The 114,774-nt window shown below is 61.4% G+C and carries 101 protein-coding genes, 8 pseudogenes and 4 riboswitches (2 of these 113 only partly in view); of the genes and pseudogenes, 56 read left to right on the forward strand and 53 right to left on the reverse strand.

Going from position 1 to position 114,774, the window contains the following annotated elements; all coding sequences use genetic code 11:
* The 4 genes in view from cobG to cobJ are tightly spaced (each overlapping or abutting the next) and all read left to right on the forward strand, a layout consistent with a single transcriptional unit that may run on beyond the window.
* On the forward strand, positions 1–1,062 hold the 3' portion of the coding sequence (gene cobG, locus GV035_RS04515) for a precorrin-3B synthase (protein ID WP_159833780.1). 153 nt of this gene lie to the left of the window's left edge; 1,062 of the gene's 1,215 nt are visible here — the last part of the coding sequence; its start codon lies off the left edge, out of view; the stop codon is at positions 1,060–1,062.
* Positions 1,055–1,681, forward strand: a complete 627-nt coding sequence (locus GV035_RS04520; RefSeq protein ID WP_159833782.1) for a precorrin-8X methylmutase — start codon at positions 1,055–1,057, stop codon at positions 1,679–1,681. Before cobG ends, GV035_RS04520 begins: the two co-directional genes overlap by 8 nt.
* Entirely contained in the window at positions 1,678–2,406 is a 729-nt protein-coding gene (locus GV035_RS04525; RefSeq protein WP_159833784.1) for a precorrin-2 C(20)-methyltransferase, read from the forward strand. Before GV035_RS04520 ends, GV035_RS04525 begins: the two co-directional genes overlap by 4 nt.
* Positions 2,403–4,046: a precorrin-3B C(17)-methyltransferase gene (gene cobJ, locus GV035_RS04530; RefSeq protein WP_201303903.1), complete on the forward strand. Its 1,644-nt coding sequence runs from the start codon at positions 2,403–2,405 to the stop codon at positions 4,044–4,046. The genes GV035_RS04525 and cobJ overlap by 4 nt, the downstream gene beginning before the upstream one ends.
* Here the strand turns inward: cobJ and GV035_RS04535 are convergent.
* The 4 genes from GV035_RS04535 to cobW all read right to left on the reverse strand — a co-directional run bounded on the left by GV035_RS04535 (position 4,025) and on the right by cobW (position 10,563).
* A complete protein-coding gene (locus tag GV035_RS04535; RefSeq protein WP_159833786.1) occupies positions 4,025–4,636 on the reverse strand; it encodes a vWA domain-containing protein in 612 nt (203 codons plus the stop codon). The genes cobJ and GV035_RS04535 overlap by 22 nt on opposite strands.
* A gap of 71 nt (positions 4,637–4,707) precedes the next feature.
* The gene (locus GV035_RS04540; RefSeq protein WP_159833788.1) at positions 4,708–5,709 is read right to left on the reverse strand and encodes an ATP-binding protein; all 1,002 of its coding nucleotides are present in this window, start codon (positions 5,707–5,709) and stop codon (positions 4,708–4,710) included.
* Complete coding sequence (gene cobN, locus GV035_RS04545) at positions 5,706–9,479, reverse strand: cobaltochelatase subunit CobN (RefSeq protein ID WP_159833790.1); 3,774 nt, start codon at positions 9,477–9,479, stop codon at positions 5,706–5,708. The genes GV035_RS04540 and cobN overlap by 4 nt, the downstream gene beginning before the upstream one ends.
* A gap of 4 nt (positions 9,480–9,483) precedes the next feature.
* Positions 9,484–10,563 (reverse strand): cobalamin biosynthesis protein CobW, encoded by a 1,080-nt coding sequence (cobW, locus tag GV035_RS04550; protein WP_159833792.1) that lies wholly within the window; start codon positions 10,561–10,563, stop codon positions 9,484–9,486.
* Between the two features lie 125 nt (positions 10,564–10,688).
* A riboswitch (cobalamin riboswitch) is annotated at positions 10,689–10,936 on the reverse strand.
* 53 nt (positions 10,937–10,989) lie between these two features.
* A riboswitch (cobalamin riboswitch) is annotated at positions 10,990–11,236 on the forward strand.
* Between the two features lie 92 nt (positions 11,237–11,328).
* Between cobW and GV035_RS04555 the strand changes: the two genes are divergently transcribed.
* Genes GV035_RS04555 through GV035_RS04570 form a run of 4 tightly spaced genes read left to right on the forward strand, consistent with a single transcriptional unit; the run spans position 11,329 to position 13,826 of the window.
* On the forward strand, positions 11,329–11,685 hold the full coding sequence (locus GV035_RS04555; protein WP_159834953.1) for a cobalamin biosynthesis protein: 357 nt from the start codon (positions 11,329–11,331) through the stop codon (positions 11,683–11,685).
* Positions 11,686–11,693: 8 nt separating this feature from the next.
* Complete coding sequence (gene cobO / locus GV035_RS04560) at positions 11,694–12,296, forward strand: cob(I)yrinic acid a,c-diamide adenosyltransferase (protein ID WP_159833794.1); 603 nt, start codon at positions 11,694–11,696, stop codon at positions 12,294–12,296.
* 4 nt (positions 12,297–12,300) lie between these two features.
* Positions 12,301–13,599, forward strand: coding sequence for a cobyrinate a,c-diamide synthase (locus GV035_RS04565; protein WP_159833796.1), 1,299 nt, complete (start codon positions 12,301–12,303; stop codon positions 13,597–13,599).
* On the forward strand, positions 13,596–13,826 hold the full coding sequence (locus GV035_RS04570) for a DUF1289 domain-containing protein (protein WP_159833798.1): 231 nt from the start codon (positions 13,596–13,598) through the stop codon (positions 13,824–13,826). Before GV035_RS04565 ends, GV035_RS04570 begins: the two co-directional genes overlap by 4 nt.
* Here the strand turns inward: GV035_RS04570 and GV035_RS04575 are convergent.
* Together GV035_RS04575 and GV035_RS04580 are read right to left on the reverse strand one after the other, a co-directional pair.
* Positions 13,823–14,593 carry a CbtA family protein gene (locus GV035_RS04575; protein ID WP_159833800.1) on the reverse strand — a complete coding sequence of 257 codons (771 nt, stop codon included), beginning with the start codon at positions 14,591–14,593 and terminating at the stop codon, positions 13,823–13,825. The two genes, GV035_RS04570 and GV035_RS04575, sit on opposite strands and share 4 nt — an antisense overlap.
* A 9-nt stretch (positions 14,594–14,602) precedes the next feature.
* Positions 14,603–14,839, reverse strand: a complete 237-nt coding sequence (locus GV035_RS04580) for a CbtB domain-containing protein (RefSeq protein ID WP_159833802.1) — start codon at positions 14,837–14,839, stop codon at positions 14,603–14,605.
* 30 nt (positions 14,840–14,869) lie between these two features.
* A riboswitch (cobalamin riboswitch) is annotated at positions 14,870–14,991 on the reverse strand.
* A gap of 85 nt (positions 14,992–15,076) precedes the next feature.
* On the opposite strand from GV035_RS04580, the gene GV035_RS04585 reads away from it, so the two are divergent.
* Genes GV035_RS04585 through GV035_RS04595 form a run of 3 tightly spaced genes read left to right on the forward strand, consistent with a single transcriptional unit; the run spans position 15,077 to position 16,368 of the window.
* A complete protein-coding gene (locus tag GV035_RS04585) occupies positions 15,077–15,586 on the forward strand; it encodes a histidine phosphatase family protein (protein WP_236572427.1) in 510 nt (169 codons plus the stop codon).
* Between the two features lie 56 nt (positions 15,587–15,642).
* Positions 15,643–16,014: a DUF1428 domain-containing protein gene (locus GV035_RS04590; protein ID WP_159833806.1), complete on the forward strand. Its 372-nt coding sequence runs from the start codon at positions 15,643–15,645 to the stop codon at positions 16,012–16,014.
* A 39-nt stretch (positions 16,015–16,053) separates the two neighbouring features.
* Positions 16,054–16,368, forward strand: coding sequence for an antibiotic biosynthesis monooxygenase family protein (locus tag GV035_RS04595; RefSeq protein WP_159833808.1), 315 nt, complete (start codon positions 16,054–16,056; stop codon positions 16,366–16,368).
* A gap of 74 nt (positions 16,369–16,442) precedes the next feature.
* Here the strand turns inward: GV035_RS04595 and GV035_RS29270 are convergent, their stop codons facing one another.
* Together GV035_RS29270 and lhpI are read right to left on the reverse strand one after the other, a co-directional pair.
* Positions 16,443–16,775, reverse strand: coding sequence for a hypothetical protein (locus GV035_RS29270; protein ID WP_236572428.1), 333 nt, complete (start codon positions 16,773–16,775; stop codon positions 16,443–16,445).
* Positions 16,776–16,845: 70 nt separating this feature from the next.
* The gene (gene lhpI, locus GV035_RS04605) at positions 16,846–17,787 is read right to left on the reverse strand and encodes a bifunctional Delta(1)-pyrroline-2-carboxylate/Delta(1)-piperideine-2-carboxylate reductase (protein ID WP_159833810.1); all 942 of its coding nucleotides are present in this window, start codon (positions 17,785–17,787) and stop codon (positions 16,846–16,848) included.
* A gap of 246 nt (positions 17,788–18,033) precedes the next feature.
* Here lhpI and ppk2 point away from each other — a divergent pair, with 246 nt between their 5' ends.
* The gene (gene ppk2, locus GV035_RS04610; protein WP_159833812.1) at positions 18,034–18,930 is read left to right on the forward strand and encodes a polyphosphate kinase 2; all 897 of its coding nucleotides are present in this window, start codon (positions 18,034–18,036) and stop codon (positions 18,928–18,930) included.
* A gap of 6 nt (positions 18,931–18,936) precedes the next feature.
* Here the strand turns inward: ppk2 and GV035_RS04615 are convergent, their stop codons facing one another.
* From GV035_RS04615 to GV035_RS04635, 5 genes are all read right to left on the reverse strand, one after another.
* Entirely contained in the window at positions 18,937–19,173 is a 237-nt protein-coding gene (locus GV035_RS04615) for a hypothetical protein (RefSeq protein WP_159833814.1), read from the reverse strand.
* A 145-nt stretch (positions 19,174–19,318) separates the two neighbouring features.
* A complete protein-coding gene (locus GV035_RS04620) occupies positions 19,319–20,824 on the reverse strand; it encodes an efflux transporter outer membrane subunit (RefSeq protein WP_236572429.1) in 1,506 nt (501 codons plus the stop codon).
* 8 nt (positions 20,825–20,832) lie between these two features.
* Positions 20,833–24,033 carry an efflux RND transporter permease subunit gene (locus GV035_RS04625; protein WP_159833818.1) on the reverse strand — a complete coding sequence of 1,067 codons (3,201 nt, stop codon included), beginning with the start codon at positions 24,031–24,033 and terminating at the stop codon, positions 20,833–20,835.
* A 31-nt stretch (positions 24,034–24,064) separates the two neighbouring features.
* Entirely contained in the window at positions 24,065–25,261 is a 1,197-nt protein-coding gene (locus GV035_RS04630; RefSeq protein WP_159833820.1) for an efflux RND transporter periplasmic adaptor subunit, read from the reverse strand.
* A gap of 56 nt (positions 25,262–25,317) precedes the next feature.
* Positions 25,318–26,136 (reverse strand): alpha/beta hydrolase, encoded by an 819-nt coding sequence (locus GV035_RS04635; RefSeq protein ID WP_159833822.1) that lies wholly within the window; start codon positions 26,134–26,136, stop codon positions 25,318–25,320.
* A gap of 215 nt (positions 26,137–26,351) precedes the next feature.
* Between GV035_RS04635 and GV035_RS04640 the strand changes: the two genes are divergently transcribed.
* The 3 genes from GV035_RS04640 (at position 26,352) to GV035_RS29035 (ending at position 28,165) form a co-directional block, all read left to right on the forward strand.
* Entirely contained in the window at positions 26,352–27,362 is a 1,011-nt protein-coding gene (locus GV035_RS04640; protein ID WP_159833824.1) for a LysR family transcriptional regulator, read from the forward strand.
* Between the two features lie 253 nt (positions 27,363–27,615).
* Positions 27,616–27,978 (forward strand): DUF4148 domain-containing protein, encoded by a 363-nt coding sequence (locus GV035_RS04645; RefSeq protein WP_159833826.1) that lies wholly within the window; start codon positions 27,616–27,618, stop codon positions 27,976–27,978.
* A 40-nt stretch (positions 27,979–28,018) separates the two neighbouring features.
* Positions 28,019–28,165 carry a hypothetical protein gene (locus GV035_RS29035; protein ID WP_201303904.1) on the forward strand — a complete coding sequence of 49 codons (147 nt, stop codon included), beginning with the start codon at positions 28,019–28,021 and terminating at the stop codon, positions 28,163–28,165.
* Here the strand turns inward: GV035_RS29035 and pdxR are convergent.
* Positions 28,162–29,661: a MocR-like pyridoxine biosynthesis transcription factor PdxR gene (gene pdxR / locus GV035_RS04650; RefSeq protein WP_159833828.1), complete on the reverse strand. Its 1,500-nt coding sequence runs from the start codon at positions 29,659–29,661 to the stop codon at positions 28,162–28,164. The two genes, GV035_RS29035 and pdxR, sit on opposite strands and share 4 nt — an antisense overlap.
* 193 nt (positions 29,662–29,854) lie before the next feature.
* Between pdxR and GV035_RS04655 the strand changes: the two genes are divergently transcribed.
* The 4 genes from GV035_RS04655 to GV035_RS04670 all read left to right on the forward strand — a co-directional run bounded on the left by GV035_RS04655 (position 29,855) and on the right by GV035_RS04670 (position 34,265).
* Complete coding sequence (locus tag GV035_RS04655; protein WP_159833830.1) at positions 29,855–30,958, forward strand: ABC transporter ATP-binding protein; 1,104 nt, start codon at positions 29,855–29,857, stop codon at positions 30,956–30,958.
* A 78-nt stretch (positions 30,959–31,036) separates the two neighbouring features.
* On the forward strand, positions 31,037–32,077 hold the full coding sequence (locus GV035_RS04660; RefSeq protein WP_159833832.1) for an ABC transporter substrate-binding protein: 1,041 nt from the start codon (positions 31,037–31,039) through the stop codon (positions 32,075–32,077).
* An 81-nt stretch (positions 32,078–32,158) separates the two neighbouring features.
* Positions 32,159–33,421: an ABC transporter permease gene (locus GV035_RS04665; protein ID WP_159834954.1), complete on the forward strand. Its 1,263-nt coding sequence runs from the start codon at positions 32,159–32,161 to the stop codon at positions 33,419–33,421.
* 4 nt (positions 33,422–33,425) lie between these two features.
* Positions 33,426–34,265 carry an ABC transporter permease gene (locus tag GV035_RS04670; protein WP_159833834.1) on the forward strand — a complete coding sequence of 280 codons (840 nt, stop codon included), beginning with the start codon at positions 33,426–33,428 and terminating at the stop codon, positions 34,263–34,265.
* A 27-nt stretch (positions 34,266–34,292) separates the two neighbouring features.
* Here GV035_RS04670 and GV035_RS04675 read toward each other — a convergent pair.
* The 11 genes and pseudogenes from GV035_RS04675 to GV035_RS04730 form a co-directional block, all read right to left on the reverse strand.
* A pseudogene (locus GV035_RS04675) lies at positions 34,293–34,469 on the reverse strand (IS3 family transposase); the annotation flags it as partial.
* A gap of 194 nt (positions 34,470–34,663) precedes the next feature.
* Entirely contained in the window at positions 34,664–35,512 is an 849-nt protein-coding gene (gene ehuB, locus GV035_RS04680) for an ectoine/hydroxyectoine ABC transporter substrate-binding protein EhuB (RefSeq protein WP_236572430.1), read from the reverse strand.
* Positions 35,513–35,726: 214 nt separating this feature from the next.
* A complete protein-coding gene (locus tag GV035_RS04685) occupies positions 35,727–37,028 on the reverse strand; it encodes an amidohydrolase (protein ID WP_159833838.1) in 1,302 nt (433 codons plus the stop codon).
* Between the two features lie 13 nt (positions 37,029–37,041).
* Positions 37,042–38,469, reverse strand: a complete 1,428-nt coding sequence (locus tag GV035_RS04690) for an aldehyde dehydrogenase family protein (protein WP_159833840.1) — start codon at positions 38,467–38,469, stop codon at positions 37,042–37,044.
* The gene (locus GV035_RS04695; RefSeq protein WP_201303905.1) at positions 38,466–39,521 is read right to left on the reverse strand and encodes a threonine aldolase family protein; all 1,056 of its coding nucleotides are present in this window, start codon (positions 39,519–39,521) and stop codon (positions 38,466–38,468) included. Before GV035_RS04695 ends, GV035_RS04690 begins: the two co-directional genes overlap by 4 nt.
* Positions 39,522–39,530: 9 nt before the next feature.
* Entirely contained in the window at positions 39,531–40,901 is a 1,371-nt protein-coding gene (locus GV035_RS04700) for an L-serine ammonia-lyase (RefSeq protein ID WP_159834956.1), read from the reverse strand.
* 25 nt (positions 40,902–40,926) lie between these two features.
* A complete protein-coding gene (gene glyA / locus GV035_RS04705) occupies positions 40,927–42,207 on the reverse strand; it encodes a serine hydroxymethyltransferase (protein ID WP_159833842.1) in 1,281 nt (426 codons plus the stop codon).
* Positions 42,208–43,220: 1,013 nt separating this feature from the next.
* The gene (locus GV035_RS04715) at positions 43,221–46,220 is read right to left on the reverse strand and encodes a sarcosine oxidase subunit alpha family protein (protein WP_159833846.1); all 3,000 of its coding nucleotides are present in this window, start codon (positions 46,218–46,220) and stop codon (positions 43,221–43,223) included.
* Complete coding sequence (locus GV035_RS04720) at positions 46,217–46,534, reverse strand: sarcosine oxidase subunit delta (RefSeq protein WP_159833848.1); 318 nt, start codon at positions 46,532–46,534, stop codon at positions 46,217–46,219. The genes GV035_RS04715 and GV035_RS04720 overlap by 4 nt, the downstream gene beginning before the upstream one ends.
* Before the next feature lie 10 nt (positions 46,535–46,544).
* Positions 46,545–47,801, reverse strand: a complete 1,257-nt coding sequence (locus tag GV035_RS04725) for a sarcosine oxidase subunit beta family protein (protein WP_159833850.1) — start codon at positions 47,799–47,801, stop codon at positions 46,545–46,547.
* 64 nt (positions 47,802–47,865) lie between these two features.
* On the reverse strand, positions 47,866–49,008 hold the full coding sequence (locus GV035_RS04730; RefSeq protein WP_159833852.1) for a M24 family metallopeptidase: 1,143 nt from the start codon (positions 49,006–49,008) through the stop codon (positions 47,866–47,868).
* Positions 49,009–49,424: 416 nt separating this feature from the next.
* Between GV035_RS04730 and ehuC (GV035_RS04735) the strand changes: the two genes are divergently transcribed.
* The 6 genes and pseudogenes from ehuC (GV035_RS04735) to GV035_RS04760 all read left to right on the forward strand — a co-directional run bounded on the left by ehuC (GV035_RS04735) (position 49,425) and on the right by GV035_RS04760 (position 55,839).
* A complete protein-coding gene (ehuC, locus tag GV035_RS04735; RefSeq protein ID WP_201303951.1) occupies positions 49,425–50,093 on the forward strand; it encodes an ectoine/hydroxyectoine ABC transporter permease subunit EhuC in 669 nt (222 codons plus the stop codon).
* Positions 50,090–50,758: an ectoine/hydroxyectoine ABC transporter permease subunit EhuD gene (gene ehuD, locus GV035_RS04740; RefSeq protein ID WP_159833856.1), complete on the forward strand. Its 669-nt coding sequence runs from the start codon at positions 50,090–50,092 to the stop codon at positions 50,756–50,758. The genes ehuC (GV035_RS04735) and ehuD (GV035_RS04740) overlap by 4 nt, the downstream gene beginning before the upstream one ends.
* A complete protein-coding gene (gene ehuA, locus GV035_RS04745) occupies positions 50,758–51,546 on the forward strand; it encodes an ectoine/hydroxyectoine ABC transporter ATP-binding protein EhuA (protein ID WP_159833858.1) in 789 nt (262 codons plus the stop codon). The genes ehuD (GV035_RS04740) and ehuA (GV035_RS04745) overlap by 1 nt, the downstream gene beginning before the upstream one ends.
* A 67-nt stretch (positions 51,547–51,613) precedes the next feature.
* Positions 51,614–52,363: a GntR family transcriptional regulator gene (locus GV035_RS04750; RefSeq protein ID WP_159833860.1), complete on the forward strand. Its 750-nt coding sequence runs from the start codon at positions 51,614–51,616 to the stop codon at positions 52,361–52,363.
* A 163-nt stretch (positions 52,364–52,526) separates the two neighbouring features.
* A complete protein-coding gene (locus GV035_RS04755) occupies positions 52,527–53,915 on the forward strand; it encodes an MFS transporter (protein ID WP_159833862.1) in 1,389 nt (462 codons plus the stop codon).
* A gap of 448 nt (positions 53,916–54,363) precedes the next feature.
* Positions 54,364–54,453: riboswitch (glycine riboswitch) on the forward strand.
* Positions 54,454–54,598: 145 nt separating this feature from the next.
* Positions 54,599–55,839: pseudogene (locus GV035_RS04760) on the forward strand (D-amino acid dehydrogenase).
* A 396-nt stretch (positions 55,840–56,235) separates the two neighbouring features.
* Here GV035_RS04760 and GV035_RS04765 read toward each other — a convergent pair.
* The 9 genes and pseudogenes from GV035_RS04765 to ehuR all read right to left on the reverse strand — a co-directional run bounded on the left by GV035_RS04765 (position 56,236) and on the right by ehuR (position 67,595).
* Complete coding sequence (locus GV035_RS04765) at positions 56,236–57,612, reverse strand: MFS transporter (RefSeq protein WP_159833864.1); 1,377 nt, start codon at positions 57,610–57,612, stop codon at positions 56,236–56,238.
* A gap of 724 nt (positions 57,613–58,336) precedes the next feature.
* Positions 58,337–59,755 carry an aspartate aminotransferase family protein gene (locus GV035_RS04770; protein WP_159833866.1) on the reverse strand — a complete coding sequence of 473 codons (1,419 nt, stop codon included), beginning with the start codon at positions 59,753–59,755 and terminating at the stop codon, positions 58,337–58,339.
* Positions 59,756–59,799: 44 nt separating this feature from the next.
* Positions 59,800–61,278 (reverse strand): NAD-dependent succinate-semialdehyde dehydrogenase, encoded by a 1,479-nt coding sequence (locus tag GV035_RS04775; protein ID WP_159834957.1) that lies wholly within the window; start codon positions 61,276–61,278, stop codon positions 59,800–59,802.
* A gap of 130 nt (positions 61,279–61,408) precedes the next feature.
* Positions 61,409–61,888 (reverse strand): Lrp/AsnC family transcriptional regulator, encoded by a 480-nt coding sequence (locus tag GV035_RS04780; RefSeq protein ID WP_159833868.1) that lies wholly within the window; start codon positions 61,886–61,888, stop codon positions 61,409–61,411.
* Positions 61,885–62,916, reverse strand: coding sequence for a N(2)-acetyl-L-2,4-diaminobutanoate deacetylase DoeB (doeB, locus tag GV035_RS04785; protein WP_159833870.1), 1,032 nt, complete (start codon positions 62,914–62,916; stop codon positions 61,885–61,887). The genes GV035_RS04780 and doeB overlap by 4 nt, the downstream gene beginning before the upstream one ends.
* A gap of 4 nt (positions 62,917–62,920) precedes the next feature.
* Positions 62,921–64,138 (reverse strand): ectoine hydrolase DoeA, encoded by a 1,218-nt coding sequence (gene doeA, locus GV035_RS04790; protein ID WP_159833872.1) that lies wholly within the window; start codon positions 64,136–64,138, stop codon positions 62,921–62,923.
* Between the two features lie 11 nt (positions 64,139–64,149).
* Positions 64,150–65,154: a cyclodeaminase gene (locus tag GV035_RS04795; RefSeq protein ID WP_159833874.1), complete on the reverse strand. Its 1,005-nt coding sequence runs from the start codon at positions 65,152–65,154 to the stop codon at positions 64,150–64,152.
* Between the two features lie 5 nt (positions 65,155–65,159).
* Positions 65,160–66,122 carry a hydroxyectoine utilization dehydratase EutB gene (gene eutB, locus GV035_RS04800; protein WP_159833876.1) on the reverse strand — a complete coding sequence of 321 codons (963 nt, stop codon included), beginning with the start codon at positions 66,120–66,122 and terminating at the stop codon, positions 65,160–65,162.
* Between the two features lie 76 nt (positions 66,123–66,198).
* Positions 66,199–67,595: pseudogene (gene ehuR, locus GV035_RS04805) on the reverse strand (MocR-like ectoine utilization transcription factor EhuR).
* A gap of 236 nt (positions 67,596–67,831) precedes the next feature.
* Between ehuR and ehuB (GV035_RS04810) the strand changes: the two are divergent.
* The 5 genes from ehuB (GV035_RS04810) (at position 67,832) to GV035_RS04830 (ending at position 72,627) form a co-directional block, all read left to right on the forward strand.
* Positions 67,832–68,686, forward strand: coding sequence for an ectoine/hydroxyectoine ABC transporter substrate-binding protein EhuB (gene ehuB / locus GV035_RS04810; RefSeq protein WP_159833878.1), 855 nt, complete (start codon positions 67,832–67,834; stop codon positions 68,684–68,686).
* 47 nt (positions 68,687–68,733) lie between these two features.
* A complete protein-coding gene (ehuC, locus tag GV035_RS04815) occupies positions 68,734–69,417 on the forward strand; it encodes an ectoine/hydroxyectoine ABC transporter permease subunit EhuC (protein WP_201303906.1) in 684 nt (227 codons plus the stop codon).
* Positions 69,414–70,082: an ectoine/hydroxyectoine ABC transporter permease subunit EhuD gene (ehuD, locus tag GV035_RS04820; RefSeq protein WP_159833880.1), complete on the forward strand. Its 669-nt coding sequence runs from the start codon at positions 69,414–69,416 to the stop codon at positions 70,080–70,082. The genes ehuC (GV035_RS04815) and ehuD (GV035_RS04820) overlap by 4 nt, the downstream gene beginning before the upstream one ends.
* 73 nt (positions 70,083–70,155) lie before the next feature.
* Positions 70,156–70,980, forward strand: coding sequence for an ectoine/hydroxyectoine ABC transporter ATP-binding protein EhuA (gene ehuA, locus GV035_RS04825; protein ID WP_236572431.1), 825 nt, complete (start codon positions 70,156–70,158; stop codon positions 70,978–70,980).
* Positions 70,981–72,222: 1,242 nt separating this feature from the next.
* Positions 72,223–72,627 (forward strand): hypothetical protein, encoded by a 405-nt coding sequence (locus GV035_RS04830; protein ID WP_159833883.1) that lies wholly within the window; start codon positions 72,223–72,225, stop codon positions 72,625–72,627.
* Positions 72,628–73,015: 388 nt separating this feature from the next.
* Here the strand turns inward: GV035_RS04830 and GV035_RS04835 are convergent, their stop codons facing one another.
* Positions 73,016–73,294 carry an HU family DNA-binding protein gene (locus GV035_RS04835; protein ID WP_159833884.1) on the reverse strand — a complete coding sequence of 93 codons (279 nt, stop codon included), beginning with the start codon at positions 73,292–73,294 and terminating at the stop codon, positions 73,016–73,018.
* Positions 73,295–74,000: 706 nt separating this feature from the next.
* Between GV035_RS04835 and GV035_RS04840 the strand changes: the two genes are divergently transcribed.
* Genes GV035_RS04840 through GV035_RS04860 form a run of 5 tightly spaced genes read left to right on the forward strand, consistent with a single transcriptional unit; the run spans position 74,001 to position 79,882 of the window.
* The gene (locus GV035_RS04840; RefSeq protein ID WP_159833885.1) at positions 74,001–75,032 is read left to right on the forward strand and encodes a TRAP transporter substrate-binding protein; all 1,032 of its coding nucleotides are present in this window, start codon (positions 74,001–74,003) and stop codon (positions 75,030–75,032) included.
* Between the two features lie 16 nt (positions 75,033–75,048).
* Positions 75,049–76,944 (forward strand): TRAP transporter large permease, encoded by a 1,896-nt coding sequence (locus GV035_RS04845; RefSeq protein ID WP_159833886.1) that lies wholly within the window; start codon positions 75,049–75,051, stop codon positions 76,942–76,944.
* 18 nt (positions 76,945–76,962) lie between these two features.
* Positions 76,963–78,042 carry a LacI family DNA-binding transcriptional regulator gene (locus tag GV035_RS04850; RefSeq protein ID WP_159833887.1) on the forward strand — a complete coding sequence of 360 codons (1,080 nt, stop codon included), beginning with the start codon at positions 76,963–76,965 and terminating at the stop codon, positions 78,040–78,042.
* The gene (locus GV035_RS04855; protein WP_159833888.1) at positions 78,039–79,061 is read left to right on the forward strand and encodes a hydroxyacid dehydrogenase; all 1,023 of its coding nucleotides are present in this window, start codon (positions 78,039–78,041) and stop codon (positions 79,059–79,061) included. The genes GV035_RS04850 and GV035_RS04855 overlap by 4 nt, the downstream gene beginning before the upstream one ends.
* Positions 79,058–79,882, forward strand: a complete 825-nt coding sequence (locus GV035_RS04860; protein ID WP_159833889.1) for an amidohydrolase family protein — start codon at positions 79,058–79,060, stop codon at positions 79,880–79,882. Before GV035_RS04855 ends, GV035_RS04860 begins: the two co-directional genes overlap by 4 nt.
* Positions 79,883–81,000: 1,118 nt before the next feature.
* Here GV035_RS04860 and GV035_RS04865 read toward each other — a convergent pair.
* The 7 genes and pseudogenes from GV035_RS04865 to GV035_RS04880 all read right to left on the reverse strand — a co-directional run bounded on the left by GV035_RS04865 (position 81,001) and on the right by GV035_RS04880 (position 84,965).
* A complete protein-coding gene (locus GV035_RS04865) occupies positions 81,001–81,777 on the reverse strand; it encodes a nuclear transport factor 2 family protein (protein ID WP_236572432.1) in 777 nt (258 codons plus the stop codon).
* On the reverse strand, positions 81,777–82,004 hold the full coding sequence (locus GV035_RS29275; RefSeq protein WP_236572433.1) for an NAD-binding protein: 228 nt from the start codon (positions 82,002–82,004) through the stop codon (positions 81,777–81,779). Before GV035_RS29275 ends, GV035_RS04865 begins: the two co-directional genes overlap by 1 nt.
* A complete protein-coding gene (locus GV035_RS29280) occupies positions 82,001–82,111 on the reverse strand; it encodes a hypothetical protein (protein WP_442859518.1) in 111 nt (36 codons plus the stop codon). Before GV035_RS29280 ends, GV035_RS29275 begins: the two co-directional genes overlap by 4 nt.
* Positions 82,098–82,373, reverse strand: coding sequence for a hypothetical protein (locus GV035_RS29285; protein WP_236572577.1), 276 nt, complete (start codon positions 82,371–82,373; stop codon positions 82,098–82,100). The genes GV035_RS29280 and GV035_RS29285 overlap by 14 nt, the downstream gene beginning before the upstream one ends.
* Positions 82,374–82,419: 46 nt before the next feature.
* Entirely contained in the window at positions 82,420–82,521 is a 102-nt protein-coding gene (locus GV035_RS29290) for an NAD(P)-binding domain-containing protein (RefSeq protein ID WP_236572542.1), read from the reverse strand.
* 244 nt (positions 82,522–82,765) lie between these two features.
* Positions 82,766–83,305, reverse strand: a pseudogene (locus GV035_RS29820) (alpha/beta hydrolase); the annotation flags it as partial.
* Positions 83,268–84,965 carry a flavin-containing monooxygenase gene (locus GV035_RS04880; protein ID WP_159833890.1) on the reverse strand — a complete coding sequence of 566 codons (1,698 nt, stop codon included), beginning with the start codon at positions 84,963–84,965 and terminating at the stop codon, positions 83,268–83,270. The gene GV035_RS04880 and the pseudogene GV035_RS29820, both read right to left, overlap by 38 nt.
* Before the next feature lie 497 nt (positions 84,966–85,462).
* Between GV035_RS04880 and GV035_RS04885 the strand changes: the two genes are divergently transcribed.
* From GV035_RS04885 to GV035_RS04910, 7 genes and pseudogenes are all read left to right on the forward strand, one after another.
* A complete protein-coding gene (locus GV035_RS04885) occupies positions 85,463–86,314 on the forward strand; it encodes an IclR family transcriptional regulator (RefSeq protein WP_236572435.1) in 852 nt (283 codons plus the stop codon).
* Positions 86,293–87,072 carry an IclR family transcriptional regulator gene (locus GV035_RS04890; RefSeq protein ID WP_159833891.1) on the forward strand — a complete coding sequence of 260 codons (780 nt, stop codon included), beginning with the start codon at positions 86,293–86,295 and terminating at the stop codon, positions 87,070–87,072. Before GV035_RS04885 ends, GV035_RS04890 begins: the two co-directional genes overlap by 22 nt.
* 286 nt (positions 87,073–87,358) lie before the next feature.
* Positions 87,359–87,769: a carboxymuconolactone decarboxylase family protein gene (locus tag GV035_RS29300; protein WP_236572436.1), complete on the forward strand. Its 411-nt coding sequence runs from the start codon at positions 87,359–87,361 to the stop codon at positions 87,767–87,769.
* Positions 87,684–88,100, forward strand: a complete 417-nt coding sequence (locus GV035_RS29305) for a carboxymuconolactone decarboxylase family protein (RefSeq protein WP_236572437.1) — start codon at positions 87,684–87,686, stop codon at positions 88,098–88,100. The genes GV035_RS29300 and GV035_RS29305 overlap by 86 nt, the downstream gene beginning before the upstream one ends.
* Positions 88,101–88,327: 227 nt before the next feature.
* Positions 88,328–88,729 carry an MmgE/PrpD family protein gene (locus GV035_RS29310; RefSeq protein ID WP_236572543.1) on the forward strand — a complete coding sequence of 134 codons (402 nt, stop codon included), beginning with the start codon at positions 88,328–88,330 and terminating at the stop codon, positions 88,727–88,729.
* Between the two features lie 258 nt (positions 88,730–88,987).
* Positions 88,988–89,401 (forward strand): hypothetical protein, encoded by a 414-nt coding sequence (locus tag GV035_RS29315; RefSeq protein WP_328698913.1) that lies wholly within the window; start codon positions 88,988–88,990, stop codon positions 89,399–89,401.
* A gap of 25 nt (positions 89,402–89,426) precedes the next feature.
* A pseudogene (locus tag GV035_RS04910) lies at positions 89,427–90,000 on the forward strand (DUF2889 domain-containing protein).
* A 202-nt stretch (positions 90,001–90,202) separates the two neighbouring features.
* Here GV035_RS04910 and GV035_RS04915 read toward each other — a convergent pair.
* Positions 90,203–90,955 (reverse strand): SDR family NAD(P)-dependent oxidoreductase, encoded by a 753-nt coding sequence (locus GV035_RS04915; protein ID WP_159833892.1) that lies wholly within the window; start codon positions 90,953–90,955, stop codon positions 90,203–90,205.
* Positions 90,956–91,690: 735 nt separating this feature from the next.
* Between GV035_RS04915 and GV035_RS04920 the strand changes: the two are divergent.
* A pseudogene (locus GV035_RS04920) lies at positions 91,691–92,880 on the forward strand (acetyl-CoA hydrolase/transferase family protein).
* 1,075 nt (positions 92,881–93,955) lie between these two features.
* Here the strand turns inward: GV035_RS04920 and GV035_RS29905 are convergent.
* Both GV035_RS29905 and GV035_RS04930 read right to left on the reverse strand, forming a co-directional pair.
* Positions 93,956–94,538 (reverse strand): annotated as a pseudogene (locus GV035_RS29905) (acyl-CoA dehydrogenase family protein); the annotation flags it as partial.
* A 233-nt stretch (positions 94,539–94,771) separates the two neighbouring features.
* Positions 94,772–95,002 (reverse strand): hypothetical protein, encoded by a 231-nt coding sequence (locus GV035_RS04930; RefSeq protein WP_159833893.1) that lies wholly within the window; start codon positions 95,000–95,002, stop codon positions 94,772–94,774.
* Positions 95,003–95,824: 822 nt separating this feature from the next.
* Here GV035_RS04930 and GV035_RS04935 point away from each other — a divergent pair.
* Positions 95,825–96,718: an alpha/beta fold hydrolase gene (locus tag GV035_RS04935; RefSeq protein ID WP_159833894.1), complete on the forward strand. Its 894-nt coding sequence runs from the start codon at positions 95,825–95,827 to the stop codon at positions 96,716–96,718.
* A gap of 37 nt (positions 96,719–96,755) precedes the next feature.
* Here the strand turns inward: GV035_RS04935 and GV035_RS04940 are convergent, their stop codons facing one another.
* Both GV035_RS04940 and GV035_RS04945 read right to left on the reverse strand, forming a co-directional pair.
* The gene (locus tag GV035_RS04940; RefSeq protein ID WP_159833895.1) at positions 96,756–97,169 is read right to left on the reverse strand and encodes a YybH family protein; all 414 of its coding nucleotides are present in this window, start codon (positions 97,167–97,169) and stop codon (positions 96,756–96,758) included.
* A 572-nt stretch (positions 97,170–97,741) separates the two neighbouring features.
* Positions 97,742–99,010: an IS256 family transposase gene (locus GV035_RS04945; protein ID WP_159833896.1), complete on the reverse strand. Its 1,269-nt coding sequence runs from the start codon at positions 99,008–99,010 to the stop codon at positions 97,742–97,744.
* 1,545 nt (positions 99,011–100,555) lie between these two features.
* Between GV035_RS04945 and GV035_RS29330 the strand changes: the two are divergent.
* From GV035_RS29330 to GV035_RS29335, 3 genes and pseudogenes are all read left to right on the forward strand, one after another.
* Positions 100,556–100,876, forward strand: a pseudogene (locus tag GV035_RS29330) (sugar ABC transporter substrate-binding protein); the annotation flags it as partial.
* A 369-nt stretch (positions 100,877–101,245) separates the two neighbouring features.
* On the forward strand, positions 101,246–101,749 hold the full coding sequence (locus GV035_RS04950; RefSeq protein WP_159833897.1) for a CHAP domain-containing protein: 504 nt from the start codon (positions 101,246–101,248) through the stop codon (positions 101,747–101,749).
* A gap of 165 nt (positions 101,750–101,914) precedes the next feature.
* Positions 101,915–102,057, forward strand: a 143-nt coding sequence (locus GV035_RS29335) for a transposase (protein WP_442859545.1), incomplete at its 3' end; no start/stop codon positions are given.
* Between the two features lie 48 nt (positions 102,058–102,105).
* Here the strand turns inward: GV035_RS29335 and GV035_RS29045 are convergent.
* Complete coding sequence (locus tag GV035_RS29045; protein WP_201303961.1) at positions 102,106–102,324, reverse strand: hypothetical protein; 219 nt, start codon at positions 102,322–102,324, stop codon at positions 102,106–102,108.
* A 441-nt stretch (positions 102,325–102,765) separates the two neighbouring features.
* Here GV035_RS29045 and relB point away from each other — a divergent pair, with 441 nt between their 5' ends.
* Together relB and GV035_RS04965 are read left to right on the forward strand one after the other, a co-directional pair.
* Positions 102,766–102,954 carry a type II toxin-antitoxin system RelB family antitoxin gene (gene relB / locus GV035_RS04960; RefSeq protein ID WP_159834961.1) on the forward strand — a complete coding sequence of 63 codons (189 nt, stop codon included), beginning with the start codon at positions 102,766–102,768 and terminating at the stop codon, positions 102,952–102,954.
* Positions 102,951–103,244, forward strand: a complete 294-nt coding sequence (locus tag GV035_RS04965; protein ID WP_236572440.1) for a type II toxin-antitoxin system RelE/ParE family toxin — start codon at positions 102,951–102,953, stop codon at positions 103,242–103,244. The genes relB and GV035_RS04965 overlap by 4 nt, the downstream gene beginning before the upstream one ends.
* A gap of 632 nt (positions 103,245–103,876) precedes the next feature.
* Here the strand turns inward: GV035_RS04965 and GV035_RS29910 are convergent.
* A complete protein-coding gene (locus GV035_RS29910; RefSeq protein ID WP_442859519.1) occupies positions 103,877–104,152 on the reverse strand; it encodes a hypothetical protein in 276 nt (91 codons plus the stop codon).
* 1,239 nt (positions 104,153–105,391) lie between these two features.
* Between GV035_RS29910 and GV035_RS04975 the strand changes: the two genes are divergently transcribed.
* Both GV035_RS04975 and GV035_RS04980 read left to right on the forward strand, forming a co-directional pair.
* Positions 105,392–105,799: a DUF2384 domain-containing protein gene (locus GV035_RS04975; RefSeq protein WP_159833899.1), complete on the forward strand. Its 408-nt coding sequence runs from the start codon at positions 105,392–105,394 to the stop codon at positions 105,797–105,799.
* Positions 105,796–106,317, forward strand: coding sequence for an RES family NAD+ phosphorylase (locus GV035_RS04980; RefSeq protein ID WP_159833900.1), 522 nt, complete (start codon positions 105,796–105,798; stop codon positions 106,315–106,317). Before GV035_RS04975 ends, GV035_RS04980 begins: the two co-directional genes overlap by 4 nt.
* Positions 106,318–106,584: 267 nt before the next feature.
* Here the strand turns inward: GV035_RS04980 and GV035_RS04985 are convergent, their stop codons facing one another.
* From GV035_RS04985 to GV035_RS05000, 4 genes are all read right to left on the reverse strand, one after another.
* Positions 106,585–107,505, reverse strand: coding sequence for an NAD(P)/FAD-dependent oxidoreductase (locus GV035_RS04985; RefSeq protein WP_159833901.1), 921 nt, complete (start codon positions 107,503–107,505; stop codon positions 106,585–106,587).
* A gap of 594 nt (positions 107,506–108,099) precedes the next feature.
* Complete coding sequence (locus GV035_RS04990) at positions 108,100–108,522, reverse strand: PIN domain-containing protein (RefSeq protein ID WP_159833902.1); 423 nt, start codon at positions 108,520–108,522, stop codon at positions 108,100–108,102.
* Complete coding sequence (locus tag GV035_RS04995) at positions 108,519–108,761, reverse strand: AbrB/MazE/SpoVT family DNA-binding domain-containing protein (protein ID WP_159833903.1); 243 nt, start codon at positions 108,759–108,761, stop codon at positions 108,519–108,521. The genes GV035_RS04990 and GV035_RS04995 overlap by 4 nt, the downstream gene beginning before the upstream one ends.
* A gap of 420 nt (positions 108,762–109,181) precedes the next feature.
* The coding region (locus GV035_RS05000) for an integrase core domain-containing protein (protein ID WP_159834963.1) at positions 109,182–109,380 on the reverse strand (199 nt) is incomplete at its 5' end.
* Between the two features lie 502 nt (positions 109,381–109,882).
* Between GV035_RS05000 and GV035_RS05005 the strand changes: the two genes are divergently transcribed.
* From GV035_RS05005 to GV035_RS05025, 5 genes are all read left to right on the forward strand, one after another.
* Positions 109,883–110,584 (forward strand): FadR/GntR family transcriptional regulator, encoded by a 702-nt coding sequence (locus GV035_RS05005; RefSeq protein ID WP_159833904.1) that lies wholly within the window; start codon positions 109,883–109,885, stop codon positions 110,582–110,584.
* Positions 110,585–110,712: 128 nt separating this feature from the next.
* Positions 110,713–111,921 carry a porin gene (locus GV035_RS05010; RefSeq protein WP_268892228.1) on the forward strand — a complete coding sequence of 403 codons (1,209 nt, stop codon included), beginning with the start codon at positions 110,713–110,715 and terminating at the stop codon, positions 111,919–111,921.
* Positions 111,922–111,962: 41 nt separating this feature from the next.
* Positions 111,963–112,688 carry a ribonuclease activity regulator RraA gene (locus tag GV035_RS05015; RefSeq protein ID WP_236572441.1) on the forward strand — a complete coding sequence of 242 codons (726 nt, stop codon included), beginning with the start codon at positions 111,963–111,965 and terminating at the stop codon, positions 112,686–112,688.
* A gap of 84 nt (positions 112,689–112,772) precedes the next feature.
* Positions 112,773–114,107, forward strand: a complete 1,335-nt coding sequence (locus GV035_RS05020) for an MFS transporter (protein ID WP_159833906.1) — start codon at positions 112,773–112,775, stop codon at positions 114,105–114,107.
* Between the two features lie 112 nt (positions 114,108–114,219).
* Positions 114,220–114,774 carry the start of an alpha-hydroxy acid oxidase gene (locus GV035_RS05025; RefSeq protein ID WP_159833907.1) on the forward strand. 666 nt of this gene lie beyond the right edge of the window, so 555 of the gene's 1,221 nt are visible here — the first part of the coding sequence; the start codon lies at positions 114,220–114,222; its stop codon lies beyond the right edge, outside the window.

A 114,774-nucleotide genomic window follows, 5' to 3' on the forward strand; every position in this document is an offset into this window, starting at 1 on the left:
CGCGGCATTCGCGACGATGCCCACGCCGAACTCGTCGATATCGCACTCGATGCGGGCCTCGGTCCGCAAGCCGAAGGCGGCGACGACTTGCGCAACGTGATGCTGAGCCCGCTCGCGAGCGACAGCACGCGCCGCCTCGCCACCGCCATCGTCACCGCGATGCAGGGCGATGCCGCGCTGCACGCGCTGTCGCCGAAGTTCGCGCTGCAACTCGACGGCGGCGAACGGCTCGCGATGCTCGACCATCCGCACGATCTCTGGCTTTCCGCGCTCGACGGCGGCGCGCGTTACGCGTTCGGCCTCGCGGGTTCCATGCCGCATCGCGAAGCCGACGCGCCCGCGCTCGGCAGCATCGCGGGCGAGCATGCCGTGGGCTTCGTCGTTGCCGTGCTGCGCGCGTTTGTCGCGCAGGCTTCGACAGACGAGCATCGCATGCGCGACGTGCTCGCGCGAATCGGCGTCGCGCGCTTCGTGGCTGCGCTTTCCTTCGATCCGATCGACATCACATGGCGCCGCGCTCCGGCCGATGCTTCATTGCGCTTCGGCGCGCATCCGATGCCCGAAGGCGCAGCGTGGTATGTCGGCGCGCAAACGCAATTGGGGCGGCTCGACGCAGCCACGCTCGACGCGCTCGCCGATCTCGCTTCGACGCACGCGCAAGGCCGGCTTCTGATAACGCCGTGGCAAGGCGTGCTCATGCCTGACGTGGCAGCGCAGCATAAGGAGCACGTGCTCGCCCGTATGAACGCGCTCGGCCTCATCACACAGGCGGATCATCCGCTTGCGCGGTTTGTCGCGTGCGCGGGGTCGGCGGGCTGCGCAAAGAGTCGTGCGGATACCAAAGCCGACGCACACCGCCTCGCCGCGCTGCTGACGGTACAGGGCGACGTGCACTTCAGCGGCTGCGAACGCTCGTGCGCCGCCGCGCATCCCGTTGCAACGACGTTGATCGCCGTATCGACTGCACGCTATGACTTGCATGTCGACGCGCGGCTCGTCGAACGAAACCTATCCATCGAAGAGGCGGCCGCATGGCTCGCCCGGAGCCATGCCGATGCTTGACTATATCCGCGACGGCGCCGAGATTTATCGCCAGTCGTTCGCGACGATTCGCGCTGAAGCGAACTTGAGCGCCGTTCCGCGCGACCTGGAAAAGCTCGCCGTGCGGCTGATTCATGCGTGCGGCATGGTCGATATCGTCGATGATCTGCGCTTCTCTCCCGGCGCGGGCGATGCGGGACGCAACGCGCTCGCAGCCGGCGCGCCGATACTTTGCGACGCGCGCATGGTCGCGCACGGCATCACGCAGGCGCGCCTTCCCGCCGATAACCGCATCGTCTGCACGCTCGGCGATCCGTCCGTGCCCGAGCGCGCCCGCGCGATGCGCAACACGCGCTCGGCGGCTGCGCTCGAGCTATGGCGGCCAGATCTCGAGGGCGCCATCGTCGCGATAGGCAACGCGCCGACTGCGCTCTTTCATCTGCTCGACATGCTCGATGCCGGCGCGCCGAAGCCCGCGCTCATTCTCGGCTTTCCGGTCGGTTTCATCGGCGCGGCGGAATCGAAGGCGATGCTCGCAGCCGACAGCCGCGGCGTGCCCTTCGTCGCGCTGCACGGACGACGCGGCGGCAGCGCAATGGCAGCGGCCGCGGTGAACGCGCTTGCTTCGGAGAACGAATGATGAGCGGACGCCTCTATGGTCTCGGCGTTGGCCCGGGCGATCCCGAACTTATCACCGTGAAGGCGCTGCGGCTCTTGAAGTCGGCGCCCGTGGTCGCGTATTTCGTCGCGAAGGGCAAGAAGGGCAACGCGTTCGGCATCATCGAGGCGCATCTCGACGATACGCAGACACGCTTGCCGCTGGTGTATCCGGTCACGACCGAAGTGCTCGAACCGCCGCTCTGCTACGAAACGATCATCAGCGCGTTCTATGACGACGCCGCGCTCGCTATTGCGCATCATCTCGAAGCGGGCCGCGATGTCGCCGTGATCTGCGAAGGCGATCCCTTCTTCTACGGCTCGTACATGTATCTGCATGACCGCCTTGCCGGACGTTTCGATGCGCACGTCGTCCCCGGCGTATGTTCGATGCTCGGCGGCGTATCCGTGTTGGGCGCGCCGCTCGTCTATCGCAATCAGAGCCTTTGCGTGCTGTCCGGCGTGCTGCCCGAGGACGAGTTGAAGTGCAAGCTCGAAGCATCCGACGCGGCCGTCGTCATGAAGCTTGGCCGCAATTTCGACAAAGTACGGCGCGTTCTGGTCGAGCTAGGCTTGGACAAGCGCGCGCTCTATGTCGAGCGGGCGACGATGGCGAATCAGCGCATCGTGCCGCTGGATGAAGTCGATCCGATGGCGTCGCCCTATTTTTCGCTGCTCGTCGTGCCGGGAAAGAAATGGCAGGCATGAGCCCGGTGTCTTCCATCGCGATCGTCGTGCTCGGCGAAAGCGCCATGCCGATCGCGCGCCGCATTCAGGCGCGTTATCCCGGAGCGCGCGTGCATGGGCTCGCTCATCGCACGCATGCCGACATCGCCTACGACGAATTCGGCGCGCACGTGCGCGCGCTTTATCTCGCGGCAACGCCGATCGTCGCGCTGTGTGCGGCGGGCATCGTCATTCGCTCGCTCGCGCCGTGTCTCGCGGACAAGGGCGCCGAGCCGCCTGTGCTGGCCGTCGCGCAGGATGGAAGCGCCGTCGTGCCGCTGCTGGGCGGCATGAGCGGCGTCAATGTGCTGGCGCGCGAGATCGGCGCGGCGCTCGACGTCATGCCCGCGATCACGACGAGCGGAGAGTTGCGCTTCGGCACATGCCTGCTCGCGCCGCCCGACGGTTACGCGCTTGCGGATATCGAGCGCGGCAAGCGTTTCGTGTCCGATCTGCTTGCGGGCGAGACGACGCGCATAGAAGGCCATGCGCCGTGGCTCGATGAAGCAGACTTGCCCCGCGCCGATGACGCGCGTCTTGCCGTGCGCATCACGCCGCACGCGATGCACGACGAGCACAGTCTTGTGATTCATCCGCGTTGCGTGGCCGCGTGGATAGCAGCGCCGGATGATGAAATCGCCGATCGCGTGCGCCTTGCGTTGCACGAACATCGGCTATCGCCGCTAGCACTCGCCGCGCTCGTCGCACCGACCGCAAGCATGACGTCCGATGCGCTCAGCGATGCGGCCAACGCGCTAAACGTGCCGCTTCGCTTCGGCGACGAGCCGCCACCGCATCACGCGCTTCGTGCGCACGGAATCGCTTTGAGCGTGGCACACGCGCCGCTCGACGTGAACTGCATCGGTCGGGCGCGCGGCACATTGACAGTCATTGGCTTGGGCCCCGGCAGTGCAGACTTGTTGACGCCTGCCGCGAAAGCCGCGCTCGTCGCCGCGCAGGACATCCTCGGCTATGAGACGTATGTGCGGATGGCCGGGCCGTTTCGCGCGGACCAGCGCATTCACATGACGGACAACCGCGAAGAGTTGCAACGCGCACGCCATGCGTTCGAACTGGCGAGCGAGGGGCGAAAGGTCGTGGTCGTATCGTCGGGCGATCCCGGTGTCTTCGCGATGGCCGCCGCCGTGCTCGAAGTTCTCGACGAAGGCCGCGCGACACATGCCGAATGGAATGCCGTGAAGCTCGCGATCGTGCCGGGCGTGTCGGCATCGCTGGCAACGGCTGCACGCGCGGGCGCGCCGCTCGGCCATGACTTCTGCGTGCTATCGCTCTCGGACAACCTCAAGCCCTGGGACGTAATCGAGCATCGCATCCGACATGCGAGCGAAGCAGATCTCGTGATGGCGTTCTATAACCCGTTATCGAAGGCGCGGCCCTGGCAGTTCGATCGGGCAATCGATATCGTGCGCGAGTATCGCGATGCAGCGACGCCCGTGGTGCTGGGCCGCGATGTCGGACGTCCAGCAGAAACCATGCGTATCGTGACGCTGGGCGAATTGCGGGGCGGCCTCGTCGATATGCGAACGATGGTCATCATCGGATCGTCGAAGACGCGCGTGATCGGCGACGCCGAATGGGTCTATACGCCGCGCTCGTATTGAAGCGATTCGGCGGGGACGTACTGCGCGCGCCAGTCGAGCGCCAACGCCTTAGCGCCGCCGACACGCACGCGCCCCTCCTCGAAATCAACGACGACGATGCGGTCCGCCAGCACAGGCGCAGCGGGGCGTTCGTTCGTGCGTCCATCGCTCAGCAGCCACAACCAGCGACGCTGTGAGGCCTTGCGGCGCGCAGCCCGCGCAAGCACCGTCGATGCCGTGGCGAGGCCGAGCCTGAGCGGCGTTCCACCCCCGCCGCCGATCGGTGCGATCCAGCGGTCATTGAACCAATGCGCCGTTCCCGGCTGACGACGCACTTCGGCACGCCCGCCACCGAAGCACACGAGCGCGACCTCGGCGCGTTCGCGATACGCGCGGTCGAACAGCGCAATCAGCAAACCCTTCGCGCGCGCAAGACGCTCGCCGCCGAGCATGGAGCCCGAGCAATCGAGCACGAAGCAATGCAGTGCGGGCGCTTCGCCTTGGCCTCGCCGAAAGCGCAAATGACTGACATCCAAGCGTGCGGCCCGTTTGGCGCGCAGCGTCGCAATCCAGTCGACCGACGCTGTAGCGAGCCCTTCACGCGCATGCATGCGTCCACGCGAAGGCGCTTCCTGCCATCGAAGACGATGCGCGTTCGCATCGGCATCAAGCCCTCGATGGCTCAGGCTTTTTTTGCGGCAAGCGGCCTGACGTGCTTCATTTTCGCGGTGCCGACGGTTTCGGGCGGCACGTAGCCCCAGTCGTCGCCCTGCGCAGCATTCGCGTTGGCGGCCTGACGCGGTGCTTCGCGAGAAGGCGCGTCATGTTCGCGTCGTCGATGCCGGAGCACCGCATCGGCCACGCAATCGACGTGCTTCGCTTCGACGGACTCCGCGCCTTCGAGCGCCGCCAGCGCACGCGCCGCGCGCAGCATCACGATGTCGGCGCGCAGGCCATCCACGTTGGCTGCGATGCACAGTTCGCTGACGTGCGCATGCACCACGTCATCGAATTCGAAACCGCCGAGCGCCGCACGCGCCGCCTCGATGCGTTCGGCGAGCGCCGTCTGGTTGTCAACATGTCGCGCACGAAACGTTTCGCGGTCCGAATCGAATGCAAGACGGGCCTTGACGATACGCTGTCGCACGTTGGCGTCGAAGCAATTGACGAGTTCGACAGCGAGCCCGAAGCGATCGAGCAATTGCGGGCGCAACTCGCCCTCTTCCGGATTCATGGTGCCGATCAGCACGAAGCGCGCATCATGACGATGCGAGATGCCGTCTCGCTCGATAATATTCACACCGCTCGCGGCCACGTCGAGCAATTGATCGACGAGGGGATTGGGGAGCAGGTTGACTTCATCGACATACAGAACACCGCGATGCGCCTTCGCGAGCAATCCCGGCGAGAACGTCACGCCGCCATCGCGCAATGCGCTCTGGATATCGAGTGTGCCGATGAGTTGTTCTTCGCTCGCGCCGAGCGGCAAGGTCACGAGTTTCCCTTCGGGCAATAGCTCCGCAAGCGCGCGCGCCGCCGTCGACTTCGCCGTGCCGCGCGGACCGCTCACGAGCACCCCGCCCAATGACGGATCGACAGCCGCGAGCAACAACGCCTGTTGCAACGGCGCTTGTCCGACGAGCGCGGTGAAAGGAAACGCTGGAAATAAAGAGGTTTCGTTCAAATCTGTCGGCCTTCGAGTTGCTGCTCGACATCGAGCAGATGCTGTGTAACGGCCTGCCGATACTCACCCGGTTCCTGCCACAAGCCGCGCTGCATCGCTTCGAGCAGGCGCTCGCAGATAGACTGGAGCGCATGCGGGTTGTGTCGCGCGATGAACTCGCGTGTGCCGGCATCGTTCACGTAAGCATCGGTGACGAGCGCATATTGATGATCGGAAACGACGCGTGCGGTGGCATCGTAACCGAAGAGATAATCGACGGTCGCGGCAAGCTCGGACGCGCCCTTGTAGCCGTGCCGCTTCACGCCGTCGATCCACTTAGGATTGACGACGCGCGAACGCACCACACGCGCGATCTCTTCGTTTAACGTGCGAACGCGCGGCGTGGCGGGATTGCTGTGATCCGCGTTGTAGGCTTGCGGCTGCACGCCCGACAAGTAGCGCACCGCCGCCATCATGCCGCCCTGAAACTGGTGATAGTCGTTCGAATCGAGCAGGTCGTGCTCGCGGTTGTCCTGGTTCTGAAGCACCACGTCGAGCGTCGAGAGGCGCGCGCCGAAGCTCGAACGCGCCTCGATGCCATCGCCGACTTGCGAATACGCATAACCGCCCGTGCTCTGATAAGCGGCTGAAAGATCCGCGTCGGTTTCCCATTGCTTCAGGTCGATGAGTTCCTGCAAGCCCGCGCCGTATGCGCCCGGCTTCGTGCTGAACACGCGCCATCCCGCGCGGCGCCGAGCCTCTTTCGCATCGATACCGCGGCCGATCAACTCGTCGCGTTCGCGCAGAATGCGTGCGCGGATCGGGTTGACGTCTGCCGGCTCGTCGTCCAGGTCCGCGACGGCCTGCACGGCGGCATCGAACAGATGCATGAGATTGGCGAACGCATCGCGAAAGAAGCCCGATACGCGCAGCGTGACATCGATGCGCGGGCGGTTGAAGATGGAGATCGGCAGTATCTCGAAGTCCGTCACGCGATGGCTGCCCGCCGCCCATTTCGGCCTCACGCCGATGAGCGCAAAAGCTTGCGCGATATCGTCGCCCCCCGTTCGCATGGTGGCCGTGCCCCACACCGACAGTCCGATGGCGCGCGGATATTCGCCATGATCCTGCACGTGCCGCTCGACAAGCATGTTCGCCGACTTGAGCCCGAGCGACCATGCCGCCTGCGTCGGCAATGCGCGCGTATCGACCGAATAGAAGTTGCGTCCCGTTGGCAGCACATCGGGCCTGCCGCGAGACGGCGAACCGCTCGGCCCCGGCGGAACGAAGCGGCCTTCGAGACCGCGCTTCAATTGCATCGACTCTTGCGGTCCGCATGCGTCGAGACGTGCGGCCACATCGCGACGCAAGCGTTCGAGCACGCATTCCGTATTCCGTCCGGGCACGGCTGCATTGCCTTCCAGAAGCTGCATGGCGAGACATTCGAGCCGCTCGCGCGTATCGCCATGATGACGCCACGGGGCATCGCTCGTTGCCTGCAATACGTGAGGACGTGGAGCATCCCATGTCACAGACCAGTCGGCGTCGAGCGGATCGAAGTCATCGCCGAGTTGAAGGTCTCGCGCGAGCGCCGTGATAAGGCTTGCATTTGCGCCGTGACCATCACCCACTGGAAAGCGGCCCAGCGCAAGCAGCGTATCGCGGCGCTGCACGCCTTGCGGCGACACGCCGAAGACATGCAGGCCGTCGCGAATCTGCGCTTCTTTCAGCTCGCAGAGATACGCATCGGCGCGCGTGAGCAACGCGTCTTCGCCCGATGTATCGCGCGGAGCATCGAGACCGAGCTCCTCATGCAACCTGTGCTCGACGATGCTCGCGAGTATCGACTTGCGCAGGAGTTTCGCGCGTCGAACATCGACCATCAGTGCTTCGTAGTACTCATCGACCTGTCGTTCGAGATCTTGCAGCGGACCATAGTTCTCGGCGCGTGTAAGCGGCGGCATCAGATGATCGATGATGACCGCCTGCGCGCGCCGCTTGGCCTGACTGCCCTCGCCCGGGTCGTTGACGATGAACGGGTAAAGATGCGGCATCGGCCCGAGAATCAGGTCGGGCCAGCACGATGCGGACAGCGCGACGCTCTTGCCCGGCAGCCATTCGAGATTGCCGTGCTTGCCGACGTGTACGAGGGCGTCCGCGTTGAAGCGCAAGCGCAGCCAGAAATAGAACGCGAGATACGAATGCGGCGGAACCAGCTCGGCATCGTGATAACTCGCATAGTCGTTGCGTTCGCGCGACCGCGACGGCTGAATGCCGACGAACACTTCACCGCAGCGGTAGCCCGCGATCATGAAGCGGCCGCGCCTTAAGGTGGGGTCTTCTTCGGGCGCTCCCCACGTTTTTTCCAACGCGGCGCGTGCATCGGCGGGAAGCGCGCGATAGGCATCGAGATAGTCGTCGAGCGACAGGCTTTGCAGCGCGGGCCGCATATCGCGAACGACCGGATCGTTCGTCACACCTTGCGTCAACAAGGCGATGAGCGCATCGCCATGTGCTGGAACTTCGCCCACGCGATAGCCTTCGCGTGCGAGCATCGACAGAATGCCTACCGCGGACGCCGGCGTATCGAGACCCACGCCATTGCCGATGCGCCCCTCGCTCGCCGGATAGTTCGCGAGCACGAGCGCAATGCGTTTCTTATTGTTAGGTGTATGCCGCAGCTTGCACCAGCGGCGGCTCAACTCCGCGACGAAACGCACGCGCTCGGCATCGGCCTGATAACGGACCACGTCCACTTGCGTATGTGGACAGTGATAAGCGAGTCCCTTGAAGCTGACCGCACGCGTGATGATGCGGCCATCGACTTCGGGCAACGCGACATGCATGGCGACGTCGCGCGAATTGAGGCCGTGATTGTCCTTCTCCCAGTCCTCGCGATTGCCGCCGCTCAAAATGACTTGCAGCACGGGCGCATCGCCCGCGATATCGAAGTCTTCGCTTTCGCCGATCACGCTTGCTGCAAACGCGGTCGTATTCAGCACCAGCGATGCGCCATGCTCCGCGCATAGACGCGCGATCACTTCGCGGCTCACGCTCTCTTTGAGCGATGCAATCGCTATCGGCAGCGGATTCAGGCCTTCCTTTTCGAGGGCTTCGATCAACGCATCGAAAACAGCCGTGTTCCCCGCTTGCAGATGCGCGCGATAAAAAAGAATCGCGACGACGGGCGCACCGTCGGCCCATCGCGCACGCCAGTCGTCGATAGCCGCAATGCCGCGCTCGGGATGATAGATGGCCACGGCGGGCAGCGGACGCGGCGCTTGTGCTTCACGACCGAAGCCGAACGCGCGATGACCGATTGCGCGCAGAAATTCCTCGGCATTACCCGCGCCGCCTTCGCGCAGATAGCGCGACAACTCGCGGCAGAACGCGGCGTCTGCCGTGCTCTTGCCGATGAGGTTCGGGTCTTCTGTGAGATCGCCCGAGAACATGGCCAGCATCTGCTTCTCGCGCCTGGCGAGCGCCACGATGCGCTCGATCCCATAAGGCCAATACGATTCGCCGCCCAGATGATCGACGATGACGACCTTCGCATGACGCAATACATCGTCGACATAGAAGTCCACCGATGCGGGCTGGCGCAGGAACGATTGATTCGCGAGCCGCACTTCAGGAAAGCCCCGTTCGAGGCGCGGAAACACGCTTGCAAGCAGCGCAAGCGTGGTATCGGCTGAACTGAGCACGACGATCGGCGCGCGCGTCTGGTCGATGCGCATGACGCCTGCCGCGTCATCGACGAAGCCTCCCGGCGTCGTGCGTAACAGATGCATTGCGTCAGGCCTGCGCGAGCGCGGTGGCGAGCGCCGCGTTCAACGCTGCTTGCAGCGTATGTCGATCGAGATCTTCGCCGATCAGCACGAAACGGCTCGCCGCTTCGCCGTCATTCCAACGCCGGTCGAAGTAGCTGTCGAAGCGCCGGCCCACGCCTTGCACCACCAGACGCATGGCAGCGCCAGGCAGCGCGGCGAAACCCTTGACGCGATAGATCGTGTGATTTTCGACGAGCGTCTGTAGCGCGGCAATGGCCTGTTCGCGCGACTCGACTTCCGCCTGGACCACAACCGAATTGAATTCGTCATGGTGATGATCGACGTGTCCTTCATCATCCGCCGAACCATGATGATCGTGACGGAGATGGATGCTCTCCTCGGACGCCGATTGCAGACCGAGCAGCGCATGCACATCCAGCTTGCCCATTTGCGCGGGCACGACCTTCACTTGCGGCGGAATCTCGGGACGCACGAGTTCTTCGACGCGGCGCAGTGAAGCGGCGTCCATGAGGTCCGTCTTGTTGACGATCACGAGATCGGCCGAGGACAGCTGATCTTCGAACAGCTCATGCAGCGGCGATTCATGATCCAGATTCGGGTCGGCCTTGCGTTGCGCGTCGACCGCTGCGGGATTCGCGGCGAACTGTCCGCTTGCTGCGGCAGGACCATCGACCACCGTGATGACCGCATCGACCGTGAAGGCATTCTTGATCGACGGCCAGTTGAACGCCTGCACGAGTGGCTTCGGCAATGCGAGCCCGGACGTCTCGATCAACACATGATCGATGCGCTCGCGGCGTTCCAGTAACTGCTCCATCACCGGATAGAACTCTTCCTGCACCGTGCAGCAGAGGCACCCGTTAGCGAGTTCATAGAGATTGCGGTCGGTGGACGCGGCTTCATCGTCGCAACCGATACCACAGCCCTTCAGGATTTCCCCGTCGATGCCGAGCTCGCCGAATTCATTCACGATGACGGCGAGGCGCAAGCCCTGCGCATTCGACATGATATGGCGCATCAAGGTAGTCTTGCCGCTGCCGAGAAAGCCGGTCACGACCGTGACGGGAATCTTGCGGGTTTGCATCGTGGCTCCGTGGCTCGTGTATGCGTGCGTCGTGCGTCGCGCGATGACGGCATCGTCTGGCGAAACATCTGCGGGAAAAAGCGCGCGATTGATGGATCATGGGACATGCCGCATCCCCGCGGCGTGGTCCCTGCGAAATTCTGGCCGGTATCCGGGCTTGCGACCTCGTTGCACCGCCTTCCTGCCGTGAACCGACAGTGGCTTCGTGCGCAACGCGCGGTATCGTCATAGCCGATACCGCCAGTCGCTTACCGTTGCGGGGGCAGCGCAGGTTGGCGTGCGTCCGTTCGTATGGAGCGATGCGCTTCCTGCTTCCCGTTTAACTGCGCGCGAAAGAAGCTCGCACGCGGGCACCAGAACTGCGTGAAGTCTAGGCTGAGCGCGAACGAGCGTCAAGGAAGCCGACACTGAAAGCGGGTGCATGTGGTATCGTTGGCCCGCGACTGGTGCTCGCGCGTTCGCACGAAACGCGCAGTTAAACGGGAAACAGGACGCGGCCTCTTCAAGACATGAATGGACCGCCCGCCTGTGCTGTCCCCGCAACGGTACGCGACCGGCGGCATCAGCATTCACGATGCCGCGCATGGCGCACAAGGCCACTGCCCGTTCACGGTGGGAAGGCTGCGCGATGAAGGCCGCAAGCCCGGATACCGGCCAGCGCAGGAGACGAAGCGCATCGCTATAACGTACCGATGCCTTCGCCGAACGCCGCCATCCGCGAGGGACGCATGCGCGGCGCCAAGCTTTCCGCCCATTCGTTCCATGATGCATTCTTGCGCGAGCCAGCGCCGTCTTGCGATCGGCATAGGCTGCAGACGCGGCGTGAGCGCCGATGCGATCGAAGCCGCCGTACGTGCTGCGCTCGATTCGGCGGCGTTCGCGTTCGCGCACATCGCGGTCATTGCCAGCATCGACATCAAGCAAGATGAAGCCGGCCTGCGTGTCTTTTGCGATCGTCATGACCTGCCATTGCGGTTCTTTCCTGCAGAGGAAATCGCGCGGATGCCCGCTGATGGCGTATGCGAGCCTTGCGCGCTGCTTGCAAGCGATGGCGGAGAGCTTCTCGTGCGCAAGACGATCGAGGGTCGCGTGACCGTCGCCATCGCAATGAAGAAAGCCTGAAAAAGCCCATGAAAACCGATACCGAATCGCATCTGCGCATGACGCAGCGTCGCAAGGAAGGCCACGAAAAGAAGCAGGCCGCCGCCGATCACGAGAAAGGTCTCTTGATCGTCAATACAGGCAATGGCAAGGGCAAGACCACGGCGGCATTCGGCATGGCCGTGCGCGTGCTCGGCCATGGAATGAAGCTCGGCGTCGTTCAGTTCATCAAGGGCGCGCTGCATACGTCAGAGCGCGATTTCCTGAGCGCAGTCGCCAATTGCGATTTCGTGACGATGGGCGACGGCTACACATGGAACACCCAGAACCGCGAGGCGGACATGGCAACCGCGCGCAAAGGCTGGAACGAAGCGCGGCGCATGATAGAAAGCGGCGAGTATCAGATGGTCGTGCTCGATGAGCTCAACACTGTGCTCAAGTACGAATACTTGCCGCTCGACGAAGTCCTGGATGTGTTGAAGGCGCGTCCCGCGATGCTGCACGTAGTCGTCACGGGCCGTCATGCGCCCGATGCGCTCGTCGAAACGGCGGACCTCGTCACGGAGATGCGGCTCGTGAAGCATCCCTATCGCGAGCAAGGCGTCAAGGCGCAACCCGGCGTCGAGTTCTAACGCCATGCCGACGTGTCCCGCACTTTTCATCGGCGCGAGCGCCTCGCATCAGGGCAAGACCACGGTGACGTCCGCGCTGGCGCGTCATCATGCGCGGCGCGGCTTACGCGTGCGCGTGTTCAAGACCGGCCCCGATTTCCTCGATCCGATGATTCTCGAGCGCGCTTGCGGATCGCCCGTTTATTCGCTGCATTTGTCGATGGTCGGCCTCGACGCATGCCGAGCGTTGCTTGCACAGGCCGCGCGTGAAGCCGATCTCATTCTGATCGAAGGCGTCATGGGTCTATTCGACGGAACGCCGAGCAGCGCCGATCTTGCCGCCGCGTTCAATGTTCCGGTGCTTGCGGTGATCGGAGCTCATGGCATGGCGCAGACCTTCGGCGCGGTGGCGTTCGGACTCGCGCGTTATCGTGCGGACGTGCCGTTCCATGGCGTGCTCGCGAACCGCGTTGCTTCCGCGCGGCATGCGCAGATGTTGGCCGAGGCCATTCCAGATGGGCTGCGCTTTTGCGGGCATCTTTCAAATACAGACGACATCGCGTTGCCCGAGCGTCATCTGGGCCTGACGCAAGCGCAAGAAGTCGCGGGACTCGATGCGCGTCTTGACCGCGCGGCGGATGCCATTGCCGCCACGACGCTTGCGGACCTGCCGCCGCCGGTTCACTTTGAGGACGCGACGCTTGCTGCGCCGCCGCGCCTGCTCGAAGGTCTACATATTGCAATCGCGCGCGACGCTGCATTCTCTTTCATCTACCCGGCCAATGTGGACCTGCTGCACGCAATGGGCGCACGCGTCACCACGTTCTCGCCGCTCGCCGATGAACCGGTGCCCGCCAACGCCGATGCACTCTATTTTCCCGGCGGTTATCCGGAGTTGCATGCGGCGACTCTCGCCTGCAACCTGCACACGCGGACATCGATTCAAGCGCATGTCGCGCGGCAAGGCGCCGTCGTCGCTGAATGCGGCGGCATGTTGTATCTGCTGGACTCACTCACCGATGTAGAAGGCGCCAAGCACGCGATGCTCGGTGTACTGCCCGGCAACGCGTTCATGCAGCGCCGTCTCGCCCGTCTTGCGATGCAGCGGCTCGATACGGCACATGGCGCACTCACCGGCCACACGTTCCATTACTCCACGCTCGATACATCCATGCAGCCGCAACTGACCTCGAAGCATGCGACGACGGGCGCCGAAGGCGAAGCGCTATATCGCCACGGCCGCGTCACGGCCACGTATATGCACGCCTATTGGCCATCGAATCCGGCGGCGGCTGCTGCGCTATTCCGGGGCGAATCGCTATGACGATCATCGATCTGGCGTTCACCATCGCGCGTGCAAAGTCGCAAGAGCCGATCGGTTCGCCATGCACCGGCGTATGCAAGCTCGACCCCGCACACGGTCTATGTGCGGGCTGCTTCCGAAGCCGCGAAGAGATCAAATCGTTCCGCTCGATGGACGATGCCGCGAAGCTCGCGCTATTGGACCAATTGCCCGGAAGGCAGGCGGCACTGTCGCAAGAAAACGCTTAAACGTTCGCCATTTTGCGCAATGCAGGCGGTTCCAGTTCACGTGCAGCGAGCGCGCCGAACACAAGCCCGAGCGTCGTCCAGATGATGACCTGAATGCCGATAGCCGCCACGCGAAAATTCCACAGCAGGGACGCGGAGAAGTCCGCTGGCACTTCATCGACGGGTGGCGTCGCATATTGCGCGAGCAGCATCGACGCGACATAGAAAGCGCCCGCGATCATCGTTGCATTCCACTCGCCTCGACGCGCACGCAGCCGCCTTTGCAGCGCGACGGCGATGACCGCTGCCACGATGGAAACGGTTAGCATGCCGAAGAACAACGCGGTACGAGGACCAATGGTCGCCGCGTTGCCGACGGCAGGCGGATTCGGCGGATACTTCAGAAACGGCACGACTACCACGCTTAAAAAACCGAGCATCGCAAGCAACGCTGACGTACCCCGCGCGTGCAATGCGCCGAGCCGACCATAAGCGAAAGCGAATACCAGCGAGAAAATGCCGCCAAGCGCCGTGCCGAATACCGCCACGCCGGTAAAGAGGCCGAGGCCAGCCTGTGTGTCCCGGCTCACGAGTTCTTCATCGCTGTCGTGATCGTGTGAATGGGCCGCGCCTTCGTGATGCTCATGGTCATGGGCGTGCGCATGGGTTTCTTCAAACGCGATTGCACGCGCGACGAACGGCTCAGCCACGAGCTTCGCAAAGCCGAAGCCGAGCAGGCCCGCGACGAATCCCGCGATCATGCCGCGTATCAACAAGCTGCGAATCATGGCGCGCTCTTAGTGGCAGGGAAAGCCGAGCAAGTGCCGGCCGTCATGCACGAATTCGTGAAGGTACATGCCAGAAATGATCGACGTCGCGCCCTGCTCGGCGCCGACGAAATAGATGGCGATCAAGAGAATCAGGCCGATGAACACGGCCCAGGGCAACACTTCACGCACCGGAATAGGCACCGGCGCATCGAAGGCAGGGGAAATTGAAGCGGCGGCATGGACCGGCGCGTGAGCGGCATTCATTGATGTTCTCCAAGGGAAAAGCGCGTCCCGATAGACGAAGAGCTTGCAGCGGGGTCTGACTCGCGGACTGTCTTCACGACAAAACCGCTCACAGTGGCGCGACCGTGCCGGGTTTGCACCGGCTTCCTCGCACTGCAAGCTTGCCATTCTATGACGATTGCGGGCAAAGTAAAGCAACGATTCCGGCCGCCCTATTCATTGAACGCCATCTTTCTGTGCCACGCCGCCACGCAAGCGATGAAAGCCGCCCTTTTTCCGACGGGTGATGAGCCGCCTGCTTGCGACGACCGCGAGACGCTTGCCCGACGCTTCGCGGGCTATGAGGGCCGCGTCATCGCGAGTCCCGCTGCGGCGGCGTGTGCAACGGCCGGATGGATCGCGCAGACCTATCTGATCGACGACGCATTCCGCGATATCGACTATGGTGAATGGCGTGGGCATTCGATCAGTGCTATCGCGGAACAAGACCCCGAAGGCGTGGCCGCATGGTTGGCGAACGTTGATGCGCGGCCACATGGCGGCGAAAGCGTTGCCATGCTTTATGAGCGCGTCGCGAAGGCACTTTCCGGCCTTGCCCGCGACAACGCTATGAATGAGCGATGCCTGATCGTCACGCATGCCATCGTCGTTAAGGCAGTACTCGCGCATGTGCGCCGGGAGCCGCCTGCATCCATCCTTGCGATGAATTTCGCGCCGCTGTCGTCCCTATCGCTTGACCATCGTGTCCTGAACTTCGTCGCGCAGTGAAAACTCCAATGCATCTGACGGCATTGCGCTGTCGATTCGCCTAAAAGGAGGCTCAGATGTCGCACTATGTGGATGGTTTCGTCGTACCCGTACCCATCGGCAAGATCGACGCTTATCGCGTCATGGCGGAAGAGGCCGGCAAGATCTGGCTTGAACACGGCGCACTGCAATTCATCGAGAGCATTGCCGACGACGTGAAGCCGGGGAAAGTGACTTCATTCCCGCAAAGCGTGCAGTTGCAAGAAGGCGAAACGGTCGCGTTCTCGTGGATACTGTATGAATCGCGCGAGCAGCGTGACGCGGTCAACGCCAAAGTCATGGAGGACCCGCGCCTCAAGGCCCTGATGGAGAAAGCCGAGCCGCCGTTCGATGCAAAGCGCATGTTTTTCGGCGGATTTGCGACGATAGTGGAACTGGCGCGCGCCTAAGCACTCGTTCGTTCAGTCACCGTAAAGGAACATATCGACATGTATATCGCCATGAATCGCTTCAAGATCGTGCCGGGGGCCGAAGCGGATTTCGAGCGCCTATGGACGAGCCGCGACACGCATCTCAAGGACGTGCCCGGCTTCGTCGAATTCCATTTGCTCAAAGGCCCGGCGAAAGACGACCATGTGCTCTATTCGAGCCATACGATCTGGGCGAATCGGGCGGCGTTCGAAGACTGGACGCGCTCCGACGCGTTTCGCGCCGCGCATCGCAATGCGGGCGGCGAAACGCGTCAGCTCTATCTGGGGCATCCCGAGTTCGAAGGCTTCGAGGTCATTCAGACCGTCAAATAGCACGCCTCTTTTACACGTTGATGAAAAAACGTGCTTAAAAGAAGTCTGATTCGCGCGCCTTCGTCCTTCGATTCTCAGGCCTTTGCGCCGCGTGCCATGCGCTGCAAAGTTGAAGAGTCGATGGCGGCGGCGCATATGCGCACCGCCTCTTTTAGCGTACGCGGCCTGCCTGCGCCGAATTCCGTCTCCAGCATGGCGACCGCGCGGACGCGCTCCTCCTTGCCGAGTTGCTCGCCGGTTGCCATTTCGAGAACCGAGATGAAATAGGCGGCAGGCGGCGCCGCGCGCCCTTGTGCAGACGGCGCCGGAGCGCGCGCGCCCGCCAGCTCGCTGCTGTGGGCGGTCCTGTGTAAAGCCGGCCATACTGCCCGGTCCGTGTCATTTCGACTATTCATTGATCTGTTCATTCGCTGAAGTGCTTGAGCGCCGACGCGCCATCGTCATTGAGCAAACTTACAGCAAGGGCTGTTCCACCTGTCACGCGGCTTTGCTTTGGCCAGACAAGACGGCCTTTGCAACTCGGCAGGCCGCCAGGTCCCATGCCGCGCAGCCGACCGATTTGAACACCACCGGCGCGTCGCGTTTCTCCTGTGATGCAAGCGCGCTCGCGAGCGGACGCACCGTGCTCCAGTCGATTCCGGCGAGGATGAAATCTCCCCCCTCGTGGCGCGCGCCCGCAAGGTCGTCGACAAACAACGTGCTTGTTCGAATGGTCGAGCCCGCGATTTCGGCGGCATCGGCGGTGAAGGCGCCTACGCCTATCACGAGTCGCTCCGCATCGGCCGGTTGCGTGTACACCGGCGTTTTGCTCGTCGTCGCGGCGATGACCACGTCGACGGAGGCTGGAATCGCGGAGTCTTCGAGCGCGACGAGATTCGATGACAGTGCGCCATGCTCCGCGCAGAACGCGCTCGCACGCCCGGCGCGCGAGCCGAGTACCAATATGCGCGCGTCGGGATAAAGGCTCGCGAGTGCTTCCACATGCGAAGCAGCCTGCTTTCCTGTGCCGATCACGAGCACGTCACGCGGAACGTCGGCGGCGAGCGTCCGGATGGCAAGCATGGAGACCGCGGCCGTCCGGCGCCCCGTCACGGTGGGACCGTCGAGCATGAATTGCGGCACGCCCGTCGTCGCGTCGAAGGCGGTGACCTGACCGTGGATGGTCTGCAAGCCGCGCGCGCCATTGCCGGGGCACACGTTGACGAGCTTGTGCATGGCGATGTCGGCGGCGGTCGCGGGCATCGAGAGCATCACGCCGCCTTCCGCCAACGCGACGACCATGCGCTCGGGGCTGGCAATGCGACCGGCGGCATAGTCGAGCATCGTGGCGGCGAGCGTGTCCGCCAGACGGTCGTAAGGCAGAAGGCGCGCCGTTTGCGTCGCGTCGAAGAAGGGGATTGCGCTAGGTGTGTCGGTCATCGTGCGGTTCGCCTCTGGAATGGATGTGCCATCGTTATGCCCTTGAAACGCCCGACCATTCTAAAGTCCGCGCGGGCAGTGTCATAAAGCGCGCGGCTTTCTACAATGGATGGCGCATGGGCGGTGTCACATGCATGCCATCCGTAAGCGTCACCATCGGGCGTTTAGCGACGCCCGCGCAGCGCGCAGGGCATCGCCAGCAGTTGCGCCCTAAAAGCACGCCACAGAACGCACATGGAGTACTCAATGACCACGACGGACAAACAGCGCCGCTTCCACGCCGACCTGATCGACAGCTACGACGAAGAGTTCGAGATGGAGATCGACGATCGCTTGCTCGACGGCGAAGCGGCGTTTTCCGACGAGGAGCGGCAGCTTCGCAAGACCTATTTTCGCGAGTTGTTCCGGCTGCAAGGCGAATTGGTGAAGCTACAGGACTGGGTGGTCCATACGGGCCACCGGCTCGTCGTGATCTTCGAAGGCCGCGACGCCGCGGGCAAGGGCGGCGCCATCAAACGTATCACGCAGCGGCTCAATCCGCGCGTGTGCCGCGTGGCCGCCCTGCCCGCCCCGAACAATCGCGAGCGCACGCAATGGTACTTTCAGCGGTACGTGTCGCAGTTGCCCGCGGGCGGCGAGATCGTGCTGTTCGATCGAAGCTGGTATAACCGCGCGGGCGTCGAGCGCGTGATGCATTTCTGCACCGACGAAGAGTATGAAGAATTCTTTCGCTCGGTTCCCGAGTTCGAGAAGATGCTCGTGCGCAGCGGCATCCAGATCATCAAATACTGGTTCTCGATTACCGATGACGAACAGGAAGTGCGCTTTCAGGCGCGAATCGAAGATCCGCTGAAGCAGTGGAAACTCAGCCCGATGGATCTTGAGAGCCGCCGTCGCTGGGAAGCGTACACGGCCGCGAAGGAAGTGATGCTGCAACGTTCGCATATTCCCGAAGCGCCGTGGTGGGTCGTGCAGGCCGTCGACAAGAAGCGCGCTCGCCTCAACTGCATTCACCACCTGTTGAGTCAGGTGCCGTATCACGAGATCGAACACCCATCGATCACGCTGCCGGAGCGTGTTTTCAATCCCGACTACTTGCGTCAGCCCGTTCCGGAATCGATGTATGTCCCCGAAGTTTATTAACCACGCCTAGCAGCAGTGACGGCAGGCGATGCGTTCCACCGCCGCGCCGCCACGCTGACGCAGTGCCGCTTGATGTGCAATTTGATGCGCCATGATCTGATAGACCTGCTGCGAGCCTTTGAGCAGCATCACAAGCACGACTTGCGCGAGGTTGAAGTCAAGCGAAACCATCAGCCGCGTCAAAAGAAGCAGTGGCAGCACCACGGATGGTTGATACAGTTGTCTTGCGATCAAAGCTCTCATTGCACGCTCCCGTTCCCATGATTGAGATTCTAGGGATCGCGTCGCATGGGATAAATGGGCGCTAAGTGAAGACATATGTTCCTTGCGGCGAACAATCGCCTGCATGCGAAAAGCCCCGCTCTAAGCGGGGCTTCTCGCATCGCCATTACTTCTGCGCAAGACTCGGTTCAGGCACGGGCGTGGGCATCGCATCGCCCCAGCCGCCGCCTAAAGCGCGAACGAGGTTGACCGTCGATACCGCTTGCGCCCCCGCAAGCTGAACCGCCCCGCGCTGCGATTGCAGGACCGTGCGCTCCGCGTCGATCACGTCGAGATAATTCACCGCGCCTTCCGTGTACTGCGTGCGCGAGAGCTGCGCTGCGCGTACCGACGCATTCACCGCATCCGCTTGCGTCGCCGTTTGCGTTTCGAGAATGCGCAAGTCAGACAGATTGTCTTCGACTTCACGGAATGCCACGAGCACTTGCTGCCGATAATTCGCTACGTCCTCTTCGTAAATGGCGCGTGCATTCGCGAGATTGCCTTTGCGACGCCCGCCATCGAAGATTGGCAGATTCAGCATGGTGCCCGCGAACGGTCCGAGCAAGAACGTGCGGCTCGACCAGTTGAAGAGATCGCCGAGCGTGGCCGACTCGAAGCCGCCCGAGCCTGTCAGGTTGAGCGACGGAAAGAACGCGGCCTTCGCCACGCCGATGCGTGCATTCGCTGCCGCCATCGACCGCTCCGCTGCCGCAATGTCGGGACGGCGTTCGAGCAAGGAAGACGGCAAGCCCGGCGGCACGCGCACGGTGACAGGTCTGAGCGGATTGGCTGCCATCGAGAACTGCGCGGGCGTCTTGCCGAGCAGCACTGCGAGGCTATGCTCGGATGCGGCGCGCAGCCGTTGCACGGTCATCGCATCCGAACGCGCGGTCGCGAGCTCCGACTTCGCGCGGGCCACATCCAGTTCGCTGATGTCGCCTTCGGCGAACCGGCGCTCTGCGAGTTTCAGCGCCTCTTCACGCAGCGTCACGGTACGCGTGTACACATCCAGTTCGGCATCGCGTTCGCGTAGCTCGAAGTAGTTTTGCGCGACGTCCGCCTGCAATGCGAGCTGCACTGAACGGAACAAGGCTTCGCTTTGCTGCGTATCGGCGTTCGCGGCCTGGACCGAGTTGGACACGCGCCCGAACAGATCCACTTCATACGACACGCTGGCCTCTGCACGCCACAACGACTGCGCCGGAACGTTCGCATTCGCCGGCAGCAGTTGCGATGCCGGCGAGAGCTTCTCGCGCGTCGGACCGAAGCCCGCGTCGAGCGTCGGGAAAAGCCCTGCGCGCGCGGTCTGATTGATTCCGCGCGCCTCTTTCACGCGCGCTGCCGCTGCTTTCAGGTTCTGATTTGCATCTTGCGCCTGACGTTCCACATCGTTGAGCGTGGCGTCATCGAATAAGGTCCACCATTCGCCGCGCAACATCTCTTCGGAAGGCTGCGCCGTCTTCCAGGTTCCCGCTTCCGATGGCGACAACGTCGGCGTTTCCTTGTAGACGCTCGGTGCATTCACATCCGGCTTTTCATAGGTGGGCGCGAGCGAACATCCCGCGAGCATCAGCAATGCGCCCATCAGCGCGGGCAATCCCAGCCATTTTTTCATAGGCATCTTGTTCATGATCGACCTCATTGCGCCTCGTATGAAGCGCCGATACCGCGCATCTGCGGATGCGTGCCATGCTTGTCCGTGACATGCTCGGTGCGGCTCAGCTTGCGCAGAATCACGTAGAACACGGGCGTCAGCATCAGGCCGAAGAGCGTCACGCCCAACATGCCGAAGAAGACCGCGACGCCCATCGCGTGACGCATTTCCGAGCCCGCGCCCGACGACAGCACGAGCGGCACCACGCCCATGATGAACGCGATGGACGTCATCAGGATCGGACGCAAACGCAGGCGGCTCGCTTCGATTGCGGCCTGCACGATGGAACGCCCCTGCATTTCCAGCTCTCGTGCAAATTCGACGATGAGAATCGCGTTCTTCGCTGACAAGCCCACGAGCACCATCAAGCCGATCTGCGTGAAGATGTTGTTGTCGCCATCTGTGAGCCATACGCCGATCAGCGCGGACAGAATGCTCATCGGCACGATCAGAATGACCGCGAGCGGCAGCGTCAGGCTTTCATACAACGCGGCGAGCACAAGGAACACGAGCAGCACGCTGATCGGAAACACCCACAGCGCCGCGTTGCCCGCGAGAATCTGCTGATACGTGAGATCGGTCCATTCGAACTTGATCCCGCGCGGCAGCACTTGCGCCGCGATGCGTTCCGCCGCCGCCTGCGCCTGTCCCGACGAATAGCCTGGCGCCGGGCCGCCGTTGATGTCCGCCGCCGTGTAGCCGTTGTAGCGCACCACCATTTCGGGGCCATACGTCGGCGAGACTCTCACGAGCGACGACAAAGGCACCATGTCGCCATTCGCGTTACGCGTCTTGAGCAGGCCGATATCTTCGGGATTAGCGCGGAACGGCGCATCCGCTTGCACGCGCACCTGATACACGCGGCCGAAGCGATTGAAGTCGTTCACATAGAGCGAGCCGAGATAGACCTGCATCGTGTCGAACACATCGGTCACGGAAACGCCCAGTTGCTTCGCCTTCACGCGGTCCAGATCGACGTTCAACTGCGGCACGTTGATTTGATAGCTGGAGAACGTCGGCCCCAGTTCCGGCGTTTGCGATGCGCGCTTGATGAACGCCTGCGTTGCATCGGCGAGTGCGGCATAGCCGAGTGCGCCGCGATCTTCGAGCTGCATCTTGAAGCCGCCGAGTGTCCCCAAGCCGAGCACTGGCGGCGGCGGGAACACGGCGATGAACGATCCCTTGATGCCCGCGTATTTCTGATTCAGCGCGCCTGCGATGGCATTCGCGGAAAGCGCCTTGTCATGCACGCGGTCCTTGAACGGCTTGAGCGTGACGAACACGATGCCCGCGCTCGACGAATTGGTGAAGCCGTTCACCGACAAGCCCGGAAACTCCACCGCGCTCTCCACGCCCGGCTGCTTCAACGCGATGGCGCTCATCTCGCGGATCACGCCTTCGGTGCGGTCGAGCGAAGCGCCGTTCGGCAACTGCGCGAAGCTGATCAGATACTCCTTGTCCTGCGCGGGCACGAAGCCGCCCGGCACGATCTTGCCCATCAACACGGCGCCCGCGAGCAGCACCGCATAGAGGACCATCATGATCGCCTTGCGGTTGATGACGCCCGTCACGCCCTTGCCATATGCATTCGAACCGCGATGAAACACCGCGTTGAAGCGCCGGAAGAAGCCGCCGAACACGCGATCCATGCCACGCGTGAGCCAGTCCTTAGGCTCGTCGTGACCTTTGAGCAGCAGCGCGGCCAGCGCGGGCGACAGCGTCAGCGAATTGAACGCAGAGATCACTGTCGAAATGGCGATGGTCATCGCGAACTGCTTGTAGAACTGGCCCGTCAGACCCGACATGAACGCGAGCGGCACGAACACGGCCACGAGTGTCAACGCAATCGCGATGATCGGCCCGCTCACTTCGCGCATGGCCTGATACGTGGCCTCTCTCGCGGACAACCCGGCTTCGATGTTGCGCTCGACGTTTTCGACCACGACGATCGCATCGTCCACCACGATGCCGATGGCGAGCACCATGCCGAAGAGCGATAGCGCGTTGATCGAGAAACCGAACGCGAGCAACAGCGAGAACGTCCCGACGATCGACACGGGCACGGCAAGAAGCGGAATGATCGACGCACGCCACGTCTGCAAAAACACGATCACCACGAGCACGACGAGCGCAATGGCTTCCGCGAGCGTATGAATGACCGCTTCAATACTGGAACGCACGAATTGCGTCGGGTCATAGACGATCTGATATTCGAGGCCCGCAGGCATGTCCGCCTGCAGTTCCTTCATCGTCTTGCGCACTTCGTCGGAGATTTGCAGCGAGTTCGCGCCCGGCTGCTGATTGATTGCGATAGCCACCGCCGACTTGTTATCCAGCAGCGAGCGCAAGCCATACTCAGATGCCGCCAACTCGACACGCGCGACATCGCCGAGATGCGTGACCGCGCCATCGGGCGACGTCTTCAGCACGATATCGCGGAACTCGGACTCGTTCTGCAAGCGTCCGCGTGCATTCACGTTGAGTTGCAGCGGCACGTTCGGCAGCGTCGGCGAACCGCCGATCACGCCTGCCGCCACCTGCACGTTCTGCTCGCGAATGGCGTTGACGACATCGGTCGCGGTCAGGCCACGCTGCGCGACCTTTTGCGGATCGAGCCACACGCGCATCGAGTAATCGCCCGAACCCCACAACTGCACCTCGCCGACGCCGGCAATCCGTTCGAGCCGGTCCTTCACATTGATCAGCGCGTAATTGCGCAGATACGTCATGTCGTAACGGCCATTCGGCGAGTTCAGGTGGACCACCATCGTGAGCGTCGGCGACGACTTGATCGTCGTGACGCCAAGCCGCTGCACGTCTTGCGGAAGACGCGGCAACGCCTGATTCACGCGGTTCTGCACGAGCTGCGTGTTCTTGTCCGGATCGGTGCCGAGCTTGAAGGTGACCGTGGTCGTCAGGTTGCCGTCGCTGTTGGCCTGCGACTGCATGTAGAGCATGTCTTCCACGCCGTTGATCTGCTCTTCGAGCGGCGAGGCCACGGTCTCCGCGATCACCTTCGGGTTCGCGCCGGGATACTGCGCATGGACGACCACCGAAGGCGGCACGACTTCCGGATACTCGGAGATCGGCAGCCTGAACATCGCGATGATCCCGGCCAGCAGCACGACCACCGATAACACGCCCGCAAAAATCGGGCGGTCGATGAAGAATTTAGATATGTTCATGACGGGTTCTGTTGGTTACGAATGACGCGCATCACTGTGCCGATGCCGTCTTCACCGCAGGCGCGTCGCCGGTGTCGTTCATGGCGACGGCGTTGACCTTCACGACATCGTTCGGACGCACGCGCTGCAAGCCGTTCACGACAATGCGCTCGCCCGGCGCGAGTCCCTTCGCGATGACGCGCAAGCCGTCATGCGTCTGGCCCAGCGTGACTTCGCGGTATTGCGCGCGGCTGTCCTTGTCCACGACCATCACGTACTTCTTGTCCTGATCCGTGCCGATGGCGGCATCGTCGACGAGCACTGCCGGATGCGGCGTGCCGCCGCCCACCTTGATGCGCGCATAGAGGCCCGGCACCAGCGAGCCGTCCGGATTGTTGAAGCGCGCGCGTACGCGGATCGTGCCGGACGTCGTGTCGAGGCGGTTATCGACTGAATCGACGACGCCTTCGCGCGAATAGCCGTCTTCGTTGGCAAGACCGAGCGACACCGGCACGGTGCTGCCCGCATCACGGCCCAGATAGCGCAAGTAGGTCTGCTCGTCCACATCGAACGATGCGTAGATCGGCGAGACGGAGACGAGCGTCGTCAGGAGCGGCGCGTTGGCGCCTGTGGAGACGATGTTCCCGACCGTCAGCTCCGCACGCGACACGCGGCCCGACACGGGCGCGACGATATGCGTGTATGCGAGGTTGATCTTCGCGGCTTCTAGCGCGGCCTGCGCGGCCTTCAGGTTCGCGACGGCCTCGTGCGCAGCGTTCTGCTTCTCGTCGTAATCGCGCTTGGCGATGGCGTTGTCCGAGAGCAGACGTTCGGCGCGCGCTGCGTCCGTCGATGTATAGCCGTTGCGCGCCTGAGCCGCCGCGAGCTGCGCCTGTGCGCGATCGACTTCGGCTTCGTAGGGACGCGGATCGATGGTGAAGAGCGGATCGCCCTTCTTCACGAGCGCGCCGTCCCTGAAGTGCACCGCGACGATCGTGCCGGGCACGAGCGGGCGAATGTCCACGTGGTTCACCGCTTCCAGCCTGCCGGAGTAGCTTTGCCAATCGGTGATGGTCTTCGACACCACGGTCGCCACGTCCACTTCGGTGGCGGCCGGGGCCTGTGCCGCGGCGTGCGCCTGGTTGATGGCCGCGTCGCCCTCGCCGCGCCAGACGGTATAGCCGCCCGCGCCTGCGATGACCAGCGCCGCGCCTAGCGCGGCATAGATGCGTTTGCGAGTGAACATCATGATGGAAAGCTCCGGTTGCGTTGAGTTTGTTTTTTTTGTGGTGCGTGGCTTCGCACTTAGGTGGTGCGCGCGAGCCGTTTCCTGAAGAACGCGACGACATCCTTCAATGCCGACGCATGCGCGGCGAGCGCCTGATGCGATGCCTTGCCATGACGCGTGACTTCCGTCGGCACGCCAGCGGCGATCAATTCGGCTGCGTATTTCTCGGCTTCGATATGCAGAAGGTCATGCTCCGCGCTCGCGATCAATGCAGGAGGCAGGCCAGCGAGACGCCGCGACTCGAGCGGCGCAGCATACGGATGCAAACGTTGCGACGGATTCGGCAAGTACGCGCGATAGCACCGCGCGCACTCGCTCAGTTCGAGATCGGGACACAAGACCTTGCGCTCGTCGGCCACGCGCGTCATGCTCGGATCGAGCAGCGGTGCAAGAAGCGCCTGCGCGGACATGCGGATGTCGCCCCGATCGCGTGCAATGGCGGCCACGCACGTCGCGAGATTGCCGCCCGCATCGTGCCCCGCGACGCCCATGCGCTGCGGGTCCGCGCGCTGACCGCGTGCATGCGCGAAGGCCCATTGCGCCGCGCGATAGCCGTCTTCGGGCGCGGCGGGAAAGGGAAACGCCGGCGCGAGCGAATAGCCGACCGACACGACCCACGCCGGTGTATCGCGTGCGATGGTCGATGCGGCGATGTCGGCGTCATCCAGATCGCCGTGTGTAAAACCACCACCGTGAAAATAGAGCACGATTGGCAAGACGGTGCCATCCGATGCCGGGCGATAGCTGCGCAGCACGATGGGCTGGACGTGCCCCGCGATGCGCACCTCTTCGATGCACAGTCTCGGACGTGACTCCTGATCCAGCAGTGTTGCCATGGTTATTCCGTTGCACGGCCTTGTGAACAAAGCCTTAGCGCATGAGTTGCGATGGTGCGAATTCTGGAGTCCACGCCTTTCTAGATAAATGCCTATAATCCGGCAACACAATTCGGTCGCACCGAACAATCGTGGCAATCGTGGCTAGGCCGCGCAGCGAATTTCTTAGCCACCCGTTTAATTCCTCGCTCACTCAGCATCGAAGGTACGAGAACATGGATCGGCTACAAGCAATGCAGGTCTTTACCCGCGTCGTCGACACGAACAGCTTCTCGCGGGCAGCGGATACGCTGAATTTGCCGCGTGCATCGGTGACGACGATCATTCAAAACCTCGAAGCTTTTCTCAACGTGCGTCTGCTTCAGCGCACGACGCGCAGGCTGAATCTCACACCCGACGGCGCGGCTTATTACGAACGTTGCGTGCGTATTCTCGCGGACATCGAAGAGGCCGAGAGCACGTTCTCGAACAACGGCAAGGGCCCGCACGGCAAGCTGCGCGTGGACATGCCCGGCGCGATCGGGCGCCTGATCGTGATGCCTCAGCTATGCGATTTCCACACGCGCTATCCGGATATCGAACTGATGATGGGCTTCGGCGACAAACCCGTCGATCTCATTCAGGAAGGCGTCGATTGCGTGATTCGCGTGGGCACGCTGCAGGATTCGAGTCTCGTCGCGCGGCGCATCGGCGTGTTCCAGGGCGTGACGGTCGCAAGTCCGCAATATCTGGAACGCCACGGCACGCCCAAGACGCTCGATGATTTGCAGGACCACACGGCGGTCAATTATTTTTCGAGCCGCACGGGCCGCATCATGGACATGGACTTCGTCGTTGACGATGAAACCATCGAAGTGAAGATGCGCGGCATGATCGCGGTGAACGACGCCGAAGCGTATCTGAGTTGCGGGCTCAAGGGCGTCGGCATCGTGCAGGTCGCGCGATTCATGGCGCTGCCTTATCTGCGCTCGGGCGAACTCGTCGAAGTGTTGCCGCAATGGAATCCGCTGCCGATGCCTATTTCTGCGGTGTATCCGCACAATCGGCACCTGTCGCCGAAAGTGCGTGTCTTTGTCGACTGGGTTGCGGAGCTATTCGAGCGTTGCCCGCTGCTGCAAGGCCAGAAGGACGCGGAAGAGCGTTGCCTGCCGACGAGCACCGCATCGCCGATGATCGTGCGTCATGGCACGCCTGAAGTGGCGGGAACCGCGGACGTCGTGGTTTAACGCGGCATCGCTGTTGTTCTCGTTTGTCGAATGCTTTCCATCGCCATGATGGAAAGCATTTTTTCTTTTTCCACCTGCTTACGTGACAGGGCCGCGAGCGATTATTCGCGCATGTCGATAAATCTATTCGCGGATGGGGCATTTATCCGCCGCCACCGCGCGACTACATTTCGTCCTGCCACGACGCATCGCTCATTGATTGCCGATGCGTCGTATCCCGATGCTTAAGGAATGGATCGAAAGGAGTCGCAACATGAAAAGCTATCTCGTCACGAGTTTGTCGCTCGCCGCTATCTCGGCCGTCATGTCGAGTACGGCGTTCGCGGAAGGCGGCCAAGGCATTGGCCGAGCGGGCACGTATTTGACGCAGACGCAGACGCAGACTCAAACGCAAACCACGCCGAGCACGAGCGAAGCGCCCAAGACTCGCGCGCAAGTGCGTGCAGAACTGGCCGCCGCTTACTCGAACGGCTCGCTTCCGGCGTTGAATCGCAATAGCTATCCGTCGCGCAGCATGTGGGGCGATGCAGTCGCCGCGCAAGCCGAAGCGCGCAATCGCGCGATCGTCGAGTATGCGAACGGCTCGCCGGTTCAAAACAACGTGGTCGCACGTTGATTTGATTCGCTTACCTAACTAAATAGAAACGAGGTCGATCATGTTCGAGAACATGTCGCTCGAGCAGTTTTCCATGCTCGATGATTTCGCGCCCACCGCGCCGGTGTGGCGGCCGTTCGTGCAACCGGCGCCGGCCAATGCCCCGCAGGCTGCTCACAACGGCGGCGAACCCGCCGCGCTAGGCTAAGCGACTTCCAGCGCCGTCAAGGCACGCTCGATCACGCCCGCGAGCTTCTCGAACGCGGGCGCAATGTCGGCGTTAGGCACGCACGCATAACCGAGCATCAGCCCTTTGCGCGCATCTTCGCGATTCAGGTAGTACTGCACGAGGGGACGCGTGACGACACCCGCCGCGAAAGCGGCGTCGGTAATCGCGCGATCGTCGGCGGTGTCGGGCAATTCCAGCACGAAATGCAGGCCGGCTTCGTCGCCGCGAACCGCGAGTGAATCGCCGAAACGCGCCCTGATCGCGTTGATGAGCATCTCGCGGCGCTCGCCATATAGCCCGCGCATGCGCCGCACGTGCGACGTGAGATGGCCGTCGAGAATGAATTCGGTCAGCACGGCCTGCTGCATGAGCTGCCCTTCGCGATACAACTCCGCGACGCCAGTGCGGAACGTATCGACCAGATGCTCCGGCACGACCATATAGCCCATGCGCAGACCTGGAAACAGCATCTTGCCGAGGCTGCCGACGTAGATCACCTGTCCCGCATCGTCGAGTCCCTGCAGCGAAGAGAGTGGCCGGCTGCCGTAACGGAACTCGCTGTCGTAGTCGTCCTCGATGATCCACACGCCATGCTGCCGCGCGAATTCGAGCAGCGCGCGCCGCCGCGCGAGACTCATCACCATGCCGAGCGGATACTGATGCGACGGCGTGACGAGTGCAATTCGCGGCGGCGTGGCCATGTCACGCGGCGTGGGGTTAAGACCTTCGTCATCGACGGGCACGGGCACGAGCGTCAAGCCCGACGATTGCAGCACGCTGCGCACGCCCCAATAGCACGGTTCCTCGACCCACGCGCGATCGCCGGTATCGGTCAGAAGACGCACCGCCAGGTCGATCGACTGATGAATCCCCGTCGTGATGATGATCTGGTCGGGATTGCACTTCACCGAACGCGCCACGCGCAAGTAGTCCGACAACGCGCGACGTAGCGGCCGGTACCCGCCGCCCGGCGCGTACGTCAGCAAATCCGGTCCCGCGCGTTTCCAAAGCCGCGCCTGCAGGCGGCTCCACGTGCGCGACGGGAACTCCGCGACATCCGGCACGCCCGGCATGAACGCGCCCCACTGCTTCGGCGCGACGCCCGCCTGCGCGATCAGCCGCTCGCCGCGCTTCGAGAGCACGCACGGCTTGCGCGGCGCTTCGGCGAGCGGCTCCCGTTTCTTGCGCGACGACGCGGCGTCGTCCGGCGCGGTGTCGGCGACATACGTGCCGCTGCCCGTCGTCGACGTCACATAACCTTCCGCCGTCAACTGGTCGTACACATGCAGCACGGTGTTGCGCGCGATGCCTAAGTCGAGCGCGAGCGTGCGCGAACTCGGCAGCTTCGTTCCCGACGCAAGACGGCCGGTCAGAATGGCCTGCTGCATCAACGCGAGCACTTGCCGGTACATGGGTTCGTCGCGCTTGCGGTCGAGTTGCGTGTTCAGCCAGTCCGCGAGAATGATCGTGTCCAAAGCCTTCGTTCCCTGAGGAGCCACCCGAAAAGCGGTTCTAAGTGGCCCCCCGATGAATATTGAAATGGTTCCTCATTGTAGAACCCTCTCGGGCTATAGTTAGCGACAGCAGTGGAAAAAATTTCCGGTCCTTCAAGATTTCCGATAACAGCGGTATCCGCGCCACGCATCACGCTTGACCAAGGAGACAGGGATGAAATCCGATCAGGTGATCGTCAGCTTTCGCGGCGTGCGGAAGACGTATGACGGCGAAACGCTCGTCGTGAAGTCTCTCGACCTCGACATCTATCAGGGCGAATTCCTCACGCTGCTCGGGCCGTCGGGCTCGGGCAAAACCACGTGTCTGATGATGCTCGCGGGCTTCGAGTTTCCGACGGGCGGCGAGATCTGGCTGGACGGCAAGCTGCTTAACAAGGTGCCGCCGCACAAGCGCGACATCGGCATGGTGTTTCAGAACTACGCGCTCTTTCCACACTTGTCGGTGCAGCAGAACGTCGAATATCCGCTGACGGTGCGACGAATGTCCGCCGAGGAACGCGCGCATCGCGTGAACAATGCGCTGCGCATGGTGCGCATGGAGAGCTTCGCGAAGCGTTATCCGGCGCAGCTCTCCGGCGGCCAGCAGCAGCGCATCGCGCTTGCGCGGGCGCTCGTGTTCGAACCCAAGCTCGTGTTGATGGACGAGCCGCTCGGCGCGCTCGACAAGCAATTGCGCGAGCACATGCAGTACGAGCTGAAGTCGCTGCACGAGAAGCTCGGCGTGACGTTCGTCTACGTCACGCACGATCAGGGCGAGGCGCTCACCATGTCGGACCGCGTTGCCGTGTTCGACAAAGGCATCGTGCAGCAGCTCGATACGGTCGATCATCTTTACGAAGCGCCCTGCAACGAGTTCGTCGCGAACTTCATCGGCGACAGCAACCGGCTGCGCGGCACCATCGAACAGACACAGGGCGATTACTGCCAGATCCGACTCGCGGACGGCACGCGGCTCTCGGGCCTGAACGTCGCGAAGGCGAAGGCCGGCGCGCAGGCCATCGCGTGCATTCGTCCCGAGCGGATGAAGCTCTCGGCAAGCGCGGGCCACGCCAACAGCAACGGCCACGCCAACGCGCTCGCGGGCGAAGCCAAAAGCCTCATCTACTTCGGCGACCACGTACGCATGCGTTGCGGCGTGCGCGAACAGGACGAGTGTTTCGTGAAAGTGCCGCTCGGCACGACGGCGCTCGATGGCTTCACGCCCGGCGCGCCCGTCGCGCTGGAATTTGCTCCCGAACATCTGCGCGTATTCGCCTGAACCCGCTTTGCCGCGTGCGCGGCCATGCCGTTCCACTTGCCGTCATCCGATAAAACCAAGCAGACAGAGGAAACCATCATGAAGAAGTTCGCACTGTGTTCCATCGCGGCCGCAGCCGCGCTCGCGTGCGCGTCGGGCGCATCGGTGGCGGCGGAAATCACCGTCGTCAATTTCGGCGGCGCGAACGGCGACGCGCAGAAGGTCGCGTTCAATCAGCCGTTCGAGCAGTCGAGCAAGAACAAGGTGACTGCCGTCGAGTACAACGGCGAGCAGGCCAAGGTCAAGGCGATGGTCGAGGCCAAGCACGTGAACTGGGACGTGGTCGAAGTGGAATCCGGCGATCTCGGCCGCGGCTGCGACGAAGGACTCTATGAAAAGCTCGACTGGTCGAAAATCGCGAAGAAATCGGACCTCGTGCCGGAGTCGCCGCAAACCTGCGGTGTCGGCTTCTTCGTCTGGTCGACGGCGCTCGCGTATAACGCCGACAAGCTGAAAAGCGCGCCGGCCAACTGGGCGGACTTCTGGGACACCAAGAAATTTCCCGGCAAGCGCGGCATGCGCAAGGGTGCGCGCTACAACCTGGAATTCGCGCTGATGGCCGACGGCGTCGCACCGAAGGACGTCTATAAGGTGCTCGGCACGAAAGCCGGCGCGGATCGCGCGTTCAAGAAGCTGGACGAACTGAAGCCGAATATCCAGTGGTGGGAAGCGGGCGCGCAGCCGCCGCAATTCCTCGTCGCGGGCGATGTCGTGATGTCGACCGCCTATAACGGCCGCATCGACGCGGCGCGCAAGGAAGGCAAGAACCTGAAGGTCGTCTGGACCGGCAGCATCTACGACCTCGACTACTGGGCCATTCCGAAGGGCTCGCCGAATAAGGACGCGGCGACGCAGTTCATCGCGTATTCGGTGTCGCAAAAGCCGCAGGAAGTCTATGCGCAGCACATCGCGTATGGCCCGGTGAACAAAAAGGCGATCGCCGCGCTCGATGCCAAGACGCAGGCCGACATGCCGAACTCGCCGGCCAACGCGAAGGACGCGGTGTTGCAGGACATGGCGTTCTGGACCGATCACGGCGACGAACTGGAACAGCGGTTCACGGCGTGGGCGTCGAAGTAAAGAAGGCTGAAAGCGCGGTCGCGTGGCGGTTTGAGCGCGACCGCGCGTAACGACGTTGCCGGAGACATCACCGTGAACACCATGACGATCGCCGCGGACGAGTCACGCGAATCCAGCGCGCGCCTGAAACGCGAGCTGAAGCTCGTCGATGCGAAAAAGCGCGCGATGGCGCTCGCGCTCATCGCGCCGCTCGCCATTTTCCTGTTTCTGATTTTCGTGGTGCCCATCGGCGCGCTGCTCACGCGCGCCGTGCAGAATCCAGAGGTCGCGGGCGCGCTGCCGCATACGGGCGCGGCGCTGTCCGGCTGGGATCGCAAGGCCGCGCCGCCGGACGCCGCGTATGCCGCCCTCGCGCAAGACCTGACGGCGGTCCAGGAAGGCGAGGCGCTCGGTGCGCTCGCCCGCCGTCTGAATACGGAGATTCCCGGCTATCGGTCGCTGGTGGCGAAGACGGCCCGCGCGATGCCGCTCACCGGCGACGACGGCAAGCCGCTCGCGGCGCCGCAGGTGCGCGCGAGAATCGTCGAAATCGACGAACGATGGAACGATCCGGCGTATTGGCAAGCGATTGCGAAAAACGCGGGCCAATACTCGCCGTTCTATGTGCTGGCATCGCTCGATCACAAGCAGGACGGCTTCGGCAGCATCGTCCATGCGGACCCCGACCAGTCCATCTATCTGAACGTTTTTGGGCGCACGTTCGTCATCGGCTTCGCGGTGACGCTCTTTGCGCTATTGCTCGGCTATCCGCTCGCCTACTGGATTTCGACGCTGCCCGCCCGCCGCGCGAACCTTGTCATGGTGCTCGTGCTGATTCCGTTCTGGACCTCGGTGCTGGTGCGCGTCGCCGCGTGGATCGTCCTGCTCCAGAGCGAGGGGCTCGTGAACAAGGCGTTGATCGGCAGCGGGCTGATTGGATCGCCGCTCGCGCTGCTGTTCAATCGCGTGGGCGTTTATATCTCGATGACGCATATTCTGCTGCCGTTCATGATTCTGCCGCTTTATAGCGTGATGAAGTCGGTGCCGCCCACGTATCAGCGCGCGGCCGTGTCGCTCGGCAGCCATCCGTTCGCTGCGTTTTGGCGCGTGTACGTGCCGCAGACGTATCCGGGCATCGGCGCGGGCGTGCTTCTCGTCTTCATTCTTGCGATCGGCTACTACATCACGCCTGCGCTGCTCGGCGGACCGAACGACCAGATGGTCAGCTATTACATCGCGTATTTCACCAACGTGACGATCAACTGGGGCATGGCCTGCGCGCTCGGCGCGTTGCTGCTCGCGGCGACGCTCGTGCTGTACGTGGTGTACGGGCGCTTCACGCGTTCGAACGTGAGCCTGGGGTGAGACCATGAAATTCGCCAAACCGATATTCGCGCCGCATACGTCAGTCGTCGAGCGCATCTGGTATTTCGCCTTGCGCATCTTTTGCGTGCTGACGTTGCTGTATCTGATTCTTCCGGTGCTGGCGATCGTGCCGCTGTCGTTTTCGTCGAGCACATTCCTCGTCTATCCGATTCCCGGCTTCTCGATGCGCTGGTACCAGAACCTCGTCATGTCCGACGAGTGGCGCATGGCCGCGAAGAACAGCTTCATCGTGGCGCCGTCCGCGACGCTCGTCGCGACGATACTGGGCACGCTCGCCGCCGTCGGACTGACGAAGGCGAACTTCGCCGGCAAGGGCCTGCTCATGGCCGTGCTGATTTCGCCGATGATCGTGCCGGTGATCGTCGTCGGCGTCGGCATGTATCTGTTCTTCGCGCCGCTCGGCATCGCGAACACATATTTCGGGCTGATTCTGGCGCATGCCGCGCTCGGCGTGCCGTTCGTCGTGACGACGGTCGGCGCGACGCTGCAAAACTTCAACACGAATCTGGTGCGCGCGAGCCAGTCGCTCGGGGCCAACCCGCTGACCACCTTCTTTCGCGTGACGCTGCCGGTCATCGCGCCGGGTGTGATGTCGGGCGCGCTGTTCGCATTCGCCACTTCGTTCGATGAAGTCGTCGTCACGCTGTTTCTCGCCGGCGCGGACCAGACGACCCTGCCCCGGCAGATGTTTACCGGCATCCGCGAGAACATCAGCCCGACGATTGCCGCGCTCGCGACCATACTGATTGTCTTTTCGACGGGGCTTTTGCTCACGCTCGAATGGCTTCGCGGGCGAGCGGCGGCGCGGGCCGTGGCGGGCTGAGGGGGCGGGGTGGACCGGCTTGCGGGNGGCATCAATCTGACCGCGCTTGACCCAATCGTGCAGCGTCTGCGGCGTGCAGCCGATCATTGGTGCAATCGATTCGATCGCTGCCCACATTGACGGATGTTCGCTACGCTGCTCGCGCACCAGACGTACCGCACGCTCGCGAACTTCTGGGGAAAATTTCGTTACCTTCTTGTTCATGGCTCCATTGTCTCAAGAGTTGGAGCCTCCACAAAATCCGGTGCGGTTCATGACTGAGCTCTGAGCGTGTGCGGACACACACACTCCCGCCGTGCAAATCGCAGCGAACGTCTTTTTCATTTTTTCGCATTACTAAATAGATTGTTGGTTCCTTGGCGGGTGTCCGCCAGGGATGGGCGAAGGCTGCTACAGTGTTATTGGCCGGCGCATATCTCTTCCGTCTTCTTTATCGGCAAAAAGCCCTTACCGAAGCCGAACGGCGTCACCAGCGCGATATGCTCAGGCGAGCCTATGAATGGAACCAAAACCTTGTTAAACGCGTCCCGTAAATCGACGTCCGCCTTTCTAAAGCCAAATGCACCGTGTGACGTTACCGATTTTCCACCAACCGACTGAAATGGACTCGTCGCGTCGACGTCATCGGCTTTCTTCGCCATGTTCTGAATGGACAACGCTGTTAACGCGGCCGCGTCGGCGCGCCCGGTCTGCACTGCGCTTACCAAGCTAGGCTGGTCCGACAACTGTACTAACTGGCCGGACTTGACTCCAGCTTGATCGGCATAACCGACTTCCACCGTACCAGCCATGACCGCAAGCTTTAAACTGGGCTTCGAAGCGAGCGACTGGAAGTCCTTCAAGTGTTCTGGGTTTCCCTTTTTCACTAAGAGCGCTTCGCCCATGCCGTAGCTGGGCTCAGAAAAAAGAACCTGCTGACACCGAGCCGGCGTTACTGCCATTCCGGCTGCAATAACGTCGAAACGGCCGGCCTGCAGTCCCGGGATTAGCGACCCGAAGTCCGTGAGTACACCCACCACGTCCTTGATCCCCATCTTCTTAAGGACGGCTTTCGCCACTTCCGGCGCTTCTCCCGTGATATCACCGTTCATATCCGCATAGCCATACGGAGCCTCGTTCGCGAAGCCGATGCGGATCGTCCCGGTACGCTGTGCCCGCTGAAGGGTGCTCTCTGCATGGGCCGCGACACTTGCCATCGCGATCGCAGTTATCGCGACTGCTCGCCATATTTCTTTCCATTTGGTCACCGCTGATCTCCTAAGTGAGTCGTTCGAGTGAATCCACGATGCCGGCTTATTGCTCACGGCAAAGCCAGCATATGACTTGCCGCTGATGTACACAAGTAAACAAAAACCCTCGCGCTGGGTAGTGTGACGCGCCCCCCTTGTTGCGGCCTTAGCGTGAAAGAACCGATTGAACGGGGAACGGGGCCCTCCTGTTGTGCACATCCTAGCTTCCCAATTACCCTGGCAAACCGGTCAGCTCGGCGCAAAGGTCGACACCCCATCCCAAGAGGTCTTCATCGAAATCAAAACGCTCGTTGTGATGGCCGCCTCGTGTGGGACTGCACAACAAGAGGTACGTCGCGGTGCCGCCGGCCTGCTGAACGACGCGCGTCATGTAAGTCGCGTCTTCGCTGGCCGGAACAAGGTATCTTGAAGCCGATTCTTCTCCGGCCGACAGCATGCGTAGCGATTTTGCGGCTCGCGCGACCTCCAATACGAGCGACTCGCTGTTCTTCCCGGCCACAAACTTCGCGACCGGCCTTACATCAGCGCTTACGTCGTTCATCGCTGCCGCGCCATTGATTGTATTAAGCGCCCGTTCGTACATGAACGAGCACACCTCATCGGTTGCGCCGCGGACCTCAAAGCGAAAGCGCGCCGAGTCGGAAACAACGTTGTTGGCGTTGTCTGAAATAAACTTCCCAACGTTAATGCGCGATGCACCGTCGCTGTGCCGCGGGATGGCATACAGTGCGGCGACGGACTGACACGCGGCGAGCAAAGCGTTCTTTCCTTCGTGCGGCGCGTTCCCCGCATGACTGGAACGGCCTTTGAAATGCGCTTCGCAGATCCGCGCCGCGAGCCATGTCGTGTCGCAAACTATCTTGCGCTCGTTCACAATGCCCACGTGTAATGCCACCAAGGACTCGACTTCGGCAAGCTGCGGTAGTTGCGCGAATGCGGCTCCCCCTCCCGCAACCTCCTCGGCCGGCTGGAAAAACAAGTGTACGCGGCCGCTCAGTTCGGCTCGCTGCGCCGCGAGGCGCCGAGCAAGCCCCAGACCGATCGTCAGATGACCGTCGTGACCGCACGCATGCATGACGCCAGGGTTGTCCGAGCGAAAGCCTGCCTCCGCTGGCGTATGGTCGGTCGCCCCGCTTTCGGTGATGGGCAATGCGTCGATGTCGAAGCGAAATCCCCGAGTAGGCCCCGGGCGACCTCCATGAATTGTCGCAACGACCCCGGTGTAGCCCCCCTCCATTGCGGGAAGGAACCGGTTGCCTTCGCCTAGCGCGGCCTCGGCGCGCGCGAACGCCGACGCGAGGGCACCGGGGGCTGGCAGATTCCGTCGCGTTGCCCCGGCGTACAAGGGTCTGCCCCAGCATATTGAGAATCCGAGTTCCTCAAGCTCTGCGCAAAGTGAGGCCGTCGTATGAAACTCCGCCCACGAGAGCTCGGGATAACGGTGGTAACGGCGACGCGTGTCTATCAGCGGAATCAGTCGTTCCTGGTGCGGATACGGTGGAAGCAGCTTCATGCGGTTCGCTCCATCAACGCAACAGTGTCGGGTCCACGTTCACCGACCTAAGGTTGCTAAAGGCCGGCAGTCCGAGTGGAGACAGTGCTATGGAGCCGTTCCCCGAGTTCTTGTGGCCAATCCAGCCAAGACGCGCATCAACAAAATTGCAACGATTTACATAGACCGTACCGGTTTCCATAGCCTCGATGAAAGCTTCGGCACGCTCACGTGAGCGCGTGAATATCGATGCACTTAAGCCGTATTCGCTCGCGTTGACGAGCTCGATCGCCTGCGCGTCGGACTCCACCTTCATGACGGGCAAGACCGGGCCAAATGTCTCCTGCTCCAGCACCGCCATATCGCTGCTGGTGTGAGCAAGGAGCGTCGGCATCAGAAATAGCGCGTTGCCGATCCGCTCTGTCGTACCTCCAGTCACCGCGGTAGCGCCCTTTCCAATGGCCTCGTCGACCATGTTCTTGAGCCGCTCCACCGCTGGCACGCCCCCGAACAAAGGTCCGAGGGTGGTCGCAGGACTTGTCGGGTCCCCGGAGCGCTGCTCCTGCATGACCTGTGCAGCCGCGCCCAGATAGCGCTCATAAAGCGACTCGTGAACGAACACGCGTTTGACCGCGCAGCAAGACTGACCAGAGTTGTGCAGGCGCCCGATCCTCACAGTCCATTCGACGGCACTCTCCAGGTCCGCGTCTTCGGCCACATACGCGGCGTCATTGCTGCCGAGTTCAAGCGACGCGCCGATAAACGGATTACGGACCGGTGCTGACGCGCGCCGTGCGACGCTCGCCTGAATCGCTCGGCCGCCTGCGACTGAACCCGTGAACACCACATGGTCAACGTCGCCCTCTTCGATAATGCGTGCCGATACGTCGTAGTCGACGACGACATTGCTAAGCAAGGAACTGATGCCGCCAAGGTTTCCGAATGCATGCTGGAAGTGACGCCCGACCGATGGCGTCGTCGTATGCTTGAGCACGACGGCACTACCCGCGAGGAGCGCGCAGACCGTGCCGTTAATCGCGCAAAAAAGTGGATAGTTCCATGGTGTAATGATGTAGACGATACCTTTTGCGACGAACTCAATTCGTCCCTCAAAGTCGCTAGTTGAGTAGCGTGACAAATCGTAGGGGGCAAGTGCACCGTCGCTCGCAAAGCGGCACATCAGCTCGGCGCGCTCGATCATGTAGTCCACTTCGGACGCCGCAGCGCTGGTGGGTTTGCCCATCTCATGCGTAACGTGCCGCGCGATCTCGTCCCGGTGCTCGCGGAAATAACGAAGCGCGTCAAGGACAAGTTCAGCGCGCCGCGCGGGCGCGAGCTTGCGCCATTCCCGGGTAGCGATGCGTGCGAGTGCTATTTTCTTGGCCACTGCTTCAAACGTCTCCGACGGCTGCGAGAAGACCTGTTGCCCGGTAAAAGGATTGTGTAGTTCGATGATGCTCATTGCGGGAGCTCCTGAGTAGCGAGTCGGGCGATCTCGCCCGTGAATTCATCGATGTCCTGCTGTGCCGTATCGAAGGAGGTGACAAACCGCACTTCAGATTCGCTTGCGTCCCAAACATGGAAATAGGCGTGCTGTTGCAGTGGAGCAATCCACGCTGGCGGCAGCGTTGCGAATACCATGTTTGCCTCGACCGCCGACGTCACACGCACCTTCGGGATATCGGACAGCCGTTTAGCCAGGCGGGCGGCCATTCGGTTGGCGTGTCGGGCATTCTCGAACCAAAGGTCATCCTGCAGGTAAGCGAGAAACTGCGCGGCGAGAAACCGTTGCTTTGACGCGAGTTGCATGCCCTGTTTGCGGATTGACGGCAATAGTGCCGCCAGGGCCGGGTCGAACACGACGATCGCCTCGGCCATCATTAATCCGTTCTTGGTACCGCCGAACGATAGGATGTCTACTCCAAGCGAACGGGTCATTTCCTCCAGGCGTGCTCCGAACGCGGCGGCGGCATTCGCTAGCCGAGCGCCGTCCATGTGGACCCGCATGCCGTTGGCGTGCGCGAAATCGGCGATGGCGCGAACTTCGTCCGGCGTGTACACCGAACCGCGTTCGGTCGCCTGCGAAATTGAGACGACGGTCGAACGGTTCCGGTGCACTATGCCGGATTGGAATGCCACTGCGTCAGCCAACGCCTTTAAGTTGATCTTGCCGGCGTCGCTTCGAGCGCCGACGACCTTGCAGCCGATCATGCGTTCCGGTGCGCCGCATTCATCGACCAAAAGATGGGCGCAATCAGTGCAGTGAACTGCATCGACCGAGCTTGTAAGGGCTTGAAGCGCTAGCACGTTTGCGGCGGTCCCGGTGCAGACCATGAATGCCGATGCATCGGCACCGAAGTGGGTTTTGAAGCACTGTTCTGCTTCCTGCGTGTACCGGTCCACCCCATAGCCTGCAACGTGCCCATCATTCACGCCGAGGATGCGCTCGAGCACGGCGGGGTGCACGCCCGAAGCGTTGTCGCTTGCTAGCATAAATTTGCTGTTCGTTGGCACGTCAGTCTCCTAGCACGCGACCACGTTCAGCGCGAGTCCGCCACGTGATGTTTCCTTGTATTTCGTCTTCATATCGGCGCCCGTGTCACGCATCGTGCGGATCACCGAATCAAGCGAGACGTAGTGCTTGCCATCGTTTCTCAAGGCCATGCGCGCCGCGCTGATCGCTTTTACCGCTCCCATTGCATTGCGCTCGATGCACGGCACCTGGACTTGCCCGCCGACGGGGTCGCACGTGAGGCCGAGGTTGTGCTCCATGCCGATTTCTGCGGCGTTTTCCACTTGCTCGGGCGTGCCACCCATCACTTCGGCCAGCGCCCCAGCAGCCATCGAACATGCGACGCCCACCTCGCCCTGGCATCCGACTTCCGCCCCTGATATCGATGCGTTATGCTTGTAAAGCATCGCAATGGCGCCGGCCGTCAACAGGAATCGCACAACCTGCGTCTCGTTTGCGCCGGGCACGAAGCGGGTGTAGTAATGGAGGACGGCAGGGACGATGCCTGCCGCCCCATTGGTCGGTGCGGTGACCACGCGCCCGCCGGCGGCATTCTCCTCGTTCACTGCGAGCGCATATAAGGTCACCCAGTCAAGCACCGTTAAAGCATCGCGCAGACTTTCTTCCGGACGGCTCAGCAACGCGCGATGCAGCGCTGCCGCTCGCCGCGAAACCTTAAGCGGACCTGGCATGATGCCGTCGGTTTTGCACCCGCGGGCAACGCACGCTTGCATCACTTTCCATATTTCGAGCAGTTGCCTGCTAGTTTGCTCGTCGGTCCGCCATGCCCTTTCATGCTCGAGCATCAGGTCGCTCACGTTGCATTCCCGCACGCGACACAGTTCCAACATGGCCGCCCCCGACGTGAACGGTAAGGCAACCGCGGCCGTCTGCCCTGCAGCTAGATCGGGCTGGTCCTCTTTAACGATGAAGCCCCCTCCAATCGAAAAGAAGGTTTCATCACGGACCAAGGTAGCACTACCATCGAACGCCGCAAAGCGAAGGCCGTTTGGATGAAACGGCAGCGCCCGCCGATTGAAGGTCAGATCGCCCTTCACGTCGAACGCGATATCGCGCGTGCCGGCGAGCCGCAGCGAGCCCCCACTGCGGATCTCTCCAATGCGTGTGTCGACTGAATCTACCTCGACGGTCTCGGGCGAAGCGCCTTCCAAGCCGAGCAGTACCGCCTTGTCGGAGCCGTGGCCTTTGCCAGTCGCTCCCAGGGATCCATACAGATCGACCGTTACACGAGACACAGCATCGAGCTGCCCGTTCTGACGGAGTTGCTGTGCGAACTGCGCAGCCGCTCGCATCGGTCCGACGGTATGTGAGCTAGAAGGCCCGATGCCAATCTTGAACAGATCCAGAACGCTGATCGTCACGTTCATCCCCTTTTTGGGCTTGCGATTAAGATGCGTTGGCAGCTGATCGGAAGCCGTGATATACCGGGAAGCGCCGGCAAAGCGCACTGACCTTCGCCCTCACCTGGTCTTTCACCGCATCATTCGCAACGTCATCCAGGACGTCGCACATCCAGCCCGCCAGTTCCGTTGATTCCTCCGAGCCCAGGCCCCGTGTGGTGAGGGCTGCTGTGCCTACGCGGATTCCACTGGTGACGAACGGCGATTCGGGATCGTTCGGAACGGCGTTCTTGTTCACCGTAATGTGGGCCTGGTCCAGCGCTGCATCAGCGGCCTTGCCGGTCAGACCTCGCCCGATGAAGCTCACGAGAAACAGGTGATTATCGGTGCCGCCCGATACGACGCCGTAGCCACGTTCAACGAACTTAGCGGCCATGGCCCTCGCATTCTCGAGAACGCGACGTTGATATTCGACAAAATCGGGCTGCAACGCTTCCAGAAAAGCGACTGCTTTGCCCGCGATGACGTGCATCAACGGGCCGCCTTGGGTGCCGGGGAACACCATTGAGTTCAGTTTCTTGGTGATCTCGTCATTGGCGCGGGCAAGTATCAGCCCGCCGCGTGGCCCGCGCAGCGTCTTGTGTGTGGTCGTCGTAACGATATCGGCGAACGGCACGGGATTCGGATATAAGCCTGCGGCAACGAGACCGGCAACGTGCGCCATGTCGACGAAGAGATAAGCGCTTACGCGGTCGGCAATGGCGCGAAATTTCGCGAAATCCAGAACGCGGGAATAAGCGGAAAATCCTGCAACTATCATTTTCGGCCTGTGCTCATCGGCCAGCCGCTCAATTTCGTCGTAGTCAATAAGCCCGGTTTCCGTGTCAATGCCGTATTGAACTGCGTTGAAGATCTTTCCCGAGAAGGAAACCCTCGCGCCGTGCGTGAGGTGACCGCCGTGCGCGAGGCTCATTCCAAGAATCGTGTCACCCGGCGCTAGCAGCGCCAGATAAACCGCCGCGTTGGCCTGCGAGCCGCTGTGCGGCTGTACGTTGGCGTAGTCCGCCTTAAACAGCTGTTTGGCGCGTGCAATAGCAAGCGACTCGACGACGTCAACATATTCGCATCCGCCGTAATAACGCTTGCCAGGATAACCTTCGGCATATTTGTTAGTCAGCACCGAACCCTGCGCCTCAAGAACACGCGGGCTTGTATAGTTCTCAGACGCGATGAGCTCCAGGTGGTCTTCCTGCCTGCTTAGTTCATTGCGCATCGCGTTCATGAGCTCGGGGTCGAAGCCTTCAATCTTCATTGAATCGTTGTACATGTGGGTTTCCTTGTGGCGCTCTGATCTTTGGCAAACTAGCGGCGTCTCGTAGACCACGCGCGTGCCCGTTGTCCCAGAATTCAACTGACTTGCATATACTTTCACTGCACGGATAGCACGGATTGCAATTAACTTGTTTGCGACTTGGTCGCAAAACGCCGCGACGTCCCCCACAGCTGTGCTTTCGCAATCCCGAACTGCGTTCCACATGACCTCATAATCCACGACTTCGCCCAGTTCATCAGCATGAGGAGTGGACGCGGCATACGGGACGTACAAGTCGATTGACACCGCGAACGCCGTGACGGCGTCGTCACCCACAGCACTGCAGCAAGGCACTAGGCGGTTGCGTAGAAAAAGGCGTCGACAGTCCACCAGTAAGGCTTTTTGAATTTCACGGTGATGGTTCACTCCATGCCTCGCTGCTTGCTTGTACGGCACCTCGGTCAACAATCCATACATGGATGCTCTTAGCGAATGTGCGCGGCACGTATAGGTCGAACCCTACGTTGGCGCGCTCTTCTTCGCCAAAGGCAGCAGCGAGCACTGGCACTTGATGGATATGGCTTTGCACAACGCTGTATCGAGCGCAGGCAGACGCATCGAAGTCAACGGGCAAGAGCGTGCTCATTAAAGCGCGGACACCTTCTCCGGCTACTCTGAACAGCACCCTGCTGTGGCTCAGGTCGGTCACCACGCCGATCTGACTATTGCTATGCCCCCGCAAGGCGGCCATAGGGGCCTGGCCGACGCCCGCCGTGATCCATAGACGACGGGCAGCAACCCTGAGTGCCCGGACACCGGCATGCTGCGTGTATTGGCCGACGTGCGACGGAAGGGGCGCGTTAAGCATGTCCGTCAATAGTGCACATGAATCGGTCCAGTTCGCCTCCCAGCCCCCGAATTGCAGCAGATCGAAGGCATTGATTTCTCGAATGACCGGTCGGACGCCTTGCGACGGGCTCCCAGTGGTCCCAGTGCGCGTAGTCGCAAGCGTCAAGGTCTGATGGCTGTTATGCACGGAGGCGCTCTCCTTCAGGATCTAGGAACACCGGGTCGACTACCCGGACGTTGATCACTTCCCCTCTGAGCGGATAGACCGCACGTAAGCGCTGTCCTTCGCGATTCCGGCCATCACCGACAAGGCCGAGCGCGATATACCGCTTCAGGGTGGGGCTGTAAGTAGTCGATGTGACGTGTCCGATACCATGGCCCTGCAGTGCTGCGTCCTCTGGGAAGAGGATAAAGCCAGGTCGCAGGCGCTCAGCTGGGTTATCCGGCTTTAGCCCCATCAGCACCGGCCGCTCGGGCCGGCGAAGCTCGGGGCGTAAGCGCAGCACGCTACCGACGAACGGCTTGGCTTTAGCCATTCGCCCCAGCCCCAGGTCGTCGAGCGTCGTGCGGCCGTCAAGCTCCGGACCGGCTGCGTGCCCCTTTTCGACTCGCAACGCGCCCATCGCCTCTGTTCCGTATGCAATCACGCCTAGTGGGCGTCCCGCGTCATACAGGCGTTCCCACAGGCGCGCCGCTTCGCCGGCAGGACAATAGACCTCATACGCAAGCTCCCCCGAAAAGCTGATCCGATGCAGCCTGACCGTCACCTCACCAAACTGAGCGAACGCGCAGGCCATGTACGGTAACGCCTCGTTGGACACATCTGCGTCGAGGACTTTGGCAAGCAGCGCTCGACTTTGAGGGCCGGCGACCGCCATCGCACCCCATTGGTCCGTGACCGAAGTGACATGCACGCGCAGGTCGGGCCATGCGGTATCGAGCAGAAACTCGAGCCGACTCATCACGGCGGCCGCATTTCCGGTTGTCGTCGTCATAAAGTAATGGTCGGCCGAGAGACGTGACGTCGTCCCATCATCGAAAACAAAGCCGTCATCGCGCAGCATCACTCCGTAGCGCGCGCGTCCGACGGCCAGCTTCTTCCAGCCGTTTACGTACACCCGATCCAAGAACTCGCCTGCATCCGGGCCTTGCACATCGATCTTTCCAAGCGTCGACACGTCGACCATGCCGACCCCATCGCGCACCTTCGTCATCTCGTGCACGTACGCTGCGTCGACGTCGGCGGCGCTCGACCGATAGAACCACGGCCGCATCCAGAGCCCGACTTCCGTCATCTGAGCGCCATTGGCGATGTGCCAATCATGCATCGGGGTGCGTCGGACTGGACGAAAGTGCTCACCCACCGCGGGGCCCGCTAGCGCACCGATCGCTACTGGCGTGTACGGCGGACGAAATGTCGTCGTTCCAACAGCTGGCGGCGCCTGGCGCAGTTGCCGCGCCATCGCGGCTAGGCCATTCAAGTTGCTGGTCTTTCCTTGGTCGGTTCCCATCCCGAGCGTCGTGTACCGCTTCAAATGCTCGACTGAGACGAAGCCCTCGCGATGTGACAACTCGACGTCCGCCTCGGTTACATCGGTCTGCAAGTCGATAAACGCCTTTCCACGCGAACTCCTTCCGGCAAAGAGTCCGCCTAACGGCATGCTGGGGTGTTCGGGCTCGGCGATGCCTAGCCGTTCGGTCAAGCCTTTGGCCGGCAACGGATCGCGCCCCAACCGGGCCGTGACGTTAGAGGCCGCCTGGATCCCGGCAGCAATAGCGTCAATCGTCGACAATTGACCGCAAACAGCACCCACAGCGAGGCAATCGTCGCCATCTGCAGCGGCGATGAAAGAATCGCTCGCTGCGTCGTAAATGGGCCGAACCCCGCGCTGGCTTTGCAGATGGATCGTCGGCGCCCATCCTCCCGAGACGGCCAGGACGTCACACACTTCGCGCGTTGGAGCGGCTCCGGAGCTGCCCTCCGGTCGAGTCGGGGCTAGCTCGATCGCTTGCAGGTGCCTTCGCCCAATCGCTCTTGTGACCACCATGCCGCGGATGACTTTAATTCCACGACGAAGCACCTGATCAATCAAGGGGCTGCGCGCATCGGCGCGAGCGTCGACTACTGCCGCCACAGTGCCGCCGGCGTCCACAAGGTCCCGAGCGGTACGATAGGCGCTGTCGTTGTTCGTGGCGATTACAATGCGTCGGCCCGGAACAACCCCGTAACTGTTAGCGTACTGGCGCACCGCGCTCGCCAGCATGATCCCCGGAAGGTCATTGTTGGCGAACACGAGCGGTCGCTCGATTGCACCGGTGGCAAGCACGACCTTTTTTGCACGGACCGTCCATAAGCGCTGCCGCGGCTCGTCAGCTAAGGGCGCCAGGCGATGGTCCGCTACTCGCTCGAGCAGTCCGAGAGTATTGCCGTCGAAGTAACCGAACGCGGTAGTGCGCGTGAGCACCGTGACGTTGGGGCGGCCAGCCATCTCCTCGATGACCTGCGTCACCCACTGGCTGGCCGGCTTGCCGGCGATGGTGTCTTGTTCAAAGCGTAAAGCGCCACCAAGCTGGGGCGATTCATCAACAAGCGTCACTCGCAAGCCGTTGCGTGCGGCTGCGTGGGCCGCCGCAAGGCCAGCAGGGCCGCCGCCCACCACAAGGATGTCGCAGAAAGCATTGGTCGCCTCGTAGTGGTCTGGGTCCGCCAGCATGGTGGCGCGGCCCATGCCGGCCGCGCGGCGGATATGCTTCTCGTACTTCTCCCATGCGCCCGCCGGCCACATGAACGTCTTATAGTAGAAGCCGGCCGACAACAGAGGCGAGAGCAGATTGTTCACCGCCATTGCGTCAAAGCGCAGAGAAGGCCATCGGTTTTGACTGCTCGCCACCAGACCGTCGAACAATTCCACTGTGGTCGCCCGTGTATTGGGTTCAGCACGGTCGCCCTCGCGCAGCGTCACAAGTGCGTTCGGCTCCTCCGAGCCAGCGCTAAAAATCCCACGCGGTCGATGGTATTTAAAGCTCCGCCCAACTAGATGCACGCCGTTGGCCAGCAACGCAGATGCGAGCGTATCGCCGGCATATCCGATATATCGGCGACCATCGAACGTGAACGTAAGACGAGAACTGCGGTCGATGTGACCACCGGTCGGGCGCCGGAACAGTTGTTCATTCATTGCGGCATCCCTTCAAGAGGCTGTTCGCTTGCGCCCCGGTGCATGCTGCGAGCGGCGCGGTCCCGTGCATCGACGGTATTGGAAATATCATGCGTTCGTGTGTCGCGCGTGACCACGAGCCATGCCCGGCACCCTGAGGTGTGCTGCCAAAATTCGTCATGACGGCCGCGCACGTTGCGCCGCTCGAAAACATAGGCGCACCAGTGCTCAAGCGCTTCATCGCCGATTTCCGGTCGCTGCACCGAGGCGTCACCGCCATACTGGAATTCGGTATGGTCCCGCTCGCCACAGTACGGACAATTTATTCTGAGCATCGGTGCTTCCTCAGTGCGCGTAAGGGTATGGGCCTGCACCGGACTCGTTGATCGTCGCGCCTGTGGAGAAACGATCAAGGCTGAACTTCCGGTTCAACTCATGCGGCTCGCCCTTCGCGATCATGTGAGCAAAGGTCCAGCCGGCCGCTGGCGTGGCTTTGAATCCCCCGTAGCACCAGCCGCCATTCAGGTAAAGTCCTTCGACGGGCGTCTTCGAGATGATTGGACTGCCGTCCATCGACATGTCCATCACGCCGCCCCAGTGACGAAGCAGGCGCAGGCGGGAGATGCACGGCATCATTGCCTTAGCGATTGACGCCACCTCGCCAACCACGGGCAAGTTGCCGCGCTGGGCGTACGAGTTGTAGCCGTCGAGATCCCCACCGAAGACAAGCCCACCCTTATCGGACTGGCTGACGTAGAAGTGCGCCGCACCGAAAGCGACCACCTGATTGACAAGTGGTTTAATCGGCTCTGTCACAAACGCCTGCAACACATGGCTCTCGATTGGCAGCTGCATGCCGGCCATTTGTGCGACAAGGCTAGTGCTGCCCGCAACGGACATCCCTACCCTGGCGGCACGTATCTCGCCACGAGTGGTTTGGACACCCGCGAGCCGCCCGGCCTCATACATGAACCCGGTCACCTCACAATGCTGGATCAGGTCAACCCCGAGCCGATCCGCCGCTCGCGCATAGCCCCACGCGACCGCGTCGTGGCGGGCGGTGCCAGCCTTGGCCTGGTACATTGCCCCATGAATCGGAAACCGCGCGTCTTCACCGTACTCAAGATAAGGCACGGCCGATTTCACCTGCTCCCGTGACCATAGCTCCCCATCGATACCATTGAGCTTCATCACGTTCAATCGGCGCGCGAAGCTGTCGAGCTGGTCCGGCGAATGGCCAAGCGTTATCTGACCGCGCTGAGAGAACATCACGTTGTAGTTCAGTTCTTGGCTCAGCGTCTCCCAAAGACGCATCGACAGGTCATAGAACTGCGTATTGCCGTCGATCATGTAGTTCGACCGGACAATCGTTGTGTTTCGGCCAATGTTGCCGCTACCGAGATAACCTTTCTCCAACACCGCGACACGCCGGATACCATGCAGCTTGGACAGGTAATACGCCGTAGCCAGACCGTGGCCGCCACCGCCGATGACTATGACGTCGTATTCACGTTGTGGTTCCGGGTCGCGCCAAACGCGCGGCCAGCCTTTGTTTCCCCGCAACGCCTCACGGACGATTCGTATACCTGAATATCTATTCATCGTTATTGCCCGATGCATGTTGGTGCCACTGGAACGATTAGGCGGCCGTGTTGAGGATCTGCGCCTACCTTTCGATTGGATCCATCGTGATCCCGGAGAGTACTTCGGCGCCAGCAGACGAGAGCATGACGGTGTTCGAGATGAAGAAATCTCCGCGCCCCGTTCCCATCAGCCACGAGAGAATGTGAAAGGTCATCCCTTCTTCGATGACAAGGGCACTGTCATGGCGCAGTCCCACAACCCGGTTGCCGCCAGTCCAACTCGGCGCGCATCCGATGCCGACGAGGTAGCCGCAGTGGTGGCGCCGGTAATGCTCCAGCCCCGCGCCGTCCACGACTCCTTGCCACTCGGCATAGACATCGCGAGCCAGCACGCCTGGGCGCAAGGCTTGTACGACCGCGCTAAATGCTTCTTTCGCGACCGCCGCCATGGTTTGGGCCTCCTGAGGCGCACCGCCGACGTGCACTAGGCGGCCCATTGGCGCATGATAACGATGTACGCAGCCAGAAAGCTCAAGGAAAATTGTGTCCTCGTTCTTTATCGTCCCGTTGCCCCACGTCGTGTGCTCTTCGCCCAGCCTGCTGCCAGGGCGAACGAAAGGGCCGAACCCGGGATAAGTCCCGCCGGCCTCGATCATCGCCGAACTGCACTGGGCGGCGACGTGACGTTCACTCACCCCGGCGCCGATAGCATCGATTGCCGCCTGCATCATTGCATCTGAGACGCGGGCTGCACTGCGCATGTAATTCAATTCCGCAGGGCTTTTTACTAGGCGGATGTCGTCGATCACGTAGGAGAAGTCGACCCATTGCGCGGCGCTCGCCGCGCGCAATGCCTGCCCGAGGCCGTCCGGAAATCCTGCCGACCAGCACTCTATTCCGATGCGAGGCGATGCAAACTCGCGCATGCAATCCCAGGCTTTGAGCGCGATGGACTCGCTGTCGCTATGGCCCACGAAACGCGCGTTATGCACCTGATGGCCAATCGTGACCGCCTCCATCGCACGCGTCACCAAGGTCAGTTCGCCTTCGGCCGGGACGATAAGCAGGTGCGGTGTGAAATAACCCCAATGGTCCAGCCCGGTTAGATAGAAAATGTTCTCCGGCGACGATACAAGACACAAGTCGAGACCTCGCTCGGCCATTGCATTTCGGACCTTGGCGAGGCGCCCGGCATATTCACTCGCATCGAATATTGGCTCGTACAAAGCTGTCTCCGCAGTTATGTCGCTGTTTGCTACCGGCTTTACGAGACCGGTGTTGTACACAAGTATCGAGCAACGAGCTACGGTTTGCAATATGGTGAACTACTATTTTCGCGCAGCTTGTGCACAACACGCCCCTCTAAGCATTGCCGACCCATACAGAGCGTAGGGAAAACACCGAGCCGGGGCGTCGCGGTGTTCGGGACTCAATTGCGCCGGAGAAGCCCCGCAGTGATTGCGTCCGCGCAAATTTCCCTGTTGTACACAACGTCGTTGCTGTTCGTTTTTTGCAGTGGCATACTGGGCTCGCGGTCGCAAGACGAATCGTCACTGCGAGCGAGCCGACGAACGGGAGAGCAATGATGAGAATCAACACGGTCGCCGTCAGTTGTGCCGTCGGTTGCGCCGCGCTGGCCGCTATGATCGCGGCGCAACCTTCGTTGGCAGTTTTCCTGCCTGCGTTGCTGAAAGCGGCAGTTATGACGCTGGAGATAACAGCCGGTGCGGCTTGCGTAGCGGTGCCGATGGCCCTGCTTGCCGCGTTGTTGAAAATGTACGCGCCGCTGCCACTGCGGTGGTTTGCGATTGCTTATATCGAGGTCTTTCGTGGGACTTCCGCACTCGTGCAGCTTTTTTGGCTGTTCTTCGTGCTGCCTCACTTCGGAGTGGAGCTCCAGCCCGTGCCAGCAAGCATCATCGCGCTTGGGCTGAACATTGGTGCATACGGTGCAGAGGTTGTGCGCGGCTCCATCCAGTCGGTGGCGCGAGGCCAGTGGGAAGCAACCGTGGCACTTAATATGGCGTTCCCTACTGCCATGCGGCGTGTGATCCTGCCACAAGCGTTCGTCGCGATGATCCCGCCTTGGGGCAATCTGTTCATCGAACTGCTGAAGTCAACGTCACTGGTCTCGCTCATCACAGTCGCCGACCTGACGTTCCGGGCCCAGCAGTTAAACCAGTTGACTTTCAAGACCGTGCCGATCTTCACGGTAGTGTTGTTCCTCTATCTCGTTATGGCCGTATGCATGACGCTGATTTTCCGTTGGATCGAGGCACGCGCCTCCAAAGGGAGACTAGGAAGACCATGACAATTTTCGACTGGAGCTTCGCTTGGCATATTCTCCCGGTGCTTGGCCATGCCTCGTTGATCACGGTAGAGGCAACGCTGATAAGTTTCTGTCTAGCTGCAGTGCTTGGGCTTATTCTGGCAATCCTCCGGATCGCCCCCTCGCCGCTGATCAGCGTGCCGACAGCGGTGGTCGTGGAGATCATCCGCAGCACGCCGCTGCTGATCCAGGTCCTATTCATTTATTTCGGGTTGCCCCGGCTCGGGCTTGTGCTGGATCCACTTCCCGCAGGCATCGTTGCGATCGGTATTCACTACGCGACTTATTGTTCGGAGGTCTACAGAGCCGGGCTGCTTAGCATTCCTCGAGGGCAATGGGAAGCATGTATCGCCCTAAATCTGAGTGGCTACGATACCTTCCGCAAGGTTCTGATCCCACAGGCGATCCCGCCGGTCGTCCCGGCGCTGGGCAATTACTTGATTGCACTGTTTAAGGACACGCCGCTGCTCTCGGCGATAGCCGTTGTCGAGCTGATGCAAACCGCCAAAATCATTGGCTCGCAAGACTTCCGCTACGTCGAACCCATCACGCTGGTTGGTCTATTCTTTTTGATCTTCAGCCTTATCGCAGCTTTCGCTGTACGGCACGTCGAGGCGTGGCTGCGCACACGTCAGGGGAACGCTTGATGTCTAAAGGTAACCAAGATTGCATACTGCGCTTCGACCGTGTTTCCAAACGTTATGGCGCGCACGTGGTGCTAAACGAACTAGACCTGGAGGTCCGCCGCAATGAAAAGGTCTGCATCATCGGTCCGTCGGGGTCAGGCAAGACCACTGTACTGCGGACTTTGATGACGCTTGAGAAAATAAACGAGGGCACGATATGGGTCGACGCCGAGCCGCTTACTCACATGCGTCGCAATGGTTCCCTGATACCAGCCGATGCGCGCCACCTTCGGCGCATGCGTAGTAAGATCGGTATGGTCTTTCAGCACTTCAACCTGTTCCCCAACATGACGGCACTTGGCAACTGCATGCAGGCACCGATCTGCGTGCTCGGGCTTCCGGCTCGTGAGGCGGAGCAACGTGCCACCGAGCTGCTGCAAATGGTCGGACTCGGGAGCAAGCTCTCCCATTATCCGTCGCAACTTTCGGGCGGACAACAACAGCGGGTCGCCATTGCCCGGGCGTTGGCTATGCGCCCGAAGGTCATGCTTTTTGATGAGGTAACGTCTGCGCTCGATCCAGAGCTTGTGGGCGAAGTGCTCGCTGTCATCCGTCAACTCGGGGACGAACACGACCTCACCATGCTGATGGTCACGCATCAGATGGGTTTCGCCCGAGAATTCTCCGACCGGGTCTGTTTCTTCTACGAGGGAAAAATCGCTGAGCAGGGAGCACCTGAGCAGATTTTCTGTGATCCGCAGCATGAAAGAACCAAGCAGTTTTTGAGCGCGGTGCTTGCGGCATCCTAGCGTTGCGTTTGACATTCAAAGCAAGCACTGTTTGCGCGAAGCTTCAGATACAGTCAAGAGGTGACAGTTGGGCAAGAAGAGTCAGGCTTCTGGCAGTACCTCCCGTGAGAGGTTCGACCGGATCTATTATGCGTTGAGGGAACGAATCTGCCTGCTCGAGTATGAGCCGGGCGCCCTGCTATCTGAGGATGACCTCGCCCAGCAGTTTGGTGTGAGCCGCACTCCCTTACGGCGCGTGCTTATCCGGCTTGAATCCGAGGGGCTTGTCGAAAGCCAACACGGCGTGGGCACGTTCGTCACCGATGTTGACACCAAGACGCTAGCAGATGCCTATCAGTTCCGGCTAGAGCTGGCATCGCTGATTGGACGGCTGTCTCCCCTGCCACGCAGCCTAGACGACCTTTCTCGTATGCGGCAGTTGGCGGCCCGCGGCAAGCGGCTGGCGGCCTCCCCAACGATGAGCGAATTCGCGCGCTTGAACATGGACTACTGCCTGGAGCTGACCGCGATGATTGGCAACGCTCCTTTGAAAGAAACCGTGCAACGCCTGTTCTTTCTTGTCATCCGGGTTTGGATCAAGACGCTTGAAGGCGACCGACTCAAACGCGAAGCTGAGGTTTTTAGGCATGAGATCGAGGCCATCCTCTCGGCGCTGGAGATCGGAGACCTGGAGTCAGCCGGCTACCTGCACAGAACTCATCTGTCGATGAGCTTCGCTCGGCTGCGGGACTACGCAGCGTCCAAAGAAATGAACACGGCCGACGATTCGGCCGATGGTGCAGCAGCCGAGCTGCAAGAACCTGCGATTCGGGCCTAAGCGAACCGGCGTATCGGCACGATACGTGGGATCAGACGTTGCGGTCCGTGCCATCGCAGGAAATCAATTTTGAACGATAGGCACGTTCAGATGATTTACGCGTCTGATCGAACCTAAGACCTGCCTGAGTGCAGTGCAGCGAGACCGTTTGCAGAGGACAACTATGCGATCCCCCGAAGCGTGGATACCAGTTCCCGCCGTTGCGATTTTCGACGGCCACGTAAGCTCTGACCGGCGAGGAGGCGAAGTCAGACCATCGAGCGATGTGCGCCGTGCTATCGCCGCCGCGGCCCTAGGCAATGCGACCGAGTGGTTCGATTACGGAATCTACGCGTATGGTCTCATTTATATATCGGCGGCGCTGTTCCCTGGTAGCGCTCCTAGCGCAAAAGTTTTTGCCCTCGGGACCTTCGCGGTCTCCTTTTTGATCCGTCCGATTGGGGGCCTATTTTGGGGGCCCTTGGGCGATCGATTGGGACGCAAGAAGGTCCTCGCTCTTACGGTGCTGCTTATGTCGGCTGCGACGCTTCTGGTCGGTGCCATTCCCACGTACTCCTTGGCTGGATGGATCGCTCCCGCTGCGCTGATCGCGTTGCGGATGATTCAGGGTTTCTCCACTGGTGGCGAGTACGGCGGTGCTGCAACGTTCATGGCGGAGTACGCGCCTGATCATCGGCGCGGATTTTACGGAAGTTTCCTAGAAGTCGCGACGCTGGCCGGCTTCTCGCTCGGCGCACTGCTTATGCTCGGGTGTTCTATCTTGCTCGGCGACCAGACGATGCACGCATGGGGCTGGCGTTTGCCGTTCCTTGTGGCTGCGCCGCTCGGGCTGATCGGCTGCTATCTGCGATCGCGTCTGGAGGAGACTCCCGTCTTCCGGGAATTCGAGCGGCGAGCCCAAACGACGTGCCAGCGAGCGCCGACGTCGCTGAAGCAACTGTTGGTTCGCCACTGGAAGCCGCTGGTCTTGCTAGGAGGTCTCGCGGTCGCCCTCAATGTGATTAACTACGTTTTGCTCGCGTATATGCCTACGTACATGCACGACAGTCTGGGGATGAATGCGAACATGTCGTTATTAACTCCCCTGATCGGGATGCTCACCATGATGGTCTTCCTGCCCCTTGCCGGATGGCTCTCTGATGTATTCGGCCGAAAGGCGATGTGGCGATTTTTGCTCGCCGGCATCTTCATCGCTGCGGTGCCTTTATTCACCCTGATGGCACATGGCGTGGCCGGGGCCATCGCCGGATTCACGCTCCTTGGGCTCTTGTACGTTCCTCAACTCGCGACGATCTCGGCGACGTTTCCGGCTATGTTTCCGACGCAAGTCCGATACGCTGGAATGGCCGTCTCGTACAACTTGGCGGCCACGCTTTTCGGCGGAACCGCGCCGATCATCAGCCAGTGGCTCGTTAACAGGACCGGCAACGCGGTCCTACCAGCGTTCTATATGATGGCCTCGTGCGTGATTGGGGGAATCGCGCTTTACTTCGTCGTCGAGACGCGTGGCTGCTCGCTGCGCGGGAGTGGCGTGCCAGGGGAACGCTCGTGAAGCTTGTGTCCACCGCAGATGGCTTCTCAAACCCTGCTTCCGATAGCTCGCGTTGTCGCCAATAGGGGACAGCCCGGAGGATCGGAGCGGTCGCCGCGTTCCAGCCTGAGAACAAAGGCTTGTGAATTTAGCAGCGCGACGAACTTGCATCAGCGGGCCGATGCCTCGTCGCTACAAATTCCTCACGATGGTCGCCAACGCGCTCATAGCAAGGCTCTGGCGCTCATCCCGTCCCGCGCTTCCGGTCGAAGACAGGGGAAGAGAAGCGATCGCAACGCGGTGAGAGGATGCCCCGCGCTTTGATCGGTTACCGTGGCCACGCGACGCACCAAAGCCGTTGGCTTAGCTCAGGCGTCGTTCTCCAGTTCCTGGAGCGGTCATTCGGTAACGTCGGTCTGCAAAACTACTTGCAGACGCGCCTCCCAGCGGTTAGCCTTGCGCTGTTCTATCGCGCAGCACGGGAGAGATCGTCCATGGCGACGACGCCGACGGAGCAACCGCCCCGGAAACTCTCAGGCAAAAGGACCGTGCAGCAAGAACATCTGGAGAGCGGTGCCGCGAGCGCCCACCGAAGGGGAGCCCGTTGATCTCAATCAGCGGGCGAAACTCTCAGGTACATGGACAGATGGGGCATCGGCGCCGGTATCAAGGCCGGCGATGCTCAACGAACTCTGGACGCTACCATGTCACGAATTGCTGTTGTTGGCGCTGGAATAACCGGCGTCACCACCGCTTACGCCCTCGCCCGCCGCGGTTTCAATGTTACCGTACTAGAACGACATCGCTATGCCGCGATGGAAACGTCGTTTGCCAATGGCGGGCAACTCTCGGCGAGCAATGCTGAGGTGTGGAACAGCCGTGCGACCGTCTTAAAAGGACTACGCTGGATGTTTAGGCGCCAAGCGCCACTTCTCATGAATCCGCGCCCGAGCTGGCACAAGTACAGTTGGATCGGCGAGTTTTGAGCAACATTCCGAAATATCGCAGTAGCACCATCGAGACGGTGCGTCTCGCGATCGTGGCGCGCGAGCATCTTTTCTCCATCGCGGAGCGCGAAAAGATTCAGTTCGACTTGGAGCGGCGCGGGATCCTGCATTTCTACGCAACCAAGAAGGAGTTCGAAACGGCGAAGAAGGTAAATTTGCTGCTGCGCGAAGGCGGCCTGGATCGCCGGGCGGTGACGCCAGAAGAAATGCGCACCATTGAGCCGGCGCTTCATGGATCGTTTCACGGAGGCTTCTTCACAGAATCTGACTCGACAGGCGATATTCATAAGTTCACCCGAGGCCTTGCCGAGGCGTGCTTGCGGATGGGTTGCGAATTTCGGTACGACCGCACGGTTCAATCCATCAACGAGTCTACGGGCGGTAGCCTGCAGATCGCCACTGCTGGCAGTCCCGGCGCAGAGGTAGATACGTTTGATGGCATCGTAATTTGCGCAGGCACAGGCAGCCGTACGCTCGCCCCATATGTCGGCGATCGCGTTAACGTTTATCCCGTGAAGGGGTACTCGATAACCGTATGGCTCGACGACCTCGCGAGCCAGCATGCTGCGCCGCGGGTCAGCTTGTTGGACGACAGTGCGAAGATCCTAACGAGCCGCCTTGGTGGGAACCGCTTCAGGGTCGCGGGCACAGCTGAAATTAACGGTGACAATCGCGACATCCGCGCTGACCGGATTCAGCCCTTGATCGACTGGACTCGCGCCCATTTCCGAGATGTCGCTACGCAGCGCGTTGTCCCTTGGGCCGGCCTGCGCCCGATGCTGCCAGGCATGCTGCCTAAGGTAGGTGCCGGACGAAAGCCTAACGTTTTCTACAATACCGGGCATGGGCATCTGGGATGGACGCTCTCGGCGGCGACCGCTGAAGGGGTCGCAGAATTGGTGGCGCGTGCGTCGCCAAAGAGTCGCCCATTGAGATGACAGCGTTCGTCGAGTGACTCCGGTGATCAGGGCGGTCCTCTGGTGCCGCGCTTAATCGACGCTATCAAGGTTTCCGTTGACGGGAACAGCGACGGTCGGCCCGGTAGCGTGCGAGGAGTGGTCATCAATGGCGGCCCGAAGCGCGCCTGTACCGCGGCATCGAGGCGGCGCTTGAGGCGCCGCATTTAGAGTATGCGCATTGACGCCCCGTACTCAAGCCCTTGACAACCGCTCTTGCAGTTCACTGCCGTGGGCATCGATTGAGCTTTCCGTCGCGTTCCTTTTCTACCGACCAGCCACGTGCCCCCGCTTATGCTCCGTTGAGAATTTTATCGACGCTGTCCACCTCGCCTGTGGCGGCAGTTCGAAACAGGCAGTAGTTCGCACCTGATTTGCCTAGGCCCAGCGAAGCGCGCGTCTTGCACTGAGCGCTAGTAGTACGCAGGACAGCCCGTTGAACAGAAACAACCCACGGGGGCCGATCAACGTCATCAGGCCCGACGCCAACGTTGGTCCAACCATGCCCCCAAGGGAGAAAAGGATAATCAGCATTGCCGACACACCGACGCGTAGATGCGATTCGGTGCGATCCTGCACGTGTGACACGATAAGCCCGTACTGCGTGAACGTTACAGCAACGTAGACTACCGTTGCGCACCACGTGACGATGCGTATGTGTATGCAAAACATTGCAAGGCTTAGCGCGGCCGATGTCCATGCGGTGAAGCAGACGATACGCCGTCTATCGACCCGATCTGAGAGGCGTCCCATTGGGAACTGAGGTAGAAGTGCACCCATGAGCGAGATGCCCATGAACATCGCCAGTTGATCCGTCGAGAAGCCCGACCGATCCAAATAGACCGGCATGAGCGAATAAAAGTCACTGTAAAGGAAGCCCGCAAGAATGCAGCCCGGCACTGCGAGCGGAGCGGCGACCATCATCTCGCGGAGACTTTCCTGCAATGTCCGCGCGGGAATATAGTCGAGATTCGAATCGTTAACTTTGACAGGCCAGCCCTCCATCAGCGTCACCGGCAACACTGCCGAGGCGAACAGGGCTGCTGCGATAGAAAAGCGCGCCGAACCAGTACCGACGTTCAGCAGGAACTGCGCGCTCCCAACGGCGAGATAATTGATGGCCGCATATAAGCCGAAGACTTGGCCGCGGCTTTCGTTGTCGACCGTGCCGTTTAGCCAGCTCTCGACAGACGTGTACAGTCCCATGAACGCGACGCCCGTTAGTAAGCGCACCGCGCCGAAGGTCCATGGTGACTGCGCGGCGCCGAAACCAAGCGCGAGGATTGACGCTGCGGCCGAGAACGCAACAAAGGTCCGGTGTTGCCCGATACGGTCAATCAGCCCTCGATTGATGACGGCACCTAATACGAACCCGGCGTAGTAGCCCGACTGGATGAGAGCGGCAATAAACGTCGAAGAGCCCGACTCAATAACGCGTAGCGGGATGAGCGTCTGGAAGAGACCGTTGCCTGCGATGAGGAGAGCATAGCCGCATAGTAGCCCGGCCAGCGATTGCACCGTGCGGCGCCCGCCCGCAGGCGCTTGATGCCCGGGATGCGCAGCTGCTGAATGTGGCCACGGCGGGGTCTTCCGCCCGAGAAGCGCCGCTTCATTGAGCGGCCCCGTGCGGCCGACCGCCGACGAGTCATGCTCTTCGTCTGTCCGGGTTCCTCCGATATCCTTTTGAACGCCTTCCGCATCTCTGTATCGATGGTCTGCACCTGCATTTGCTTGCTCGTCGTCTAAGTGTCGCATGTCATCTGGAGTTCGGCTACGCGATGTCGTCGTGGCTCCATACTGACGGCAGGACTTCGCCACATCAACCAATATCTGACCGACCCTGATCCGATTTAGGGTGACGCGACGCGCGGCTGAGCACGCTTTTTGGATGCGACGTGGACCACTGCCAGGTGCTCCTTGCAGGCGGGGGTGTGCGTCGCTTTCCGGAGCCCGGCGGACGCAACGGTGACTTCATCTGCGCGGCGCACGGCCCGTCCCGCAGCCTCGGGCCCAACTGCCGCCTACCCCATCGCGACAGGTGTGCGCTGTTTCATCGAAGACAATTGCGTTAGCAGCGTCGGAGGCATGCGGGTGCGCGTGGTCGGTCGGGTGCGGCGACGGCCGGCCTCGACGTTCGCAGCGCTCAAAGCGGCATTGGCAACGGGCGACGCGATCCGGCCATCTGGCCCCGGACCTTTATGGATTGTTCGATTGTCGGCGCCGGTGCCCGAGTTGCGGTTTATCGTGTCGTCCCCGCCGCCATGATTGCCTAGTTCTAGCTTAGCGCAGCGACGACTTGAATAAGACCCATGGCTGGGCGTGCTGCCCCTGTTGCGGACGAAGGTGGCCGCAGGTGGGCGGCGCTTATGCGTGTTGCTCCCTTTGGTGAGGCGGACGGCGCGGGGCAGAAGCGTGACGTTGCTTGCGTGGCAGAGCCAGGGCGGCGGCCGCCCGGACGTGTCAACGCAACGACTGCTTCCTAGAGCGCGGAGGCTGTCAACGCAGAGCCGATCACTTCGTTGGCGACCACATCGACTGCCTGCTTAACGATGCCGACGATCTCATCGACTTCCGCGCGCGTCGTGACGAGCGGCGGCGCAAAACCAAGGATATCGCCGTGTGGCATCGCGCGCGCGATCACACCGCGTTCGAGCGCCGCGGCCGAGACCTTCGGACCGACCTTCAACGCTGCTTCGAACGGCGTGCGACCTTCCTTGTCCGCCATGAATTCGAGTGCCGCCAGCATGCCTGCGCCTCGCACTTCGCCGACGAGCGCATGCGAATCGAACGCCGCATGCAATTGCTGCTGCAGGTAAGCGCCGACATCGGCGGCATTCTGGGTCAGGTTCTCGCGCTCAAGGATATCGAGGTTGGCAAGCGCTGCTGCCGCGCAAATGGGATGACCCGAATACGTCCAGCCGTGACCCATTGGCCCGAACTCTTGCGAGCCCTTCTCGACGACGTCCCACACCTTTTCGCCGACGATCACGCCCGACAGCGGCGCATAGGCGCTCGTCAGGCCCTTCGCAACGGTGATGAGGTCCGGCTTGATGCCGAAGTGCTGCGCACCCATTCTCGAGCCGAGACGGCCGAAGCCGCACACGACTTCATCGGAGATCAACAGAATGTCGTGCTTGCGCAGCACTTGTTGAATCGCCTCCCAATAGCCTTCCGGCGGCGCGATGATGCCGCCCGTGCCCATCACCGGTTCAGCGATGAACGCAGCGATCGTATCGGCCCCTTCCCTTGCGATCAGCTTTTCCAATTCGTCCACGCAATACGCCGCGAATTGCGCCTCGCTCATTCCGGCCGGTGCCTTGCGATACCAATGCGGGCAAACGGTGTGCTTCACGCGATCCACCGGCAGATCGAAGTGCTGGTGAAAGCTCGGCAGGCCCGTGAGACTTCCTGTCACTATGCCTGAGCCATGGTAGCCGCGCTCGCGCGAAATGATCTTCTTCTTGTTGGGACGTCCAAGCACGTTGTTGTAGTACCAGACGATCTTGACCTGCGTTTCATTGGCATCCGATCCCGACATGCCGTAGTACACCTTCTTCATGCCTTCGGGCGACCAGTCGATGATGCGCGACGACAGTTCGATGATCGCCTCCGAGGAGTGGCCCACATAGGTGTGGTAGTACGCCAGCCTCTTCGCCTGCTCATAGATGGCTTCGGCCACCTCGGTACGGCCGTACCCGATATTGACGCAGTACAGGCCGGCAAATGCATCAATGTAGTGCTTACCTTGATGATCTTCAATGCGAATGCCCTTTGCCCCGGTGACGATCTTGCCTTGCAGCGCGCCGCTTGCGTGATCGTGCGCGTGCGTGGACGGGTGCATGAAATGCGCGCGATCGTCCGCGAACAGTTGTTCGAGCGATGGATGTTGTTGGTTCATGTGCTTCTCCTTGAATCTCGATACGTGTCTTTGAGGAAGTCTCTTCAGGCTGCGCTCGTGAGCGGCAGCCCCAGGTTGCCGAGGCAAAAATATTTGGTTTCGATGAAGGGTTCGAAGCCTTCCGCACCGCCCTCACGTCCAAGCCCCGACGCTTTCATGCCACCGAAGGGGATCGGCGCACCCGTGAACTCGACGCCGTTGACGGAAATCATCGCGAAGTCGAGCCGGCGCACCAATTGGAAGATGGTGTCGATGCGCGTCGCGCAGAGGTACGCGGCGAGGCCATATTCGGTGTCGTTCGCACGGGCGACGACTTCATCGAGGGTATCGAACGCGCACACAGCCGAAATCGGCGCGAAATTCTCTTCGTCATAGATCCGCATGCCTGGCTCGGCGTTGGCGACGACGGTCGGTTCATAGAACCATCCGCCGCGCTCATGCGGCTTTCCGCCCACGACGATTCGCGCGCCGCGCGCTTTCGCGTCATCGATACGCGCAACGGTCGCATCGAATGCGGCCTGATGCATGAGCGGCCCTACGTCGACATTGGTTTCGAATGCGCTGCCGACCTTCAACGTCTTCACTGCTTCGCTATAGTGTTCGACGAAGTGCTCGTAGATCGGACGTGCAACGAAAATGCGGTTAGCCGCGCAGCAATCCTGGCCCGACGTTTGAAACTTCGCGCCTACCGCCACGCGCACCGCCTGTTCCACATCGGCGTCTTCTGTCACGATGAACGGCGCGTTGCCGCCCAGTTCAAGTGCAAGCTTCTTGGTGCCTGCCTGCGCTGCCGTTCGTGCAACGAGGCCGCCCACGCGCGTCGAACCGGTGAAGCTGACGGCACGCACGCGCGTATCGCTGACAAGTGTTTCCATCGCCATCTGTGGCTCGCCGATCACGACGTTGAACACGCCCGCCGGGAATCCGGCTTCTTCCGCAAGCTGCGCCAGCGCGATCGCCGAGAACGGTGTCTCGTGCGCGGGCTTGACGACGACGGTGCAGCCGGCCGCAATCGCCGCCGCTGCCTTGCGCGTAATCATCGCGACGGGGAAATTCCAGGGCGTGATGAGCGCGGCCACGCCGACCGGCTCCATGACGGTGCCAAGATGCGCTCCGTCGATATGCGTCGGAATGGTGCGACCCGCCAGGCGCTTGGCTTCGTTGGCGAACCATTCGACGAAGCTCGCCGCGTAGGCTATTTCGCCTTTGGATTCGGCAAGCGGCTTGCCTTGCTCCAATGACAGAATGCCGGCAAGATCCGCCTGATGCCGCAAGATGAGTTCGTGCCAGCGCAAGAGCATGGCGCTGCGCCTTTGTTGCGGCACCCAACGCCATGACCGGAATGCGCGATCGGCTGCATCGACGGCGCTGACGATCTGCGGCTGATCGAGCATCGGCACATGACCAATGACTTTCTGATCCGCCGGATTCGTGACCGCGACGGATCTGGCGCTGTCGCTATGAACCCAGCGGCCGTCGATATAGCAGTGCGATTTGAAGAGTATGGGATGTCCGAGCAACATGTTGAGGTCTCCGGTCGGGAAGATGCGTTTCATGCATCCACTTTAGACTTCAGACGCTTTGGAAATTTTTCGTTTCGCGCCTCTTCCATTGACGCTTTTTCTGTTTCCCGGCCATCCGCCTGCTGTTTTTTCAGAGCCCCTCTTCCGCCCAATCGGGCGGACCCTCGGCCACGTTCTTGACCACCTTCGTCACGATATAGGTGAAGTACCGTTCGATCCCGAGTTCTTCGACCAGCAATGAATCGATGAAACGCTGATAGTGATCGATGTCTCGGGAGACGACATGCAGCACGTAGTCGACGCCGCCGCCCGTGGCATAGCACTGCACGATTTCGGGTGCCGCGTTGACCCGTTCTTCGAAGCGGCGCATGTCCTGCGCGGTATGACGCGACAGCGACACTTCCACGACAATGCGGCTGCCCTTGAACGCAGCCGTCCAGTCGATCTCCGCCCGATAGCCCTTGACGAGACCGCTTTCCTCGAGCTTCTTGACGCGCTCCCACGTAGGCGAGACCGAGAGATTGACCTCCTCGGCAAGACGGGATTTCGTCATGCGGCCATCCCGCGCGAGGCTGCGCAGAATGGCGAGATCGTATCGGTCGAGCTTCATCGCCCCGCGGGGACCGGAATATTGCGCTCGACGATGTCGGCGACGACCGCAACTGTATCGCCAAGTTGCACCAGACCGGGAAAGTGACGCGCGGCGAGCAGGCCGGCGCGCTTCGCCGTGTAATCGACCGGCGCCGCGCCCGAGCGCGTGATGTCGTGGACGCGAGCCAGCACGTCGCCCGCTTGCACCATGTCGCCCAAATCGCGGCACATTTCGAGCAGGCCCGCGTGTTCGCTTGTCGTGTAGCACGTGCCGTCGGGCATATCCAGCAGCGTGCTCGTGCGCGCTTCGCCGCTGCCGGTGGCCTGCCTCTCGACGATGCCCGCGTGAGCCAAGAACCCATAGACGCCGCGTTCTGCGATGGCGACACTTTTTGCCGTCGACGAACCGCCGCCGCCCAGTTCTGTCGACACGAACACCTTGCGCGCTTCTTCCGCGGCGCTGTCGTAAAGACCGGTGCTGTCGAGTTCGAGCATGCGCATCGAATACGGCGCGCCAAACGCGCGCATGGCGGCCTCGCAACGCGCCTGCAATGTCGCGTCGTCCAATACGTGGATGGCCGCGAACGGAAGGAAGTCCAGCGTGCGGCCGCCCGCATGAATGTCGAGCACATAGTCCGCGAGAGGCAACAGATGACGCTGGAAATAATCGGCGATCTTCTCGGTCACCGTGCCGTCGGGTTTGCCGGGGAAGCTGCGGTTAAGATTGCCTGCATCGATTGGCGACGTGCGTGTGCCTGCACGAAACGCGGGATAGTTCATGAACGGCACGATGATGACGCGGCCGTTCACATCCTCTGCCATCAACGTCGATGCGAGCTTCGATAGTGCGATTGGCCCTTCGTACTCGTCGCCGTGATTGCCGCCCGTGAGCAGCGCGGTCGGTCCATGTCCGCGCTTGATGACGGTGACGGGAATCATCACCGCGCCCCATGCCGAATCGTTGCGCGAATACGGCAACTTGAGGAAGCCGTGCTGAACGCCGTCCGCGTCGAAGTCGACAGTCGGGCTGATCGGTGACGCGCGCATCGTGCTACTCCTTCACGAACAGTTTGCGGGGCGTATTGCAAAAGGTCTCCACGCCCGTATCGGTAATCAGGATGCTTTCCGTAATCTCGAGGCCCCAATCGTCGAGCCAAAGGCCCGGCATGAAGTGGAAGGTCATGCCGGGTTCGAGGACAGTCTTGTCGCCCGGACGCAGGCTCATGGTGCGCTCGCCCCAGTCCGGCGGATAACTCGCGCCGATCGGATAGCCGCAGCGGCTGTCTTTCTCGATGCCCGATTTTCGCAGCACCGCAAAGAACGCATTGGCGATATCTTCGGTCCTGTTGCCGGGTTTCGCCGCAGCTAGGCCCGCTTCGATGCCTTCGATCACCGCCTTCTCGGCATCGATGAAATGATGCGGCGGCTTGCCAAGATAAACCGTTCGCGACTGCGGACAGTGATAGCGTTTGAAGCATCCGGCGATCTCGAAGAAGGTGCCCGCGTTCGCACAGAATGGCGAGTCGTCCCAGGTGAGATGCGGGGCCGCCGCATCCGAGCCGGTCGGCAGCAAAGGCACGATCGCCGGATAATCGCCGCCGTGGCCTTCGATGCCGGTGATGCCTGCCTCATAGATGTGCGCCACGAGGTCGCTCTTGCGCATGCCCGGCTCGACTCTCTCGAGAATGCGCCCGTGCATCTTCTCGACAATGCGCGCCGCAATGCGCATATATTCGATTTCCTGCGGCGATTTCACTGCACGCTGCCAGTTGACGAGCGCCGTCGCATCGACGAATCTGGCTGTGGGCAAATGCTGCGTAAGCGACGCATAGGCCTTGGCGCTGAAATAGTAGTTGTCCATCTCGACGCCAATGCGCTTTTTGTCCCAGCCGCGTGCGGCGATCACTTCCGTGGACAAGTAATCCATCGGATGGCGCACTTGCGACTGCACGTAATGATCCGGGTACCCGACGATGTTGTCGTGCTCCATGAACACCGTGCGCTTGGCGCCGTTTCCGTCCTGCCCGCGTCCGTACCAGACGGGTTCGCCATCCATCGCGAGCAGCACACACTGATGCACGTAGAAGGACCAGCCATCGTAGCCCGTCAGCCACGCCATGTTGGTCGGATCGGTCACGATCAGCAGATCGATGCCCGCCTTCTCCATCGCGCCGCGCGTCTTCGCGATGCGCGCATCGTATTCGCTGCGCTCGAACGGCAGGCGCACCAGCGGCGCCTCGCCTTCTCGTTGTTGCTTGCTTTCGGACATCGTCCTGTCTCTCAGAGCGTCACGTCGTTGTGGAAAATGGTTCCTGCCTGCGCGGCGCGCGCACGCTGCAGCGCAAGCGTTGCGATGGCGGTGTCCTGCGCGCCTGTGCCCGTCAGATCACACAGGGTGATTTGTTCGTCGCTGGTGCGGCCCGGCGCTTGTTGCGCAATGACCTGTCCGAGTTCCGAGAACGATGCATCTGCTTGGACCGCGCCTGACGCGATGGCGTGATGCAATTCGCCGAGCAACCGCGTTTGCTGGAGCCGATCGCAAACATAGAGTGCCTCCGCGAATACCTCGGGCGCGATCTCGTTCTTGTGCTCGGCATCCGATCCCATTGCGGTGATGTGCAAGCCGGGATGCAGATCGCGTGCATGGATCAAGGGCTCACGGCTCGGCGTGGTCGTGATGGCGATATCTGCCTGCCTGAGGGCATCGCTCACCGTGTCCGCCACATAACACGGCAGACCCGTGCATTCTCGTGCGTAGCGCAGCGCGCTGTCGCGTTCACGCGCCCAGATCGTCACGTGCTCGATGTCACGCACAAGACGCAGCGCATCTAGTTGCAGGCGCGCCTGTTCTCCCGCGCCGATGATTGCCACGCGCCGCGCTTCGCGACGCGCAAGCCATCCTGCGGCCACCGCGCCCGCCGCTGCGGTGCGTACCGCGGTGAGATAACCGTTGTCGAGCAACACGGCTTCGGTGAGTCCAGTGTGCGCGGACAGCACGAGCATCAGACCGTTGAGACTCGGAAGACCCAGAGAAGGGTTATTGAAGAAACCCGGACTCACTTTTATGGCGAAGCTCGGAAAGCGGGGCAGGTAAGCGGTTTTGATGTCGACTTCGCCGGCGTGCTCGGGAATGTCCAGACGCAAGATTGGCGGCATCGCAACCGCTTCGGTGGCGAGCGACCGGAAGGCGGCCTCGACTTGCGCGATGGCATCGAGGTCGAGCGGCACGAGCTTGCGAAGCTGCGCTTGCGACAGCAGCAGCGTGGATCGATCTGAGGCGGACATTGAATTCACCCTGCTCCAACGAGACGGCGGTGTGTGTCGATATCGATGTTGCAACCGCTGACGACGATCACGATCGGCCCGCGTGAACGCACCGTGCCATCGAGCACGGCGGCCATGCCGACCGCCGCAGCCCCTTCCACGACGAGCCGCTCCTTGCGATACGCGTGCGTGATCCCGAGGGAAATCGAACGCTCGTCGAGCAACACGACGCGGTCGATCAACTCGCGCGTCATGGCAAAGGTGTGCTGGTTATCGAGGCCGATGCCCCCGCCAAGCGAATCGGCGAGCGTTTCGAGTTCATCGACACAGACAGGCTTGCCTGCCTTGAGACTCGCATGCATGGCGGCGCCGCGTTCCATCGACACGCCGATCATTTCGGTCGACCGCTGGATGCTCTTGGCCGCGAATGCGACGCCGCTGAACAATCCGCCGCCCGACAAAGGCACCAAAATGGTCGCGACATCCGGCAAAGCTTCGAATATCTCGATGCCAATGGTCGCCTGGCCTGCGATCACGCGAGGATCGTCGAAAGGCGGTACGAATGCATAACCCTCTTCGCGCACGAGACGTTGGGCCTGGAGTTGCGCATCGTCCTGACTCTTGCCAGCGATGACAACGCGCGCACCCAGCGCGGCCACTGCATCGACCTTGTTTCTGGGCACGAGCGAGGACATGCACACCGCCGCTTCGATACCGAGCGCGCGCGCCGCATGCGCAACGGCGCGCCCATGATTGCCAGTGGATGCCGTCACGACGCGCTTGCATCCCTCATCGGCAATCTGCGCGAGCGCGTTGCTCGCGCCTCGCAGCTTGAAGCTGCCGGTGGGCTGGACCGTTTCGAGCTTGAGGTGGACCGGCACGCCCGCCATTTCGCTGAGCGCCACCGACTGCACGAGCGGCGTCACGAGCGCGCGCCCTGCGATGCGCTGGCGAGCGCGGTAAACATCGGCGAGCGTGAGTGCGGACATGTCAGGCTGGGTTGCTGTTCGTTGATCGATGCAACCGAGTCTAATGTCCTAAAAAATCAATTCTGAATGTCCTAGTTCAATTGAAATCATGCACGTGCGGATATTGTTCGAAGACCTCACGCATCGTCTCGACGGCCACGCGGAAGGTGCGTTCACCGACTTCGGCGCCGACGCACAACCGCACTGCGTTAGGCCGCTCGGCGCCGCGCACGAGGAAGGGATCGGGTGATGTGACCGCGATGTTCCGGTTGCGCAATTCGCGCGTGATGCGCTCCGCTTCCCATTCGCCCGGCACGCGCAGCCATGCAGACAATGCATTTGGATGGCTGCCCAGCACGTATTCCCCGAGCAACTCGCGTACGACGGCCTGACGCAACGCGAGGCGTTCGCGCTGAATCATTACGAGGCGCTGCGCCGTGCCGTCCATGATCCACCGGGAGGCAACTTCCGCTATCGGCGATGTCGCCATCCAGCAGCTCACGCGCAGCACGCTTTCAGCGCGCAAGGCGAGACGGCGCGGCACGGTCATGAAGCCTGTGCGCAGGCCGTCAACACCGACTTGGTCATGCTGGTGCAGTAGAACGCAAGCTCGGGGACGAGGCTAGCAATGGGCGTCTGCGTCTTCGCCGGCAGCGCGCCATATACGTCGTCCTCGATGATATAGACGCCATATCGCTCTGCTATCCGCGCGATCGCACGGCGGCGCGCGTCGGGCATCAGCGCGACGGTAGGATTGTTGAGCGTCGGCGTGCACACGAGCGCGCTGACGCGTTCACTGTCGCAGACTTCCTCGAAATGTTCAGGACGTATGCCGTGCTCGTCGATCTCAAGCCCCTTGAGCGTAAACCCGAGCACGTTGGCCGAGCCGATCACGCCGTGATCGGTGAGGCTTTCGCAAAGCACAGTGTCGCCCGGACCGACAGTCGATGCCAACGCGAGGAAAATGCCATGCGCGGCGCCGTTGGTCACGAGCAACGAGTCGGCGCTCGCCGGCATATTGAGCGTCGAGAGCCAGTCGACGCCTGCCTGCCGATGATTCTCGAAGCCCGCGATGGGCCTGAACGCGCGAATCCAGGGTTGATCTTCGATGGTCGACAAGGTCGCGCAGACGTTGCGCCACATCGCATCATGCTCCGGCGTATGCACGATGCGCGCGATCGAAAAATCGACGACAGAGCGCTCGGCCGTATCGAGCATGTAACTAGACATGGTTTCCGTCACCCGTGCCGTGACGAAGCTGCCGCGTCCGACTTCGCATCGGATCAGGCCTTGCCTTTCCAGTTCCTTATAGGCGTTGGTGACCGTCTGTACGCTAATTTTCAGATCTGCCGCCACGTCGCGCTGCGGCGGCAGGCGCGCGCCTGATGCGAGCTTGCCGCTCTCGATGTCCGCCGCCATGGCTTTGACGAGCCGCTTGTATTTCGACTGGACGCCTTGCACGGTACGCACCGCGTCGCGCCATTGTTCGTTCACGTTCCTGGTCCCCCAATGCTCGTGTTGTTTCCGCACGTGCCCAATAGTGGCGCAAAATCGCCTCAGAAAATAATTGTCCTAGAGCAATCGGAACACATATATGGCTTTGTATTCTGCCTCCGTAGACTGCGTTGCAAGGCCGTCCAACGACCTGAGCGATAAGGGTTTCTCCGGTGTCGCGGCGTCAAGCGGCCCGGTCTCTTCAAGCAAAGACAAACCATACGAACGGGAACGATATGAAGACGAAGCGACTGTCTGGATTTTTGGTAGCGGCTTGCGTTGCAACGGCGAGTTTCACGGGCTATGCGGCGAGCGCAAGCGCCGAAACGACGCTACAGCGCATTGAACGCACCGGCGAAGTGCGCATCGGCTATGCGAACGAAACACCCTTTGCCTATACGACGGCCGACGGCACGGTGACGGGCGAATCGCCTGAGATCGCCAAGAAGGTCTTTGCGAAGCTCGGCGTCAAGAAAGTGGACGCGGTGCTGACCGAATGGGGCGCCTTGATTCCGGGCCTCAAGGCGGGCCGTTTCGATGTAATCGCGGCTGGCATGTACATCACCCCGGAACGCTGCAAACAGGTTGCGTTCGCCGACCCGCAGTACCAGATTCCCGACACGCTGCTGACCATGCAAGGCAATCCGAAGAACTTCCACAGCTATGCCGATGTCGCGAAACAACCCGACACGAAGCTTGCGGTGATGGCCGGAACGGCAGAACTCGGCTATGCCCGCGAAGCAGGCATCAAGGACGATCAAATCTTGCAGGTTCCCGACACGACGGCGCAGCTTCAGGCCGTGCGCGCACGCCGTGCCGATGCCGCTGTCGGCACCGCACTGACCATGAAGGGTCTTGCCTCGAAGGGCGGACCGCAAGTCGAATCCATCAGCCAGTTCACCGACGATCCAAAGCACACGGGTTATGGCGCGCTCGCCTTCCGTCCCGAGGACACCGACTTGCGCGATGCAGTGAACAAGGAACTGCATGGATGGCTCGGCACGGACGATCATCTCAAGACCGTCGCGCCGTTCGGCTTCGACAAGTCCAATCTGACCACCAAGAAGGCGCCCGAACTCTGCGGCGGGTGAGCCCGGCAGACCGCGCGTGCCACATCAATCGTTAGCAAGGAACCGTCATGAGTGACCTCAATGAGCTTCTTCCCTTGATGATGAGGGGCACGCTCGTCACGATCCAGATCGCGACCTTCAGCATTCTGCTGGCGATCATTATGGCGAGCGTCGCCACCGTGGTACGCGCCGCGCCATACCCGCTGCTCAGATGGATGGGAAACGCCTACGTCGAGATCTTTCGCGGCACGTCGCTGCTGGTGCAATTGTTCTGGCTGTTCTTCGTGCTGCCGTTGCCGCCGTTCAACCTGCAGTTGACGCCCTTCACAGTCGCCATCGTCGGTCTCGGCTTACACTACGGCGCGTATGGTTCGGAGATCCTGCGCGGTGCGTTGCGTTCGGTTCCGGGCGGCCAGTATGAAGCGGCGCTTGCGCTGAACATGCCGGCATCGGCAAGGCTGCGCCGGGTCGTACTGCCCCAGGCGATGATCAATGCATTGCCGCCTGCGACAAATCTCATGATCGAGTTGCTCAAAGGCACGTCGCTCGTGTCGCTCATCACACTGTCCGACCTGACTTTCCGCGCCCGTCAACTCGACGAAGCGACCTTCAAGACCGCCGAGATCTTCACGCTCACGTTGCTCATCTACTTTGTGCTTGCGCAGATGATCGCGACCGTGATGCGCTATTTCGAGCGACGCGTCAGCAGCCATGTCGCCGTGCGTCGTCCCGTTCCGAGGGCCGCATCATGACCACACTCAGCCAACTGTTCGATGTGAAGTATGCGCTGCATATTCTCCCCCAACTCGCGCGCGCGGCGACATACACCATCGGCATCACGCTGGTCGGCTTTGCCATCGCGCTGGTCCTGGGCCTTGCGCTCGCCATTCTGCGGCGCAGTGACATCGCGCCTGTTGCAAAGACCACGGCCTTGTTCATCGAGTTCATACGCAGCACACCGTTGCTCATCCAGGTGTATGTGCTGTTCTATGTCGCGCCGCTCTATGGCCTGACGATGTCGGCGCTGACAGCAGGAACCATCGGCATAGCGGTTCACTATGCGTGTTACGTGTCAGAGGTGTACCGTGCGGGGCTCAATGGGGTCGCACGCGGGCAGTGGGAGGCGTCGAGCGCGCTGTCGCTCTCGCCGTGGCGCACGTATAGCGGCGTCATTCTTCCGCAAGCGATACGCCCGGTGATTCCCGCGCTCGGAAACTATCTCGTCGCGATGTTCAAGGACACGCCCGTCCTGTCCGCGATCACAGTCGTCGAGCTGATGCAGCAGGCGAAGAATATTGGTTCGGGAACCTTCCGGTATCTGGAACCGATCACCATGACCGGCATCTTCTTTCTTCTCATCAGCGTGACCTTCGCCTCGGGCGTGCGTCACCTCGAACGACGCGTGCGCCTGCCGTGAAGCAGGAAGTCACGCGTGCTGACCACTCGAACCCGGCGGACGGCGCACGGAAATGGATCTTCAGGAGCAGCAGATGAAACGAGACCTCGACCCCGCACGTGGCGCAGCGGCCGCCGCCAACGCCGAAACGCCGATCGTGCGCTTTCGGAACGTGACCAAACGCTATGGCGCATTGACGGTGCTCGATGGCCTCGACCTCGACATTGCGCGCAATGAAAAGGTGGCGATAATTGGGCCAAGCGGTTCGGGGAAATCTACCCTTTTGCGCGTGCTGATGACGCTCGATCCGCTGACCGATGGCGTCATCGAGGTGGATGGTGAACCCCTAACGCATGAAATGCGAGGTGGAAAGCTGATACCGGCCTCACCGCGGCACGTTCGCAAGGTGCGCAGCAAGATCGGCATGGTGTTTCAAAGCTTCAATCTCTTTCCACATATGACGGCCTTGCAGAACACAATAGAAGCGCCTGTCAGCGTGCTGGGCCTGTCGAAAAAGGAAGCCACCGCACGCGCGCGTGAGCTGTTGTCGATGGTCGGCCTCGACGAGAAGTGCAACCACTATCCGTCGCAGCTATCGGGCGGACAGCAGCAGCGCGTCGCCATTGCTCGCGCGCTCGCCATGCGCCCCAAGGTCATGCTATTCGACGAAGTCACCTCTGCCCTCGATCCCGAACTTTGTGGCGAAGTGCTCAATGTGATTCGCCGTCTCGGCGCGGAACATGATTTAACCATGCTGATGGTCACGCACCAGATGGGGTTCGCCAAGGATTTCGCCGATCGCGTGTGCTTCTTTTCGCAAGGGAAGATCATTGAACAGGCACCGCCGCAACAGTTCTTCTCTGCACCGCAGCACGAGCGCACACAACAGTTTCTACGTGCGGTGACGGAGGCTCTTTAATGGCTTTCTGTGCTAGTCAGCTACGGCCTTCGTCTACAAGCGGTTTTCTTCAGGCTGACGCCGTTGAGCCTCTGGGCGGCGCCAGTTGTATTCCATTTTGATCGCCGCGCTCTGACAGGGCCTTTAGCTTGCGGTCGGTAGTCCATCGAAGCCCTTCTCGATCCCAAAGGGAACCGGCCAAGTCGATTTGTCAAGAGCATCGGAGGTCGACGAAGATTGACTGCCGCCAGCCTGCCGCCTGGCATGACAACGACGGGGCTGAGACTCGCGTGTCGCTGAAGATTCCAGGCTGAGTTGGTCCCACGCGCCACTGCTGCGAATGCTTCTTACCGGTCATGCATCGGTTGTTGCGCGCGGAGTCGACGCCGGGTGTCGTATGACCGCACGACCGAACGACCTTCCTTAACCGAGCACGGCTTCGGGCGGAAGTGGATCCTCGATGTCTTCGGACATTCCACCGTTCAGTTGCAGGATGCCTGGAATGGAAAGCCGCCTTACATGTGAATATGAGATGGGCTGTGCAAACGACATCTCGTCCTACTGGAAGCGCTCGCCTGGGCCATCAGCGCGATCCTGTCGCAATTCGACAGCACCGGCTAATTGGCCGCACCGCGTCTATCTTGTTGGTGATCTCGGATTGCAGTGCCATTCCTCCAAAGCGGCGTGCGCGTCGTCCTGAGCGGCTTCAAACGACGGGAAGGCGCTCCCTGTTCGCCGAACCACGCGGGTCGTCCTGGTCACGACGTCGTGCTGTAGAATGGCCCTAACCCAGCCCCCGGCCTCCTGACTCGCAGACACCACGTCAGAACCGATTTCGTCGGTCGTCATAGTAAATAGGCAGTGCTAAGTGCTAGTTTGGGGCGAGGTGCTCGCCGCCGATGCCGTATTTATGCGCTGCGGCAGTCGTGCGGTGTCGGCCTGATCTCGATAATGATCCACGGTTCGCATGATAGCGGCTTAGTCACGTGTTCCACGGCGGTGCCAGGGCGTCCTCACCGCACCCGGCAACGCGTGCTGCGGATCGGACAAGCAATCATGGCCTTATACAGGGCAGTTACAGGTTCCCTGCGTTAGACTTGCCAGGAGGGCGATGCCGACGCCCGGTGACCGCTCCGTTGTCCACTCTTCATTATTTCTGCCATGCCCCGTAGTGCTACGCGCAAAACTCGCAGCACGGCCCGCTCGCGTCGTCCGCTAACCCGCGCCATGTTGCTTCCGTTGCCAATTGAGACCGCCAGTAAGATGTCCCTGGCCATCCATCTTGCGCTCGCCGCATGCCGGCGCGAAGGAAGCGGAACGGCTTATCAGTTCAACGAGCTGTTGCGCGTGCTTTACATGACGCTTTTCCTCCAGGAGAAAGGCTTCGGCGCGCTTCCGCTGGCGTTGTACGCGCGTGCCGAGAAGAACCTGAATGCATGTCTGTCTCGCGGGAAACCAGGCGATCATTGGTTCGTTGACGCTGAAACTGCGACTGTTCTCGAGCAAGTGCTGCGACTGCATGATGAGCAGTTGCGCGGAATCACCTATCGTGACCTGGCAGCCGCACAAGAACGGCTCGAGGGCTTCATCAGAAGCGCCCGCGTTTCGCCTCTGCCTGACGACGCGCGCCTTGCGGTACAGAAGCTGCCGGCCAATAGCAGCGACTAAGCTAACGACACTACCAGCGCAACGCGCTGACCGCCGACAGTTTTTCAGTCGCCCGTGCTGGCGGACATTGATCCGACCGGCATCGGCAGGCGTTTTAGCGCACGCGTTGGACGTTGTCCCGCAAACCACCGGTGATTGATGAACAGTTTGTCGCCCGCGACGTCGGGCAATCCGCCGAAGGAGACGCCGCCCCGGTTGTTCCGCCTCAGAGGATGGGCGACCGACGAACGGTGAAGCGGCGGCTAACTGGGAAAGGCTCCCGGTAAGCGAGCCATGATCGTGCAATCGACGCCGATGGCCTAGAGCGGCTCACTGCCGCCAAGCTGCCTAACCTCTCATTGCTGGACAGCCAACTGTTTTCGTATAGGCCGTCACCGTCCTCGTAGCGTCACGCGCGGTTAACTGCGTCCTTGAACGCCTTACCTACGGTGAATTTGACCGTTTTTGCAGCCGCAATTTCAATCGCCTCGCCAGTCGACGGATTGCGGCCAGTACGAGCGGCGCGCTCGCCGCTGCCAAAGGTGCCGAATCCGATCAACTGCACCGTGTTTCCGGCGGCCACGTCGCTGGTGATCGTCTCGAGTACCGCGTTGATAGCCTGTTCAACGGCGCTCTTGCTGGCTCCCGCCTGCGACGCTACCGCGTCTATCAATTCCTGCTTCTTCATTACTTTTCCTGTCGTTGAGCTGAACATCATCTTACCGAACCGCCGCAGGTGGCCAATCAGCTCTCGTATCCAATAATACGGCTTTGCGTGCTTTCGACACAAACCCTTTCCACCCGATGGGTTCGGCTTCCGTCGCCGGGCCGGCACGATGTCGGCTCGCGCAGAGCCGCGCGTCGTCGAGCCGCTGCCAGTGAACTCATTCTAGCGTGGCGAGCTTCCGTGGACGCTGTCCTTTTTGTCAATGGTCGCGGCGAAGGCGGCCGTCGCTTTTTGTCATCGTCCCCGATGTCGACGGTAAGCTAGGCAAACCGGTGCAGGTGCCGGCGTTGTAACTATTGACGCATTACATGAGGCTTGGCAACGAAGGTACGGCGAGAGCCGGCTACCCCTTGCCTCTCGAGCGCCCCAGTCCCCAGTTAGGCCACTTCGACGAATCAATTGAGTCGTGCGCCTAAGCGGAAAGCGGACGCTATTGTGCCAGGGCATTGTTCACTGCTCCCGTTGCCGGGCACGCCTTAGATGCTTGGCTCGACCTTCGTTCGTTTAAAGAGCGCGATCGCCGGCCACAGAGCACTGCGGGAAAACGCTCGGTTGACCAGTGCAAACCACTCGCCTACTGTATCGATACACTAAATCGATACAGCCGCGCGGGTGTTCCCCTGCGCGCAAACTCGTCCGCGCTCACGCGGCAATCAGGAGACACACCATGCATTCGATTTCCCGGCGACGGTTCCTTCAGACGGCCTCTGCAGCCTCACTTGCGGCAGCGGGCGCGGGCTTTCCCGCCATCGTGCGCGCAGAGCCGGCCGTCGCGCTGCGGTTGTCGTCTTCCATGCCCGCGAACGAGAACGCCGCGCACTACGTCTGGTATCAGAATCTCGCCGCGAACCTCAAGGCGAGCGTGGGCGACCAGATCCGCATCGACTACTTCCCGAACAACCAGCTCGGCAAGGAAAGCGACGTGGTGCAGCAGGTCAAGGTAGGCGCCGTGGACATGATGGTCACCGGCTCGTCGATCTGGGCGACCGTGCTTCCCGAGCTCGGCATGCTCGACCTGGGCTATGTGTTCGACAGCTTCGACCACGTCGGCCGCGCGATGGACGGCAGCGTCGGGAAGTCGTTCGACAGCATGCTGCAACAGCGCGCGGGCTGCTCCGTCGTCACATGGGGCTATTCCTTCGGCGGCCGGAATGTCTTCACGAAGAAGCCGACGCAATCGCTCGCGGACATCAAGGGCGTGAAGCTGCGTGTCCTGCCCACGCCCGCCTTCATGGAGACCTTCAAGCTGATGGGCGTGGTGCCGACGCCCATTCCCATCGGCGAGCTGTACATGGCCGCGCAGACGGGTGTCGTCGACGGCTTTGAGCACGACTGCGCCACCGTGCTCGCCAGCAAGTACGACGAGGTCGTGAAGTCGTGCTGGCAGACGCAGCATGTCTTCAGCCCGCTCGTCGTCGTGATGCGCCGCCGCTCGCTCGCAAAGATCCCCGAGAACCTGCGCCCCGCGTTTCAGAAGGCCGCGCAGGACGCCACCGCGAAGCAGCGCGTCGCGGCCATTCGCACCGCCGCCAGCGCCGAGCAGGAACTCAAGAAGCGCGGCATGACCTTCTATCCGATGTCGCAAGCCGACCGCGACACCGCGCGCAAGGAAATGCAGACGCAGTTGTACGCGAGCTTCGCGAAGCAATATCCCGCGACCGCACCGCTTTTCACCGCCATCGCCTCGGCCCGGGCCTGAACGGAGGAACGACGCCATGATCACATTCTCCGCGACGCCCGGCCCCGAGGCTACGCTCGCCGCGCCGGACTTCGGTCACGAGACGCCGCTTGCGCGCGGTCTCGTGCGCCTGATGCACGGCATCGAATATCTGTGTGCGGCTGTGCTCGCGGCGGACGTGCTCGTGGTGTTTCTGTCCGTGATCTACCGCTACTTCCTGCACGACCCGTTCGACTGGGCCGAGGAAGTCGCCCGCGCGCTGATGATCGTGCTGGTCTTCTTCGGCGCGGCCACCGTGCTCGGGCGCAGCCAGCACGTCGGCGTCGATCTGTTTCGCGGCATGCTGCCTGAGCGCTGGCAACCGGCGCTCGTGCATGCCGGCCATTGGGTGATCGCGGGCGTCGCCGCGAATCTTTGCGTGTCATCGTGTCTGCTGCTCGTCGATTCATACGGGCAGATGACGCCGAGCGGCCTGCCCGCGTGGATCAACGTATATCCGCTCGTCGCGGGCAGCATGTTCATGACGGTGTTCGCCCTCGCCCATGCGTTGAACGGCACGCGCAGACTCGTGCTCGGCACGCTGGTCGGGTGCGCGGCGATCGCGGCGGCGGTGTACGGGTGGAACGTCCTCGTACCCGGTCACGCGGTGAGGCCGGGCGCGCTGCTTGCCATCGGCTTCATCGGTGGACTCGTGCTCGGCGTGCCGATCGGCTTCGTGCTTGCCTTCTCGGCCCTGCTCTACTTTCTCGCGGAACCGTCCCTGCCGATGCTCGTGTACTCTCAGCAGGTCATGGCCGGCACCGATCATTTCGTACTGCTCGCCATTCCGTTCTTCGTACTCGCCGGCCTGCTGATGGAAACCAACGGCATGTCGTCGCGCCTGATCGAACTGCTGCTGCGCATGTTCGGGCGGGTACGCGGCGGACTCGGCCTCATCACGATCATGGCCACCGCGTTCTTCTCGGGCGTGTCCGGCTCCAAACTGGCGGATATCGCCGCGGTCGGCGGCGTGGTGATGCCCGCGGTGCGCCAGAGCCGCGAAGACCCGAACGAAGCCGCCGCGCTGCTCGCATGCAGCGCCGTGATGGCGGAGACCATCCCGCCGTGCGTCAACATGATCATCATGGGCTTCGTGGCGAACATTTCGATCGCCGGCCTCTTTCTCGCAGGCGTGGTGCCGGCTGCGGTGCTCGCCATGGCGCTCGCGATTGTCGCCGTGATCTGCGGCCGGCGCATCAATCTCGCCGATGCCCTGACGCACCCGCGGGCATGGCTGCCGCTGCTCGGCGGCGCGCTCGTCGCACTGGTCATGATCGCGATGATCGGCAAGGGCGTGACTTCGGGCATCGCGACATCGACGGAAGTATCGGCGTTCGCCGTGGTCTACGCCCTCGTCGTCGGATGGCTCGCATTCCGCGAGCTCACGCCTAAGTCGATCGTGCGCGTGTTCGTGCGCTCGGCATCGATGGCAAGCAGTATTCTCTTCATCGTGGCGGCGGCATCGAGCGTTTCGTTCGCGCTGACCATTGAGCAGATTCCCGCGCTCGTGTCCGATTCGATGATCGCTTTCGCGCATCACTATGGCCCGACGATGTTCCTGCTGCTCTCGGTGCTCATCATGATCGTGTTCGGCGCGGTGCTCGAAGGCGCGCCCGCGCTCATCATCTTCGGGCCGCTGCTCACGCCGATCGCGACGCAACTCGGCATCAACCCTCTGCACTTCGGTACGGTGATCGTCGTTGCGATGGGTTTCGGCCTCTTCGCTCCGCCCGTCGGTCTCGGCCTGTTCGCGACCTGCGCGATCACCGGCACGGACATGAAGGCGGTGGCGCGTCCCATGGTCAAATATCTGCTGGTGCTGTGCATCGCACTGGTGGCGCTGGTTCTGGTGCCGTCTTTCTCACTTTGGTTGCCGACCCGGCTCGGCCTGTAGCCGGTAGAAGTCAACGCTATGAGCACCATTCAGGATGTGGCCCGCGAAGCCGGCGTGTCCGTGAGCACCGTGTCGAACGTGCTCAACGGCCGCATCGATCAGATGCGCCAGGAAACGCTTGCGCGCGTGCAGGCCGCGATGAGCACGCTCCGGTATCGCCCCAGCACGCTGGCGCGTCAGCTGAAGACCGGGCAGACGCCGATCGTCGGATTGCTAGTGCCCTCCATCGCCAATCCGATGTACGGGTGTATCGCGCGCGAGGTCGAAACCTATGCGCAGGAGCGTTACGGCTATCGGGTGATGATCGGCAACACGTATCGCGATCCCGCGAAGGAAGCCTCGTTCTTCGAGGACCTGCTTTCGCAGGGCGTGCGCCGCGTGATCGTGATTTCATCGCTCGCCAATGAGCGCCACCTCGAAACCGCCGCCGGTCGCGGGATGGTCGTCGTGAGTTACGACCGCCGCGCGACCGAAGGCGAGGCCACGCGCGTCGACCATGTGACGCCCGACAACTTCGGTGCCGCGCGCATGGCGACACGTCATCTCATCGGACACGGTCACACGCGGCTTGCGTTCGCGACGCTGACGGGCATGACGATGAGCCGACGCGACAAGATCGACGGCTTTCTCGCCGCTGCCAGCGAAGCGGGCCTGTCCGGGCGCGCGCAGGTGCTCGACAGCGGTCCGGTCAACGAATACGGCGACTCGATGATCGCCGAGAACGGCCGCGCGCTTGCGCGTCGAGTGGCGGCCGACGACGAGCGCCCGACCGGGATCGTCGCGGTCAACGACCTGATGGCGCTGGGTCTGATGGCGGGCTTGCGCGAATCGGGGCTGCGCGTGCCCGAGGACGTGTCGATCGTCGGCATGGACGGGCACTTTCTGGCGGCGATCTCGAACCCCGCGCTCACCACCGTACAGCTTCCGGTGCCCGCCATGGCCGCCGCAATGGTCGAACGGGTGATGCATCCGCACGATGAGCCGATGCCCGCGTCGGAGCAGGGGCTGTTCACGGACATCACGCTCGTCGAACGGGAATCGGTAGCGCCGCCGGGCAGCGCCAGGCCGGTAACGAAGCAATCCAGGACCAGAAAATGAACAAGGTATTCGTGAGTCATCCCCGGCACATGCTGGAGCATTATTTCGGCGCCCGCGCGACGGCGGCGCTGGCGAAGATCGCCGATGTCGCCTACAACCCCGAAGACCGCGAGCTGACCACGGCCGAACTCGCCGACACGGCGCGCGACGCGGATGTCGTCATCGCGTATCGTCAGACGCCTGCGCCGCGCGCGTTGTTCGAGGCGCTGCCGAAGCTGGCTGCGTTCGTGCGCTGCGCAGTGGATATTCGCACCGTCGATGTCGATGCCGCCAGCGAACATGGCGTGCTCGTCACGCAGGCGAGCGCGGGCTTCGTGCCGGCGGTATCCGAATGGGTGATCGGCGCAATGCTCGATCTCGCGCGCGCGACAACCGCATATGCATCGGCATATCACCGTAACGAAGCGCCCGTGCCGCAGATGGGCCGCGAATTGCGCGGCAGCACGCTCGGCGTGATCGGATACGGACAGATATCGCGTTATCTGTGCGAGCTTGCGCTCGCATTCGGGATGCGCGTGATCGTGTCCGATCCATACGCGCGAATCGACGATGCGCGCGTGCGCGCGGTCGATCTGGACGCCTTGCTGGCGCAGGCAGATTTCGTCGTCTGCCTCGCGCCCGCGAACCAGCAGACCGCGAATCTGATGAATGCCCGCGCCTTCGCCGCGATGAAACCCGATGCCTGTTTCATCAACGCGGCGCGCGGTGAACTGGTCGATGACGCCGCGCTCTTCGCCGCGCTGGAGAGCGGACGCATCGCGGGATGCGCGCTCGATGTCGGGCGCGCGCCGGATCAGATGCCATCGCCCCGGCTGGCTACGCATCCGCGTGTGATCGCGGCGCCACATGTCGGTGGCTTGACGCCGGGCGCGATCGAGCATCAGTCGATGGAGACGGTCGCCCAGACGGAGGCGCTGTTCAAAGGCCGCATGCCGGTCGGCGCGGTGAATGCGGCGCACGCGTTCCGGCTGGCGCGCTGGGGTCACGCGGGCATCGACGTTCCGGCGGATGCGCGATGAAGTCGCCGCTTCCTTACGAAGGCGCGTGCGATTGCCACATCCATGTGTACGAGGAAGGCTATCCGCTCGCCCCGAGCGCGACGTTCATCCCGCCACCGGCGCCTGCGTCCGAGTATGCGCGAGTGCAGCGCACGCTCGGCCTGTCCCGCGCGATCGTCGTGCAGCCAACCGGCTATGGCTTCGACAATCGCTGCACGCTTGCCGCGATAGCCGAACTGGGCCACGGGGCGCGCGGCGTCGCGGTCGTGCCGCCGGATGTCGGCGAAGACGAATTGCAGCGTCTGCATGACGCGGGCATTCGTGGCGTGCGCTTCATGATGCTCCCGGGCGGCGTTTTGTCATGGGACGCGCTGGCGGAGATGTCGGCGCGCATTGCGCCACTCGGCTGGCACATCGATCTGCAACTCGACGGGCATACGTTGCCGCACTACGAACCGATGCTGTCGCGTCTCGCGTCCAGACTCGTGATCGACCATCTCGGCAAGTTCCTCACGCCTGTCACGCCGCAGAGCGAAGGCTTCGCGTCGCTGTGCCGTCTGCTGGATGGCGGGCGCTGCTGGATCAAGCTCTCCGCGCCGTACGAGAGTTCGCGCGTCGGCCCGCCCGCATTCGACGACGTGGCGTGGCTCGTGAGCGAGCTGTCGTCGCGGTATCCGGAGCGGGGACTGTGGGCATCGAACTGGCCGCATCCCAATGTGCGGCCAGTGCCTGACGACGCCCACATGCTCGACTGGGCGACGCGTCTTGTCGACGGCGATGAAGCGCGCCGCAAGATCCTCGTCGACAATCCCGCTGACTTATACCACCTGCAGCCGGGCTAGAGTTCATACGCACTTCGATTTTCGAAATGGGATCGCCTCTAGGTGACGTGCCTTGCGAAGACTCGCAAAACATATTGTTTGGGTGCGGCACCCTGCAACCAAGCCAGAACCGTGATGGTATATATGACCGCGCTCGACGCTTGGCGGCCGAGCGTCTATCCACCTTCTTGGAATCAACCAGTCAGTCGCTAGCCGTCACCGCCGACGCATCATCGGTCATAAGCCGTCGCTCGCAGGCGCGCCGACGACCGGCTGCGATACGCGGCATTGCTGTCATTCGCGATAAGATGCAGTCGAACGCCACTGCTGCTTTTTCGCTCACAACGTTGGTAGGGTGCATCGTTACCTCAAAGGCTTACGCGCGCCCGAGCGGAAAATCGTCCGAGGCTCCAATTTGTCCGTCGGGCGCCGACTCCCAAGCGTCCAGTGCCTAGTGGGCCAGCGGTCGAAGTTCAAACATTAGCCGGTTAAGGCGACGACCAGCGCTCAAGCAAAGTCGCTCCTCAATGGAAAGCGGCTGGATGGGTATGCAATCTGCTGCTTGCCGCTCAACGCTCCTAAGGAACGCATATCCCGGGACGCTAAACGGGAGCCTTTTTAAAAAGCTTTGAGCGCGTTACGACACCTATGAGAATCACGAATTGCAACGAAGCACCGTCTATGATCGCGAGATCGTCGAACTGCATGTGAGCAGCGACTCAAGCGCGCCCACCAGGTCCCGGCTATCGAGCGGTCCATAACACGCGAGGCGCATTGTGCAGATGACGATGCGACACGCGTCAGGCCTTCTCGCGTATAAGCGTTGGAGTTCACATTTCGCTGTCGTACGTTGTCTCTGCCCCTCGATGTCGCGGTTCTTTTTACCGCCGGCTGCTTGCCGCGCAATCCAAGCTGCGTTGGCCGATCTAATGTTTGTTTGTAGAATTACAGCATTCGGTTCTCGTGAGCCAGCGAATTCAATGGATAATCAACCGCGGCCACGTGTTGCCATTTCGCCTCGTGAACTCGGGCAACAGGATCTGGCTCTGCTGCGTGCGCGGGCCGAAGCGGAAAAGAACCCGATCCGAGTGAGCTGACCGGACGTTCAGGCCTGCCAGTGCGTAACGCAGATGACGTGACTATTCCAGCCCTGCTTCGGCACGTACGGCGAAGACGGGGTCCTGCCTGTCACGCCTGCCGAGCACCCAAGCAGGATTGAGTCCGCCATCGAGCGATCCGCCGAGTTCCGTGCGGATCGTATCGAACACCGTCCGCCGCCGTACGACACGCCACTCGCCGTCACGCTTTTCGAACCGGTCTACATACCGTCCGACTACTTCGACTCGCATGTTCTCGCGACTGTCGGCATGCTGCGCGTCAAGCATGGCGCGCTGGCTGCCGGCATCCGGTCCCATCTGCAAATTCGCCACGAAGTACGTCTCCACTGCGGCGACGCGATCGGACGCCAACTCGATGAGGCAGTTGCCGAGCAGATGCGTGGATTTGGCAAAGCTGCTCGCATCGTGCTTCTCCCGGACGAACGCGATGAAATTGTCACGCGAGCCGCTGAAATCAGCGTGATCGTCGTAGCCGTCTTCGAAGAACGTCGCGCGGACCAGTTCCCATTCACGTCGATCCACACCGCGCGCGTAACGCAGCAAGACATCGCGGATCTGGTCTTTGTCGATCAGGCGCTGGAGGTCATCGGTCATGTTTGTATTTTCTCCCAAAATCTCTCGGGCACCGGAACGATGCCCGCGTTGCGTCGTTAAGGAACGGTTGTTTCTGACAGCCGTTCCGTTCATTTCCGCGATATACCGCAGGATGGGCGCCAAATCCTCTCTGCCTTGCCCCGCTTCGTAGGCTGCGTGCCAGACGTCCCGCGCTCGTCCGATCGTCGGCATGGCAATGTCCATCAGCCGAGCGTCATGTCCTTCTCGATGATGGAAAGCGCCGCACCGTAGTCATACGTTCCGGCGACGGCGCGCGTCAGCATCTTCGAGCACGCGAAGCTATGGCCCGTGCCCGCATCGAGCAGCCGCAGCATCATGTCGGGATCGAGCCCAGCTTTTGCGCCCATGGCCAGCCCTTCTGAACAGACCACCATGTTGGTTGCCATGATCACATTGTTGACGATCTTCATGACTGCGCCATGCCTGGGCGTTCGCCCATCACGAACACGTGCTTGCCAACGAGCGCGAGCAAAGGCGACACCTGCTCGATGAGCCGTGGCGCGTCAGCCGCCAGCATGGTAAGCGTCCCCGCGCGAGCTGCGGGCGGTCCGCCCGAGACAGGCGCATCCACGATATCGATGCCCTTTCCCCGCGAGTCCGCTGCCGACCTGCTCGATCATGTCCTGACCGATGGTCGACGTTTCCACGTACAGACGGATGGCAGAACCGTGCGAGACGCCATTGGTCCCGAGACCCACTGCGAGAGACACCTCCGTGCTGGGCAGGCACGCGAACACGATGGATGCGGCGTCGGCCACGGCACGCGGCGAATCGTGCACGACCGCGTTGCCGACGACGAACGGCGCGAGCCCGGCCGGCGGCGGGTCACGAACATGCAGCCCGAAAGCCCTGTCCGAGCAAGCGTTCGGCCATCGGCCCTCCCATCTGGCCCAGACCCAGGAAGCCGACGTCTTCTGCGAGTTTCATGCAAACCTCGAGTCATCGTTGGTCGTTCGCTGACGCGTTCATCGTCGAGCGAACCCATTGCGCTGAGCGCAGGAGTCCTTCCTTTGCTTTTGCACACGCCAGGTCCATGCGGAATAATCCATGAATCATCCCTTCGTAGCGCCACAGCGTGACCGGTACGCCGGCGTTGAGCAAGGGATGCGCACACCATGCGCGCCGCATCGATGGGCAGCGCTTTGGCATGTTGCGCGACCCAGCGGAGCGCATCACAGTCGTCGACTGCGGCCGGGAACGAGTGCTCGGGCGCCAGCCGATAATCCAGAGCGATCAGGGCGGCGCCGCTTCCTTCGCAAAGATCGCGACAGACGTGATTGTGCGTGTCGAGATTGCCGATGACGAATCCGCCGCCGTGAAAGAACAGCGTCACGCCGTCGCTCGGCCGCTCCTGAGGACGATAAAGCCGCGCGCCCAGTACCCGCCCTTTCAGCGGCACCTGGAGATCGATGACTTCGCCAACCGCTGTGCGCCGTTCGAGCGGCGGATAAACGAGACTCGCGCGCAACGCCGCGACGGACATGCATTCCATCCGCGGCGCAGATTCGAGCGCGCCGAGAATGAGCGCGACTTCAGGATCGAGTGGCATCGTTCGCTCCTTCAGCATCAGGGTCACGCGTGGCGGCTTCGAGTCTCGACGGCATGGCTGTCTCGTTTTGCCAGCCACATCGAAAAGCGCGCCCGATTTTTGTGCCGGCGCCCGTACGCGCCGCTCATACCGCGCCGCCCAGCAAGCCCGCCTCGGCGACATGGGTGGCCTCCGTGCTGCAGACGCGCGCCTCAGCGCGGGTTTGCGCGCGCGACATCACGAAACCGGGATACCCCGCTGCCGCGATCTCGTCGCACTTGCGCCGATAGGTGCCGTGCCCGCCCAGATAAGGCAGGAACACATGTGGCTTTCCCGGAACGTTCGCGCCGGTATACCACGAGTTCGCCTTGAGATACAGCGTGTTCGCCACGACGTCCTGGACATGCTGCATCCAGTCTTCTTCGGCTTGCGGTATCGCATCCATCCGCTCGATCGCGTTGTTTCGCAGATACGTCATGCACGCGGCAATCCAGTCGATGTGCTGCTCGATGCTCATCGACATGTTCGCGAGCGGTCCGGGGCTGCCCGGGCCGGTTACCGTGAAGAGGTTGGGAAATCCGCTCGTCATCAGGCCGATGTATGTCTTCGCGCCGCTTGCCCATTTATCCGTAAGCTGGCGGCCGTTCACGCCGCGCACGTCGATATGCGTCAGCGCGCCGGTCAGCGCGTCGTAGCCGGTCGCGTAGATCAGCACGTCGAGTTCGTGCACGCCATCGCTGGTCGCGATGCCCTCGGGCACCACGCGCTCGATCGGCGTCTGCTTCAGGTCGACCAGCGTCACGTCGTCGCGGTTGTACACGCTGTAGTACGTATCGCCGAGACAGGGGCGCTTCGTGCCGAATGGAAAGCCGCGCGGCATCAGTTTTTCCGCGACGTCCGGCTTCTTCACCGTCTCGCGGATCTTGCCGCGTATGAATTCGGCGACCGTCTCGTTCGAAGCCTCGTTCGACAGAATGTCGCCGTAGCACATGCGAAAGCCCAACAACTGGCTATTTTCCCAGGCGTTTTCGTACTTCCGGCTGCGCTCGTCCGGCGTTGCGTCGAGTGCCGATTCGACCGGAAACGGCACGGCGATACCGAAGCGCGTGAGGCGGCTGATCGCTCGCCGCTCGGCGTAGGTCGCTCGCACGCGGGCGCGCATCTCCGGCGTCAGCGGATGATTCTTCGCCGGCACGACATAGACGGCCGTGCGCTGAAACACGGTCAGATGTGCGCACTTGCCTGCAAGCGCCTGAATGACCTGAATGCCCGACGAACCCGTGCCGATCACGCCAACGCGCTTGTTGCTGAAATCGACTTCATGGTGAGGCCATCGTCCGGTGTGATAGCTTTCACCCTTGAACGCATCCAGTCCCGCGATCTCGGGCGGCTTGGGCACGGAAAGCACGCCGGTTGCCGGCACGAAGAAGCGCGAGCGCGTGACCTTGCCATCCGAAGTCGTCACGACCCAGAGATTCTCGCGTTCATCGAACACGGCCTTATCGACTCTCGTGCTGAAGCGGATATGCTGGCGCAACTCGAAACGATCGGCCACGTGGTTCAGGTATTTCATCAGCTCCGATGATGCCGGGTATCGCTCCGGCCAGTCCCACTCGTCCTGCAGTTCCGGCGAGAAAGAGTACGAATAGTCCCAGCACTCGAGATCGACGCGCGCACCGGGATAGCGATTCCAGTACCACGTGCCGCCCACGCCATCGCCCGCTTCGAATGCCTGTACGGCGAATCCCGCATCGGTCAGACGCTTGACCGCATACAACCCGCCGAATCCAGCGCCGACCACGACCGCGTCCAGAATCGCCGGGTCGTTATTCTGTTTAGTCATTTCCTTTGTCTCCTGAAAGTGCTGCTGCCCTGTGCTTCTATTTGATGACCGTAGGCGCAGTCGCAGCAATCACGGCGGCAGAGGTCTGCCGTACTTTGGAATCCAGACGCCTCTCTCCGGAAGCGGACCGCGCGCGCTGCGATTCGCTTCCAAAGTACGGAAAACGAGTTATGGGCCAGTTGACGATGGGTGCTTTGCCTCTCCATCTTGGAGCTGGACGTGAAGGCTGCACGGGCGGTCAGCATTTCGCCTGATGGCCGGTATTTCGCATGGAAGCCGCGCGAACGCCGTCAAGGTTTGCGAGCAGTCTCGGTCGCGGAATGGCCGTTTCGCAATGCAGGCTTCGAGGTAGCCGCGGTCATAGTAGGATGGAGAAAAAATAAAGCAGCATCACGGAGACGCGCATGTCAACCGCAAGGTCCCTGCCCCCGCATGCCAGCGCACGCTCGCGCAACGGTCCGCACGGCGTCGACACCGCTTGGCCCCGGCCGTCTAGCGTGAAACGTGAAGAGAGCGATGTCCTCGTGACGCCGCTTGCCCGCGGCCTGTCGATATTGTCGGTTTTCGGTCCCGACAAGGCGTGGCTCGGCAACCGCGAGATTGCGCTCGCGACCGGACTTCCCGCTCCGACTGCATTGCGTCTGCTGCGCTCGCTCGTCGCGCTTGGCTATCTCCATCACGACAAGGACAGCCGGAAGTACGCGCTTGCGCCCGCATCGCTGGCGCTGGGATATGCGGCAATCGTCGATCCCGACATGCTGCGCCTTGCGCGCAAGGAAATGGGCAAATTCGCCGACGCGACCGACACCTATCTCCTGCTCGGCGCCCGCGACCGTCTCGACGTCATCATTCTGGAAACGCAAGTCGGCAAACGCGTGGTGCTCGATCTGCGGCTTTTTCCGGGCATGCGCATGCAAATGGCGTATTCGCTGATGGGCTGGACGTTGCTTGCCATCCTTCCGGAAGAAGAGCGGATTTATTTGCAGAAGGAGATCGAACGCGCGACAGGCATCACCTTGCCTGCTTCGATTCGACGCCGGATGAGTGACAAGATCGCGGAGGTTCGCGCGCTGGGCTTCGGTACGCTGCATGGCGAGTGGGAACCGGAGCTTGCGTGTGTCGCCGCGCCCGTCCTGATGCCCGGCCGGCCACCCTGGGTGCTCGGCTGTGTCGGCCGCACTGCGCGCATGGCCCAAACTCGCATCGAACTCGAACTCGGGCCGCGGCTCGCTGCAACCGCGCAAGTGTTGCAAGCGCACGCGCTGAAACGCGCTGAAACGCACCTGAGCGCCGCGACCGCCGCCACAACCACATCGCCGGAACCGACATGCCCACTGCACCGCCCGTAACGCTGACGCTCAATCGCGGGCTACAACTGCTTCGCGCCTTTCATGCCGATCGCGCCCCGCTGACAAACGGCGAGCTGGCGAAGCGAACGGGCATGTCCCGCTCATCGGTGTCACGACTCATTGCGACGCTCATTCATGTGGGATTCGTTCGTCGCGTTGCGGGCGGTCGCGAGTTCGAACTGGCGACCGGCGCGTTTGGCGTCGGGCACGCCTATCTGTCGACCAATCCCATCACGGGAGCGGCCGAACCACTCATGCAGCACCTCGCCGATCGGCTCGACGTCTCGGCCGCGCTCGCCGTGCCCGATCATCTCGACATGCTGTACATCGCATACCGGTACGCCGCGGGCGTTTCGACGCTGCAACTACGCGTGGGGTCGTTGCTGCCGATGGGCGTGACGGCGATCGGTCGTGCCTGGCTCTGGAGACAGCCTGAAGCTTCGCGGAATCAATATGTCGAGCAACTGCTGGCGGCGGCCGGTCCGAAAGCCGGGCAACTCCGGACGTCGATCGAATCGTCTTTCCGTGATCTCGATGCGAACGGCGTGTGCATGGCGGTCGGGGAATATCAGCGCCACGCATATGGCATCGCCTTGCCGGTCGCGCTCGGTCGCCCGCGGAACGAGATGGCGCTGAGTTGCGGAGCGGTCGATGTCGCCTGCGACATCGCGTCGATCAGAGCACGCGTCGTGCCGGCGCTCAAGGAGACCGCGCGAGAGCTGGAGTCGCTGCTCGGCGATGCCCGAACCCGCCCCTGATGTTCGTACCTGGGTCCGGCCCCGTCCGCGTCAGCGATTCAACGGCGCGCCGATGAAGCTCGGCTCCGCGGCTAGCGATAAAATGCGGTGCCCACGCCTTGCGTCGCGGAATAACCGCTCTCATGTGCTTCAACATCGCGCACGCTTCATACCTCCCGTCGTTCCATAGTACCGAAGGGACGCACGGGCGTGGTTGCCCGCGCCCGAATTCAGGATTCAAATCGGGTACAGCCTGCTGAGCGTCGTCCACGCATTGCTACAAAAGAGGCATTGCACAGGACACGCCATGCCGGACACCGCAGCGCTCAAAAACGGATTCGAACTGTTCCACGGCTTCTGGAGCAACGCGCTCGCACTCGCATTGCATGAGAGTCCGGACTTGTTCAATGACTATCTCGTCACGGCGAAAGTCGCGCTAGAATTCGGCCACCTTGAGCGCAAGCTATGCGACTTCGTGATGCTGGCGGCAAGCGCAAGCGTCACCCATCTGAATCGCGAGGCCATCACGCTGCACATCGAAGGCGCCACGCGGCATGGCGCCACGCGCGAAGAAATACTCGAGGTCCTGCAGATCGCCTCGGTACTGGGCATCCATTGCCTACATGGTCGGTGTGCCAATTTTCTTCGACGAACTCGCCGCTGCCAGAACATCGCTCGACGCGGTGTTCCCGCTCGACCAAGCATTCGAGCGCGTTAAGCCGCGATTCACCGAGCAGCGCGGCTACTGGAGCGATCAGTTGCAATCGATGGTGCGCAGCTCACCCGCGTTGTTCGAGGGCTATACCGCCTTTTCCTCGACGCCGTGGAGAGCCGGCACGCTCGCACCCGTTGGCAAGGAACTGCTGTACGCGGCGATCGACGTTTCGACGACGCACCTCTTCGAACCCGGCGTGCGCATCCATACACGCAACGCGTTGCGCTACGGCGCGACGCCTGCGCAGATTCTGCAGGCGGTGCAGATCATCAGTTGCGTCGGGATGCAAAGCTTCTTGATGGGCGCGCCGCAAGTACGGCCGGCCACGAAGTAGGCGCGGCGGCTCGCGGGAATAATCCGATCCCTGACGCACCGGCCTGCGCTTGTGCTTCGAAGAAATAGACCGGTGTGGAGACTGAACGAATGTCCGAAGGCCCAGCTTCGACTCAGGGTTTGACGTTGAAGATCGCCGAACATGTCACGCGCGTCGCCAATTCGCAGCGCGATCCTAGCGACACCTAGGCGCTGCGTCGACTGTTTCTCGATAACTTCATCGTATCGCTGTGGGGCAGAACGCGGCCCGCGGCCAGTGCGATCGCGGGTTGGTCAAAACGGTTCGCCGGGTCGGGGCCGAGCCCGGTCCCGGGCGGGGACTGGACGACGGACCCGTCGATCGCCGCACTCGTGCACGGCACGGCCGCACACAGCTACGAACTCGACGACACGGCACGACGAAACTGCGAGCCATCCGGGCTGTGTGATTATTTCGGCGGCACTCGCCGTCGGCTGCACCACCGGGCATGTCAAGCCGATCTGTTCCGCGCGGTGACGGCGGGGTACGAAGCGATGGCCCTGATCGGCTGCACCGCAGGCGGAACGGAAACGGTGCATCACGGTTTACATCCGACCTCCGTATACGGCGCGTTCGGTGCCGCGACCGCGTGCATCGCGCTGTTTGCGTAATCGGCACGGCGTACTCGTCGCACAGGAAACGATAGTGGCCGCCTGGGGTCACGCGCTATCGCAGGCGTGCGCGAGATCCATGCAGATTTACAAATCAGCATGAAGCCTTTACTCGTGTTGCCGGCTCTTTCACTCCACCATCGATGCGCTTCCAAGATCACCGACCGCTTCAGCGTGCCGCTGTCCTCGATCGCCGAGACCGTGGTCAGCGGGCCGCGGCTAATCGCGGAACAGCACATGACGCCCGCGAAGTCCACGATGACCGCGCAGTACAGTTGCCCCTACATCGTGGGCGCGCCGCTCGCTTACGGACCCGCCCGATACGATGCCTATGGCGAGGCTTATCTCGACGATCCCGCCGTTCGTTCAGTGGCCGACAAGGTGCGCTTCGAAATTAGCGAGGACATCGAACGGAAGTATTATCAAAGCAGTTCGCGACCGGCGCGAGAATTTGCTTTGCCGACGGCGCCACGCGATCCTGCATCGTGGCGGATAGCGTCGGAACGCCGCGAAAGCGGATGTCGCGGGAGCAAATCATCGCGAAGGCGGACGGACTCGCGTCGCAAGGCCGGTTGCTCTCGGGGACATGCTCGCAGACGTGATATGGGGTGGCAGGGATGCACTCGCGCTTGCGCATGCCCTGACCGCCGGTATCTGAACAAGGGTGAATAGAGCAAGTCAAAACTGGAGCGGAAGTATGGCCCGTAATCACGATTTCGATGCAGAATCGATCACGCGCGAAGAGCTTCATCTACGACAGCTCGAGATGCCAGGCTATCGACGCAGCGATGGTTTGTTCGAGGCAAGCGCAAGCCTCGTGGATCGCAGGACGAGCGACTTCACGCCCCCCGGGCGGCGCGCGTCTGGTAAGCGATCAGGCGCCCATTCACGATCTTGGCGTTACACCGGTGTTCGACGAGGACATGGTCGTTCGCGAGGTCCATACGTTCATCCGGTCTCATCCGTATGCACCGTGTCACGGTGGCGGCGACACCCTCCAGGCTTTGGTCGGCTTGCGCATCGGAGCGGGCTGGAACACCGAGGTGCGCAAGCGTCTGCCATCCGGCGATACGTGCACGCATTTGAAGGAATTGCTCGGGCCACTCGCGAGCGCCGCGTTTCACACCATGGTCACCGAACGCCCGTCCGGATTGACTGAGCGTGACGAAAAGGGCAAGCCTCGCAAGATCGATAGCTGTCACGCGTACGGCGCATCGCGCGAACTGGTCAAGACGCTATGGCCCGAGTACCACACACTGAAGAAGATATAACTGAGCCAAGTGGCGCTCGGCATGCAGGTTGCCGTGACGATCTGCTTCAGCCGGGAGTGACCGCTACGCCGTTCGCTCGGTCCCGGAGGTAGCCGCCCACGTATGGCATCGATACTCGCGGCTTGCCGGGGATGTTCGCGCCGTGGCACCACGACTCCGCAACGCGACGCGACGTTGACGATCGCGCCGCGACTAGTGCCGATCAGTAAATGGTGACGCCGCTGTCCACGGGAATGATCTGTCCCGTCGTGCGACGCGACTCGTCCGAACCGAGATAGACCGCCACGTGGGCCATATCCGCGGGCTCACACGGACCGAGCAGGCACTGGTCCGCCAGCGTGCGCAGTTCCTCGCGTTCGTCGACCAGATGCCGAACGCGCTCAGAAAGCGTCAGCCCTGGCGCGATCGCGTTAACGCGTATCCGCGAAGCGGCATATTCCAGCGCCATCGAACGCGTCAGTGCATGGACGCCGCCCTTCGCCGCCGTGTAGCAATCGCGGTCACTCAGCGCCGTCAGCGCAACCATCGAAGAAAAATTGATGACGGCGCCGCCACCCGCTTGCTGCAGATGAGGAATGCCGTATTTGCAGACGAGAAACGTGCCGAACAGATCGAGTTTGATTGCCCGCCAGAATTCGTCTTCCGGCGCATCGGTAACTCGTGCGTCGTTCGGCGTGGAGCCGCCGGCGGTATTGCACAGGATGTCGATGTTCCCGAATGCTTGCGCCGCCCGCGCAAGACCGTCGCACACGTTCTGTCTATCGGTGACGTCGAGCCTGACCGGAATGATCCTGTCTCCGCCTCCGCTCGCCTTGGCCGCTGCTTCCGCGAGATTCTGGTGAATATCGCCTGCCAGCACCCGTGCGCCTTCGGCGACGAAGCGTTTGCAGACTTCGGTTCCGATGCCGCCCCCGGCGCCAGTCACGAACGCGACCTTGCCATCGAGTCTTCCCATTTCGAGCCTCCTTTATTACACCATGCGTCCATCGTCTCGCCGCACGCGCCGTATCGAGCACTGCGCAGACCTCCTCGGCAGAGCGGATCGGTCTGGGATTGCCGCGACGTTCGTGTGCCGCCACGCGGACCGAGCGACAAAAGACCGATCCGCGCGTGCGATGCTTGGGGTCGCGCAACCGGGATGGCAATCCAAGTCCGTCGCTGACCTGCGCACGACGTGTGACGACGTTCTTGCGTTGAAGCCGGCGCCATGGCCGTGCGCGAGCTCATGGTGCCGATGTTCGAGCGCGCGCATGGCACCGTCAATCGGGCCGGACGCCCTTTACCGTACTTTGAAACGGCGTCTGCCCTACCTTCCCACGGGTGGAGTTTCCGAACGCGCGTTCGTACTCCGTGCAGTGCGGAAAAACGCGGCCAGAAATGTTTCGACGCACGGAACAACGACGAGTCGCGCATTGACGCGTTCATGGCCGGCCCACAGGATCGCAGAACGCCGCCGATCGATCGTTCGGCGGAGCCCATGACTCCCGCGCCTGTCCGATGCGATCGTCAATCACATGTAAGCACGCCGGCTAATACGCAGGCCTTCATGCTCCGGATCGCTCGACATCGCAACTCAGCTCCTCTACGCATGAACGATGCCGAAACCGTGACACCGAATTCCGCGATCCATGGTCGTCGACCGGGCGACTACCGCGAACTTTGCGCGCTCATTCGTCCGGGCGATTCTGTGATGTGGGGTCAATCGCATGCGGAGCCGGTGACCCTCATGCGCGCCCTGGTTGCACAGCGAGAACAGCTGAAGCGAATCCGCCTCTTTCTCGGCATCGGTCTCGCCGACATACTCAGCCCCGAGCATGCCGACGCCTTCGATTTCCTCGCCTACTGCGGCACCGGAACCAACCGCAAGCTCGCGCGAGCGGGCGTGCTCGACATTCTTCCGGTGCATTATTCTCAGCTTCCGGAACTGATTCGCACCGGTCGGCTGCGGATCGACGTCGTCATGTTGCAGGTATCGCCGCCGGATGAACGCGGCCGATACAGCCTCGGGCTCGCCCGCGAGTACCTGGTCGAAGCAGTCAGGCACGCGCGCGCAATCGTCGCGGAAGTGCATCCCGACGTACCGTGGACCTACGGGGGCCCCTATCTCCAGGACAGCGACATCGACCTGCTGGTGGCGTCGGAAGCGTCGTTTCCGGACGCTCAGCCGGCCGAAGTGGGGCCGGTGGAGCAGACGATCGGGCGCCACGTCGCATCGCTGGTGGAAGACGGAGCGACTCTGCAGACGGGGATCGGTTCGATCCCGGACGCGGTGATGGCGCAACTCCACGACAGACGCGATCTCGGCGTGCATACCGGCAGCATCGAGACGGCATCGTGGCATTGTGCGAAGCCGGTGTCGTGACAAATGCGCGAAAGACCATCGATGTCGGAATCACCATCGGCGGAGTCATCATGGGCTCCGATCGCACGCGCCGCTCTGCGCACCGCAATCCTGCCCTTCAACTGCGCGGCACGGAATACACGCATGCCCCATCCGTGCCGCGCCGAATCGAACGCTTCGTCGCGATCAATTCGGCGGTGCAAGTGGACCTCACGGGCCAGGTGAACGCCGAAGCGATCGGCGACACATATGTCGGTGCGGTGGGCGGTGTCGGCGATTTCCTGCGTGCGGCGCAGCCCAGCCGGGGGGGCGTGCCCGTGGTTGCGTTGCCGTCGACCGCTGGCCCGCACAGCCGGATCGCGACGCGCGTCTCAGGGCCCGTAACGGTGCCGCGCAGCGATGCGTGCGTCATCGTCACTGAATACGAGATCGCCGATCTGCGCGGCCTGTCGATCGCCGAGCGCATTCCGAAGCTCATTGCCGTCGCTAATCCAGACCACCGTGAACGGCTGGCCCGCGAATGTGTTGCGGGCACTTGAGGAAGCGCGCTGATTTGCTTACACACGTTCACAGCGCGATCACGTCGAGACGGTCCCGCGAGCCGAGCACCTTGTAGGCTTCGCTCCCCACTTCACTGCATTCTAAGTCGCGCAAGCAGTTGAACGTTGGAATCCCGAGTCGGCGCGTAGTCCAGCGACAGTACCGCCGCAGCAAATCGATATCGACGCTACAACGAATAGCGCAGATACCTGAGCGCGACAAGCGAGCGCGCACTCCGCGAAGTCGTCGGCATCGGGAGTCCCGTTGTGGAGACGAACTCCTAGTTGCCGAGCCAGCCCTCTCGCGGTGCAAACGCGGCCGGTCGCCAGACTTCGCGCCAGCTGCAAGACCATGCCCGGCGATGCGCGCGCCTCTTGTACCTTCACTGTCGCCGATCGACGCATCGTACCGACTCGCGTCTTCATGCACTGTCGAACGTAGCTGCTCTCCGATTGGGCTGCGGCCACATCGATAGCTTCATTGTCTCTATCTTGCTTTCCGAGCGACGCATGTGCGCGGACTGATGAGTCATGGCCAAACGCCACGCATCGACGCGGACGCGCAACAAGCGTTCATCCGCTGCGTTGCATTCGATAGAGGCGCAAACCAGTCAGATCAAAGCCCTTTCATGCTCGGAAGCGAAGGATTACTTTACAGAATTCTCGACGACACCGGCGTAGCGCAGTGCGCCGAAGTACGGCACACAAGGTCGGTCGAAAAGGCGCCGTCGCAGTCGCTGGCCAAGATGCCCGTTATGGCTGAATGTAATCGACGCATCAGCGCGGCGCACTGCACATGCATTGCCGCACATTGCCGACGAGTGAAACTCCCTCAGTCGCGGTGATGAAAGAGCGGCGCGTGGTCCATCCAGTCGTACTGACCCGGGCCGCCCGTCCATGCCCAGTTCACGTTGTCGCGCCGTACGCGGCTCATATCCGCTTTGGCCGGCGATTGTTCGACGTGGATTGCCTTCTCATCCGCGGCGCGCTCTTCGGCAGGCCGCTGCGAGTTACTATGTTTGCTGAAATCTGTCATTGCATTCTCCCTAGGTGGCATTGGGCCCCCGAATCTGGCGCGGGCGATCACCAGTTGCTGGATCTGCGTTGTGCCGTCATACGTGCGGAACCGCCGCACATCGCGGTAAAAGCGATCAATGCGATACTCGGCCATCTAGCCAGTGCTGGCGAAAATCTGCACGGCCCGGTCCGCTACGCCGCCATACATCTTGCAGGCGAACAGCTTGGCGCGAGACGTCTCGGTGCTCACACCAGCTTTCGGCGCCCCGCCGCGCGGCGTACATCACAATTTAGCGGTCTGCATAAAATACGGCCTTGTCTACGGCCACCGTCGCCTGCACGATCCGAAAATCGGCGATCGGTTTGCCGAACTCCTTAGCTACGCTGCGTACGACAGCGCCATCGACAACATGCGTTCGGCCACCGTCAATCATCCCGCCGCGATGTGCATGCGGCCCTCGTCCAGGACCGTCATCGCAGTCTTGAAGCCCTGGTCTTCCTTCCCGCCGATCGGATTGACAGCCGGCATACGCGCGTTTTTGGAAATCACGGCGAAGGTATGTGCGCCCTTCTGAACGGTTTTTGTGTCGCTTACGTAAGCTGCCGGGCGTTTTCGCGTCGACCATGAGAGCCGAAATGCCGCCGAGCCTTCGTCCTCCAGATTGCCTGGCGCGATCATCGCCCGGAGGCGATGGCGGCGATCGTTGCCACATGTGCGGCGAGGTTTTCTACCCGACACGTTTGCGCGTTGGCACGCGGTCGCGGGTGTTCTACTAGTCCATGAAGCGTTCGGCGCATGCGCGGCGATGCCGTCAGCCTGACAGCCATGTTTCATTTGTAACGAGGACACGCGGCCGACCAGGTCTGCCGGCGACTAGGCGATGCGCATCGTCGCGTGACGCGGCAGCGGCGGGAATACATACCACGCGCCGTCCTCGTGCTGAAAGAACCAGATCGCGACGTCTCCCGTGGATGCTCTCGCGTCGATCCTCACACAGCGCCTGCAAGCCGTACGCCGAAGGAAGCGGATGCGCAACGGGATCGCCCGGTTCGGTGTGAGCCAGCTCTCGATCGCATCGCGCAAGGTCTTTCTCGTCACGTTCATTACTATCTCCTGCGTTCAGCCGCTCGCTTCAATGCTTTCTTCATTGCGCTCATCGTGCGGCCCGGCGCTATCGAGTGTCAACCACACCGATCATCAAGTTCCGTACTTCGACACGACAACAAGGCAAACGGCACGTGCTGGTCCAATACATCAATCCAGAGCTCCTTAGTCATTCGCTCGGCCGGGAGAGCAGGTACCGCGGACATTAGGCCCGCCTCGCAATGGAAGCGCCGACGCTGCAAGGCCAAGCACTGCCTGATGCAGGCGGACCTCGTCGATGATAAAGAGTCCGAACTCGCGCACTGCAGCCAGACCGCGATCCGCGCGACTAAAGAATTCGCACACTAACTGGATACGCACGGCATGTGGCATCTCTGACTCGCTTTCGATGCTCTACGCGCCGTGCTCAAACGCCACGTCGACGAGTTCGTTCGACGAAACGTGGTCGTAGAGCTAGCCGCCTCGAAAAGCGAGATCCGCAATCGAGCGCACGTAGTTGCGGTGTCGCGCTGCGTCAGGAAGGAGCGCCCCGCCATCCGCAGCAGCACCTCCCGTATCTGCGCTCGTATTTGCATTTTGCTTTCCGCGTCTCTCTGCTCCCCAACGTTCAGTTGTGCCGCCGTCGGGCGCGTGCCCCCCTATCTAACGCTCGGTTGGTATTTACCTCTTTCCATTCGCGCGAGCTACCGCGTCCATTCTACGGAACGATCAGCGGCCACGCGTTGACAATGCCGCCACCGTTGGACGACGCTTCGGGCTGTGACCTGCGGTTCGCCGCACGGCATCTTCCGCCGCACCTTACCCGCAATCAGAGGAATTCCGATGAAAAGCGTAAGCTCCGAGTCCTGCATACCGAAGCCAATGCATACATGGCGAAGTTCCGGAGGGGTCCGGTTAGCCGGCGACACGTGGGGCCCGCCTGACGGACCGCCCGTCGTTCTCCTGCACGGCGGCGGCCAGACCCGCCACGCTTGGGGCGGCACGGGCGAACGGCTCAGCCGTGCCGGATACTTCGCCATTGCTTACGACGCCCGTGGACACGGCGATTCCGACTGGAGCGCCGACGGCGACTACAGCCTCGACGCGCTTGCCTCGGACCTAATTTGCGTGCTCGCGGCCCTGGGCGTTCACCGCCCCGCGCTCATCGGCGCCTCGCTGGGCGGTGCGACGAGCCTCGTCGCGATCGCCGAGAAGCAGGTAGAGGCAAGCGCACTGATCCTCGTGGATATCGTGCCGTATTGCGAACCTGCGGGCGTTAATCGAATCCGCACATTCATGACACAGCACCCGGACGGATTCGGTTCCCTCGATGAAGTCGCCGATGCAATCGCTGTTTATAGGCCGTCGCAATCGCGCCATCGTAATCTCACCGGCCTGGCAAAAAACGTGCGGCTCGGCAATGATGGCCGTTACCGCTGGCACTGGGACCCGAAGTTCCTCGCAAGACCCATCGATCCTGACGCGCGCCACGTGCGTCTTGCCGACTCGGCAAGACGCCTTGCACTGCCCACCCTGCTCGTGCGTGGCGGCAGCTCCGATATCGTCAGTGAAGCCGGCGTGAAAGAGTTTATCGAACTGTGCCCCCATGCGGCATACGTGAACATCGCACAGGCGGGCCATATGGTCGCCGGGGATCGCAACGATCTGTTCGGCGACGCGGCCATAGCTTTTCTCGCGCAGCGGAACGGCGTCGCAAAGTCGGCCAGATTGGCGTAATCGGGCGGCCGGACGCCGTCGAGGCCGCTTCGCGCCCTCAGATCGGGGGCGACTCCGGAATGTTAGAAAAGTGGTGCTGGCGTATCTTCCACTCACCGTGCTCCCGCGCGATGACGAGCGTCGTTCGCAGCCGGGAACGCGACTGGCGGTCGCCGCCGAGCACGAATAGGAATTCGCCGAAGCCCTGCGCGAGAAAACAGTCATCCGTGATAAGGATGAAGTGCTGCTCCACCAACTCCAGCGTGGCTGATTCGATAACGCCTTCATACGAGGCGAAATATTCGCGGACCGCGCTTGCCCCTACAGCATGCGCGGGCCGTCCGCCGAAGAACAGCGCGTCGTCCGTGTACACCGCCGTCAGCGCGTCCGCGTTCCAGTCGCGCGCGGACATGTTCCACGAAGCCTGGACGGCACGCAGCGCCGAGCGGGCTCCATCAATGCTCCCCTGCATTGCATTGTCTCCTCATCGATTCAGTGATTTTCCGCCATAACGTCCGACAAGCTCGCGAAACCTCGCATCGCAGTTTCCACGCGCCAGCGGACGGTCGAGCCGCTCCCTTAGCATGATGTGCGCGCGCATTGCGGTCAATTCACCCGATCGTTCTGTTCCGTAGCCTGAAACTCGTGGCACTCATTGGCGGTTCGGTGTTTTCGGTGTGTTCGTCACGTTTTCGCGCCTCATCGAAGACAAAAAAGTTCCCAATGCCAAGACGTCGTCAGGTCTCCTCCCCGCAGTCGATACTTTCGAGTACTCAACTTCTGTCGTTCGTCGTTGGCGCGCATTGCCTTGAAATTGGGTATAAGCGGAACCGGCGGAAATTGGCGTCCGTCCTTTACAATAGACGATGCCCCACCCATGCACCGGTTGAGAAGCGCGGACGGGTTTCTCGTGGCTGGCGACTCGTGCGGCTACCCCGGCGGCATCCCGTGATTCTGCTGTGGGCCCGATGCGAAAACGTGCGGCCCTTGCCGGTACGCTTCGAGAGTTAATGTCAATTGTGGTGTTTGCAAGGCGCGGCCTGATCAGGCGGCAAGCGGTTGCTGAGCCGGTGTGCTGTCGGTCACCGGTAGACCGTCTTTGAATGGGACGCCTTCAAGCAGCGAGGCGATTTTTTGTGGCGCACGAATGCGCCGCCATGATTGTTCCGCCGACTCGATTAGCTTGAATGCAAGGCCAAGAAAGGTCGGACGCGATACGCAATTGCGCGTGAGGGTTGTTCGATGCCGAACGGTGGCAAAGGTTGACTCAATCGGATTGGTTGTTCGCAAGTGCTGCCAGTGTTCAGCGGGGAAGTCATAAAAGGCCAGCAGCTCGTCGCGATCCTTGGTGAGCTTTTCGGCCGCCTTCGGATACTTGGCCGAATAGGCGCCAGCGAAGCGGTCGAAAGCGGCGAGCGCTTCTTCGCGTGTGGCGGCTTGCCAAATCTGCTGCAGGCCGGCTTTGGCCCGACCGTGGTGTGATTTGGGCAAGGCGTTAAGAACGTTTCCAGTCTTGTGAAACCAGCAGCGCTGGTGCCGCGTCTTGGGAAACACTTCAGCCAATGCCGCCCACAGACCCATTGCCCCATCGCCGGCCGCGAGCAGCGGACCACTTTGTAGCCCCCGCGCTTTCAGGTCCAGCAAGAGCTCGCACCAGGCGTCCTTCGACTCCCGAAAGCCGTCGCCAATTGCCACACGCTCTTTCGTTCCGTCGGGCTTCACCCCGATGATGACCAACAGGCACTGGCCATCCGAATCGTCACTGCGCAGCCCCGTGTGTATGCCGTCGGCCCACCAGTAGATCCAGCGGGAGTTCGACAGATCGCGCTGATTCCAAAGCGCGTGTTCTTCGGCCCACTGAGCCTTCAGACGGCTGACTACGTTCGGCGAAAGACCCTTGGCTTCTTCACCCAACAGCACGCTCAGCGCCTCGCTCATGTCGCCGGTCGAGACGCCACGTAGGTACAGCCAAGGCAACGCCGCTGACACGCGGGGGGACTTCCGAATATAGGGCGGCACAATGTTCGAATTGAACTTCACGCCCGAGCCTGAGCGATCGCGAACCTTCGGCACCTGTACCGCGACCGGACCGATTGCCGTGACGACCTCGCGCTCCGGCAGGTAGCCATTGCGAATCACGGCGCGCCTCCCGTCGAGAGTCTTCACGTTATCGTAGCGTTCGAGCAATGTCGTCAACTCCGCCTCAATCGCTTGCTGGATGATCTGCCGCGCGCCTCGCTGAATCAAATCGTCAAGGCCGCTGGGAGGTGCTTCCGATTTACCCGAGCTCGTTTCTTCTGTAACCTTCTTCATTGGTGGTGGATTCCGGTTTAGCTGGTTGTTACCCTAGACGAGCAACATCCTCAGCTATACCGCCACCGCCTTCAAACCCCCGCCTCATCCAAACACCAGTTTCGACCATAACTCACGCTTCGACGGATTTCCCCACATTGATGCGGTACTGACGGCAAGGACAAAAACGCGCTTCAGAACACGACTATCAAGATAACTCGGGATTCTCTCAACCGCTCGGTCCACGAGCACAAACTTGCCCTATGGGAACCGCGCGGCACCCTCCTCTCCGAATGCCAATGCAAAGCGCAGTTCGATAGGACGTGCGTCTCGGATTCGGCCTTTGCGGACATTGAGGTCGGTCGCGTTCAGCGTCTGCACCCCGGTGGATTGCTGACCTTGCCGGCGTCGCGCGACGGGACAGCAGCTACCGCCGTCAGCGAACTTACCCTTACGACCCTTTGCGGACGCTCGGAAGGTCGCCGGTTCCAACGGCAGCTTCCACCGGGAACGGACAAATGAGCAATCCATATTGGCTCGTCTTCGGCGTAGCTTGACGTTCATCGTTCGCTGATCAAAAGACGCTCGCAGCGCTCTACCCCTGCGGCGTCAGGTCGTTTTGGTAATAAGAACAATGCGCACGTGCGGTTTCCTTGAATTTCGACCCTGACTAGGCGTGATGGTCTGGCTCTTGCTGCTTCAAGCAGTATCGGTTCCTTTCGATTTCGCCGGCCTCCCGAGTTCCGCTCACGACAATAATATGGGTGCGCTCGCCCATGGCACGGACTCCTTGGTAAAAGAAGTACGCGCTAGTACAACTTACTCGTTGACTTGCGCTGCTGCTTGCCGCCTTCGTTCGCGCGGGTGAGCGTGCAACAACACCCGCGCCTTTCGCGCTTGCTGCAGCAGTCCAGTTGTCAACCTCTAGCGAAAGTTTCCGGCCGGCGATCCGCCGCGCGCCTGATCACCACCTTTTTCGTGCGTGGTGATAAGCAGGGCAGTGGTGGTATCAATGAAGACTTGAGCGAAGTCTGCATCAACCGACAAGGCCGCAAAAGCGTCGGCTATATGCCCTCAGTAACCATCGGGAAAAGCCCATTTACAGGTAAGTCAGTTGTTTCCTCGCACACTCGTTGGCGACCACCATTCGTGTGTGTTACCTTGAAAACTCGGAAACAAACCCAGGTCGTCGATCGGACTATGGGAGACCATGATGGCATCTAGACGGATTTTTCTTAAGGCTGTGGCCACCGCACTTTCCAGTGTGCAAGCTGGAGAAAGCGATGCTGGACAGGAACCGTCTTTCAAACAATATTTGCTCAGCGCCATGTCCGAGCCGGACATACTCTTAGCGACTCGAAATGAACGAGAAGGGTTTGAGCGCGAATTCGAGTTATTCAATGGAAAAGCGCTAAGCGCACGCTACAAACCAGCTTCACGTCACGTGTCCAAAGATGCCAAAGACCTTATTGTGGCATTCGAAGTTAGCGATCAAAGGCTGTATGAAGCAAGATATCAGCAACCCGTTTGGCCCCATGGCAACTCCGGAGTGACTATAGGAGTACCGCGACACCCGGTCAGCTCGCTCTCGCCACTACAATCATGTCACCCGAACTTCAAGAGAAGTTTAGCTTATACCAGAACGCGATACCTGTCCGGCTTGATGTCCGGTTGGATAAGTTTGATGAGTGTGCAAAGGCTTCCTTGAAGGATGAGCGAGTTGCAATAACGGGACGCGCGTACGTTCCATCGCTTACTCACGGTATGGCCCAGAAGGATGATATTGTCGCGGCAATAACGGACGTAGTTACGAGATTTATGAACACTACTCAGGATTCCAAGAGTGCCGTTTCGTCACTTTGGCAGGCCGTCAAAAAGAGTCGCTAACCGATAGTGGGGCCCAGAAGGCACCCGCTTCGCCGCAGGTCAGCGCGGAAAAGATCGAACCGCAAAGTTGGAGAAAAGATGGATCTTCGTTCCCGGAATCGCCGGAGGTTTGTCAGGATTGCTTCAACTCTTCTAGCAACTGGTTCCCTGACACGAACGACTCTCGCCGACAACGCTGAACTGACGAAAGAAGTTCAAAAAGGCGATCTTGATCTTCCAGAGGAATATCTGCTGTAAGATCGCAAGAGTATCGCAGAAGCAAGTGGGACGAAAAAAGGCATCTTCGATCCAGTTCCTCCTCATTTTGGCGACCTTTTAGTTTTTGAAGCGCTGTCATGGGACGGGCGGAATAGAGGAGACAATCCCTACATGATCGCTTCACTGCTCGACCTATTTGAACTACCCGCTTCGATGGATGGAAAGCCGGTCCCATTCTGTGCTGCTGGCGTTTCGTATGTGGCAGCGATGGTCTATGCCAAGGCGTCCGCAGTGCGACAAGGCGTCAACCCGCCAAAGTATTCAGACACGGGCGCATTGGAGGGTTACCTTACCGAACTAGACCACGCGCACTTTTATCCGACACCGTCAGTGTACGACATGTATTTGGTGGCCATGGGCAAACGCCGTTGGGTCCTTGGTTCTGGCCTGAATCGTCCGAAGCCAGGCTGGATAGTCGTTTATTGCTGGACAGGAGGGAAGCCAGATCACGTAGGCATCGTCAAGGCAGCTAGAAACTCGTCAATCTCAACTATTGAATTCAATACTTCGCCGGCTCACGTCACTTCGACAGACCAAAGAAACGGCGGATACGTTGCGTCACGTGAGCGCCAATATCCGAGCAAGTATGTCAAAGGATTTATTCGGACTTGGTAACCGCGGCTGAGGACAATCGCTCGACCAGGTGCTTCCACATCAGCGGCTTTTAGGTGCAATGATGGCACTGCTGATTCGAGAGTATGCGACTCGGCACGACCGTATCTCAGTGCGGAATATTTCGACGCATGATGGGCGCGTTCAGCTTGACGGAGACAGTCAGCCATGTCGAACGCAGCGGGCCGTACCCATCCCCATCGCACGTATGCGCAAGAATTTAAGCAGCTGGTCATCAGGGAGACATTGGAACCCGGCATGTCGGTGTCGATCGTTGCGCGACGGCACGACATCAACGCCAATGTGGTGTTNTGCCATCCGGCCGCATTCAAGCCTGGCCTACCTGACGCCCGACGAGTTCAAGCAGCGGTATTGTTCAACTGAAGCAATCGAGGCCGTTCTCCAAGATTAAAACGGTCCGAAGAACTCAGGCAGGTCACTGATGCGCCCTTTCGCTCGGCTGCAACAACGTTCGTTCCTTCCGACTTCGCTTTTTCTATCGCGAAGTTCACCATCGTTTCCTTGGCTTGAATCAAGGTCTTGCCGATAACGAAAACATTGACTGGCGGCTTCAGCACGACTTCTCTTCTCCGTATGAGATTGCATGGTGGCGGTCAAAGGACTGCCGACACCAACTCTATCGGTGTTTAACGGCACGCAAGTCAGATTCTTTTGTGCTGCGGCGTTCGCCGACGGCCGCTGTTCGAGGATTGCGACGACTTTTGCACGGAAACAAGCAAGATGGTCGGCGAAACGACTTAAGTTTCCGCCCCCAGGCGACCGCAGGGTCGGTAACGATCTTGTTAGGAAACAATGGCATATCGTGCGTTCCCGTGCCGATGCGGGAGTTGATGGCCGGGGTCGCGACCTGCCCACTTTGCCTTCCGACGTAGGCGGCCCGGGCTACATCTGCCTCGCCGCAATTCCCGCATGCAGCGGCGCTCGCCGCGCTGCGGGCCGGGCACGCATTCATCCCTGAGCGGGAGTATTATTAAGAAACGAACCACTGGGTGATTTATATGGAAACTCGACTCGATCCATACGTCCACGAGCACGATACGGCCGAAGAAGCGGAGACCTTCGACCGCGCGCTACGTGAGCGCGTCGAACGTGCCCGCAGCAGCGCCGAGCCTAGAGTGCCGCACGACAAGGTGATGGACGAGGCGCGCGCGATCATTGAAGCGGAGCTGGAGAAGCAGCGCCGTTGACTCCACTACAGATCGTCTGGGCCGACGAAGCACGCGAAATTTTCCTCGGCTACATACGTTACATCGCCGAGCGCAGCCCGGCAGCGGCGCTCAGGCTGTTTGACGCTGTCGAGAATTCCCTCCGTCCCGTTGCCTATTTTCCGTTTTCCGGGACACCCGGGCGCGTTCCCGGCACCTACGAAATCGTCTCCCACCCGAACTACATCGCGATCTATCAGGTCTCCGACGGCTGTATCGAAGTCGTGGACTTTACTCACGCCCGAAAGCTGTACCCTCCGACCGCGGATTGAGTCCGCCGTTTTGGAACTTCCGGGGCGTCCGCCGCATGGCAGGCAGTTCGTCTGCGGGCGGGTCGCCGAATTGCCGATGCGTCCTTTGTGAAATTGCCCGCCCGAACGGCAAATCGGCGCCCTCTCGCCGTGTTCAATGGTGATAATTCGCATTATCACCATTGCGATTAATGGGAAAAGCCGGGGCAGTAGGGCGTTCCCTTTCCGCTCAGAAGGCTTCAAGACAGCAATAGGAAGCCTCGGATATGGCCACGAAGCCTCGCACCGGCGCGAAAAGCCGCCCTTCGACACGTAAGAACCCCTGAAGTCACAGTGAAAGTCACCGCAGGGCTCGCTTAACGGCCGTGACGCTTAGGCTGGTCGAACAAGCTCGCTATTGGCCGACGCCGAGCCACGTCTGCGCACGACGTCGGCATGCGGTTCCCGCGGCTGCTAACAGACGGGAAATGGCGCTTTTCTAGCGTCTCGACTTTGGAGACCGAGGGGGACTTAGCAGGGGGGGGTCGCCGGTGCTACATCCGGGATGGAACGCGCCAAGTAACACAGCCGGGCCGGCAGACGAGCGTTCTTGACGCGCCTGCATCGCGGAGGTAGCGTGACGTTAAGGGATTTATTAGAGGATCATCGAAACGTCATTTCGCACGGAAGACATTGTTCCAATCGGCGAAGCCCGCGCTCGCTTGACCGAACTCGCGGACGACGTCGTGGCCGGCGCTGAGAAAGTGCTGACGAGAAACGGCGCTGCGTTTGTCGCACTCGTTGACGCAAAAAAGCTCGACTAGCATTAGGCGCTTGAGCGGGAGAGAGGCCACTTGCACCTGCTCGCGGACCTGAAACACGGAATGGAGGACGCCCTTGCCGGCCGAATCACCTCGGCTGACGACTTCAAAAGAGAACTCATGGAGCATGTAGAAAGGCGACGCGCTCAAAAAGAGAAATGATAAAAGTCGACGTCTCGGACACGTTCAAAGAAGCACTGTGGGAGGCTGAGGAGTTCCTACCTCGGCAGAACATCTACTCGGGGCCGCGAGGGGCGGAGCAGCTTGCGATGCGATTGCCTCGCTAGTGGACCTGTTGGCGCGGCACCCTAGAATCGGCCATCGCGCGGAATTGGACAAGGTGACGGCTGCGGCGAGCGTTGAGTGGGTTCGTGACGTCGAGCACTTGGCGACTAGACTGGAGATGCAGGAGCTCTTGCAGTTTGGGCTTGCGCCGTGTGTCATTCTTTACGCTGCATCGACTACCCGCGTCATCCTGCTTTCCATTCGGCACGAGAAGGAGTTGGGGTACGGCACTTACGATCGGGGTTAGCCGGTTGACGGTTGCAACAGGGCGAGGCTGTCACTGCCGGAGGACCGGAGCGTCCGATGATCGAAATGGACCAACAGTGGCTTCAGAACGAAGGGGTAGGCGCCGGACGTAAGCCGCACTTGGGAAGGGGGCCCGTTCGGTCATAGCAGCGCTGCATCTTCGCGATGTCGTCGCAATCTACAACTTTCGCGGATTCTCACTGTATGACGCGTTTTTAAGCCCCGGAACTTATCGTTGGGCATTGTGATAGCAGCACTGGACCCGCGCCAATCGGACGGAGAGCGACAGTGGCGCACGCGGCGCGAGGGTTGTCCGTTCGCATCCGGATCGGTATGCCGCGCGGAGCCTACGAAAAAGGTAGACGGGTGTCCGCCGCTGGGAAAGCGGTGGGTTCTCGACACGGGTGGTCCGTCCCTTTTTAGTTCCACGGGAAACAACGCAATATGATCACTGTGCCATAAGTATGCGGCTAACTAAAAGTTGTTAATGTTACTTATGTCAAGTCCACTCGGCCTTGTTCGGTTCTGCAACTTTCATTTGCTGCCTACGGCGTCGTCTTCGAGGGCAAGCGTCGTCTCGTAGTCCTGTCCGCGGTGAAAGACCCAACGATTGACACAATCACCTGCTTTAGCGGATTCGCGACGATGGCTCATTACGAAATGCGTGACTCGCAGTCCGAGCACAGGATCGTCGTGTTGAGTACGGAAACGCTCGGATCCCGCCATCGCGGTTGGACGGCTGCCTAGGGAAGCTCGGCGCCCAGTTCGAAATTCGTACCCAAGCGTAGCCTCATGCCGTGTGCTATTATTGTGCATATTTGGTGCGTGGGGTGACCTATGAACTTGAGCGCGGATGCAAGTGTCCCTAATGCCAGCGTCAGTTTTGATCGATTCATGGCGTCACTGCGGGATCCCGACGATCCGGCACCGATTGTGTCGGCACGTCGATTCGGCGAAGCGTTGCACATCGACCTGCAAACTCTGGCGCAGCAAGCGCACGTTCATCGAAATACGATCAGCAGACAACCCGCGTCCGAAAGCGTACAACGGTTCCTTCGTGATGCGCTAAGGGTAATCCGCGCAGCAAGCGATCTCTCGGGAGACGTCTCGAAGGCTCTTTATTGGTATCGGAACGAACCCCTGCCAGTGTTCGACTACAAAACCGCCGAACAGTTGGTGTCCGACGGTCGGGCAGACGACATTCTTCGTTTCGTTGCATCCCTCGAAGCGGGCGCGGCGGGATGATTTTCGTTGATCTGTCCGGAGCGACCGCATATCGGATGCTCGTTCCGAGGTGGGCGGTCGCGCCGACGAGCGGAGCCGGGGCGGGAACGCATGGCGGTCGCGCGAATCGCGTCGGACTCAACGCGCTGTATCTGGCCTTGGATCACGACACCGCCGTCAGAGAGTATCAGCAGCTTTCATCCTTGATGCCACCGGGAACGCTGGTTAGCTATACACTCACGGCCGCCCCTATCGTTGACTTCACCGGCGGATATGACAGCGGAAAGTGGTCTCCCTTGTGGGAGGACTTTTATTGCGACTGGCGCCACTGCTGGTTCAATGAACGGATCGAGCCGCCCAGCTGGATCATCGGGGATGAAGTTGTCGCGAGCGGGGCCAAGGGTATCCTCTTCAAGTCGCGACAGACACCTACCGGCACGAACGTCGTTCTGTACACAGAGCATTTTGAGTCGACAGACCACCTCGACGTCTACGATCCGCACAACGCGCTGCCGAAGGACCAGTCGTCGTGGGAGTGAGCTTCGGGGAGACTCAGGTCCGCCCATCGAGTGTCTAGTCCTGGAAGGTATCGAGACGCTAATTCGTCTTGGCGTCGAGAACGCAAGAAAGGTCTGCTTCCGCGCACACCGGTGCCGCAATTAGTAAGGAATCCGAACGCCAATACTATTTATGTCAAGCCTGCGACCGCTTCGTTGCTAAACAGCATCGGTGGCATGTTCACGGCTGCCATCTACCGGCGCAGAGTCGGTCGTGTTGGATAGCCACGCCGTTCATAGCAAGCCTCGCTAAAGCGGATTAGCCGGTAGGCTTCGATGGATAGCCATCGCCGCGATTGCAGCTTCGCCAACTGCGACGCAGATCTGGTTTAGCGAATTCACTGCATCCCCCGCAGCGTACAGTCCGTTTACGCTCGTCCGCTGATGTTTATCGGTCACAATCATGCCGTCGCTGTCTCGCTGCAGATCAAAACCACTCAAAAGGTCCGCTTGCGGGAAGCAGCCAAGCACCGGATAGACAGCATCAAATACGTGTCGGCGTCCATTCAGGCAGGCAACGCTCAGGCGCGCCTCTGTGCTATTTAGTAACTCGAGCGCCCCGGTCGGTATCAAATCGATGGAGTTCTCCGCCGCGAGGACGCGCTCCTGTTGCGTCAGCACATCAATATCGGCGGCGATGACTGCCACCTGCTGACAGAACGTGCGGAAGAACAAGGCATGCGACAGCGCACGTGATGCCGGACCTAGCATTGCGATGCGCTTGCCTTGCGCCTCGAACCCGTCGCATATCGCGCAGAAACGGAGCAATCCTCGTTGAGTCAGCCGAACAGCCTCGTCGATCGGCGGAAGCTTGTCGCAAATTCCACACGCGAGCAATGCACGGTGTGCGACCAGGCTGCGGGACGCTGAACCTTTACTGCTGTAGCGGACGAGAAAGCTGCCGTCTGTCTCCCTTATCGTCGTAACCCGGCCTTCGACGACGGGCACGTCGTAACACTTAATCTGACGACGCATCTTGGCGACCAGTTCATTTCCATTGATGCCGCTCTCGAAGCCAGCGAGGTTACGCACGACGGGGATCAAAGACGCTCTGCTCTGACCGTCATCGATCACGATTGTCGAGCGCCTAAATCGTGCGAGATACAGCGCGGCGGTGAGGCCAGCGGGGCCGCCACCGACAACAATGCAATCAACGATCGGATCCTTCATCAATGTCATCTTTTACAGTCGATCGACCTGCGTTGTGCATACTGGAGTGCGCACGCCATTCCCGGACATGCCGCTTACGTTTTGGTCTACGCAAGCAATATTGATTCCAAGTAAGACGAGCGACGCGTCTACCGGTTGCTCATCAGCGACACAGCTGCGGGCGAACGCTTCCTTACGTCACAGGCGGACGGAGCGATGCCGTTGGCCATAATCGAGATCATGCGCAATGGGACTACCCGGTACCTGCAGTCCGCGACATCTGCGCCACGTGGGAATGACCGGCGCACTGAGCCGATAGCGTGAATCAGGCTGAACGGTGACTATGTGCAGCGTCCCAGATCTTTTCCGTTCGTTGGAAGATCAAGAGATAGGTGTTCAACGCTGCGCGCACGGTTAGTTAGCATCTGCGAGAACGCTTGCAAGTCGGTAGCGCGCTGTTCTTTTCAATGACAAGACAAGGATTGTATGCAAGCGACGAAATTGCTGCAGTCGCCACCAAGCGACCGGCCGAGTCGTCTAAGGCTTTGAGTCTGCCGATCAGTTAATGAGACGCGGCCGAGGATGCGGAGTGTTCGCGGTGCCAAACCGGTCGGCTCAAGAAAACGGGTTGATCACCGTTAGCTCGTCGAAGATAACTTGTCCGTGGTGCATGTCTTCGCTGTAGAGGAGTTCGCAATCTGCCAGCAGCGCGAAAGCAATGATGCAGGCATCGTAGAACCTGAATCCGTACTGGGCTGCAATCCGACGTGCTTCTTTGTGAACGTCAAGTGTCAGGGGCACGACTTCGCAAAACGCTTCGACGTCGTCCAAGATGCGGTCGATCTCGGGCCACGATAGCCCCATCTTCCGGCTCATTACAAGCGTGACCTCGTTCATCACCTGAGTACTGATGACTGGCTTCGAACTTCCGGCAGTCACCAACGCCTCAGCCCTGTCAGCCTTTGCGGCGTCGTCGGAAAACAGGTAGATGATTACGTTACTATCGACGGCAAACCGGGTCGGTGCTGCCGATGTCATTCGGCGTTATCCCGGTCACTGAGTGAGTCCCGATCGAACTTGAAGTCCGCGGGCAGACGTCCCCGATATTTCCGCAGGCGCTCGATCCGTTCCCCAACGGTGGCCTTTTTGCTGACTGAGAACGCGCGAGAATGGTCCGCGTATATCTCAATATCGTCGCCCTCCTTCAGGTCAAGCGCGTCGACGACGCTTGCGGGCAGCCGCACGGCAAGGCTATTACCCCATTTTGCGACCTGCATGATCACCTCCGGATACACGTTATTCGCATTGTATATCCTGCCCCGCGTTGTATCAAGTTCCAACCCGGTTGGTGACCTCCTGACCGACCAATACGCGCGCTGCGAGCGCCGTTTTGCGCACGCTGCTGCGGTTTGCCGGTTCTCCTCCACGCGCGTCTTACGACCCGGCCGACCCAATGCCCATCGTCAGCATATGAGAAACGACCTCCGGCGACACTCGCCGCAGCGCCAAAAGTGCCGAGCGATCGAAGTAACGCTGCGTACTATAGGAGAAGCGACTGAGGTGCTGATTGCTGGTTCTGCCGGCGGTGAATTAGGACAACGAATAAACGAAGGATCATTGGCTTTATGTAGAATGCTCCCGCCGTGCTCGAAGACGTCCGCGACTGTTTCTGACCTGCCTGAGTTCTTCGGACCGTTTTAATCTTGGAGAACGGCCTCGATTGCTTCAGTTGAACAATACCGCTGCTTGAACTCGTCGGGCGTCAGGTAGGCCAGGCTTGAATGCGGCCGGATGGCATTGTAGTGACGCCGCCACTGCTCGATCACAACCTTCGCTTCCGTGCGGGTTCGAAACCATTCAAGACTCAGGCATTCATCTCGGAACTTGCCGTTAAAGNTCAAGCTCACAGGTGGGTTCGGTGACATGGCTGAGCTCCCGCTGGATGACCAACTGCCAGCTTGCCACCGGTTGAAACCCGACATCTGTAAATAGCCAGAACACGACATTAGGATATAGCCGCTACAGAACGATCGTTTGATAATGTTAATTATGTCAAGCATGCAAAATCCCTGCGGCTCCCCGACCTTCTAGGTTCTCGTCGTCATAAAGGGCAAGCGTCGTCGTCTCGGCCGTTTATAAGACATCACCAATACGATCCCGCTCGAGCGTATGCGCGGTGAGCTTCGTCGATAAGGGACGACGGCGAGGGTTTGCGTCGCGTGCTGGGCGAACGGTTGCGCGCCACCCCAATCAACGAGGTGTCGGCGCCGCACGGATTCTGCATCGGACGAGCACGTTCGCAACGACCGCCCGTGACGTGCTGTGTGCCGGCGATTTCGACGTTGACACCGCGCGCTCGGCACGGTATTGTCCGACAACCTGATTAATCGCCAAAGCAATGCTTGAGCTCGAAAGACCTGACTCGCTGGTGCAGCGAGTAGTGGGAGCGATCCGTGCAGAGATTCAGGCGGGCAACTTCCCCGCCGAATCTCGCTTGCCGACCGAGCAACAACTCTCGGAACGGCTCAACGTCAGCCGCTCGGTTGTCCGCGAAGCCATCGCCCAATTGAAGTCTGATGGCGTCCTGGTCGCACGCCGCGGCGCGGGCTCCTTCATTTCCGGCACTCCTTCCGGCACGGTCTTTCGCCTTCCCAGCCACGGCGGAAACCACATCGATCTCCCGCAATTGTTCGAGTTTCGACTGTGGATAGAGACTCAGGCAGCCACCGCGGCCGCGCGACGTCGGACGCGCTCGGACCTGAAGCATATGAGCGATGCGATCCGGCAGATGGAGCTGAAGCGCAACGATTCGAAGGCGGCGTCGGCGGCGGATGTCGCGTTTCATCGCGCCATCGCGGCGGCGACCAAGAACGATTACTTCGTCGCGTTCCACGATTTCCTCCATAGCCAGCTCGCTATCGCGCGGCGCGCGCAGTGGGAAAAGACGGCGCACCACGCCGGCGACTATGCCTGGCGCGAGCACGGTGAACTGTTCGACGCCATAGAGCGCGGCGATTGCGTCGAGGCTGCCGCCTCAGCCGAGCGCCATTTGCGCGCCGCAGCAAAGCGACAAGGCATAGACCTGCCCCGCAACGACTGACTGACGGCGCCTGAGTTTCCAGAAGCGCCGTAGAAATTCCCGTACTTTGTCTGACAACCTGATTTTCTGACTATCACACGCTGCACCCGTACTTCCCGATACGAACCAAATACAACCGGAGACATTCAGTGAAAGAGCAAGTTCAGGTCCGAAGCTATTTCAAGCACCTCCCGCTTGCCGGGCTCGCCGCCGCGTGCGCGTTGACGGCTGCCGGCAAGGCGCACGCGCAAGGCAGCCTGACGCTATACGGCATCCTCGACGAGGGCGTGAACTATACGAGCAACGTGCAGACGAGCCCCGGCAACGGCCATAACCTGTTCAGTTTGTCGAGTGGCATCCTGAGCGGCAGCCGCTGGGGGCTGCGCGGCGTGGAAGACATCGGCGGCGGCCTGAAAGCGATCGTGGTGCTGGAGAACGGTTTCGACGTAAACAACGGGCGGATGGGCCAGGGGTCGCTCGAATTTGGTCGTCAGGCGTATGTCGGACTCTCGACGAACGTCGGATCCGTCATGCTGGGCCGCCAGTACGACCCCGTCGTCGACTATGTGCATGCGCTGATGCCGAGCGCGATGTTCTCGGGAAGCATCGGCGCGCACCCGGCTGACCTCGACAATCTGAACAACGCGAACCGCGTGAACAATGCGGTCAAGTACCGCACGGTCAATCTGAGCGGCTTCTCGGCCGAAGGGCTTTATAGCTTCGGCGGCGTGCCCGGCAGCGTCGGCACGAATCAGATATGGTCGATGGGCGTCGGCTATTCGAGCGGTCCGCTCAACGTCGGGGCGGGCTATCTCAACGCGCGCAACCCGGACGCTTCGTTCTTCGGCACGGCGGTCGGCGCCACGGCGGCGAGCAACAACTTCGGCAGCTCCCCAGTGATCAATGGTTATGCGTCGGCGCAAACCCAGCAGATCATCGGCGCCGGCGCGACTTACGCGATCGGCCGTGCGACGCTCGGCGCCATCTACTCCAACACCCGGTTCAAGGACTTGAGCGGCACCGTATCCGTCCTGAACCCGGCGGGAGCCAGCGGCACCGCGACCTTCAACAGCGGCGAACTCGACTTCCAGTATCAATTGACGCCGGCGCTGTCGCTCGGCGCGGCCTACAGCTACACGAAAAGCGGCGGCACGCATGACGCCACGTATCACCAGGGCGCGCTCGCCGCCGACTACGCGGTCTCCAAGCGGACCGACTTTTATCTGATCGGTGTCTTGCAACACGCGTCAGGCACCGACTCGACCGGCCATGCGGCGCGCGCGGCGCTCAACGGCCTCACGCCGTCGTCGTCGGATCAGCAGGCGGCCATCCGCTTCGCCGTGCGCCACAAGTTCTGACGCGTCGCCACACCCGGCTTAACCTCAACAGGATGCTTCCAGTGAATACCACCCGTCCGCTCACCGACGAGAACCGCGCGCGCCTTCGTGGCGTCAGCACGGCCACCCTGACTACTGCGCTCTTCAAGCGCGGCCTGTGCAACGTCTGCATACAGGGCGTGCTGCCCGTCAATCCGGCGGCGGCGCGCATGGTCGGCGAGGCGTTCACGCTGCGCTATATTCCGGCGCGCGAGGACCTCGACACCCTGTCCGTGTTCAACGATCGCAGTCATCCGCAGCGGCGCGGCGTCGAGGAGATTCCGGCCGGTCACGTCATGGTCGTCGATTCCCGCAAGGACCCGCGCGCGGCGTCTGCGGGCGGCATCCTCATCACGCGAATGATGATGCGCGGCGTCGCGGGGATCGTCACCGACGGCGGATTTCGCGACACCCCGGATTTGCGTTCGCTCGGCTTCCCGTGCTATGCGGCCCGCCCGTCCGCGCCGACGAACCTGATACACCACCACGCCGTGGACCTGAACGTGCCGATTGCCTGTGGCGATGTCGCCGTGTATCCCGGCGACATCATCGTGGGCGATGCGGAAGGCGTGGTCGTGGTCCCGGCGCACCTCGTGAACGAAATCGCCGAGGAAGCGGCCGCGATGACGCTCTTCGAGGATTGGGTCGATGCGCGCGTGCGCGAAGGCCGCTCCACCTTCGGCCTCTATCCGCCCGACGAGTCGACGCGTGCGCAATTCGAAGCGTGGCGGGCAGAAAGAAGCAAGTAATCCGGAACGGCGACGCGGCGCCCTGGTGCCCCGCACAGCCACCATAACGTCAAGCGCCACGGCGAGCGCAGAATGCCGCCGGGCATGGAGACCCTAGTGACAAACCGTAGTGTGGAAGCTCGACTTTTCACGCGCGTGGCGTGGCGGCTCGTGCCGCTTCTCATCGCGATCTTTCTTACCGCCTATATCGACCGCGCGAACATCGGCTTCGCCAAGCTGCAGATGCTCACGAGCCTGCATATGAGCGAGGCATCGTACGGGTTCGCCTCTTCGCTGTTCTTCATCGGCTATCTGCTGTGCGAGGTGCCGAGCAACCTGGCGATGCATCGGTATGGCGCGCGCCGCTGGATTTCGCGCATCATGTTCACGTGGGGCGTCGCGACGCTGCTGCTCGCCTGGACGCCGTCCGAAACCGCGTTTCAGGTGCTGCGCTTCCTGTTGGGCGCGGCCGAAGCGGGACTGTATCCCGGCATCATCCTTTATCTCGGCATGTGGTTTCCCGAGCCCCAGCGCACCGGCATCATCGGGTTGCTCACGCTCGGCAGCAGCATGGGCAACATGCTCGGCTCGCTCATAGGCGGCTTCTCGCTCGAACTGCACGGTGCGCTCGGCCTCGAAGGCTGGCAGTGGGTCTTTCTCACGACAGGCACGCCGGCCGTCCTGCTGACCTTCGTTTCCTTGTACTTCCTCCCGGACAATCCGCGCTCGGCGCCCTTTCTCTCCGAGCGCGAGAAGGAGGTCATAGAGGACAGTCTGCGGCGTGATCCGGCGCCGGTTCAGGCGACGGGCGGCGCGTGGTCGTTCAGCTCGCTCTTCACCGTGGCGCTCTTTTCGATCGGCTATGGCACGATCTCGATTGCGATCTACGGTATCGCCTACTGGCTCCCTACGCTTGTCCGGGGCTTTGGCGTATCGAGCAGTGTCAACGGCATGCTCAACATGATTCCGTGGTTCCTGACATCACTGATGCTGCTGTGGCTGCCGCGCCGCTTGCGTACGCCTCGCAACGTGCTGATGGCCGCGTTCGCTGCGGCGTTCCTCGGCATTCTGTGCTTTATCGCGAGCGTCGGGCCGTTTTCGAATGCGGTGCGTTTCGCGGCGCTTTCGGCCGGCGCGCCGTGCCTGTATCTGATGATCCCGTGCTTCTGGGCGTTGCCGCCACGGCTACTGCCGGCATCGTTCATGAAGGGCGCGGGCGGCGCGGCGGCGCTCGCGGTCATTGCCGCGGGGTCGAGTGTCGGCGGGTTCCTCGCGCAAAACATTATGCCGTGGGTCGGAAAGGTCATGCACAGCACCTCGGCGCCGATGCTCGTGCCGGCCGTCAGCCTGCTGTTGCTCGGAACCGGGGCGCTCGTCGTATGGTTCCGTCTCGGTCTCGCGGGACGCGACGGCAACGATGCGGTCACGGCCGCGCACTGATTTCGCTCACAAGCCTGCCCTTTCGGGGCGCATGGAAACGGTCCCGCACGCTCGTCGTGTTCTTAAGCGACGAGCGCGGGACGATCGAAAAAACGGAAGGTCGTTGCGCGGCATGATCAAAACCAGGCAATCCACAACCGTCTCCCGGCAACTGCGCGGCTTCCTGTCGCTCGCCGATTTCGAAGCGGCCGCGAGGCGCAAGCTGCCGCGCCCTCTCTTCGGCTACGTCGCGGGCGCGACGGAAGACAATGCGTCCCTCGCGGACAACCGCGCGGCGTTCAACGAGCTCGGCTTCGTGCCGCGGGTATTGCGCAACGTGTCGCAGCGGAGCCAGTCGATCGAGCTTTTCGGCGTACGCTACGAGTCCCCGGTCGGTATCGCGCCGATGGGCATCAGTTCGTTGACGGGCTATCGCGGCGACCTCGCCCAGGCCCAGGCGGCGCGGGCCTGCGGCGTGCCCATGATTCTCAGCGCGGCATCGCTCGTGCGGGTCGAAGAAGTCGTCGAGGCCGCGCCGGGCACATGGTTTCAGGTCTACATGCCGAGAACGCTCGAAGAAATGCGCGCGCTGGTGGAAAGAGTCAGCGCCGCCAACGTGTCGACGCTGGTCGTCACGGTGGACTCGTCGGTCGTGCCGAACCGGGAGAACAACCTGCGCAACGGCTTC

This window comes from Burkholderia sp. 8Y (assembly GCF_902506145.1).
Lineage (GTDB): Bacteria > Pseudomonadota > Gammaproteobacteria > Burkholderiales > Burkholderiaceae > Caballeronia.

What these genes read in the sequence shown, in the direction of transcription:
- GV035_RS04520 (WP_159833782.1), top strand. Translation starts at nt 1,055, where the DNA reads ATGCTTGACTATATCCGCGACGGCGCCGAGATTTATCGCCAGTCGTTC.
- GV035_RS04525 (WP_159833784.1), top strand. Translation starts at nt 1,678, where the DNA reads ATGATGAGCGGACGCCTCTATGGTCTCGGCGTTGGCCCGGGCGATCCC.
- cobJ (WP_201303903.1), top strand. Translation starts at nt 2,403, where the DNA reads ATGAGCCCGGTGTCTTCCATCGCGATCGTCGTGCTCGGCGAAAGCGCC.
- GV035_RS04535 (WP_159833786.1), bottom strand. Translation starts at nt 4,636, where the DNA reads ATGCATGCGCGTGAAGGGCTCGCTACAGCGTCGGTCGACTGGATTGCG.
- cobN (WP_159833790.1), bottom strand. Translation starts at nt 9,479, where the DNA reads ATGCATCTGTTACGCACGACGCCGGGAGGCTTCGTCGATGACGCGGCA.
- cobW (WP_159833792.1), bottom strand. Translation starts at nt 10,563, where the DNA reads ATGCAAACCCGCAAGATTCCCGTCACGGTCGTGACCGGCTTTCTCGGC.
- GV035_RS04555 (WP_159834953.1), top strand. Translation starts at nt 11,329, where the DNA reads ATGCATTCTTGCGCGAGCCAGCGCCGTCTTGCGATCGGCATAGGCTGC.
- cobO (WP_159833794.1), top strand. Translation starts at nt 11,694, where the DNA reads ATGAAAACCGATACCGAATCGCATCTGCGCATGACGCAGCGTCGCAAG.
- GV035_RS04565 (WP_159833796.1), top strand. Translation starts at nt 12,301, where the DNA reads ATGCCGACGTGTCCCGCACTTTTCATCGGCGCGAGCGCCTCGCATCAG.
- GV035_RS04570 (WP_159833798.1), top strand. Translation starts at nt 13,596, where the DNA reads ATGACGATCATCGATCTGGCGTTCACCATCGCGCGTGCAAAGTCGCAA.
- GV035_RS04575 (WP_159833800.1), bottom strand. Translation starts at nt 14,593, where the DNA reads ATGATTCGCAGCTTGTTGATACGCGGCATGATCGCGGGATTCGTCGCG.
- GV035_RS04580 (WP_159833802.1), bottom strand. Translation starts at nt 14,839, where the DNA reads ATGAATGCCGCTCACGCGCCGGTCCATGCCGCCGCTTCAATTTCCCCT.
- GV035_RS04585 (WP_236572427.1), top strand. Translation starts at nt 15,077, where the DNA reads ATGAAAGCCGCCCTTTTTCCGACGGGTGATGAGCCGCCTGCTTGCGAC.
- GV035_RS04590 (WP_159833806.1), top strand. Translation starts at nt 15,643, where the DNA reads ATGTCGCACTATGTGGATGGTTTCGTCGTACCCGTACCCATCGGCAAG.
- GV035_RS04595 (WP_159833808.1), top strand. Translation starts at nt 16,054, where the DNA reads ATGTATATCGCCATGAATCGCTTCAAGATCGTGCCGGGGGCCGAAGCG.
- GV035_RS29270 (WP_236572428.1), bottom strand. Translation starts at nt 16,775, where the DNA reads ATGAACAGATCAATGAATAGTCGAAATGACACGGACCGGGCAGTATGG.
- lhpI (WP_159833810.1), bottom strand. Translation starts at nt 17,787, where the DNA reads ATGACCGACACACCTAGCGCAATCCCCTTCTTCGACGCGACGCAAACG.
- ppk2 (WP_159833812.1), top strand. Translation starts at nt 18,034, where the DNA reads ATGACCACGACGGACAAACAGCGCCGCTTCCACGCCGACCTGATCGAC.
- GV035_RS04615 (WP_159833814.1), bottom strand. Translation starts at nt 19,173, where the DNA reads ATGAGAGCTTTGATCGCAAGACAACTGTATCAACCATCCGTGGTGCTG.
- GV035_RS04620 (WP_236572429.1), bottom strand. Translation starts at nt 20,824, where the DNA reads ATGAACAAGATGCCTATGAAAAAATGGCTGGGATTGCCCGCGCTGATG.
- GV035_RS04625 (WP_159833818.1), bottom strand. Translation starts at nt 24,033, where the DNA reads ATGAACATATCTAAATTCTTCATCGACCGCCCGATTTTTGCGGGCGTG.
- GV035_RS04630 (WP_159833820.1), bottom strand. Translation starts at nt 25,261, where the DNA reads ATGATGTTCACTCGCAAACGCATCTATGCCGCGCTAGGCGCGGCGCTG.
- GV035_RS04635 (WP_159833822.1), bottom strand. Translation starts at nt 26,136, where the DNA reads ATGGCAACACTGCTGGATCAGGAGTCACGTCCGAGACTGTGCATCGAA.
- GV035_RS04640 (WP_159833824.1), top strand. Translation starts at nt 26,352, where the DNA reads ATGGATCGGCTACAAGCAATGCAGGTCTTTACCCGCGTCGTCGACACG.
- GV035_RS04645 (WP_159833826.1), top strand. Translation starts at nt 27,616, where the DNA reads ATGAAAAGCTATCTCGTCACGAGTTTGTCGCTCGCCGCTATCTCGGCC.
- GV035_RS29035 (WP_201303904.1), top strand. Translation starts at nt 28,019, where the DNA reads ATGTTCGAGAACATGTCGCTCGAGCAGTTTTCCATGCTCGATGATTTC.
- GV035_RS04655 (WP_159833830.1), top strand. Translation starts at nt 29,855, where the DNA reads ATGAAATCCGATCAGGTGATCGTCAGCTTTCGCGGCGTGCGGAAGACG.
- GV035_RS04660 (WP_159833832.1), top strand. Translation starts at nt 31,037, where the DNA reads ATGAAGAAGTTCGCACTGTGTTCCATCGCGGCCGCAGCCGCGCTCGCG.
- GV035_RS04665 (WP_159834954.1), top strand. Translation starts at nt 32,159, where the DNA reads ATGACGATCGCCGCGGACGAGTCACGCGAATCCAGCGCGCGCCTGAAA.
- GV035_RS04670 (WP_159833834.1), top strand. Translation starts at nt 33,426, where the DNA reads ATGAAATTCGCCAAACCGATATTCGCGCCGCATACGTCAGTCGTCGAG.
- GV035_RS04685 (WP_159833838.1), bottom strand. Translation starts at nt 37,028, where the DNA reads ATGAAGCTGCTTCCACCGTATCCGCACCAGGAACGACTGATTCCGCTG.
- GV035_RS04690 (WP_159833840.1), bottom strand. Translation starts at nt 38,469, where the DNA reads ATGAGCATCATCGAACTACACAATCCTTTTACCGGGCAACAGGTCTTC.
- glyA (WP_159833842.1), bottom strand. Translation starts at nt 42,207, where the DNA reads ATGTACAACGATTCAATGAAGATTGAAGGCTTCGACCCCGAGCTCATG.
- GV035_RS04715 (WP_159833846.1), bottom strand. Translation starts at nt 46,220, where the DNA reads ATGAATGAACAACTGTTCCGGCGCCCGACCGGTGGTCACATCGACCGC.
- GV035_RS04720 (WP_159833848.1), bottom strand. Translation starts at nt 46,534, where the DNA reads ATGCTCAGAATAAATTGTCCGTACTGTGGCGAGCGGGACCATACCGAA.
- GV035_RS04725 (WP_159833850.1), bottom strand. Translation starts at nt 47,801, where the DNA reads ATGAATAGATATTCAGGTATACGAATCGTCCGTGAGGCGTTGCGGGGA.
- ehuC (WP_201303951.1), top strand. Translation starts at nt 49,425, where the DNA reads ATGATCGCGGCGCAACCTTCGTTGGCAGTTTTCCTGCCTGCGTTGCTG.
- ehuD (WP_159833856.1), top strand. Translation starts at nt 50,090, where the DNA reads ATGACAATTTTCGACTGGAGCTTCGCTTGGCATATTCTCCCGGTGCTT.
- ehuA (WP_159833858.1), top strand. Translation starts at nt 50,758, where the DNA reads ATGTCTAAAGGTAACCAAGATTGCATACTGCGCTTCGACCGTGTTTCC.
- GV035_RS04755 (WP_159833862.1), top strand. Translation starts at nt 52,527, where the DNA reads ATGCGATCCCCCGAAGCGTGGATACCAGTTCCCGCCGTTGCGATTTTC.
- GV035_RS04765 (WP_159833864.1), bottom strand. Translation starts at nt 57,612, where the DNA reads ATGCGACACTTAGACGACGAGCAAGCAAATGCAGGTGCAGACCATCGA.
- GV035_RS04770 (WP_159833866.1), bottom strand. Translation starts at nt 59,755, where the DNA reads ATGAACCAACAACATCCATCGCTCGAACAACTGTTCGCGGACGATCGC.
- GV035_RS04775 (WP_159834957.1), bottom strand. Translation starts at nt 61,278, where the DNA reads ATGTTGCTCGGACATCCCATACTCTTCAAATCGCACTGCTATATCGAC.
- GV035_RS04780 (WP_159833868.1), bottom strand. Translation starts at nt 61,888, where the DNA reads ATGAAGCTCGACCGATACGATCTCGCCATTCTGCGCAGCCTCGCGCGG.
- doeB (WP_159833870.1), bottom strand. Translation starts at nt 62,916, where the DNA reads ATGCGCGCGTCACCGATCAGCCCGACTGTCGACTTCGACGCGGACGGC.
- doeA (WP_159833872.1), bottom strand. Translation starts at nt 64,138, where the DNA reads ATGTCCGAAAGCAAGCAACAACGAGAAGGCGAGGCGCCGCTGGTGCGC.
- GV035_RS04795 (WP_159833874.1), bottom strand. Translation starts at nt 65,154, where the DNA reads ATGTCCGCCTCAGATCGATCCACGCTGCTGCTGTCGCAAGCGCAGCTT.
- eutB (WP_159833876.1), bottom strand. Translation starts at nt 66,122, where the DNA reads ATGTCCGCACTCACGCTCGCCGATGTTTACCGCGCTCGCCAGCGCATC.
- ehuB (WP_159833878.1), top strand. Translation starts at nt 67,832, where the DNA reads ATGAAGACGAAGCGACTGTCTGGATTTTTGGTAGCGGCTTGCGTTGCA.
- ehuC (WP_201303906.1), top strand. Translation starts at nt 68,734, where the DNA reads ATGAGTGACCTCAATGAGCTTCTTCCCTTGATGATGAGGGGCACGCTC.
- ehuD (WP_159833880.1), top strand. Translation starts at nt 69,414, where the DNA reads ATGACCACACTCAGCCAACTGTTCGATGTGAAGTATGCGCTGCATATT.
- ehuA (WP_236572431.1), top strand. Translation starts at nt 70,156, where the DNA reads ATGAAACGAGACCTCGACCCCGCACGTGGCGCAGCGGCCGCCGCCAAC.
- GV035_RS04830 (WP_159833883.1), top strand. Translation starts at nt 72,223, where the DNA reads ATGTCCCTGGCCATCCATCTTGCGCTCGCCGCATGCCGGCGCGAAGGA.
- GV035_RS04835 (WP_159833884.1), bottom strand. Translation starts at nt 73,294, where the DNA reads ATGAAGAAGCAGGAATTGATAGACGCGGTAGCGTCGCAGGCGGGAGCC.
- GV035_RS04840 (WP_159833885.1), top strand. Translation starts at nt 74,001, where the DNA reads ATGCATTCGATTTCCCGGCGACGGTTCCTTCAGACGGCCTCTGCAGCC.
- GV035_RS04845 (WP_159833886.1), top strand. Translation starts at nt 75,049, where the DNA reads ATGATCACATTCTCCGCGACGCCCGGCCCCGAGGCTACGCTCGCCGCG.
- GV035_RS04850 (WP_159833887.1), top strand. Translation starts at nt 76,963, where the DNA reads ATGAGCACCATTCAGGATGTGGCCCGCGAAGCCGGCGTGTCCGTGAGC.
- GV035_RS04855 (WP_159833888.1), top strand. Translation starts at nt 78,039, where the DNA reads ATGAACAAGGTATTCGTGAGTCATCCCCGGCACATGCTGGAGCATTAT.
- GV035_RS04860 (WP_159833889.1), top strand. Translation starts at nt 79,058, where the DNA reads ATGAAGTCGCCGCTTCCTTACGAAGGCGCGTGCGATTGCCACATCCAT.
- GV035_RS04865 (WP_236572432.1), bottom strand. Translation starts at nt 81,777, where the DNA reads ATGGACATTGCCATGCCGACGATCGGACGAGCGCGGGACGTCTGGCAC.
- GV035_RS29275 (WP_236572433.1), bottom strand. Translation starts at nt 82,004, where the DNA reads ATGAAGATCGTCAACAATGTGATCATGGCAACCAACATGGTGGTCTGT.
- GV035_RS29280 (WP_442859518.1), bottom strand. Translation starts at nt 82,111, where the DNA reads ATGCTGGCGGCTGACGCGCCACGGCTCATCGAGCAGGTGTCGCCTTTG.
- GV035_RS29290 (WP_236572542.1), bottom strand. Translation starts at nt 82,521, where the DNA reads ATGAAACTCGCAGAAGACGTCGGCTTCCTGGGTCTGGGCCAGATGGGA.
- GV035_RS04880 (WP_159833890.1), bottom strand. Translation starts at nt 84,965, where the DNA reads ATGACTAAACAGAATAACGACCCGGCGATTCTGGACGCGGTCGTGGTC.
- GV035_RS04890 (WP_159833891.1), top strand. Translation starts at nt 86,293, where the DNA reads ATGCCCACTGCACCGCCCGTAACGCTGACGCTCAATCGCGGGCTACAA.
- GV035_RS29300 (WP_236572436.1), top strand. Translation starts at nt 87,359, where the DNA reads ATGCCGGACACCGCAGCGCTCAAAAACGGATTCGAACTGTTCCACGGC.
- GV035_RS29315 (WP_328698913.1), top strand. Translation starts at nt 88,988, where the DNA reads ATGACCGCGCAGTACAGTTGCCCCTACATCGTGGGCGCGCCGCTCGCT.
- GV035_RS04915 (WP_159833892.1), bottom strand. Translation starts at nt 90,955, where the DNA reads ATGGGAAGACTCGATGGCAAGGTCGCGTTCGTGACTGGCGCCGGGGGC.
- GV035_RS04930 (WP_159833893.1), bottom strand. Translation starts at nt 95,002, where the DNA reads ATGAACGTGACGAGAAAGACCTTGCGCGATGCGATCGAGAGCTGGCTC.
- GV035_RS04935 (WP_159833894.1), top strand. Translation starts at nt 95,825, where the DNA reads ATGAAAAGCGTAAGCTCCGAGTCCTGCATACCGAAGCCAATGCATACA.
- GV035_RS04940 (WP_159833895.1), bottom strand. Translation starts at nt 97,169, where the DNA reads ATGCAGGGGAGCATTGATGGAGCCCGCTCGGCGCTGCGTGCCGTCCAG.
- GV035_RS04945 (WP_159833896.1), bottom strand. Translation starts at nt 99,010, where the DNA reads ATGAAGAAGGTTACAGAAGAAACGAGCTCGGGTAAATCGGAAGCACCT.
- GV035_RS04950 (WP_159833897.1), top strand. Translation starts at nt 101,246, where the DNA reads ATGATCGCTTCACTGCTCGACCTATTTGAACTACCCGCTTCGATGGAT.
- relB (WP_159834961.1), top strand. Translation starts at nt 102,766, where the DNA reads ATGGAAACTCGACTCGATCCATACGTCCACGAGCACGATACGGCCGAA.
- GV035_RS29910 (WP_442859519.1), bottom strand. Translation starts at nt 104,152, where the DNA reads ATGCTCCATGAGTTCTCTTTTGAAGTCGTCAGCCGAGGTGATTCGGCC.
- GV035_RS04975 (WP_159833899.1), top strand. Translation starts at nt 105,392, where the DNA reads ATGAACTTGAGCGCGGATGCAAGTGTCCCTAATGCCAGCGTCAGTTTT.
- GV035_RS04980 (WP_159833900.1), top strand. Translation starts at nt 105,796, where the DNA reads ATGATTTTCGTTGATCTGTCCGGAGCGACCGCATATCGGATGCTCGTT.
- GV035_RS04985 (WP_159833901.1), bottom strand. Translation starts at nt 107,505, where the DNA reads ATGAAGGATCCGATCGTTGATTGCATTGTTGTCGGTGGCGGCCCCGCT.
- GV035_RS04990 (WP_159833902.1), bottom strand. Translation starts at nt 108,522, where the DNA reads ATGACATCGGCAGCACCGACCCGGTTTGCCGTCGATAGTAACGTAATC.
- GV035_RS04995 (WP_159833903.1), bottom strand. Translation starts at nt 108,761, where the DNA reads ATGCAGGTCGCAAAATGGGGTAATAGCCTTGCCGTGCGGCTGCCCGCA.
- GV035_RS05005 (WP_159833904.1), top strand. Translation starts at nt 109,883, where the DNA reads ATGCTTGAGCTCGAAAGACCTGACTCGCTGGTGCAGCGAGTAGTGGGA.
- GV035_RS05020 (WP_159833906.1), top strand. Translation starts at nt 112,773, where the DNA reads ATGGAGACCCTAGTGACAAACCGTAGTGTGGAAGCTCGACTTTTCACG.